Source organism: Blastococcus sp. DSM 46786, from assembly GCF_900109665.1.
Taxonomy (GTDB): Bacteria; Actinomycetota; Actinomycetes; order Mycobacteriales; family Geodermatophilaceae; genus Blastococcus; species Blastococcus carthaginiensis.
This window is the reverse complement of record NZ_FOAO01000011.1, coordinates 47269-158874: the sequence shown is the minus strand read 5'-3', so window position 1 is coordinate 158874 and position 111606 is coordinate 47269. Positions and strand designations below refer to the sequence as shown.

113 protein-coding genes, 1 tRNA gene and 2 pseudogenes (1 of these 116 only partly in view) are annotated in these 111606 nt (G+C 75.1%); 36 read left to right on the top strand and 80 right to left on the bottom strand.

Going from position 1 to position 111606, the window contains the following annotated elements; translation table 11 throughout:
• On the bottom strand, nt 1-2029 hold the 5' portion of the coding sequence (locus BMW62_RS12080; protein ID WP_244523998.1) for a putative bifunctional diguanylate cyclase/phosphodiesterase. It extends 449 nt beyond the left edge of the window; the window shows 2029 of its 2478 coding nt (coding positions 1-2029); its start codon is at nt 2027-2029; its stop codon lies beyond the left edge, outside the window.
• Nucleotides 2030-2788: 759 nt separating this feature from the next.
• Here BMW62_RS12080 and BMW62_RS12075 point away from each other — a divergent pair.
• Nucleotides 2789-3220: a pilus assembly protein TadG-related protein gene (locus tag BMW62_RS12075; protein WP_244523997.1), complete on the top strand. Its 432-nt coding sequence runs from the start codon at nt 2789-2791 to the stop codon at nt 3218-3220.
• Between the two features lie 55 nt (nt 3221-3275).
• On the opposite strand, the gene BMW62_RS12070 is transcribed toward BMW62_RS12075, so the two are convergent.
• Nucleotides 3276-3357 (bottom strand) — tRNA-Tyr (locus tag BMW62_RS12070).
• A gap of 102 nt (nt 3358-3459) precedes the next feature.
• On the opposite strand from BMW62_RS12070, the gene BMW62_RS12065 reads away from it, so the two are divergent.
• Complete coding sequence (locus BMW62_RS12065; RefSeq protein WP_091931099.1) at nt 3460-3951, top strand: YajQ family cyclic di-GMP-binding protein; 492 nt, start codon at nt 3460-3462, stop codon at nt 3949-3951.
• 115 nt (nt 3952-4066) lie between these two features.
• On the opposite strand, the gene htpX is transcribed toward BMW62_RS12065, so the two are convergent.
• Nucleotides 4067-4936 (bottom strand): zinc metalloprotease HtpX, encoded by an 870-nt coding sequence (gene htpX, locus BMW62_RS12060; protein WP_091931098.1) that lies wholly within the window; start codon nt 4934-4936, stop codon nt 4067-4069.
• 214 nt (nt 4937-5150) lie between these two features.
• Between htpX and BMW62_RS12055 the strand changes: the two genes are divergently transcribed.
• On the top strand, nt 5151-7112 hold the full coding sequence (locus BMW62_RS12055) for a 2-oxoacid:acceptor oxidoreductase subunit alpha (RefSeq protein WP_170852348.1): 1962 nt from the start codon (nt 5151-5153) through the stop codon (nt 7110-7112).
• Complete coding sequence (locus tag BMW62_RS12050) at nt 7109-8200, top strand: 2-oxoacid:ferredoxin oxidoreductase subunit beta (protein ID WP_091931097.1); 1092 nt, start codon at nt 7109-7111, stop codon at nt 8198-8200. The genes BMW62_RS12055 and BMW62_RS12050 overlap by 4 nt, the downstream gene beginning before the upstream one ends.
• A 146-nt stretch (nt 8201-8346) precedes the next feature.
• On the opposite strand, the gene BMW62_RS12045 is transcribed toward BMW62_RS12050, so the two are convergent.
• Nucleotides 8347-9723, bottom strand: a complete 1377-nt coding sequence (locus BMW62_RS12045) for a MocR-like pyridoxine biosynthesis transcription factor PdxR (protein ID WP_091931096.1) — start codon at nt 9721-9723, stop codon at nt 8347-8349.
• Between the two features lie 90 nt (nt 9724-9813).
• Between BMW62_RS12045 and BMW62_RS12040 the strand changes: the two genes are divergently transcribed.
• Nucleotides 9814-10500 carry a pyridoxamine 5'-phosphate oxidase family protein gene (locus BMW62_RS12040; protein WP_091931095.1) on the top strand — a complete coding sequence of 229 codons (687 nt, stop codon included), beginning with the start codon at nt 9814-9816 and terminating at the stop codon, nt 10498-10500.
• Here the strand turns inward: BMW62_RS12040 and BMW62_RS12035 are convergent.
• The 21 genes and pseudogenes from BMW62_RS12035 to BMW62_RS11940 form a co-directional block, all read right to left on the bottom strand.
• Nucleotides 10484-11644: a PQQ-dependent sugar dehydrogenase gene (locus BMW62_RS12035; protein WP_091931094.1), complete on the bottom strand. Its 1161-nt coding sequence runs from the start codon at nt 11642-11644 to the stop codon at nt 10484-10486. The genes BMW62_RS12040 and BMW62_RS12035 overlap by 17 nt on opposite strands.
• Before the next feature lie 52 nt (nt 11645-11696).
• Nucleotides 11697-12752 (bottom strand): polyprenyl synthetase family protein, encoded by a 1056-nt coding sequence (locus BMW62_RS12030; protein ID WP_091931093.1) that lies wholly within the window; start codon nt 12750-12752, stop codon nt 11697-11699.
• Nucleotides 12752-14290 (bottom strand): NADH-quinone oxidoreductase subunit NuoN, encoded by a 1539-nt coding sequence (nuoN, locus tag BMW62_RS12025; RefSeq protein WP_091931092.1) that lies wholly within the window; start codon nt 14288-14290, stop codon nt 12752-12754. Before nuoN ends, BMW62_RS12030 begins: the two co-directional genes overlap by 1 nt.
• The gene (locus BMW62_RS12020) at nt 14287-15876 is read right to left on the bottom strand and encodes an NADH-quinone oxidoreductase subunit M (protein WP_091931091.1); all 1590 of its coding nucleotides are present in this window, start codon (nt 15874-15876) and stop codon (nt 14287-14289) included. Before BMW62_RS12020 ends, nuoN begins: the two co-directional genes overlap by 4 nt.
• A gap of 52 nt (nt 15877-15928) precedes the next feature.
• Nucleotides 15929-17836, bottom strand: a complete 1908-nt coding sequence (gene nuoL, locus BMW62_RS12015; protein ID WP_244523996.1) for an NADH-quinone oxidoreductase subunit L — start codon at nt 17834-17836, stop codon at nt 15929-15931.
• 19 nt (nt 17837-17855) lie between these two features.
• Nucleotides 17856-18155 carry an NADH-quinone oxidoreductase subunit NuoK gene (gene nuoK, locus BMW62_RS12010; protein WP_091931090.1) on the bottom strand — a complete coding sequence of 100 codons (300 nt, stop codon included), beginning with the start codon at nt 18153-18155 and terminating at the stop codon, nt 17856-17858.
• Nucleotides 18156-18252: 97 nt separating this feature from the next.
• The gene (locus tag BMW62_RS12005; RefSeq protein WP_091931089.1) at nt 18253-19107 is read right to left on the bottom strand and encodes an NADH-quinone oxidoreductase subunit J; all 855 of its coding nucleotides are present in this window, start codon (nt 19105-19107) and stop codon (nt 18253-18255) included.
• Nucleotides 19104-19727 carry an NADH-quinone oxidoreductase subunit NuoI gene (gene nuoI, locus BMW62_RS12000; protein ID WP_280138649.1) on the bottom strand — a complete coding sequence of 208 codons (624 nt, stop codon included), beginning with the start codon at nt 19725-19727 and terminating at the stop codon, nt 19104-19106. Before nuoI ends, BMW62_RS12005 begins: the two co-directional genes overlap by 4 nt.
• Nucleotides 19720-21189: an NADH-quinone oxidoreductase subunit NuoH gene (nuoH, locus tag BMW62_RS11995; RefSeq protein WP_091931088.1), complete on the bottom strand. Its 1470-nt coding sequence runs from the start codon at nt 21187-21189 to the stop codon at nt 19720-19722. Before nuoH ends, nuoI begins: the two co-directional genes overlap by 8 nt.
• Entirely contained in the window at nt 21186-23696 is a 2511-nt protein-coding gene (locus tag BMW62_RS11990; protein ID WP_091931087.1) for an NADH-quinone oxidoreductase subunit G, read from the bottom strand. The genes nuoH and BMW62_RS11990 overlap by 4 nt, the downstream gene beginning before the upstream one ends.
• On the bottom strand, nt 23693-25021 hold the full coding sequence (nuoF, locus tag BMW62_RS11985) for an NADH-quinone oxidoreductase subunit NuoF (protein ID WP_091931086.1): 1329 nt from the start codon (nt 25019-25021) through the stop codon (nt 23693-23695). The genes BMW62_RS11990 and nuoF overlap by 4 nt, the downstream gene beginning before the upstream one ends.
• A 3-nt stretch (nt 25022-25024) precedes the next feature.
• Complete coding sequence (gene nuoE / locus BMW62_RS11980) at nt 25025-26107, bottom strand: NADH-quinone oxidoreductase subunit NuoE (RefSeq protein WP_091931085.1); 1083 nt, start codon at nt 26105-26107, stop codon at nt 25025-25027.
• Nucleotides 26104-27435, bottom strand: a complete 1332-nt coding sequence (locus BMW62_RS11975; RefSeq protein ID WP_091931084.1) for an NADH-quinone oxidoreductase subunit D — start codon at nt 27433-27435, stop codon at nt 26104-26106. The genes nuoE and BMW62_RS11975 overlap by 4 nt, the downstream gene beginning before the upstream one ends.
• A gap of 16 nt (nt 27436-27451) precedes the next feature.
• Nucleotides 27452-28201 carry an NADH-quinone oxidoreductase subunit C gene (locus BMW62_RS11970; protein WP_091931083.1) on the bottom strand — a complete coding sequence of 250 codons (750 nt, stop codon included), beginning with the start codon at nt 28199-28201 and terminating at the stop codon, nt 27452-27454.
• 218 nt (nt 28202-28419) lie between these two features.
• A pseudogene (locus BMW62_RS11965) lies at nt 28420-28872 on the bottom strand (NADH-quinone oxidoreductase subunit B family protein); the annotation flags it as partial.
• Between the two features lie 13 nt (nt 28873-28885).
• Nucleotides 28886-29248, bottom strand: coding sequence for an NADH-quinone oxidoreductase subunit A (locus tag BMW62_RS11960; protein ID WP_091931123.1), 363 nt, complete (start codon nt 29246-29248; stop codon nt 28886-28888).
• Between the two features lie 89 nt (nt 29249-29337).
• A complete protein-coding gene (locus BMW62_RS11955; RefSeq protein WP_091931081.1) occupies nt 29338-30606 on the bottom strand; it encodes a geranylgeranyl reductase family protein in 1269 nt (422 codons plus the stop codon).
• 88 nt (nt 30607-30694) lie between these two features.
• Nucleotides 30695-31354: a phosphoribosyltransferase gene (locus tag BMW62_RS11950; RefSeq protein ID WP_244523995.1), complete on the bottom strand. Its 660-nt coding sequence runs from the start codon at nt 31352-31354 to the stop codon at nt 30695-30697.
• Between the two features lie 7 nt (nt 31355-31361).
• Nucleotides 31362-31508, bottom strand: coding sequence for a hypothetical protein (locus BMW62_RS22645; RefSeq protein WP_170852347.1), 147 nt, complete (start codon nt 31506-31508; stop codon nt 31362-31364).
• A 122-nt stretch (nt 31509-31630) separates the two neighbouring features.
• Nucleotides 31631-33154 carry an HNH endonuclease signature motif containing protein gene (locus BMW62_RS11945; RefSeq protein ID WP_091931080.1) on the bottom strand — a complete coding sequence of 508 codons (1524 nt, stop codon included), beginning with the start codon at nt 33152-33154 and terminating at the stop codon, nt 31631-31633.
• Nucleotides 33155-33224: 70 nt separating this feature from the next.
• Complete coding sequence (locus BMW62_RS11940; RefSeq protein ID WP_244523994.1) at nt 33225-33908, bottom strand: demethylmenaquinone methyltransferase; 684 nt, start codon at nt 33906-33908, stop codon at nt 33225-33227.
• Nucleotides 33909-34056: 148 nt separating this feature from the next.
• Here BMW62_RS11940 and BMW62_RS11935 point away from each other — a divergent pair, with 148 nt between their 5' ends.
• Entirely contained in the window at nt 34057-35301 is a 1245-nt protein-coding gene (locus tag BMW62_RS11935) for an isochorismate synthase (protein ID WP_091931078.1), read from the top strand.
• A 135-nt stretch (nt 35302-35436) separates the two neighbouring features.
• The gene (locus BMW62_RS11930) at nt 35437-36012 is read left to right on the top strand and encodes a dihydrofolate reductase family protein (RefSeq protein WP_091931077.1); all 576 of its coding nucleotides are present in this window, start codon (nt 35437-35439) and stop codon (nt 36010-36012) included.
• On the opposite strand, the gene BMW62_RS11925 is transcribed toward BMW62_RS11930, so the two are convergent.
• Genes BMW62_RS11925 through BMW62_RS11915 form a run of 3 tightly spaced genes read right to left on the bottom strand, consistent with a single transcriptional unit; the run spans nt 35994 to nt 39395 of the window.
• Nucleotides 35994-36701, bottom strand: a complete 708-nt coding sequence (locus BMW62_RS11925) for a helix-turn-helix domain-containing protein (RefSeq protein ID WP_211435093.1) — start codon at nt 36699-36701, stop codon at nt 35994-35996. The genes BMW62_RS11930 and BMW62_RS11925 overlap by 19 nt on opposite strands.
• A 55-nt stretch (nt 36702-36756) precedes the next feature.
• Entirely contained in the window at nt 36757-38436 is a 1680-nt protein-coding gene (gene menD, locus BMW62_RS11920) for a 2-succinyl-5-enolpyruvyl-6-hydroxy-3-cyclohexene-1-carboxylic-acid synthase (RefSeq protein WP_091931076.1), read from the bottom strand.
• Nucleotides 38433-39395: an o-succinylbenzoate synthase gene (locus BMW62_RS11915; RefSeq protein WP_091931075.1), complete on the bottom strand. Its 963-nt coding sequence runs from the start codon at nt 39393-39395 to the stop codon at nt 38433-38435. The genes menD and BMW62_RS11915 overlap by 4 nt, the downstream gene beginning before the upstream one ends.
• A gap of 90 nt (nt 39396-39485) precedes the next feature.
• Between BMW62_RS11915 and menE the strand changes: the two genes are divergently transcribed.
• Both menE and BMW62_RS11905 read left to right on the top strand, forming a co-directional pair.
• Nucleotides 39486-40607, top strand: a complete 1122-nt coding sequence (menE, locus tag BMW62_RS11910; RefSeq protein ID WP_244523993.1) for an o-succinylbenzoate--CoA ligase — start codon at nt 39486-39488, stop codon at nt 40605-40607.
• On the top strand, nt 40607-41476 hold the full coding sequence (locus BMW62_RS11905; protein ID WP_091931073.1) for a 1,4-dihydroxy-2-naphthoate polyprenyltransferase: 870 nt from the start codon (nt 40607-40609) through the stop codon (nt 41474-41476). Before menE ends, BMW62_RS11905 begins: the two co-directional genes overlap by 1 nt.
• 6 nt (nt 41477-41482) lie before the next feature.
• On the opposite strand, the gene BMW62_RS11900 is transcribed toward BMW62_RS11905, so the two are convergent.
• Together BMW62_RS11900 and BMW62_RS11895 are read right to left on the bottom strand one after the other, a co-directional pair.
• The gene (locus BMW62_RS11900) at nt 41483-41809 is read right to left on the bottom strand and encodes a DUF4229 domain-containing protein (protein ID WP_091931072.1); all 327 of its coding nucleotides are present in this window, start codon (nt 41807-41809) and stop codon (nt 41483-41485) included.
• Nucleotides 41802-42239: an Lrp/AsnC family transcriptional regulator gene (locus BMW62_RS11895; protein ID WP_091931120.1), complete on the bottom strand. Its 438-nt coding sequence runs from the start codon at nt 42237-42239 to the stop codon at nt 41802-41804. Before BMW62_RS11895 ends, BMW62_RS11900 begins: the two co-directional genes overlap by 8 nt.
• Before the next feature lie 96 nt (nt 42240-42335).
• Here BMW62_RS11895 and BMW62_RS11890 point away from each other — a divergent pair, with 96 nt between their 5' ends.
• Nucleotides 42336-42548 (top strand): hypothetical protein, encoded by a 213-nt coding sequence (locus tag BMW62_RS11890; RefSeq protein WP_091931071.1) that lies wholly within the window; start codon nt 42336-42338, stop codon nt 42546-42548.
• Nucleotides 42549-42563: 15 nt separating this feature from the next.
• Here BMW62_RS11890 and BMW62_RS11885 read toward each other — a convergent pair whose 3' ends face one another.
• The 15 genes from BMW62_RS11885 to BMW62_RS11815 form a co-directional block, all read right to left on the bottom strand.
• Entirely contained in the window at nt 42564-42857 is a 294-nt protein-coding gene (locus BMW62_RS11885; RefSeq protein WP_091931070.1) for a hypothetical protein, read from the bottom strand.
• A 116-nt stretch (nt 42858-42973) separates the two neighbouring features.
• The gene (gene ccsB, locus BMW62_RS11880; protein ID WP_091931069.1) at nt 42974-43918 is read right to left on the bottom strand and encodes a c-type cytochrome biogenesis protein CcsB; all 945 of its coding nucleotides are present in this window, start codon (nt 43916-43918) and stop codon (nt 42974-42976) included.
• Nucleotides 43911-45557: a cytochrome c biogenesis protein ResB gene (locus BMW62_RS11875; protein ID WP_091931068.1), complete on the bottom strand. Its 1647-nt coding sequence runs from the start codon at nt 45555-45557 to the stop codon at nt 43911-43913. The genes ccsB and BMW62_RS11875 overlap by 8 nt, the downstream gene beginning before the upstream one ends.
• Nucleotides 45554-46378, bottom strand: a complete 825-nt coding sequence (locus tag BMW62_RS11870; RefSeq protein WP_091931067.1) for a cytochrome c biogenesis CcdA family protein — start codon at nt 46376-46378, stop codon at nt 45554-45556. The genes BMW62_RS11875 and BMW62_RS11870 overlap by 4 nt, the downstream gene beginning before the upstream one ends.
• Before the next feature lie 2 nt (nt 46379-46380).
• Entirely contained in the window at nt 46381-46944 is a 564-nt protein-coding gene (locus BMW62_RS11865; protein ID WP_244523991.1) for a TlpA family protein disulfide reductase, read from the bottom strand.
• 59 nt (nt 46945-47003) lie between these two features.
• Complete coding sequence (locus tag BMW62_RS11860; protein WP_091931065.1) at nt 47004-47636, bottom strand: histidine phosphatase family protein; 633 nt, start codon at nt 47634-47636, stop codon at nt 47004-47006.
• Nucleotides 47633-49000: a glutamate-1-semialdehyde 2,1-aminomutase gene (hemL, locus tag BMW62_RS11855; protein WP_091931064.1), complete on the bottom strand. Its 1368-nt coding sequence runs from the start codon at nt 48998-49000 to the stop codon at nt 47633-47635. Before hemL ends, BMW62_RS11860 begins: the two co-directional genes overlap by 4 nt.
• Nucleotides 48997-49476 (bottom strand): hypothetical protein, encoded by a 480-nt coding sequence (locus BMW62_RS11850; protein WP_091931119.1) that lies wholly within the window; start codon nt 49474-49476, stop codon nt 48997-48999. The genes hemL and BMW62_RS11850 overlap by 4 nt, the downstream gene beginning before the upstream one ends.
• Nucleotides 49477-49495: 19 nt before the next feature.
• Nucleotides 49496-50545 (bottom strand): porphobilinogen synthase, encoded by a 1050-nt coding sequence (gene hemB / locus BMW62_RS11845; RefSeq protein ID WP_091931063.1) that lies wholly within the window; start codon nt 50543-50545, stop codon nt 49496-49498.
• Nucleotides 50542-52086, bottom strand: a complete 1545-nt coding sequence (locus BMW62_RS11840; RefSeq protein ID WP_091931062.1) for a bifunctional uroporphyrinogen-III C-methyltransferase/uroporphyrinogen-III synthase — start codon at nt 52084-52086, stop codon at nt 50542-50544. The genes hemB and BMW62_RS11840 overlap by 4 nt, the downstream gene beginning before the upstream one ends.
• Nucleotides 52087-52177: 91 nt before the next feature.
• The gene (gene hemC, locus BMW62_RS11835; RefSeq protein ID WP_091931061.1) at nt 52178-53164 is read right to left on the bottom strand and encodes a hydroxymethylbilane synthase; all 987 of its coding nucleotides are present in this window, start codon (nt 53162-53164) and stop codon (nt 52178-52180) included.
• Nucleotides 53161-54567 carry a glutamyl-tRNA reductase gene (locus tag BMW62_RS11830; RefSeq protein ID WP_091931060.1) on the bottom strand — a complete coding sequence of 469 codons (1407 nt, stop codon included), beginning with the start codon at nt 54565-54567 and terminating at the stop codon, nt 53161-53163. Before BMW62_RS11830 ends, hemC begins: the two co-directional genes overlap by 4 nt.
• A complete protein-coding gene (locus BMW62_RS11825) occupies nt 54564-55223 on the bottom strand; it encodes a redox-sensing transcriptional repressor Rex (RefSeq protein WP_091931059.1) in 660 nt (219 codons plus the stop codon). The genes BMW62_RS11830 and BMW62_RS11825 overlap by 4 nt, the downstream gene beginning before the upstream one ends.
• 249 nt (nt 55224-55472) lie before the next feature.
• Nucleotides 55473-55730, bottom strand: a complete 258-nt coding sequence (locus BMW62_RS11820) for a glutaredoxin family protein (protein ID WP_091931058.1) — start codon at nt 55728-55730, stop codon at nt 55473-55475.
• Nucleotides 55723-57315, bottom strand: coding sequence for an AMP-binding protein (locus BMW62_RS11815; protein WP_091931057.1), 1593 nt, complete (start codon nt 57313-57315; stop codon nt 55723-55725). The genes BMW62_RS11820 and BMW62_RS11815 overlap by 8 nt, the downstream gene beginning before the upstream one ends.
• Before the next feature lie 199 nt (nt 57316-57514).
• On the opposite strand from BMW62_RS11815, the gene BMW62_RS11810 reads away from it, so the two are divergent.
• The 3 genes from BMW62_RS11810 to BMW62_RS11800 all read left to right on the top strand — a co-directional run bounded on the left by BMW62_RS11810 (nt 57515) and on the right by BMW62_RS11800 (nt 60590).
• Nucleotides 57515-58252: a sigma-70 family RNA polymerase sigma factor gene (locus tag BMW62_RS11810; RefSeq protein WP_091931056.1), complete on the top strand. Its 738-nt coding sequence runs from the start codon at nt 57515-57517 to the stop codon at nt 58250-58252.
• A 112-nt stretch (nt 58253-58364) separates the two neighbouring features.
• On the top strand, nt 58365-59486 hold the full coding sequence (locus BMW62_RS11805) for a DUF5667 domain-containing protein (protein WP_091931055.1): 1122 nt from the start codon (nt 58365-58367) through the stop codon (nt 59484-59486).
• 111 nt (nt 59487-59597) lie between these two features.
• The gene (locus tag BMW62_RS11800; RefSeq protein WP_244523990.1) at nt 59598-60590 is read left to right on the top strand and encodes an HAD family hydrolase; all 993 of its coding nucleotides are present in this window, start codon (nt 59598-59600) and stop codon (nt 60588-60590) included.
• On the opposite strand, the gene BMW62_RS11795 is transcribed toward BMW62_RS11800, so the two are convergent.
• From BMW62_RS11795 to BMW62_RS11770, 6 genes are all read right to left on the bottom strand, one after another.
• Complete coding sequence (locus tag BMW62_RS11795) at nt 60548-61462, bottom strand: lysophospholipid acyltransferase family protein (protein ID WP_170852346.1); 915 nt, start codon at nt 61460-61462, stop codon at nt 60548-60550. The two genes, BMW62_RS11800 and BMW62_RS11795, sit on opposite strands and share 43 nt — an antisense overlap.
• The gene (locus BMW62_RS11790) at nt 61455-62561 is read right to left on the bottom strand and encodes an NAD-dependent epimerase/dehydratase family protein (RefSeq protein WP_091931053.1); all 1107 of its coding nucleotides are present in this window, start codon (nt 62559-62561) and stop codon (nt 61455-61457) included. The genes BMW62_RS11795 and BMW62_RS11790 overlap by 8 nt, the downstream gene beginning before the upstream one ends.
• Nucleotides 62562-62571: 10 nt before the next feature.
• Complete coding sequence (locus BMW62_RS11785) at nt 62572-62670, bottom strand: 30S ribosomal protein bS22 (protein ID WP_012854759.1); 99 nt, start codon at nt 62668-62670, stop codon at nt 62572-62574.
• A 280-nt stretch (nt 62671-62950) separates the two neighbouring features.
• Nucleotides 62951-63295: a helix-turn-helix domain-containing protein gene (locus tag BMW62_RS23205; protein WP_244523989.1), complete on the bottom strand. Its 345-nt coding sequence runs from the start codon at nt 63293-63295 to the stop codon at nt 62951-62953.
• Nucleotides 63296-63639: 344 nt separating this feature from the next.
• Nucleotides 63640-64458: a pyrroline-5-carboxylate reductase gene (proC, locus tag BMW62_RS11775; RefSeq protein WP_091931052.1), complete on the bottom strand. Its 819-nt coding sequence runs from the start codon at nt 64456-64458 to the stop codon at nt 63640-63642.
• On the bottom strand, nt 64455-64772 hold the full coding sequence (locus BMW62_RS11770; RefSeq protein WP_139206253.1) for a hypothetical protein: 318 nt from the start codon (nt 64770-64772) through the stop codon (nt 64455-64457). The genes proC and BMW62_RS11770 overlap by 4 nt, the downstream gene beginning before the upstream one ends.
• Nucleotides 64773-64831: 59 nt before the next feature.
• On the opposite strand from BMW62_RS11770, the gene BMW62_RS11765 reads away from it, so the two are divergent.
• Nucleotides 64832-65398: a type 1 glutamine amidotransferase domain-containing protein gene (locus tag BMW62_RS11765; protein ID WP_091931117.1), complete on the top strand. Its 567-nt coding sequence runs from the start codon at nt 64832-64834 to the stop codon at nt 65396-65398.
• 7 nt (nt 65399-65405) lie between these two features.
• Here BMW62_RS11765 and BMW62_RS11760 read toward each other — a convergent pair whose 3' ends face one another.
• Nucleotides 65406-66191, bottom strand: coding sequence for a hypothetical protein (locus BMW62_RS11760; RefSeq protein ID WP_091931116.1), 786 nt, complete (start codon nt 66189-66191; stop codon nt 65406-65408).
• Entirely contained in the window at nt 66191-67135 is a 945-nt protein-coding gene (locus BMW62_RS11755) for a Ppx/GppA family phosphatase (protein WP_091931050.1), read from the bottom strand. The genes BMW62_RS11760 and BMW62_RS11755 overlap by 1 nt, the downstream gene beginning before the upstream one ends.
• A gap of 89 nt (nt 67136-67224) precedes the next feature.
• Between BMW62_RS11755 and BMW62_RS11750 the strand changes: the two genes are divergently transcribed.
• Entirely contained in the window at nt 67225-68127 is a 903-nt protein-coding gene (locus tag BMW62_RS11750) for a DUF3109 family protein (protein WP_139206252.1), read from the top strand.
• Here BMW62_RS11750 and BMW62_RS11745 read toward each other — a convergent pair.
• Nucleotides 68011-69096: a helix-turn-helix domain-containing protein gene (locus tag BMW62_RS11745; RefSeq protein WP_091931115.1), complete on the bottom strand. Its 1086-nt coding sequence runs from the start codon at nt 69094-69096 to the stop codon at nt 68011-68013. The genes BMW62_RS11750 and BMW62_RS11745 overlap by 117 nt on opposite strands.
• 81 nt (nt 69097-69177) lie before the next feature.
• Between BMW62_RS11745 and BMW62_RS11740 the strand changes: the two genes are divergently transcribed.
• A complete protein-coding gene (locus BMW62_RS11740) occupies nt 69178-69396 on the top strand; it encodes a hypothetical protein (RefSeq protein WP_091931049.1) in 219 nt (72 codons plus the stop codon).
• A 10-nt stretch (nt 69397-69406) separates the two neighbouring features.
• Entirely contained in the window at nt 69407-69598 is a 192-nt protein-coding gene (locus BMW62_RS11735; RefSeq protein ID WP_091931048.1) for a DUF3072 domain-containing protein, read from the top strand.
• Nucleotides 69599-69618: 20 nt separating this feature from the next.
• Here BMW62_RS11735 and BMW62_RS11730 read toward each other — a convergent pair whose 3' ends face one another.
• The gene (locus BMW62_RS11730; RefSeq protein ID WP_091931047.1) at nt 69619-70308 is read right to left on the bottom strand and encodes a response regulator transcription factor; all 690 of its coding nucleotides are present in this window, start codon (nt 70306-70308) and stop codon (nt 69619-69621) included.
• Nucleotides 70305-71507, bottom strand: coding sequence for a sensor histidine kinase (locus BMW62_RS11725; protein WP_091931046.1), 1203 nt, complete (start codon nt 71505-71507; stop codon nt 70305-70307). The genes BMW62_RS11730 and BMW62_RS11725 overlap by 4 nt, the downstream gene beginning before the upstream one ends.
• Before the next feature lie 167 nt (nt 71508-71674).
• On the opposite strand from BMW62_RS11725, the gene phoU reads away from it, so the two are divergent.
• Nucleotides 71675-72343 (top strand): phosphate signaling complex protein PhoU, encoded by a 669-nt coding sequence (gene phoU / locus BMW62_RS11720; RefSeq protein WP_091931045.1) that lies wholly within the window; start codon nt 71675-71677, stop codon nt 72341-72343.
• A gap of 390 nt (nt 72344-72733) precedes the next feature.
• Here phoU and BMW62_RS11715 read toward each other — a convergent pair whose 3' ends face one another.
• The 5 genes from BMW62_RS11715 to mshA form a co-directional block, all read right to left on the bottom strand.
• Entirely contained in the window at nt 72734-73501 is a 768-nt protein-coding gene (locus BMW62_RS11715) for a phosphoglyceromutase (RefSeq protein WP_091931044.1), read from the bottom strand.
• Between the two features lie 34 nt (nt 73502-73535).
• On the bottom strand, nt 73536-74786 hold the full coding sequence (locus BMW62_RS11710; protein WP_091931043.1) for an aminotransferase class I/II-fold pyridoxal phosphate-dependent enzyme: 1251 nt from the start codon (nt 74784-74786) through the stop codon (nt 73536-73538).
• A gap of 99 nt (nt 74787-74885) precedes the next feature.
• Nucleotides 74886-76478: an MFS transporter gene (locus tag BMW62_RS11705; RefSeq protein ID WP_091931042.1), complete on the bottom strand. Its 1593-nt coding sequence runs from the start codon at nt 76476-76478 to the stop codon at nt 74886-74888.
• On the bottom strand, nt 76475-77005 hold the full coding sequence (locus tag BMW62_RS11700) for a YbjN domain-containing protein (protein WP_091931041.1): 531 nt from the start codon (nt 77003-77005) through the stop codon (nt 76475-76477). Before BMW62_RS11700 ends, BMW62_RS11705 begins: the two co-directional genes overlap by 4 nt.
• Nucleotides 77002-78339, bottom strand: a complete 1338-nt coding sequence (mshA, locus tag BMW62_RS11695) for a D-inositol-3-phosphate glycosyltransferase (protein ID WP_091931040.1) — start codon at nt 78337-78339, stop codon at nt 77002-77004. The genes BMW62_RS11700 and mshA overlap by 4 nt, the downstream gene beginning before the upstream one ends.
• Nucleotides 78340-78423: 84 nt before the next feature.
• On the opposite strand from mshA, the gene BMW62_RS11690 reads away from it, so the two are divergent.
• Complete coding sequence (locus tag BMW62_RS11690) at nt 78424-79230, top strand: SDR family oxidoreductase (RefSeq protein WP_091931039.1); 807 nt, start codon at nt 78424-78426, stop codon at nt 79228-79230.
• Nucleotides 79231-79395: 165 nt separating this feature from the next.
• Here the strand turns inward: BMW62_RS11690 and BMW62_RS11685 are convergent, their stop codons facing one another.
• Nucleotides 79396-80403, bottom strand: a complete 1008-nt coding sequence (locus BMW62_RS11685; protein WP_091931038.1) for a UDP-N-acetylmuramate dehydrogenase — start codon at nt 80401-80403, stop codon at nt 79396-79398.
• A 34-nt stretch (nt 80404-80437) separates the two neighbouring features.
• Here BMW62_RS11685 and BMW62_RS11680 point away from each other — a divergent pair, with 34 nt between their 5' ends.
• Nucleotides 80438-81301 (top strand): class I SAM-dependent methyltransferase, encoded by an 864-nt coding sequence (locus tag BMW62_RS11680; protein ID WP_091931037.1) that lies wholly within the window; start codon nt 80438-80440, stop codon nt 81299-81301.
• 7 nt (nt 81302-81308) lie between these two features.
• Here BMW62_RS11680 and BMW62_RS11675 read toward each other — a convergent pair whose 3' ends face one another.
• Nucleotides 81309-81656 (bottom strand): cupin domain-containing protein, encoded by a 348-nt coding sequence (locus BMW62_RS11675; protein ID WP_091931036.1) that lies wholly within the window; start codon nt 81654-81656, stop codon nt 81309-81311.
• 101 nt (nt 81657-81757) lie between these two features.
• On the opposite strand from BMW62_RS11675, the gene BMW62_RS11670 reads away from it, so the two are divergent.
• Both BMW62_RS11670 and BMW62_RS11665 read left to right on the top strand, forming a co-directional pair.
• Nucleotides 81758-82597 carry a spermidine synthase gene (locus tag BMW62_RS11670; RefSeq protein ID WP_091931035.1) on the top strand — a complete coding sequence of 280 codons (840 nt, stop codon included), beginning with the start codon at nt 81758-81760 and terminating at the stop codon, nt 82595-82597.
• Between the two features lie 73 nt (nt 82598-82670).
• Complete coding sequence (locus BMW62_RS11665) at nt 82671-82874, top strand: PspC domain-containing protein (protein ID WP_091931034.1); 204 nt, start codon at nt 82671-82673, stop codon at nt 82872-82874.
• Nucleotides 82875-82887: 13 nt separating this feature from the next.
• Here BMW62_RS11665 and BMW62_RS11660 read toward each other — a convergent pair whose 3' ends face one another.
• The 7 genes from BMW62_RS11660 to BMW62_RS11630 all read right to left on the bottom strand — a co-directional run bounded on the left by BMW62_RS11660 (nt 82888) and on the right by BMW62_RS11630 (nt 87944).
• The gene (locus tag BMW62_RS11660) at nt 82888-83175 is read right to left on the bottom strand and encodes a DUF2516 family protein (protein WP_091931033.1); all 288 of its coding nucleotides are present in this window, start codon (nt 83173-83175) and stop codon (nt 82888-82890) included.
• A 134-nt stretch (nt 83176-83309) separates the two neighbouring features.
• On the bottom strand, nt 83310-84065 hold the full coding sequence (locus tag BMW62_RS11655) for a hypothetical protein (protein WP_091931032.1): 756 nt from the start codon (nt 84063-84065) through the stop codon (nt 83310-83312).
• A gap of 35 nt (nt 84066-84100) precedes the next feature.
• Nucleotides 84101-84565: a helix-turn-helix domain-containing protein gene (locus BMW62_RS11650; protein WP_091931031.1), complete on the bottom strand. Its 465-nt coding sequence runs from the start codon at nt 84563-84565 to the stop codon at nt 84101-84103.
• 87 nt (nt 84566-84652) lie between these two features.
• A complete protein-coding gene (locus BMW62_RS11645) occupies nt 84653-85627 on the bottom strand; it encodes an asparaginase (RefSeq protein WP_244523988.1) in 975 nt (324 codons plus the stop codon).
• Between the two features lie 70 nt (nt 85628-85697).
• Entirely contained in the window at nt 85698-86255 is a 558-nt protein-coding gene (locus tag BMW62_RS11640) for an RsiG family protein (RefSeq protein WP_091931029.1), read from the bottom strand.
• A gap of 124 nt (nt 86256-86379) precedes the next feature.
• Nucleotides 86380-87489, bottom strand: a complete 1110-nt coding sequence (locus BMW62_RS11635; protein WP_091931028.1) for a CAF17-like 4Fe-4S cluster assembly/insertion protein YgfZ — start codon at nt 87487-87489, stop codon at nt 86380-86382.
• The gene (locus BMW62_RS11630; RefSeq protein WP_091931027.1) at nt 87486-87944 is read right to left on the bottom strand and encodes a Fur family transcriptional regulator; all 459 of its coding nucleotides are present in this window, start codon (nt 87942-87944) and stop codon (nt 87486-87488) included. The genes BMW62_RS11635 and BMW62_RS11630 overlap by 4 nt, the downstream gene beginning before the upstream one ends.
• 38 nt (nt 87945-87982) lie before the next feature.
• Here BMW62_RS11630 and BMW62_RS11625 point away from each other — a divergent pair, with 38 nt between their 5' ends.
• From BMW62_RS11625 to BMW62_RS11615, 3 genes are all read left to right on the top strand, one after another.
• Nucleotides 87983-88831: an aminotransferase class IV gene (locus tag BMW62_RS11625; protein ID WP_091931026.1), complete on the top strand. Its 849-nt coding sequence runs from the start codon at nt 87983-87985 to the stop codon at nt 88829-88831.
• Between the two features lie 95 nt (nt 88832-88926).
• Nucleotides 88927-90423, top strand: a complete 1497-nt coding sequence (gene nhaA / locus BMW62_RS11620; RefSeq protein WP_091931025.1) for a Na+/H+ antiporter NhaA — start codon at nt 88927-88929, stop codon at nt 90421-90423.
• A 367-nt stretch (nt 90424-90790) separates the two neighbouring features.
• Nucleotides 90791-91525, top strand: a complete 735-nt coding sequence (locus BMW62_RS11615) for a hypothetical protein (protein ID WP_091931024.1) — start codon at nt 90791-90793, stop codon at nt 91523-91525.
• 4 nt (nt 91526-91529) lie between these two features.
• Here the strand turns inward: BMW62_RS11615 and BMW62_RS11610 are convergent, their stop codons facing one another.
• From BMW62_RS11610 to BMW62_RS11600, 3 genes are all read right to left on the bottom strand, one after another.
• Nucleotides 91530-93242 (bottom strand): DUF885 domain-containing protein, encoded by a 1713-nt coding sequence (locus BMW62_RS11610; protein ID WP_091931023.1) that lies wholly within the window; start codon nt 93240-93242, stop codon nt 91530-91532.
• On the bottom strand, nt 93239-93772 hold the full coding sequence (locus BMW62_RS11605; protein WP_091931022.1) for a heme-binding beta-barrel domain-containing protein: 534 nt from the start codon (nt 93770-93772) through the stop codon (nt 93239-93241). Before BMW62_RS11605 ends, BMW62_RS11610 begins: the two co-directional genes overlap by 4 nt.
• A gap of 136 nt (nt 93773-93908) precedes the next feature.
• Nucleotides 93909-94838 (bottom strand): NAD-dependent epimerase/dehydratase family protein, encoded by a 930-nt coding sequence (locus tag BMW62_RS11600; protein WP_091931021.1) that lies wholly within the window; start codon nt 94836-94838, stop codon nt 93909-93911.
• Nucleotides 94839-94965: 127 nt separating this feature from the next.
• Here BMW62_RS11600 and BMW62_RS11595 point away from each other — a divergent pair, with 127 nt between their 5' ends.
• Nucleotides 94966-95643, top strand: coding sequence for a TetR/AcrR family transcriptional regulator (locus BMW62_RS11595; protein WP_091931020.1), 678 nt, complete (start codon nt 94966-94968; stop codon nt 95641-95643).
• A 75-nt stretch (nt 95644-95718) separates the two neighbouring features.
• On the opposite strand, the gene BMW62_RS23200 is transcribed toward BMW62_RS11595, so the two are convergent.
• Nucleotides 95719-96558: a hypothetical protein gene (locus BMW62_RS23200; RefSeq protein WP_244523987.1), complete on the bottom strand. Its 840-nt coding sequence runs from the start codon at nt 96556-96558 to the stop codon at nt 95719-95721.
• Here BMW62_RS23200 and BMW62_RS23195 point away from each other — a divergent pair.
• Entirely contained in the window at nt 96545-96889 is a 345-nt protein-coding gene (locus BMW62_RS23195; RefSeq protein ID WP_244523986.1) for a hypothetical protein, read from the top strand. The genes BMW62_RS23200 and BMW62_RS23195 overlap by 14 nt on opposite strands.
• Nucleotides 96890-97061: 172 nt before the next feature.
• Complete coding sequence (locus BMW62_RS11585; RefSeq protein ID WP_091931018.1) at nt 97062-98819, top strand: SpoIIE family protein phosphatase; 1758 nt, start codon at nt 97062-97064, stop codon at nt 98817-98819.
• Between the two features lie 116 nt (nt 98820-98935).
• Here the strand turns inward: BMW62_RS11585 and BMW62_RS11580 are convergent, their stop codons facing one another.
• The 5 genes from BMW62_RS11580 to BMW62_RS11560 form a co-directional block, all read right to left on the bottom strand.
• A complete protein-coding gene (locus BMW62_RS11580; protein ID WP_091931017.1) occupies nt 98936-99229 on the bottom strand; it encodes a DUF1416 domain-containing protein in 294 nt (97 codons plus the stop codon).
• Between the two features lie 6 nt (nt 99230-99235).
• The gene (locus tag BMW62_RS11575; RefSeq protein ID WP_091931016.1) at nt 99236-100063 is read right to left on the bottom strand and encodes a sulfurtransferase; all 828 of its coding nucleotides are present in this window, start codon (nt 100061-100063) and stop codon (nt 99236-99238) included.
• 237 nt (nt 100064-100300) lie between these two features.
• A complete protein-coding gene (locus tag BMW62_RS11570; RefSeq protein ID WP_091931015.1) occupies nt 100301-100639 on the bottom strand; it encodes a thioredoxin family protein in 339 nt (112 codons plus the stop codon).
• A gap of 56 nt (nt 100640-100695) precedes the next feature.
• The gene (locus tag BMW62_RS11565; RefSeq protein ID WP_091931014.1) at nt 100696-101385 is read right to left on the bottom strand and encodes an LmeA family phospholipid-binding protein; all 690 of its coding nucleotides are present in this window, start codon (nt 101383-101385) and stop codon (nt 100696-100698) included.
• On the bottom strand, nt 101382-102206 hold the full coding sequence (locus tag BMW62_RS11560; RefSeq protein WP_091931013.1) for a hypothetical protein: 825 nt from the start codon (nt 102204-102206) through the stop codon (nt 101382-101384). The genes BMW62_RS11565 and BMW62_RS11560 overlap by 4 nt, the downstream gene beginning before the upstream one ends.
• A gap of 207 nt (nt 102207-102413) precedes the next feature.
• Between BMW62_RS11560 and BMW62_RS11555 the strand changes: the two genes are divergently transcribed.
• From BMW62_RS11555 to pstB, 7 genes are all read left to right on the top strand, one after another.
• On the top strand, nt 102414-103190 hold the full coding sequence (locus BMW62_RS11555; protein WP_091931012.1) for a winged helix-turn-helix transcriptional regulator: 777 nt from the start codon (nt 102414-102416) through the stop codon (nt 103188-103190).
• Nucleotides 103191-103197: 7 nt separating this feature from the next.
• Nucleotides 103198-104085: a mycothiol synthase gene (gene mshD, locus BMW62_RS11550; protein ID WP_091931114.1), complete on the top strand. Its 888-nt coding sequence runs from the start codon at nt 103198-103200 to the stop codon at nt 104083-104085.
• A gap of 110 nt (nt 104086-104195) precedes the next feature.
• Nucleotides 104196-104417 (top strand): hypothetical protein, encoded by a 222-nt coding sequence (locus BMW62_RS11545; RefSeq protein ID WP_091931011.1) that lies wholly within the window; start codon nt 104196-104198, stop codon nt 104415-104417.
• A gap of 380 nt (nt 104418-104797) precedes the next feature.
• Entirely contained in the window at nt 104798-105910 is a 1113-nt protein-coding gene (pstS, locus tag BMW62_RS11540) for a phosphate ABC transporter substrate-binding protein PstS (RefSeq protein ID WP_091931010.1), read from the top strand.
• A 130-nt stretch (nt 105911-106040) separates the two neighbouring features.
• Entirely contained in the window at nt 106041-106991 is a 951-nt protein-coding gene (pstC, locus tag BMW62_RS11535; RefSeq protein ID WP_091931009.1) for a phosphate ABC transporter permease subunit PstC, read from the top strand.
• A complete protein-coding gene (gene pstA, locus BMW62_RS11530; protein ID WP_091931008.1) occupies nt 106991-108067 on the top strand; it encodes a phosphate ABC transporter permease PstA in 1077 nt (358 codons plus the stop codon). The genes pstC and pstA overlap by 1 nt, the downstream gene beginning before the upstream one ends.
• Nucleotides 108068-108092: 25 nt before the next feature.
• Nucleotides 108093-108872 (top strand): phosphate ABC transporter ATP-binding protein PstB, encoded by a 780-nt coding sequence (pstB, locus tag BMW62_RS11525; RefSeq protein ID WP_091931007.1) that lies wholly within the window; start codon nt 108093-108095, stop codon nt 108870-108872.
• A gap of 106 nt (nt 108873-108978) precedes the next feature.
• On the opposite strand, the gene BMW62_RS11520 is transcribed toward pstB, so the two are convergent.
• A complete protein-coding gene (locus BMW62_RS11520; RefSeq protein ID WP_244523985.1) occupies nt 108979-110388 on the bottom strand; it encodes an LCP family protein in 1410 nt (469 codons plus the stop codon).
• A gap of 810 nt (nt 110389-111198) precedes the next feature.
• Here BMW62_RS11520 and BMW62_RS22635 point away from each other — a divergent pair.
• Nucleotides 111199-111606 (top strand): annotated as a pseudogene (locus BMW62_RS22635) (hypothetical protein); the annotation flags it as partial.

Sequence of the window (111606 nt, the reverse complement as noted above, 5' to 3'; positions counted from 1 at the left end):
TCAGCAGCTCCCCGGGGACGCCGTGCCGCTCGAGGGCGCCGCGGATGCGGTCCACCAGGTCGGGCTCGCTGAGGGAGAACGCGGAGACGTTGACCGCGACAGACAGGGAGATCCCCTGATCCAGCCAGCGCCGGCAGCGGGCCAGCGCGAGGTCCAGGACGTGGTCGGTCACCGCACCGATCCGGCCGATCTGCTCGGCCAGCCCGATCACGTCCTCGGGCGGGATGCTGCCGAAGCGCGGGTGGGTCCAGCGGACCAGGGTCTCCACCGACACGATGTCGGAGGTCTGCGCGTCGATGACCGGCTGGAAGACCACGCCGATCTGCCCGTCGGCCATCGCCTGCGCGAGCTCGGTGCCCAGCTGCAGGCGGCGCAGGCTCTGCTGGTCGAGCACCGGGTGGTAGCTGGCCACGCCACCGGACTCCCCCGCCGCCAGCAGGGCGACGTCCGCGCGCTGCATGAGCGTGCCGGCATCGGTGCCGTGCCCGGGCGCGGCGGCTACGCCGATGGTCAGCGAGACCTCCAGGTCCAGGCCGGCCACGCGGACCCGCGTCGCCGCCGCCTCGCGCAGCCGCCGGGCGGCCTGCTCGGTGGCCGCGAGCGAGAGCCCGGGAAGGAGGACGGCGAACTGCTCGCGCTCCATCCGGGCCAGCAGCGCGCGCGGCGGGGCGTGCTCGCGGAGCAGGCCTGCGGTAACCAGGAGCAGTTCGTCGCTGGCGGCGTGCCCGAGGGTGTCGGTGACGTCGGCGTAGGTGCCCAGGGAGGCCAGGATGAGCCCGGCGCCGGCGGCGGCCGGCCCCGCGGCCACGAGGGCGTCGATCTCCGCGGCGAGCCGTTGCCGGTTCGGCAGGCCGGTCAGCCGGTCGTGGTCGGCGTCGAAGCGGATGCGGGTGAGCAGCTGCTGCTGCCGGATCGCCGCGTTGACGTGGGTGAGCATCGACTCCAGGGCGCCCCGCTCGCTGCTGCCGAAGGAGACGGCGTCGCTGCGCCGGTCGCACACCTCCAGGTAGCCCGGCTCCCCAGCGGCCGTGGTCACCGGCGCACCCAGCAGCTCGGCGACCCCGCGCCGGGCGAGCGCGGCCGTCTCCGCCTCGTCGGCACGGCCGGCGGAGACGTGCAGGGCCCCGGACAAGGCGACCGCGCGGCGGCGCAGCACGTCGTCAGGGTCCCCCGGCCCGTCGTACCAGTCGGCCCCGCCCTCGGTGGCGACGACCAGCCGCGGCCCCTCGTCGAGGTAGGGGGGCAGCCACAGGGCGACGCGCTCGGCGTTGAGGAGCTCCTGCACCGCCTGCACGATGTGCCGGGTGCCGACCTCGTCGGGCTGCACCTGCTCGACCCGGCGGGCGAACTCGTAGACCCGCTCCAGCGACTGGCTCTCCCGGGTCACCTCGGCGAACCGGCGGTAGAGCAGGACGAGGGCAGCGGTGAGCGGCGCGAGGATCAGCAGGGACCACAGGGTCGCGTGCAGCAGGAGGAGGATGGCCAGGCCGACGAGGACGACCACCGGCGAGACGACGACGACGGGCACCAGCAGGCTGGTCCAGACCGAGCGCCCGGGGTAGCCCTGGGTCAGGGTGATCGCCCCGGCCACCATGACGGCGGCGACGGCGTTGGCCGCGAAGACCGCCACGAGGCAGGAGAGCCAGGTGGAGGGCTGGGTGACGTCACCCGCCGACAGCAGGTCGAGCACGAACACCGCGACGGCGCTGTCGATCACCGCCACGGCGACGTTGAAGAGGATCTTGGCCGGCGAGAACCGCTGGACCGCCAGCACGAGCCCGACGGCGGTCGCGCGGATCACCGCCGTCCACGCCCCGCCGAGCTCCAGCAGGGCGATCACGAAGGCCAGCTCGCTGGCGGAGTTGACGAAGCTCTGGTGGCGGAACTCGATGTGCACGTAGACCCACTCCGCCACCACCGCGGTGAGGAGGACGGCGACCAGGAGCACGCCGTGCACGGGGTCCAGCCCGCGCGACAGGACGGCCGCGCCCAGGGGGACCGCAACCGTGAGCGCCAGCCCTGAGACCACCCAAGGGCTGCGGACGGTACGCGGGCGACTACGCTCGCGAACGTCCTGCTCAGCCACGTGCACGGCACTCTCCCGGGTCGTTGGGCGGGCGAAGGCTAGCAGCGGTGTCGATCACCGCCACCCTCTCCGCACGCGGGAGAGAAACCCGTCCGCGGAGGTCATCGGCACGAGCCTCCCCGAACATGAGACGAGGCAGCCGTTCCGGAGGAACGACTGCCCCGTCGGGACCAGGTGGCCGATCAGGCCTGGCGACCCCAGCGGACGCCACGACCCCAACGCACACCCCGACCCCAACGGACTCCGCGGGCCGAGCTGTCCTCACGCTGCATGCTGCTGTTCATGGCGCCTCCCTCGTGGCACGACTCATTGGCTGGTGCGGCAGCCATCCACGCGCGGGGGCAGAGCGTCGTCGAATACGGACCGCGCGGGAGACACTCCTTCCCGTCACGAGTCGCCACAAGCATGTCGATCACGACACGCCGCGAGAGACGTCATGTCGTGACCATCCGCCACGTTGTTCACACGTGGAGTGATCCAATTCACCGCTGGATCGGGATCCCGAGGGGGCTGCGACCGCGTCCGCGGAGGCCGGCACGGGCCGGGCGGACGGATGCGCGGCGGTCGCGCGGCACCTCGGCACCTCGTCGTCCACAGGCCCGCCTTGGAGGACACGAGGACGGGTGAACCGTCGTCCACAGTGTCCACAGATCGTGTCCACAGGGTGGGGACGACGGTGGCCGGATGCTTACGCTGCCGCGCGTGCGCCCCGACCAGGACGATCGCGAACGCGGCTCGACGCTCCCCTTCGTCCTGGTGTGCTGGCTGGTCGCGGCACTCATGGCCTTCGGGGCGATCGCCGCGTCCGACGCCTTCCTCGAGCAGCAGGAGGTGCAATCGATCTGCGACGGCGCCGCCCTGGCCGCGGCCAACCAGGCCGACGAGGCGGCTGTCTACGCCCAGGGGGTGGGCACCGAGCTGCCGCTGAGCCGCGCCGCCGCGCAGGCCGCGGTCGGCGACCAGTTGGCCGACGGCGGTACCGCGCTGGACAGCTGGGCGGCCGAGACCGACGGTGCCGAGGTGACGGTGCGCTGCACCCGCCACGTGGACATCGCGTTCGGCTGGCTCTTCCTCGGCGGGCAGCAGCTCGAGCGCACCGCCGTCGCCAGCGCACGCGCACCGACGGCGCCCTGACCCCCGGTACGCGGACGGCCCCCGACCTGGTGGTCGGGGGCCGTCGTACCGGGCGTGGCGGGTGAAGGATTCGAACCTTCGTAGGCTAAGCCGACGGATTTACAGTCCGCTCCCATTGGCCACTCGGGCAACCCGCCGTGTGGGTACCGGGAGAGAGTACAAGACGACTGACCCAGGGGTGACGGGTCCCCGGCGACGCGACCGGTGCGCCGGGCCGGCCCCGTACGGAGAGGAACGACATGGCCGACGCATCCTTCGACGTCGTGAGCAAGGTCGACCGGCAGGAGGTCGACAACGCCCTGAACCAGGCGGGCAAGGAGCTCTCCCAGCGGTTCGACTTCCGCGGCACCAACGCGACCATCGCGTGGGCCGGCGAGGACGGCGTCACGCTGCAGGCGGACACCGAGGAGCGTGTCTCGGCGGCCCTCGAGGTGTTCAAGGAGAAGCTGATCAAGCGGAACATCTCGCTCAAGGTGCTCGACGCCGGCGACCCCCAGTCCTCGGGGAAGAGCTACAAGATCGGGGCGAAGATCAAGCAGGGCATCGAGTCCGACACCGCCAAGAAGATCGCGAAGCTGATCCGCGACGAGGGCCCCAAGGGCGTCCAGGCCCAGATCCAGGGCGACCAGCTGCGCGTGAGCGGCAAGAAGCGGGACGACCTGCAGGCGGTGCAGCAGCTGCTGCGCGGCGCCGACCTCGACGTCGCCCTGCAGTTCGACAACTACAGGTGAACCCCGCCGCCGGTGGCTGACACCGGGCGTGTGCGCTGGCGCGGAGTTCTCTGCCGCCGAACTCCTCGCCAGCGCACACGCCCGGGTGTCACGGCCCCCGGACGGGGGTCCGCCGTCAGCGCTGGCCGAGCTCGCGGGCCATCTGCTCCAGGCGGGCGATCCGCTGCGGCATGGGCGGGTGGCTGGCGAACAGCGAGGCCAGGCCCTGCCCGCGGAACGGGTTGGCGATCATGAGATGGCTCTGGGTGACCAGCCGCTCCTCCTGGGGCAGCGGGCGGGCCGCCGTCCCCCGCTCGATCACCCGCAGGGCGTCGGCCAGCGCCAGCGGGTCCTGCGACAGCTGGGCGCCGGAGGCGTCGGCCTGGTACTCGCGGCTGCGGCTGACCGCCATCTGCACCAGCCCGGCGGCGAGCGGGCCGAGCAGCATGAGCAGCAGGCCGCCGAGGGCGTTGCCGCCGCCCCGGTCCTCGTCGGAGCGACCGCCGAACAGCGAGGCGAACATCGCCATGTGCGCCAGGTAGGTGATCACCGTGGCCATCGCGCCGGCGACCGAGCTGATGAGGATGTCCCGGTTGTAGACGTGCGAGAGCTCGTGGGCGAGCACGCCGCGCAGCTGCCGCCGGTCGAGCAGCTCGAGGATGCCCTGGGTGACGCAGACGGCCGCGTTGCGCGGGTTGCGGCCGGTCGCGAACGCGTTGGGCTGGTTCGTCGGGCTGACGTAGAGCCGGGGCATGGGCTGGCGCGCCTCGGTCGCGAGCTGGCGCACGATCGCGTAGAGCTGCGGCGCCTGGGTCTCGGTGACCGGGAAGGCCCGCATGGCGCGCAGCGCCAGCTTGTCGGAGTTGAAGTAGGCGTAGCCGTTGACCGCCAGGGCGATGAGCAGCGCGATGAACAGCCCTCCGCGCCCGCCGATCAGCGCGCCGGCCATGAGGATCAGCCCGCCCATCAGACCCAGCAGGAGGGCGGTCTTCAGTCCGTTGGTCATGCGTTGCACGACCCGTCCAACGCCGTCGTCGCACCCCCCGTTCCCGGCCGGCCGGCGACCGCTCCCCCGACCGGGTGCCCCCGTGGAATGACCGTGCCGCCACCGCCGTTGCCCCACTGGACGCGGTGGGATCCTCGCCGCTGCGGCGTGTCCGGTTGCACAACCCGGGCGCGTACACACGCACGTAACCTCGCCCGGTGGAGGTAGACCGCTGATGACTGGCACCAACCCGACCGTCGCGCCGTCGGGATCGAACGGCGCCCCGGTGCCCGGCTCGGCCCCCGGCGGCCTCGTGAAGAGCGTCGTGGAGCTCGACCGCGTCGTCATCCGGCTGGCCGGTGACTCCGGCGACGGCATGCAGCTGACCGGCAACCGGTTCACCAGCGAGACGGCGTCCTTCGGCAACGACCTCAAGACGCTGCCGAACTTCCCGGCCGAGATCCGGGCGCCGACGGGGACCCTGCCGGGGGTCAGCTCCTTCCAGCTGCAGTTCGCCGACCACGACGTCATGACGCCGGGCGACGCCCCGGACGTGCTCGTGGCCATGAACCCGGCCGCGCTCAAGGCCAACCTCGCCGAGCTGCCCGGCGGCGGCCTGCTCATCGTCGACTCCGACGAGTTCACCCCGCGCAACCTGGCCAAGGTCGGTTACGCGACCAGCCCGCTCGAGGACGGCTCGCTCGAGGGCTGGCAGACCGTCAGCGTCCCGCTGACCTCGATGACGACCGATGCGCTCAAGGATTCCGGCCTCGGCAAGAAGGAGGCCGAGCGCAGCAAGAACATGTTCACGCTCGGCCTGCTGAGCTGGATGTACCACCGGCCGACCGAGGGCACCGTCCGCTTCCTGGAGCGCCAGTTCCGCCGCAAGCCCGAGATCGCCGCGGCCAACATCGCCGCCTTCCGCGCCGGCTACAACTACGGCGAGACCACCGAGGCCTTCGCCGTCTCCTACGAGATCAAGCCGGCCCCGATGAAGCCGGGCCGCTACCGGAACATCTCCGGCAACCAGGCCCTGGCCCTCGGGCTCGTCGCCGCCGGCCAGCGCTCCGGGTTGCCGCTGTTCCTGGGGGCCTACCCGATCACCCCGGCGTCGGACATCCTGCACGAGCTGTCGCGGCACAAGGCGTTCGGCGTGCGCACCTTCCAGGCGGAGGACGAGATCGCCGGCATCGGCGCGGCGCTCGGCGCCTCCTTCGGCGGTGCCCTCGGGGTGACGACGACGTCGGGCCCCGGTGTCGCCCTCAAGGCCGAGACCATCGGCCTGGCCGTGATGACGGAGCTGCCGCTGGTGATCGTCGACGTGCAGCGCGGCGGCCCCTCGACCGGGCTGCCCACGAAGACCGAGCAGAGTGACCTGCTGCAGGCGATGTTCGGCCGCAACGGCGAGGCCCCCGTCCCGGTCATCGCACCGCGCTCCCCCGGCGACTGCTTCGACGCCGCCGTCGAGGCGGCGCGGATCGCGCTCGCCTACCGGACGCCGGTGATGCTGCTGTCGGACGGCTACCTGGCCAACGGGGCCGAGCCGTGGGCGATCCCGGACGCGGCCTCGCTGCCCGACCTGGCCCCGGCGGTCGGGTTCGCCACCGAGCCCAACGGCGAGGACGGCGAGTTCCTCCCCTACCTGCGCGACCCCGAGACCCTGGCCCGCGCCTGGGCGATCCCGGGCACCGCGGGGATGCAGCACCGCATCGGCGGGCTGGAGAAGGCCGACCGGACGGGCAACATCTCCTACGACCCGGCCAACCACGACTTCATGACCCGCACCCGCCAGGCGAAGATCGACGGCATCGCCGCGTCGATCCCGCCGACCGACGTCGACGACCCGGACGGCGACGCCCGCGTCGCCGTCATCGGGTGGGGCTCGACCTACGGCCCGATCGGTGCCGCCTGCCGGCGGATCCGCGGGTCCGGCCGGAAGGTCGCCCAGATCCACCTGCGGCACATCAACCCGTTCCCCGCCGACCTCGGCGAGGTCCTGGCCCGGTACGACCGGGTGATCTGCCCGGAGATGAACCTCGGCCAGCTGGCCCTGCTGCTGCGCGCCAAGTACCTGGTCGACGTGCAGAGCCACACCCAGGTGCGCGGCCTGCCCTTCCGCGCGGCCGAGCTGGCCGCCGTGATCCAGGACGCCATCGACACCGTGAACCCCGCAGCCGTGAACGGAGCAGTCCAGTGACCACCGTCGAACTCGGCATGCCCGACGCGCCGACCCCGATCGACGCCGCCATCGCCCGCTCGCTGGAGCAGCACGGTCCCAAGCAGACCGAGCTCAAGGGCAAGGACTTCAAGACCGACCAGGAGGTGCGCTGGTGCCCCGGGTGCGGTGACTACGTCATCCTCAACGCCGTCCAGAGCTTCCTGCCGAGCCTGGGCATCGCGCGCGAGGACATGGTCATCGTCTCGGGCATCGGGTGCTCGTCGCGCTTCCCGTACTACATGAACACCTACGGGATGCACTCGATCCACGGGCGTGCCCCGGCGATCGCGACCGGCCTGGCCGCCTCGCGCCCCGACCTGTCGGTGTGGGTCGTCACCGGCGACGGCGACGCGCTCTCCATCGGCGGCAACCACCTGATCCACGCGCTGCGCCGCAACGTGGACATGACGATCCTGCTGTTCAACAACCGGATCTACGGCCTCACCAAGGGCCAGTACTCGCCCACCTCCGAGGTCGGCAAGGTCACCAAGTCCACGCCGATGGGCTCGCTGGACCACCCGTTCAACCCGGTGTCCCTCGCGATCGGCGCGGACGCCACCTTCGTCGGCCGGGCGATGGACTCCGACCGGAAGGGCCTCACCGAGGTGCTGCGCCAGGCCGCGGAGCACAAGGGCACGTCGCTGGTGGAGATCTACCAGAACTGCAACATCTTCAACGACGGCGCCTTCGAGCTGCTCAAGGACCCGGCGACCGGCCCGATGTGGACGATCCCGCTCCAGCACGGCGAGCCGCTGGTGTTCGGGCCGGACGGCGCCTCGTGCGTGGTCCGCGACGACTTCGGCGGCCTCCGGGTGGCCGAGACCAACCAGGTCGACGCGAGCGAGATCGTCGTCCACGACGCCACCCGCGAGGACCCGTCGTACGCGTTCGCGCTGTCCCGGCTCTCCACGCAGGACCTCCGGTACACCCCCATGGGCGTGTTCCGGAAGGTCGAGAAGCCCACCTACGAGGCGATGATGGCCGAGCAGCTGCACGAGGCCCGGCTGCAGGGCCCCGGCGACCTCGACACGCTGCTCGCCGGCGGCGACACCTGGGAAGTGCGATGACTCGGTCGTCCTCCGGACGGCACCGCGAGGACACTGCCGTCCTCCGGACGGCACCGCGACCGACGGCCGTCCCCCGGTGAGCTGAGCCGCTGCGTCGCGACTGCGCGAAGGCCCTCCGGGCCCTCACTCGGCACGACAGATCGCGGTCACCTCTCGTGCGACGCCGCCAGGACTTCGGTCAGCACCGGCAGGGCCCGGCGCAGCTCCTCGCGCGAGGGCGCGGCGAAGCCGACGACCAGGCCGGAGCGTCGGACGCCTTCGGAGACGGTGTGCCGGGCCAGGCCGTCCAGGGCGACACCTCGCGCGGCGGCCGCCGTCCGGACCTCCTCCTCCGCCCCGGGACCGGGCAGCGGCACGAGCACGTGCGCCCCCGCGGCGTCGCCCTCCGCCCGGCAACCGGCGGCCGCGACCGCGGCGCGCACCTCCTCGGCGCGGCCGACCAGCTCCCGCCGCAGCCGGCGCAGGTGCCGGGCGAGGTCGCCCGAGGCCGCGAACGCCGCGAACACCCGCTGCCCGGCCCGCGCCGGCCGCGTGCCGGTCGCGGTGCGCCGGGCCAGCAGCGCGCCCCGCAGCGGCCCGGGCGCCACCAGCCAGCCGACGCCGAGCGTGGGGCTGACGATCTTGCCGGTCGTGCCCAGGTGCACCACGACGTCGGGCCCCAGGGCTCCCAGCAGCGGCAGCGGCGCGACGTCGTAGCGCAACTCGCCGTCGTAGTCGTCCTCCAGCACCCACCACCCTTCCGCGCGGGCCCGGGCGACCAGCTCCAGCCGGCGGGCGGCGGACATCCTGCGGCCGAGCGGGTACTGGTGGGCCGGCGTGCAGTAGACGGCGGCCACGTCCGACGGGAGCGCCTCGACGACGAGGCCGTCGTCGTCGACCGCGGCGGGGACGACCTCGACCCCGGCGTCCCGCAGGGCGCCGACGACCCGTTGGTAGCCGGGGTCCTCCACCGCCACGCGGCTACCCGGCGGCAGGGTGCGCGCCACCTCGCCCACCGCCGCCGAGGTGCCGGCCGTGGCCAGCACGTCGTCCGCGCCGGCAGCCAGCCCGCGGTGCCGCAGCAGGTGGTCCGCGACCGCCGCCCGGAAGACCGGGTCCCCGGCCGGCTCCGGGTGGGCGTCGGGTGCGCCGTCGCCGGCGGCCCGCCAGGCCCTCCGCCAGGCCGCGCGGTCCAGCACCTCCAGGCACGGCGACCCGGCGCGCAGGTCCACCAGCGCCGGGGCCTCCGGCGGCCGGCCGGCCGGGACCGGGACGGCCGCGGGGGCCGCCGTCACCGCGCCGAGGACGAAGGTGCCGGCTCCGCGGCGCCCGCCCAGCCAGCCCTCGGCCAGCAGCTGGTCGTAGGCCGCGACGGTCACGGTGCGGCTCACCCCCAGCGCCGCGGCGAACGCGCGCGTCGAGGGCAGCCGGTCGCCGGGGCGCAGCGTGCCGTCGGCGGCCGCCCCGCGCAACGCCTCGGCCAGCTGCACCGACAGCGGCGTTCCCGAGCCCCGGTCGAGCACCACCGGCGGGACGTCGATCACGGCGCTCCTGCCGACGGGGACGAGTGGACTGGCCGGAATCTAGCGGATTGGCCGTTCCGGCAGTCCACCCGCCGACGCAGGATCGACGCCGTGGACACCGCCGCCCCGCTCTCCCCCACCGCCCGCAGCACCGTGCGCCGGGGCGCGAAGCGCGCCCGCACCGACCGGGCCGACCTGCACGCCGTGCTGGACGCCGGGCTGATCGGCCACCTCGGCGTGCAGGTCGGGGACGCACCGGTGGTGCTGCCGACCGGCTACGGGCGGCACGGCGACACCCTCTACCTGCACGGCTCGACGGGCGCGGCCACCCTGCGGGCAGCGGCGACGGGGGCGCCGGTCTGCTTCACCGTCACCCACCTGGACGGCATCGTCTACGCGCGCTCGGCGTTCCACCACTCGGTGAACTACCGCTGCGCGGTCGTGCACGGTGCGGCCCGGCTGGTGACCGATCCCGACGAGCGGCTGCTCGGGCTGGAGGTGCTCACCGAGCACCTGGCGCCCGGATCGTGGGCGGCCACCCGCCGGCCCGACCGCAAGGAGCTGGCCGCCACCGCGGTGCTGGCCCTGGACCTCGCCGAGGCGAGCGTGAAGATCCGCACCGGCCCGCCGGGCGACGACGAGCGGGACGTCGAGGGTGCCGACGCCGCCGACCCGGTGTGGGCCGGCGTGCTGCCGGTGCGCGCGGTGCTGGGCGAGCCGGAGCCGTGCCCGCTGCTGCCACCGGGCGCCGCCGTGCCGCCGCGCGTGGCCGCCCGGGCGCTCAGCCCTGCGGGGTGACACGCAGCAGCTGGTCCCGGTCGTCGCCGTTGTCGGTGGTCACGTAGAGCGCGCCGTCGGTGCCCTGCTCGACGGTGCGGATCCGCCCGTAGGTGCCGTCGAGCTCGGGCAGCCGGAACTGCTCGACCAGCTGCCCCTGCTCGTCCAGGCGCAGCGCCAGGACGTGCTGCCCGCGCAGCGCCCCCAGCAGGAGCAGCCCGTCGTAGTCGCCCCACTGGTCGCCGTCGAGGAAGGTGCCGTCGCTGGGCGCGATCGGCGGGGCGCCCGAGTCCCAGACCGCCGGCACCGCGCCCTCGATCTCCGGGTCGGTCATCGGCACGCTCTCGTCGTAGCCGCCGGCCCCCGGATCCCAGCCGTAGTTGCCGCCCGGCTGCAGCAGGTTCACCTCGTCGTTGCGGTCGGGGCCGTGCTCGACCGAGTAGGTCTGGTCGGTGCCCGGCCGCACGGCCAGGCCCTGCACGTTGCGGTGCCCGTAGGTCCAGATCAGGTCCTCGGCGCCGTCGCCCGGGGCGACGAAGGGGTTGTCCGGCAGCGGCTCCCCGGTGGCCGGATCGGCGCGGAGGACCTTGCCGCCGAGGACGCCGAGGTCCTGGGGGTAGGTGCCGACGGCGTTGTCGCCGGTGCCCACCAGCAGCGCCCCGCCCGGCCCGAACTCCACCCGGCAGCCGCCGTGCCGCCCGGAGCGCTCGTTGACCGGGATGCCGCCGATCAGCGGGTCGTCGACCCGGGTGGCGGTGCTCCAGTCGTCGGCGACGGTCCAGGCGATCACCTCGATCGAGGCGCCGTCGCCGTCGGTCACGCCCTGGCACGTGTAGAACCGACGGTTCTCCGCGAACGCCGGGTCCAGCGCCAGGCCCATCAGCCCGGTCTCCCCGGTGGCGAACAGGTCACCGAGGTCGGCCTCCACCTCCTGGACCGTGCCGTCGGGGAGCACGGCGGTGAAGCCGCCCGCGCGCTCGTCGAGGAGCAGCGTGCCGTCCTCGGCCTGCGCGACGTCCCAGGGGTGGTCGAAGCCCTCGGCGACGACCTCGACCTGCAGCGACGGGGCACCGGTGGGCGCCTCGGTCGTCGGTGGCGTGGCGACCGAGCCGGCGTCCTCGTCCGACCCGCCGCCGCAGGCGGTGAGCAGGAGGGCGGCCCCCATGCAGGGTCCCGCCACGAGCCTGCGAGCGGTGGGGGGCATGGGGGTCCATTCTCTAGCTGGTACGCGTGACCACGTAGTCGCACAGGGCCGAGAGGGCGTCGCGGACGTCACCCTCGGGTACCCCGGCCAGCCGTGCGCGCGCCCGGTCGGCGTACTCGCGCAGCACGTCGGTGGCGCGCGCCAGCGAGCGGGAGGACCGCAGCAGCGCGAGGGCCTCGGCGTGCTGCGCGTCGTCGGTGACCGGGCCGGCCACCAGCTCGCGCAGCCGCGCCTCCTCGGGGTCGTCGCCGGCCAGGGCGAAGAGCACCGGCAGGGTGGCGATCCCCTCGCGGAGGTCGGTGCCGGGCGACTTCCCCGAGACGCCGTCGGTGCTGACGATGTCGATGAGGTCGTCGGAGATCTGGAAGGCGACGCCGACCTCCTCGCCGAAGTCGGTGAGCGCCGCCACCAGCGCGGCGTCGACGCCGGCGAAGGAGGCGCCGAAGCGGGCGGAGGTAGCGACGAGCGACCCCGTCTTGTCGGCGAGCACCTGCAGGTAGTGCGCGATCGCGTCGTCGCCCGGCTGGGCGCCGACGGTCTCCTTGATCTGCCCGGTGACCAGCCGCTCGAAGGTCCGCGCCTGGATGCGCACGGCCTCGGGGCCGAGGTCGGCCAGGATGTCGGAGGCGCGGGCGAAGAGCAGGTCGCCGGTGAGGATGGCGATGCTGTTGCTCCACCGGCTGTTGGCGCTGGGCGCCCCCCGGCGCACGGCGGCCTCGTCCATCACGTCGTCGTGGTACAGGGTGGCCAGGTGGGTGAGCTCGCAGACCACGGCGCCCTGCGTCACCTGCGGCGCGGCGGGATCGCCCAGCTGGGCGGCCAGGAGCGCCAGCATCGGCCGGAACCGCTTGCCCCCGGCGGCCATGAGGTGACCGGCGGCCTCCCGCACGAACGGGTGCTCGCTGCCCACCGCGACCGCCAGCTCGGCCTCCACGCGGGCCAGCCCGTCCGCCAGCGCCTCCCCGAGGTCGCCCTCGGGGAGCCAGGGGCCGATGGTCGACGCCGGGGTGGAGATCCGGTGCCAGACCTCGGGGGGAGTGCCGTCGACTGCGGCACGGGCTCCGGTCATCAACCGACGAAGATAGCCGCCCGCTCGGCGAGGTCGAGCACCGCCCCGGGGAGGACGCCGAGGGCGACGGTCGCCGTCGCTGTCACCGCGAGCACCAGGGTGGTGGGTACGCCGGGCACGCCCACCGTCGGGCCGTCGGCGACCGGCTCGGAGAAGTACATGAGCACGACCACCCGCAGGTAGAAGAAGGCGGCGACCGCGCTCGCCAGCAGTGCGACGACGGTCAGCGGCCAGGCGCCCTGCTCGATCGCTGCGCGGAAGACGGCGAACTTGCCGGTGAAGCCCGCGGTGAGCGGGATCCCGGCCAGCGCCAGCAGGAACAGCGTCATGACCGCCGCGGTGACCGGCGAGCGCGCGCCGAGCCCCGCCCACTGCGACAGGTGGCTGGCCTCCCCGTCGCCGTCGCGCACCAGCGTGAGGACGGCGAAGGCGCCGAGCGTGGTGATCCCGTAGGCGAGCAGGTAGAACATCGTCGCCGGGAGCCCCGAGCCCGTCCCGGCCGCCCCGAGTCCGATGACCCCGGTGAGCAGGAAACCGGCGTGGGCCACCGACGAGTAGGCGAGCATGCGCTTGAGGTCGGTCTGGGTGAGGCCGAGGACCGCGCCCACGACCATGGAGACGATCGCCGCGGCGTAGACCAGCGGCCGCCAGGTCCACTCCGCGGTGCCGAAGGCGACGTAGAGCAGCCGGAGGATCGCGCCGAAGGCCGCGACCTTGGTGCAGGCGGCCATGAACGCGGTGACCGCGGTCGGGGCGCCCTGGTAGACGTCCGGCGTCCAGGTGTGGAACGGCGCGACGCTCGCCTTGAAGAGCAGCCCGACGACGAGCAGCGCGAGCCCGAGGACCAGCAGCGCTCCCCCGCCGTCGGTGCCCACCGCCTCGCGGACCTCGCTCAGGCGGACGCTCCCGGCGGCCCCGTAGACCAGGGCCAGGCCGTAGAGGAAGAACGCCGAGGCGAAGGCGCCCAGCAGGAAGTACTTGACCGCCGCCTCCTGGGACAGCAGCCGGCGCCGGCGCGCCAGGCCGCTGATCAGGTACAGCGGGAGGCTCAGCACCTCCAGCGCCACGAACATGACCAGCAGGTCGTTGGACGCGACGAACAGCATCATGCCGCCGATCGCGAACGTGGCCAGCGGGTAGACCTCGGTCTGGACCTGCGGCACGGTGGCCAGTTCCCGGTCGCGCGGGCTGCCGGCGGGGACGGCGGCGCTCACCACGAACGCCGAGCGCGCCGGGTCCAGCGCGCGCTCCGCGAACAGCAGCACCGACAGCGCGCCCAGACCGGCGATCGTGGCCTGCAGGAAGAGCGCCGGGCCGTCGACGGCGAGGGCCCCGACGGCGGTCACCTCCCGGGTGCCCGCGAGCAGCACCGTCGCGGCCAGCGCCCCGAGGGTGCCCACCAGCGCGAGGCCCACCTGGACGGGGTGCCGGAGCGCCCGCGGCACGAAGGCCTCGACCAGGATCCCGGCGCAGGCCGCGCCGAACACCAGCAGCAGGGGGGCCAGCGCCCCCCAGGAGATGTCGGGTGCCTCGATCATCGGTCGGTCCCTCCGGAGGCGCCCATGTCGTCGAGGGTGGCGACGACGGCCGGTTCGATCAGGTCGATCAGCGGCTGCGGGTAGACGCCGAGCACGAGGATCAGCGCCACCAGCGGCGCGACGACGGTCAGCTCGCGCCGGCCGAGGTCGGCCACGCGCAGCGTGCGGCGCGGGGTGGTGAGCGTGGCGGTCGCCGTCGCGCCGCCGCCTTCCGGCAGCGGTTCGGCCGGGTCCTCCTGCAGCAGCACCCCGCGGGCCGGCCCGTGCATGGTGCGCTGGTACATGAGCAGCACGTAGAGGGCGGCGAGGATGATGCCGAGCGTCGCCAGCACCGTGAACACCGGCCGCTCGGGGAACGAGCCGATGAGCACGAGGAACTCGCTGACGAAGCTGCCGGTGCCCGGCAGCGCCAGCGAGGCGAGGCCCGCCACCAGGAAGGCACCGGCCAGCAGCGGCGCCTTCGCCGCCACCCCGCCGTAGTCGGCGATCCGGCGGGAGCCGCCGCGGGCGATCAGCATGCCGACCACCAGGAACAGCAGGCCGGTCGCCAGCCCGTGGTTGACCATGTAGAGCACCGCGCCGGTGCCGGCCTCGATGGTGAAGGCGAAGATGCCCAGCGCGATGAAGCCGAAGTGCGAGATCGAGGTGTAGGAGACCAGCCGCTTCATGTCGCTCTGCCCCATCGCCAGCAGCGCGGCGTAGAGGATGCCGACCACCGCCAGCACCAGCACGAACGGGGCGTAGAACCGGGAGGCGTCGGGGAACAGCGGCAGGCAGTAGCGGATGAAGCCGAAGGTGCCCACCTTGTCCAGGACGCCGACGAGCAGCACCGCACCGCCGACCGGGGCCTCGGCACCGGAGTCGGGCAGCCAGGTGTGGAAGGGCACCAGCGGCGCCTTGATCGCGAAGGCGATGAAGAAGCCGAGGAACAGCAGCCGCTGGACGTCGGGGTCGATGTCGATCCGCGTCAGCGTGTCGAACGCGAAGGTGCCCTCGCCGAGCACGGCGGCGCTCACCACGTAGAGACCGATGACCGAGGCCAGCATCACCAGCCCGCCGACCAGGCTGTAGACGAAGAACTTGACCGCCGCGTACTGCCGGCGCGGCCCGCCGAAGCTGCCGATCAGGAAGTACATCGGGACGAGCATCGCCTCGAAGAAGACGTAGAACAGCAGCACGTCGGTGGCGACGAAGACGCCCACCATCATCGCCTCGAGCAGCAGCAGCCAGGCGAAGAAGACCCGCACCGGGCGGGGTCCGGCGTCGGCCTCGTGCCAGGAGGCCGCCACCACCAGCGGCACCAGGACGCCGACGAGCAGCACCATCACCAGCGCGATGCCGTCGACGCCGAGCGCGAAGTCGGAGCCGAAGTCGGGGATCCAGGGCACCGAGGTGGTGAGCTGGAACCGCGGCCCGCCCGCGTCGAAGGCGAGCGTCGTCAGCACGGCCAGCAGCAGCACCACCAGGCCGACCCCGAGGGCCACCTGCTTGGCCAGCAGGGCCCGCTCCCGGGGCAGGGCCGCGACCACCGCGGCACCGACGGCCGGCACGGCGATCATCGCCAGCAGCCAGGGGAAGTCGCTCACCGCAGCACGTCCTCTCCGAAATACCCGTCGGCGCTCCCGACCACCTGCGCGCTCATCCCGCCGTCACCGCCAGCAGGGCCCCTGCGACGACGACCGCGCCGCCGAGCATGCCCAGGGCGTAGGTGCGCACGAAGCCGGTCTGGGCCCGGCCCAGCCGCGACGACGACCCGCCCAGCCCCGCGGCCAGGCCGTTGACCGCGCCGTCGACGCCGCGGTTGTCCACCCACACCAGCGCGCGGGTGAGCCACTGCCCCGGCCGCATGAACAGCGACTCGTTCACCGCGTCCGCGTAGAGCGCATGGCGAGCGGCCCGGGTGACCGGCGAGACCCGGACCGGCGCGGTGACCGGCACCTCGCGGCGGCCGACGAACAGCCAGGCGGCCAGCACCCCGATCGCGGCCACCCCGGTGACGATCGCGGCGACCACCACCGGCGGGATGGCGTGCGCAGCCTCCTCCGGCGGTCCGAACACCGGCTCCAGCCAGTCTGCCAGCGGCGTGGCGACGACCAGCACGAACCCGGCACCGATCGAGCCCAGCGCCAGCAGGATCATCGGCACGGTCATGACCGCCGGCGCCTCGTGCGGGTGCTGACCCTCCGTCCAGCGCCGTCGCCCGAAGAAGGTCATGAGCATCAGCCGGGTCATGTAGAACGCGGTCAGCCCGGCACCGAGGATCGCCACGCCACCGAGGAGCCAGCCCCAGACGTCGGCGCGGTCGAAGGCCGCCTCGATGATCGCGTCCTTGGTGTAGTAGCCGGACAGGAACGGGAAGCCGATCAGCGCCAGGTAGCCCAGGCCGAAGGTGGCGAAGGTGACCGGCAGCTTGTTCCACAGCCCGCCGAAGCGCCGCATGTCGACCTGGTCGTCCATCGCGTGCATGACCGATCCGGCGCCGAGGAAGAGCCCGGCCTTGAAGAAGCCATGGGTGAGCAGGTGGGCCAGCCCGGCGACGTAGCCGGCCGGGCCCAGCCCGACGGCCAGGAACATGTAGCCGATCTGGCTGACCGTCGAGTACGCCAGCACCTTCTTGATGTCGTCGTAGGCGCAACCGGCGATCGCCCCGATCAGCAGGGTCAGCGCACCGACCGCCAGCACCACCGCCCGTGCGGTCGGGGTCAGGTCGTAGATCGGCGCCGAGCGGGCGATGAGGTAGACACCCGCGGTGACCATGGTCGCCGCGTGGATGAGCGCCGAGACCGGCGTGGGGCCCTCCATGGCGTCGGGCAGCCACGCCTGCAGCGGGAACTGGCCCGACTTGCCGCACGCGCCCAGCAGCAGGAGCAGCCCGATCGCGGTGATCGTCCCGCCGGCCAGGGTGCCCACCGAGCCGAAGACGCCGGCGTAGGAGGTGGTGCCGAGCTGGGCGAACATGATGAAGATCGCCAGCGCCAGCCCGACGTCGCCGACCCGGTTCATGATGAACGCCTTCTTGGCCGCGGTCGCCGCGCCCGGGCGGGTGTACCAGAACGCGATCAGCAGGTAGGACGCCAGGCCGACGCCCTCCCACCCGACGTAGAGCGCCACGAAGCTGTTGCCGAGGACCAGCAGCAGCATCGCCGCGACGAAGAGGTTCAGGTAGGCGAAGAACCGGCGGCGTCCGGGGTCGTGCGCCATGTAGCCGATCGAGTAGACGTGGATCAGCGAGCCGACCCCGGTGATCAGCAGGACGAAGACCGCCGACAGCGGGTCGAAGAGCAGCCCGGCGGTGACGTCCAGCTCGCCGGTGGCGATGAAGGTGAACAGCTCGACGTCGGCCGGCGTCCCGTCCTGGCCGGCCAGCTGCACCGTGCACAGGAGCGCCAGCAGGAAGGCGGCGCCGACCGTCGCCGTCCCCAGCAGGTGGCCCCACCGGTCGGTGCGGCGGCCGCCCAGCAGCAGCACCGCGGCGCCGGCCAGCGGCAGCGCGATCAGCAACCACGACCAGCCGAGCAGCCCGTCCGCGGGCAGCGTCTCAGACACAGGTGTCCCCGTCTCGCCGTCAGTACTTCAGCAGGTTGGCGTCGTCGATCGAGGCGGACCTGCGGGTCCGGTAGATCGACATGATGATCGCGAGACCGACGACCACCTCGGCGGCGGCGACGACCATGACGAAGAGCGCGATGATCTGCCCGTCGACGGTGCCGGTCGAGCGGGCGAAGGTGATCAGCGTCAGGTTGACGGCGTTGAGCATCAGCTCCACGCACATGAACACCACGATCGCGTTGCGCCGCACCAGGACGCCGACGGCGCCGATGGTGAAGAGGATCGCCGCGAGCACCAGGTAGTGGGAGAGGCTCATGGCAACTCCTCGCTGTCCCCCGCAAGCGGGAGGTGCCCCCAGCTCGTCGCAGCCATGACCCGGGCTGCTCTGCTCATGGGTGAGCTCGCACGCTCGCTCACCGGTGCTCCTCCCCCGCGCGGCCGCCGGGAGTGTCGCTCAGCGTCGGGTCCAGCGACCCGAGCGCGGCGTCCGGGGAGCCGAGCTGGTGCCGGCCGGTGCCCCGGGGCGCCTGGTCCACCCGCTGCGGCTCGATGCCGGTGGCGGTGCTGTCCTGCGCGATGCTCCCGTCGGGCAGCATCCCCGGCGCGGCCACCGAGGTCGCGCGGGCGTAGACGCCGGGGCCGGGCAGCGTCTGCGGCCGGTCGGTGAGGAACCGCGCCCGCGACAGCTCCTTCTGGCCCTTGCGGCTGCCGGGTGCGCGCTCGGCCTGGGTGAAGACCAGCGCGCCGACGGCGGCGACGATGAGCAGCGCCCCGGTGACCTCGAAGGCCAGCAGGTAGCGGGTGTAGAGCAGCGCGGCGATCGCCTCGACGTTGCCGGCCGCCGGCCCGCCGGGCCCGGCCTGCACCCCCTCGAGCCCCACCACGGGCAGGTCCTGGGTCGCCCGGGCGATGCCGGCGCCGACGAGCGCGGCGAACCCGATGCCCAGCAGCGTCGCCGCCACCCGCTGCCCGCGGAGGGTCTCGACCACCGAGTCCGAGGAGTCGCGGCCGACCAGCATGAGCACGAAGAGGAACAGGATCATGATCGCGCCGGTGTAGACGATGATCTGCACGGCGCCGAGGAAGGGCGCGGACTGGACGACGTAGAAGACGCCCAGCGACAGCATCGTCAGCACCAGCCACAGCGCCGAGTGGACGGCGTTGCGGCTGAGCACCATGCCCAGGGCACCGGCCAGGGCGAGCGGGCCGAGGATCCAGAAGACGACCGCCTCGCCGGTGCCGATGACGACCGCGGCGTCCGGCGTCACGACCGCACCTCCGGTTCGCGCAGGTAGTAGTCCTTCTCGTCGTCGCCGAGGCGCATGGCGTGCGGGGGCGCCTCCATGCCCGGCAGGAGCGGGGCCATGAGCTGCTCCTTGGTGTAGATCAGGTCACGCCGGTTGTCGTCGGCCAGCTCGAAGTCGTTGCTCATCGTCAGCGAGCGGGTGGGGCAGGCCTCGATGCACAGCCCGCAGAAGATGCAGCGCAGGTAGTTGATCTGGTAGACCGCGCCGTACCGCTCACCCGGCGAGAAGCGGGCGTCCTCGGTGTTGTCGCCGCCCTCGACGTAGATGGCGTCCGCGGGGCAGGCCCACGCGCACAGCTCGCAGCCGACGCACTTCTCCAGCCCGTCGGGGTGCCGGTTGAGCACGTGCCGCCCGTGGTAGCGCGGCTTGGTCACCTTGGGCTCGAACGGGTACTGCTCGGTGGTCACCGTGCGGAACATCTGCGCGAAGGTGACGCCGAAGCCCTGGGCGGGCGCCGGCACCAGCCGGTCGCGCAGGGCGGGGCGCGCGGCGGGGCCTGCGACCGTCGCCCCCTGGGGGCGCTCGACCTCGGCGCTCCCGCGCACGGCCGGGTCCCGGTCGCCGCTGCCGCTCTCACTCATCGCCGTCCTCCTGGGAAGTGGTCGGGGTCGTTCGCCGTCCGGTGCCGACGACCGTGCCGTCGGTGGCGACCGGCTCGCGGCGCAGCCGCGGGGAGGGCGGCACCACGAGGTCCATCGGCGGGACGGGGAAGCCGCCCCCGGACCGGCTGGGTGCGCCGGCCGGGCGCCGTCCCCCGTCGGCCGGCGGCAGCACCTCGGGCTCGGGGTCGGCGGCGTGCACGCCCCCGGCCGCGGCCTCCTCGGCCATGACCCGGGTGTCCCGGTTGGCCGTCCGGCTCGCCACCGCCAGGCCGAGCAGCACCAGCACCGCGACGGGGACGCCGACGAACAGCGCCACCTGGCCGGCGGAGAGGTCGGCCTCGCGGGACACGGTCCGCATCGTGGCGACGACGAGGATCCACACCAGCGCGACCGGGACCAGCACCTTCCAGCCGAAGCGCATGAACTGGTCGTAGCGCAGCCGGGGCAGGGTGCCGCGCAGCCAGATGAAGACGAACAGCGCGGCGACGACCTTGAGGAAGAACCACAGCAACGGCCACCAGCCGCTGTTCGCGCCGTCCCAGATCGAGAGCGGCCAGGGCGCCCGCCAGCCCCCGAGGAAGAGGGTGGCGGCCAGCGCCGAGACGGTGACCATGTTGATGTACTCGGCGAGGAAGAACAGCGCGAACTTCAGCGACGAGTACTCGGTGTGGAAGCCGCCGACGAGCTCGCTCTCGGCCTCGGGCAGATCGAAGGGCGCGCGGTTGGTCTCGCCGACGACGGCGATGACGTAGATGACGAAGGAGACCGGCAGCAGCACGACGTACCAGCTGGGGCCGGTGAACTCCAGCCCGAAGAAGGACACCTCGTTGCCGTCGGCCTGCGCCGCGACGATCTCCGACGTCGACATCGACCCGGCGTACAGGAAGACCGCGACGATGGAGAGCCCCATCGCGATCTCGTAGCTGATCATCTGGGCCGCGCTGCGCATGCTGCCCAGCAGCGGGTAGGTCGAGCCCGAGGCCCAGCCGCCGAGCACGATGCCGTAGATGCCCATGGCCGACATGGCCAGGATGATCAGCACCCCGATCGGGGCGTCGGTCAGCTGCAGCGGCGTCTGCTCGCCGAAGATGCTGACCACCGGCCCCATCGGGATGACCGAGAAGGCGACGAACGCCGGGATGGTCGCGATCACCGGGGCCAGGAAGTAGACCGGCTTGTCCGCCAGCGCCGGCATGATGTCTTCCTTGAACGCCAGCTTCAGCCCGTCGGCGAGGCTCTGCAGCGAGCCGCGCGGCCCCACGCGGTTGGGGCCGGTCCGCTGCTGCATGCGGGCGACGACCTTGCGCTCGAGGACGATGGCGAACAGCGTCATCAGCACCAGGACGGCGAAGACGCCGACCACCTTGATCAGCACGATCCACCAGACGTCCTGGCCGAAGTCGGCCAGCGTCGGCTGCTCGGGCGAGGCCCACGGAGTCATCGCACGTCCCCCAGCGGGTGCGTCGTGGCGCCGGTCGGCACCGGGGCGGCCGACAGCCGGACGACGCCGCCGGGCCCGGTACCCAGCGCCGTCCGCACCTCGCTGCCGGGTGAGCGCATCGGCAGCCACACCACCTGCTCGGGCATCGCGGTGACCGCCACCGGGAGGCTCACCGAGCCGGTCGCCCCGCTGACGGTCAGCCGGTCGCCGTCGGTGAGGCCCAGGCGGGCGGCAGTGGCGGCGCCGATGCGGGCCACCGGGGGCCGGGCGGTGCCGGCCAGCTCGGGCTCGTCGCGCTGCAGCGTGCCGACGTCGAGCAGCTGGCGCCAGGAGGCGAGCACCGCCTCCTCCTCGCGCAGCGCCGGGGCGTCCGGCGGTGCGACGTCGGGCAGCGGTCCGCCGGCGGCCGGGCGGCGGGCACCCAGCGCGGCGAGCGCGGCCCGCGCGACCTCCGGCGCGGGGAGGCGCAGGTCCACGTCCATCGCCTCGGCGAGGCCGTGCAGCACCCGGCCGTCGCCCAGCCGCCCGGTGCCGTGCAGCGTGGCGTCGAAGGAGCGCAGCCGGCCCTCCCAGTCCAGGTAGCTCCCGGCCTTCTCCGACGCCGACGCCACCGGCAGGACGACGTCGGCGCGCTCGGTCGCCTCCGTCGGGAACATCTCCAGGCTCACGACGAACGCCGCCGCGTCCAGCGCCGCCAGCGCGAGCGCCGGGTCGGGCAGGTCCGCGGGGTCGACGCCGCCGACGAGCAGGCCGGGCAGCCGGCCGGCGCAGGCGGCGGTGAGGATGCCGGTGACGTCGCGGCCGGGCGCGTCGGGCACGGCGGCGGGATCCACCCCCCACACCGCGGCCACCTCCGCGCGGGCGGCGGGGTCGTCGACGGCGCGGCCGCCGGGCAGCAGCGTGGGCAGGGCGCCGGCCTCCACCGCACCCCGCTCCCCGGCCCGGCGGGGCACCCAGGCCACGCGGGCGCCGGTCGCGCGGGCCAGCGCCAGCAGCGCGGTGAGCGCGCCCGGCGCCTCGGCCAGCCGCTCACCGGCGAGCAGCACCGCCCCCGGCTGCCGCAGCGCCTCGCCCGCGGGACCGCCCCAGCTGCCCTCGGCGAGCGCGTGCAGCGACCGGGCCTCCGCGCCCGGCACCGTCGTGAGCACCGTGGCCTGCAGCTTCGCGGCCGCCCGGGTGGCGAAGGGCGCCAGGTCGAAGACGGCGAGCCCGCCGGTGCGCACCGCCCGGCGGAGGCGGAGGAAGAGGATCGGCGACTCCTCCTCGGGCTCCAGCCCGGCCAGCAGCACCGCCGGGGCCGAGCCCACGTCGTCGTAGGTCACCGCACCGGTCGCGGGGCCGGTGCCGGCCACCGTCGCGCCGAGGAAGGCCAGCTCCTCGGCCGAGTGGGCGCGGGCCCGGGCGTCGACGTCGTTGGTGCCCAGCGCGACCCGGGCGAAGGTGGCCCAGGCGTAGGCGTCCTCGAACGTGAGCCGGCCGCCGGGGAGCACGCCGACGCCGCCCTCGGCACGGGCGCGGCGCAGGCCGTCGGCCGCCGCCGCCCAGGCCTCGGGCCAGGAGGCCGGCTCCAGCCGGCCGTCCCGCCGCACCAGCGGGGTGGTCAGCCGCTCGTTGGCGGTGGCGTAGCGGAAGGCGTAGCGCCCCTTGTCGCAGGTCCACTCCTCGTTGACCGCGGGGTCGTCCCCGGCCAGCCGGCGGGTGACCTTGCCGCGCCGGTAATCCGTGCGCATGGCGCAGCCCGAGGCGCAGTGCTCGCAGACGCTGGGCTCGCTGCGCAGGTCGAACGGGCGGGCGCGGAAGCGGTACTGCGCGCTGGTGAGCGCGCCGACCGGGCAGATCTGGGTGGTGTTGCCGGAGAAATAGGACTCGAACGGCTCGTCCTCGTAGATCGCGACCTGCTCCAGGGCGCCCCGCTCGAACAGCTCGATGAACGGGTCACCGGCCACCTGCTGGGAGAACCGGGTGCACCGGGCGCAGAGCACGCAGCGCTCGCGGTCGAGCAGGATCTCGCTGCTGATGGGCAGGGGCTTGGGGTAGGTGCGCTTCTCCCCCTCGAACCGGCTCTCGGCCCGGCCGTTGCTCATCGCCTGGTTCTGCAGCGGGCACTCGCCGCCCTTGTCGCAGACCGGGCAGTCCAGCGGGTGGTTGATCAGCAGCAGCTCCATGGTCCCCTGCTGCGCCTTGTCGGCGACCGGGCTGGAGAGCTGGGTCTTCACGACCATGCCCTCGGTGACCGGCATGGTGCAGGAGGCGGCGGGCTTGCGCTGCCCCTCCACCTCGACGAGGCACTGCCGGCAGGCGCCGATCGGCTCGAGCAGCGGGTGGTCGCAGAACCGCGGGATCTGCACGCCGATCATCTCGGCGGCCCGGATGATCAGCGTCCCCTTCGGCACGGCGACGTCGAAGCCGTCGATGGTGCAGCGGACGGCGTCCTCGGGCGTGTGCGGGCCGGGCGCCCCGGGCGGGACGGCCGGCGCGGGGTCGGGGCTGGTGGGGGTGAGTGTCACGAGGCGGCTCCCACCGGCTCGAGGCGGAGCGACCGGCCCAGGCGGGCCTGCTCCTCGGCGGGCAGCAGGTCGACGTAGTCGTCCCGGAAGTACTGCAGCGAGCTGGAGATGCAGCTGGTGGCGCCGTCCCCCAGGGCGCAGAACGAGCGGCCGAGGATGTTGTCGCAGGTGTCGGTCAGCAGGTCCAGGTCGGCGGCGGTGCCCTGCCCGTCGACCAGCCGCTGGAGGACCTGGACCAGCCAGTAGGTGCCCTCGCGGCACGGGGTGCACTTGCCGCAGCTCTCGTGCGCGTAGAACTGGGTGAACCGCAGGGTGGCCTCGACGATCGAGTCGGTCTCGTCGAACACCATGAGCGCGGTGGTGCCGAGCATCGAGCCCGCCGCGGCGACCGAGTCGAAGTCCAGGGGCACGTCGAGGTGCTCGGCGGTGAAGTACGGCGTCGACGAGCCGCCCGGCGTCCAGAACTTGAGCTCGTGGCCGGGGCGGACGCCGCCGGCCATCTCCAGCAGCTCGCGCATCGTCGTGCCCATGGGGGCCTCGTACTGGCCCGGCCGCACGACCCGGCCCGACAGCGAGTAGATCTTCGGCCCGGGCGACTTCTCCGGCCCGAACGCCTTGAACCACTCGGCGCCGCCGCGGACGACGAACGGCACGCTGGCCAGCGTCTCGACGTTGTTGATCACCGTCGGGGCGCCGTAGAGGCCGGCGACGGCGGGGAACGGCGGCTTGAGCCGGGGCTGCCCGCGGTAGCCCTCGAGCGAGTCCAGCAGCGCCGTCTCCTCGCCGCAGATGTAGGCGCCGGCGCCCGCGTGCACGACCAGCTCGAGGTCGTAGCCCGAGCCGAGGATGTCGGTGCCGAGGTAGCCGGCGGCGTAGGCCTCCCCCACCGCGTTGAGCAGCCGCCGGTGGGCGTGCACGGCCTCGCCGCGGACGTAGATGACGGCGAACTCCGACCGGATGGCGTAGGCGGAGATGATGACGCCCTCGATGAGGGAGTGCGGGTCGGCCATCATCAGCGGGAGGTCCTTGCAGGTGCCGGGCTCCCCCTCGTCGGCGTTCACCACCAGGTACTTCGGCATGGCCGCCGGGCCGGTGGGCTCCTCCCCCGGCTTGGGCTGCGGGATGAAGCTCCACTTCATGCCGGTCGGGAAGCCGGCGCCGCCGCGGCCGCGCAGACCGGAGTCCTTGACCATGGTGACCAGCTCGTCGGGCGCCATCGACAGCGCCGTGCGCAGCGCCGAGTAGCCGTCGAGCCGCTCGTAGGTCGACAGCCGCCACGAGTTCTCGGCGCCCCAGCGGGCGGTGAGGACAGGGGTGAGGGGCATGGCTCAGCGCCTCCGCTTCGGTGCTCGGCCCTGGATGGTGCGGGAGGGCCCGCCGGACCCCTCGCCCGCCGGGGGCGGGGTGGCGGGGCTCTGGTCGCCGGTCCCCGGCTCGGCGCCCGCGGGCGTCTCGGTGCCGTCGTCCTGGTCGGCCAGCGCCCGGCCCGACGGCTCGGGTGCGTCGGGGTGCGAGCCGGCGGCGCCGGCCTCCTCCGCCGGGTTGTCCGCGGCGGCGACGCGGGCGTCCGCGGCCTCCTGCGCGGGGGTCTCGCCGGTGGTCCCTGACGGGCGCACGGTCTCCGGGGGTTCCCCCGTGTCCGCCGGCTCGGGCTCCGGCCCCTGCATCGGCGGCGCGGACTGGCCCCGCTCCTCGGCCAGGCGCAGCCCGCGCAGGGTCGGCCCGTAGTCGCCGGGCGCGTCGACGGCGGCGGCCGCGGCGGCCGCGTCGGGGTGCTGGGAGAACCCGGCCAGCTGGCGGGAGACGCCGCGGAAGTCGGTGAGCGGGGCGCCGCGGGTGGGCAGCGGCTTCTCGCCCCGGCGCAGGGCCGCGACCAGTTCGCGGGCGCTCTCGACGTCCTGCTGGTCGTAGAACTCGTAGTCGACGGTGACCACCGGCGCGTAGTCGCAGGCGGCGAGGCACTCGGCGTGCTCGAGGGTGATCGAGCCGTCGACGGCCGTCTCGTCGTGGTGCACGCCGAGGTCGGCCGACAGCGCGTCCATGATCCGCTGCCCGCCCAGGACGGCGCACAGCGTGTTCGTGCAGACGCTGACCAGGTGGCGGCCGGTCGGGCGGCGCTTGTACATCGTGTAGAAGGTCGCGACCGCGCCGATCTCGGCCTTGGTCAGCCCGAGCTCCTCGGCGCACAGCGCGACGCCCTCGGGGGTCACGTAGCCCTGGTAGCTCTGCACCAGGTGCAGCATCGGCAGCAGCGCCGACCGGGCCACCGGGTAGCGGGCGATGATGTCCCGCGCCTCGAGGCGGGCCCGCTCGGGCAGCGGCGGCACCTCGGCCAGGGAGTCGACGTCGACCGGGCTGGAGTCCAGCCCGGTCACCGCCGTCCCCTCGGGGCTGCCTGGCAGTGCACTCATCGGTCCACTCCCCCCATCACGGGGTCGATCGAGGCGATCGCGGCGATGACGTCGGCGATCATGCCGCCCTCGCTCATCGCCGCCGTGGCCTGCAGGTTCACGAAGCTGGGGTCGCGCACGTGGACGCGCCACGGGCGGGTGCTCCCGTCGCTGACGACGTGGTAGCCGAGTTCGCCGCGCGGGGACTCGATCGGCACGTACACCTGGCCGGCCGGCACCCGGAAGCCCTCGGTGACCAGCTTGAAGTGGTGGATCAGGGCCTCCATCGACTGGCCCATGATGTGCGCGACGTGCTCGTGGGAGTTGCCCATGCCGTCGGGGCCGAGCGAGAGCTGGGCGGGCCAGGCGATCTTCTTGTCCTCGACCATCACCGGCCCCGGCTCGAGCCGGTCGAGCGCCTGCGCGATGATCTTCAGCGACTCGTTCACCTCGGACATGCGCACGAGGTAGCGGCCCCAGGCGTCGGAGGTGTCGGCGGTGGGGACCTCGAAGTCGTAGGTCTGGTAGCCCAGGTAGGGCTCCACCTTGCGCAGGTCCCAGGGCAGCCCGGCGGCGCGCAGGATCGGCCCGGTCACGCCGAGGGCGACGCAGCCGGTGACGTCGAGGTAGCCGACGTCCTTGAGCCGGCGCTGCCAGATGGGCTGCCCGGTGAGCAGCCGGTGGAAGTCGGCCACCCGCTTCGGGAAGAACTCGAGGAACTCGCGGATGTGCTCGACCGAGCCCTCGGGCAGGTCCTGCGCCAGGCCGCCGGGGCGGATGTAGGCGTGGTTCATCCGCAGGCCGGTGATCTCCTCGAGCAGGTCGAGGACCAGTTCCCGCTCGCGGAAGCCGTTGGTCATGCCGGTGAGGGCGCCCATCTCCATGCCGAAGGTGGCCAGGGCGACCAGGTGCGAGGCGATCCGGTTGAGCTCCATGACCAGCACGCGGATCGTCTGCGCGCGCGGCGGGGCCTCGACGCCGAGCAGCTTCTCGACGGCCAGGCAGTAGCCGGCCTCGTTGAACAGCGGCGCGAGGTAGTCCATGCGGGTCACGAAGGTCGTGCCCTGCACCCAGTTGCGGTACTCGGTGTTCTTCTCGATGCCGGTGTGCAGGTAGCCGATGACGACCCGCGCCTTGGTGACGGTCTCGCCCTCGAGGTCGAGGACCAGCCGCAGGACGCCGTGCGTGGACGGGTGCTGCGGGCCCATGTTGACGACGAGGCGCTCCTCGCCGTGCGGATCGGCCCCGAGGGTGACGTCCCAGTCCCCGCCGGTGACGGTGTAGACCCGGCCCTCGGTGGTCTCCCGCGAACCCGCGTAGGGGTCGGCGGGGTCGTAGGTCGTGCTCATCGACGCCCCTCCTCGGTCACCGGTAGGCCCGTCGCGTGTCCGGCGGCGGGATCGTCGCGTCGTGGTACTCCACGGGGATCCCGCCCAGCGGGTAGTCCTTGCGCTGGGGGAAGCCGTCCCAGTCGTCGGGCATGAGGATCCGGGTCAGCGCCGGGTGGCCGTCGAAGACGATGCCGAACATGTCGTAGGCCTCCCGCTCGTGCCAGTCCGCCGTCGGGTAGACGCCGGTGACCGACGGGACGTGCGGGTCCTCCGCGCTCACCGCCACCTCCAGCCGGATGCGGCGCCGGTAGGTCATCGAGGTGAGGTGGTGGACGACGTGCAGCCGCGGCCGGCCCGGCGCGACCGCGGGGCCGCCGCTGTCGAGGTAGTCGACGCCGGACACGCTGCTGCACAGCTCGAAGCGCAGGGCCTCGTCGTCGCGCAGCGCCCGCACCAGGGTGAGCAGGTGCTCGCGGGCCACGAAGTAGGTGATCTCGCCGCGGTCGACCAGCACCCGCTGCACCGCGGCGGCGTAGGTGCCCTCGCCGACGGCCTCGATCAGCGCGTCGGTGACCTCGTCGAACCAGCCGCCGTAGGGCCGGTCGGTGGAGTGCAGCGCCACCGCGCCGCCCGGCTCGACGCGGACCAGCCCGCCGAAGCCCGAGGTGTCGCCGCTGCCGCTGACGCCGAACGAGCCCTTCCGGAAGCCCCCCGCGGGCGCCGTGCTGGCGTCGTACCCGGCCTCTTCGCGGCCCGGGACGACCGCCCCGCCGTCGTTGCTCACCGGGACCCCCTCTCGCCGGGCAGCAGCACCGCGTTGCCGCCGCGCTGCTCGATGGCGAACTGGCCGGCGCGGCCCTGGGCGGCCGCCTCCTCGTAGGCGCGCCGCTGCTGCTTGTCCACGCGCACGGTCGAGGGCATCTCGACGTGCAGGTCGCGCGCGGTGCCCTCCTCGCGGGCCCGCTCCAGCTCCCGCGCCCGCTTCGGGCCCAGCGGCTCGTGCTGGATCTTGTGGTGCAGCTTGAGGATCGCGTCCATGAGCATCTCCGGCCGCGGCGGGCAGCCGGGCAGGTACATGTCCACGGGGACGACGTGGTCGACGCCCTGGACGATCGCGTAGTTGTTGAACATGCCGCCCGAGCTCGCGCAGACGCCCATGGCGAGCACCCAGCGGGGCTCGGGCATCTGGTCGTAGATCTGGCGCAGGACGGGGGCCATCTTCTGGCTCACCCGGCCGGCGACGATCATGAGGTCGGCCTGCCGCGGCGAGGCGCGGAAGACCTCCATCCCGAACCGGGCGAGGTCGTAGCGGCCGGCACCCGACGCCATCATCTCGATGGCGCAGCAGGCCAGCCCGAACGTCGCCGGCCACAGCGACGACTTGCGCGTCCAGTTGACCAGCTTCTCCACGCTGGTCAGCAGAACACCGCTGGGGATCTTCTCCTCGAGACCCATGGTCAGACTCCCCTCAGTCCCACTCGAGCCCGCCGCGCCGCCACTCGTAGGCGAAGGCGAGGAAGACGGTGCCGATGAACAGGACCATCGCGACCAGGCCCCACACGCCGAGGGCGTCGTTGGCGACGGCCCAGGGGTAGAGGAAGACGATCTCGATGTCGAAGACGATGAACAACATCGCCGTCAGGTAGTACTTCACCGGGAACCGGCCCCCGGTGAGCGGCTGGTCGACCGGCTCGATGCCGCACTCGTAGGCCGCGAGCTTGGCGCGGTTGTGCCGTCGCGGCCCCACGAACGGGGCGACGGCGACCGAGAACAGCGCGAACGCCGCGGCGAGCGCGAAGAGCCCGACGATCGGGACGTATGTCGAGAGCATCAGCGGCACCCTAGGGTGATGGAGGTCACGTACGGGTCACGGTCCGGGCACGGAGCGTCGATGTCGGGGCGGATCGTCACGGCAGCCACTCAGGTCGCCGGGGTCAGTCGCAGGAGCACGGCGAGCGCGCGGTCGACGACGTCGCCGTCGCGGCCGTCGGACAGGTTGCCCATCACCCGCAGCGCGGCGTCGGTGATCGCGGGTCGGCGCAGGCCGCGCGCCATGGCCAGGCGGACCACCGCCGGGCGGGCCAGCAGCGCGAGGAAGCCCAGACCCAGGCGGTGGTGGCGGCCGAGCTCCGCGCGCAGCCGGTCGGGGTAGCGCTGCAGGACCGCCTCGCGCGCCGCACCGGCCGGCTGCCGGAGCGCGGCCACCGCGGTCTCGGCGGCCATCCGGCCGCTCTCCAGCGCGGCGCTGATCCCCTCGCCGTTGCAGGGGTTGACCGTGCCGGCGGCGTCCCCGGCGAGCAGCAGCCCGCGGGTGTAGGCCGGGCCGCGGCTGAGCGCCATGGGCAGCCCCGCGCCGCGGAGGGGGCCGACGGCGTCCTCCTCGCCCAGCCCCTCCTCGGCGGGGAAGAGGTCCAGCCACCGGCGGAGGACCGACCGCCGGTCCGCCCCGGTGCCGCGCCGGGTGTCGAGCAGCCCGTAGCCGACGTTCGCCGTCCCGTCGCCCATGCCGAAGATCCAGCCGTAGCCGGGCATGGTTTCGCGCGAGGGGCCGTCGGCGGTCAGGTCGAAGGCGATGTCGAGGTAGTCGTCGTCGCTGCGCCGGCTGCGCACGTACCCCCGCAGGGCGACCCCGAGCGGGCGGTCGGTGCGGCGCAGCAGCCCGAGCCCCTTGGCCAGCCGGCCGGAGAGCCCTTCCGCGGAGACGACCAGCGGCGCCCGCCAGGTGACCGGCTCCCGGTCCCCCACCTCGCCGCGGACGCCGACCACCTGCCCGCCCTCGTCCAGCAGCGGCTCGGTGACGGTGGTCCCGGTGACCAGGTGGGCGCCGGCGGACCGGGCGTGCCCGGCCAGGAGCGCGTCGAGCTCGCGGCGGGTGCGCACCAGGCCGTGGTCGGGCCAGGAGGCCAGCCGCGGCCAGTCGACCTCGGCGATGCGCCCGCCGCCGTGCACGCGGAGCCCGCGGCGGCGCACCCAGCCCGCCCCTGCGGTGTCGACGCCCATGTCGTGCAGCGCCTTCACCCCGCGCGGCGTCAGGCCGTCGCCGCAGACCTTCTCCCGCGGGAACTCGGCCTTCTCCAGCAGCGCGACGTCCAGCCCGGCCCCGGCCAGGTGCCACGCGGCGCTGGAGCCGGCCGGCCCGGCACCGACGACCACGACGTCGGCCGCGTGCACCGCTGTGGTCCGCGCCATCTCGCCCCTCCGGTCCGTCGTCGAGCCCGGTCGGCCTTGTGAAAGAGTTCACAAAGTCGTCGGTCCCGAGTCTAGGCCGCGGTGTGATCTAGCCGACAGACCCCCCTCGGCGCAGCGCTTCCAGCACCTCCTCGTCGGAGGTCTCGGAGAAGTCGTCGTAGGCCTGCCCGACCGATCGGAAGCCCGTCGGCGTGAGGGGGCACTCGAGGTCGTCGACGGCGCCGGCCAGCTCGGCGAGGGCTGATCGTGGGCCCACGGGGACGGCGACGGTGAGGCGTGCGGGCCCGTTCGCGCGCACCGCGGTGACGGCGACGCGCATGCTCGCGCCCGTGGCGAGGCCGTCGTCGACGAGCACGACGTGGCGACCGGCCACGACGGGGGCCGGCCGAGCGCCGCGGTAGGCCTCGGTCCGGCGGCGCAGCTCGGCGAGCTCCCGGTCGCGGACGGCGGCCACCGCGGCCGGGTCCGGGTCGAGGCGCTCGCGGACCGCGGCCACCCAGACGGTCTCCACGCGGTCGCCGACCGCGGCGAGCGCACCCATCGCCAGTTCCGGCTGCGCCGGTGCGCCGAGCTTGCGGACGACGAGGACGTCGAGCTCGGCGCCGAGGGCGCGGGCCACCTCGACCGCGACGACGACACCGCCGCGGGGCAGCCCGAGCACCAGCGCACCGGCGTCCGCACGCCCGGTGAGCGCGCCCGCCAGCACCCGCCCGGCGTCGCGGCGGTCGGCGTAACGGGCGCGCTGCACGGCGGTGCTAGACGATGGGGACCGGGTCCGACTCCGGTCGCGGCGTGCCCGGGTCGTCGGGGTCGGGCTTCGAGATCGGGTCGGGGAGCGGCTCCACCGGGTCCGTCGGCGCGGAGTCGGGATCCTGGGGCTGCGGCGTCGGAGAACTGGTCATGGCTCGACGCTAGGCCACTTCCGCCGACCTCCCCACCCCGCGCCCAGACCGCACGCGTCCACACCACGCGCCCGCACCGCACGCGTCCGCACCACGCCCGCCCATCCCGCGGGTGCAGTACCTCAGAACGGCGGCGGCTCCTCCGCCGAGACCTCCGCCCGGCGTGGTCCCGGGAGCGCCGGCTGCGCCGTGAGGTCGCGGAGACCGGGAGGCCGGGTGGTGCGGGTGACCCCGCTGGGCGTCGTCACCTGCAGGGTGCCGTCGGGCAGCAGCACGAAGCGCCAGCCGCGGGCGAAGGTCTTCAGCCGGTGGTGACTGCGGCACAGGCAGCAGAGGTTCTCGCAGGCGGTGCGACCGCCGCAGTCGTACGGCACCACGTGGTCGGCGTCGGTGCGCCCGGCCGGCCGGCCGCAACCCGGGTGCCGGCAGGTGCGGTCGCGCAGCCGGAGGAACCGCTCCTGGGCGGCGGAGGGATCGTGCCCGGCCACCGGCGCAGGGCGCCCCAGCAGCGAGCAGCCGCAGTCGGCGGCCACGCCGTGCGCCGGGCAGCCGCGGGTGGCCAGTCGGCGCAGCTCGGCGGCGGTCACGGCGGCGAGGAGCGCACCGTCGTCGTCGGTGACCGCCACCGCCAGGTTGCCGCCCGGCGGGGCCTGGACCTCCAGCGCGCCGAGCCGGGCCAGGAGTTCCCGGAGGTGGCCCGCGGTGATCGGGGTGCCGTTCACGCTGGGCCCCGCCTCGCTGCCGAGGTCGCCCGATGCGACGGGTGCACCGGTGCCTGCCGGCCGGCCCAGGGCCCCCAACGGCGCCACCACCGTGACCTGCCCGGTCATCGCCGGGCGGGAGGTGTCCCACGGCCGCAGCACCAGGGCGGCGTGCGCCTCCGCGCGGAGCACCCCGATCGGCCGGTCGTCGCCACCGGTGCGGGCGAGCTGGGCGGCCTGGTCGATGGCCGACCACATCGCCGCCGCCACCGGCGAGGGCAGCTCGGTGGTCAGCGCCGAGAGCCCGTCGCCGGTCGCGTGCACCCGCACACCGGCCCGCGCCTCGGCCTCGACGCGCCGCCGCTCCGCGAACTCCTCGTCCGCCGCGATCGCGGCAGCCACCAGCCGTGCGCGCAACCGGCCGGACGACAGCCCCGCCGCTCCGGGGAGCAGGGCGGGGACCACGGCCGCGATCACCGCGTCCGAGGCGTGGCCGAGCACACCGGCGAACACCCGGGCGCGGAACCAGGTCAGCTCACCGGCCGCGCACGCGGCCCACACCGCGGGCATCCGCTCCACCAGCACGTAGGCGTCGGACAGCACGCCGGTGGCGAACGGCCGGGAGCAGTTGAGCACCGCCGCCAGCTCGTCGGGCAGGAACTCGCTCGTCCCCGGCACCGGCGACCCCGGCCCGCGGCGGCGCGCCCCGGGATGCCCCGGCGGTGGGTCGTCGGTGTCGGGCCGGTCGGCGGCCAGCCCCATCACGAGCTCGGCCTCGTAGGCGGCGTCCATGGCCCGGCGCGCCTGCAGCCGCTGCAGCTCGGCGGCCTTCTCCGCCGCGGACAGCACCCCCACCGGCAGTCGCGCGACCGTCGGCCGCCGTTCGAGCAGCCACCCCACGAGCGCACCCTCGACCGCGCTGCGGGACAGCTCGGCGGTGGTCATGGCTCGAACATACGTGCGAGGTACGACAAGTCTGCGCCGGCTCGGCTCGGCTCGGCTCAGCCGGCCTGGGTCACCCCTTGCGGCCCCGGTGCAGCGCGACGATGCCGCCGGTCAGGTTCTGCCAGGCGACGTCCGCCCAGCCGGCCTCCTGCAGCCGGGCGGCCAGCGCCGGCTGGTCGGGCCAGGCCCGGATCGACTCGGCCAGGTAGACGTAGGCCTCGGGGTTGCTGCTCACCGCGCGGGCGATCCGGGGCAGCGCCCTCATCAGGTACTCGGTGTAGAGGGTGCGGAACGGCCCCCACGTCGGGCTGGAGAACTCGCAGACCACCAGCGTGCCGCCCGGGCGGGTCACCCGGGAGAACTCGCGCAGCGCGGCGTCGGGGTCGGCCACGTTGCGCAGGCCGAAGGAGATGACGACGCCGTCGACGCTCTCGTCGGCCAGCGGGAGCGCCATCGCGTCGCCGGCCACCTTCGGCACCGGACGGGCGGCGCCGGCACGGAGCATGCCCTGGGAGAAGTCGCAGGCGATGGCGCGCACACCACCGGCCGCCAGCTCCACCGTCGAGACCGCCGTCCCGGCCGCGACGTCCAGCACCGTCTGCCCGGGGCGGGCACCGAGCGCCTCGCGGGTGGCCCGCCGCCAGGAGGCGTCCAGGCCGCCGGAGAGCACCGTGTTGGTGACGTCGTAGCGTTCGGCGACCCGGTCGAACATCGCCGCGACCTCGGCCGGCCGCTTGTCCAGACCGGCCCTCACGCCGGCAGTGTGCGGGTTGTCTCGCCGGTCTGCCACGGCATCGACGCTACAAGGCCTCCTACTCTGATCATGCGGCCGAGCTTGCGAGGACGCCGAAGGCACAGCACCGGGGCGGGCACGGGCCCGCCGAGCGCAGCGAGGAGGACACGTGACCGCGGCCGCCCTGACCTCCCCGGCAGCGGCCGCGCGCACCGTCAGCACGGTCCGCGCCGACGCCGCGGGCGAGCTGCTCGACCTGCTGCCGGCCGGTGGCGGGCTGTCCTGGGTGCGCCGCGGCGAGGGCCTCGTCGGCTGGGGCGAAGCGGCCCGGCTCGAGGTGTCCGGCCCCCGCGCGCTCGCCGAGGCCGCCGACTGGTGGGGGGAGTACTCGGCCGGGCTGGACGTCGGCGACGACCTCGGCGTCCCCGGCTCGGGTCCGGTGCTCTTCGGCAGCATCGCCTTCGACCCGGTGGCCGGGACGTCGGTCTTCGTCGTCCCCGAGGTGGTCGTGGGGCGGCGCGGCGGCGTCGGCTGGGTCACCGCGATCGGCACCGCGGCGGAGCTGCCGGCGCCCGTCCGGGACGGCACCGGCCCCGCCCCCCGCCTGCGCTACGCCGACGGTGCGCTGGACCCCGCGAGCTGGTGCGCCGCCGTCGCGGCCGCCGTGGAGCGGATCGCCGCCGGCGACCTGGCCAAGGTGGTGCTCGCCCGAGACCTCCTGGTCTCCGCCGAACCCGCCCTCGACCCGCGGCGGCTGCTGCACCGCCTGGCCGCGCGCTTCCCCGGCTGCTGGACCTTCGCCGTCGACGGGCTGCTCGGGGCCACCCCCGAGCTGCTGCTGCGGCGCAGCGGGCGGCAGCTCTCCTCGCGCGTGCTGGCCGGCACCGCGCCGCGCGGGGCGGGCGCGGAGGATGAACGGCTCGCCGCGGCGCTGCTCGGGTCGGCGAAGGACCGGGCGGAGCACGCGCTCGCCGTCGACTCCCTGGTGCGCGCGCTGGAGCCCTACTGCGCCGAGCTGACCGCACCGGCCGAACCGGAGCTGCTCACCCTCGCCAACGTGCGGCACCTGGCCACCGACGTCGTCGGCCGCCAGCGCGCGTCGGCCGGGCTGCTGGAGCTCGTGGGGGCGGTGCACCCCACGGCCGCCGTCTGCGGCACCCCCACCACCGACGCCGCCGCGCTGATCGGTGAGCTCGAGGCCATGGACCGCGGCCGCTACGCCGGCCCGGTCGGGTGGATGGACGCCCGGGGCGACGGCGAGTTCGGGCTCGCGCTGCGCTGCGCGGAGCTCACCGGCGACGGCGGGGCGCGACTGTTCGCCGGCTGCGGCATCGTCGCCGGCTCCGACCCGGCCGCCGAGCTGGCGGAGACCCAGTCGAAGTTCGCCGCCTTCCAGGCCGCGCTGGAGTCCTGACCCGACCTCGGGAGCCGGTGTCGTTTCCGTCCAAGACCACGGACGCCGGGCTCCCTACGGTCATGGCAGAGGGACGGCACGAGGGCGCCGCCCGAGCCGAGGGGAACGAGTCCCCCTGATCAGTGGAGGCACACCATGCCGCGCCAACTCGTCTGGACAGGCTTCATGACCCTGGACGGTGTCGTCGACTCCCCCGGCGGAGCCGTCGAGGGCCACCCCAGCGGTGGCTGGGTGCTGCGGACGCCGTTCGTCCCGGAGTCGTTCGCGCTCAAGGCCGAGGAGCTCGAGGAGACGAGCGCCCTCATGTTCGGGCGGCGCAGCTACGAGGCGTTCTCCAGCAGCTGGCCCGCCTCCGAGGACCACATCGCCTACCGCGACCTGCCCAAGTACGTCGTGTCCGGCTCGTTCGGCGAGGACGCGCTCGTCGACGGCTGGGGTCCCCAGGAGATCGTGCGGACGACCGAGGACGTCGCCGCGCTCAAGCGGACCGAGGGTGGCGCGATCTTCATCCACGGAAGCGCGGAGCTGGCGCGGAACCTCGCCCACGCCGACCTCATCGACCGCTACAACGTGCTGGTGTTCCCGGTCCTGCTCGGCTCGGGCAAGAGCGTGTTCAGCCGGACCGACGAGGACCGGCGGGAGCTGTCGCTGCGGGAGTCCGAGTCGTACTCGAACGGCGTCATCAAGGCCCTCTACGACGTCGTGCGCTGAGCCGTGAGGGCGAGCGCACCGCCGGTCCCGCCGCGCAGCTGACCGGCGGTGCGCCCGATGTACCGGCGCAGCGCGCGGGCGAGGTGCGGCTCGTCGTAGTAGCCGAGGTCCGCGACGACGGCGGCGGCGGTCGCCCCGCCCAGCAACAGGGTGGTCGCGGCGCGGGCGCGTCCGATCTGCTCGATCGCACCCCGGCTCAGGCCCGTCGCGGCCCGGAAGCGGCGCTCGAGCGTGCGATCGGAACCGGGCACGCCGCCTCCGCGCAGGGCCGAGACGACCAGGGGGTCGCGCACGACGGACCCGCTGCGCACGAGCCGCTCCACCAGGGCCTCGGCATCATCCGGGCGGGGCGTCTCCCAGCGGTCGCCGTGGAGTCGGAAGTGCCGTCCGGTCGCGTCGGGCAGCTCGATCCCCGAGTCCACGAGGGCCGAGGTGGGCACCTTCCGCAGGGAGGTGCCCACCGCGAACTGGATGCCGACGAAGGCGGCACCCTCGGGCACCGGGGCGGTGCCCGTGCGGGTCTCCGGACCCGTGACGGCCGCATGCGCCACGCCGTCCTGCTCCCAGAACACGAGGCCCCAGGTCTCCGACGCCACCGACGTCATCTGCGACACCCCGGCACTGCGGCTCGTCCACACCGAGGAGATCCACGGGGAGTCGGACGCACGCGTCTCGATCTCCAGGCCCACGGCGGGAACGTATCGCGGGGTGCGCGCCCTGCCGACGGGCCGGCGCACCCGGCCGTCAGCCCAGCGCGGCGGCGGCCGCCTGCCGCAGCCGTCCGGCGAGCTCGGCCTCGGCGCGCTGGTCGGTGCCGACGACGACGACCTGCGGGCCGCCGAGCCCCAGCACCGCCTGCAGCTCCGCCGGCGTCGACACCCGCGTCGCCGGCCAGCCCAGGGACTCCGCGACCGTGACCAGGTCGCGCCCGTGCGGTGTGCCGAACACCCGCCGGTAGTCCGCGGCGTGCCGGTCCTGCCCCGGTTCGAGCTGGGCGAAGATCCCACCGCCGTCGTTGTCGGGCACGACCACGGTGAGGGCCGGCCGCGGTTCCCCCTCGCCGAGCAGCAGCCCGGTCAGGTCGTGCAGGAACGTCAGGTCGCCCATCAGCGCGAACGCCGGCCCGCCGTGCACCAGCGCGGCCCCCACGGCCGTCGAGACGGTGCCGTCGATGCCCGCGACGCCGCGGTTGGCGAGCACGGTGACGTCGGCGCGCGGCACCGCCAGCCGGTCGACGTCGCGCACCGGCGTCGAGGAGCCGAGCACCAGCAGCGCCCCCGCGGGCAGCGCGGCGACGACGTCGCGGGCCAGCCGGGCGGCGGTCAGCGCCGGAGCGCCGTCGAGCGCCGCGTCCACCGCGGCCCCCACCCGGTCGGCCGACGAACGCCAGGCGCGCACCCAGCCCGCGTCGGCCCCGGCGTCGTCGAACCCGGCGAACACCCGTGAGACGCGGGTGCTCGACCGGCCCGCGTCGGCCCACCGCGGGAAGGCGCTGACCGTCTCCACCGTGACCGCCGGGTCCGCGAGCAGCGCGCTGACCGGCCGGGAGAGCGTCGGCCGGCCGATCACCAGCACGTGCTCCGGGCGGTGCGCGGCCAGCCAGTCCACCACCCCGAGCAGCAGCACCCCGCCGCGGAGCGCACCAGGCCCGCCCCAGCACCCGCTGCTGGGCTCGGCCACGACCGGCCAGGGGAACGTCTCGTCGAGCCCGGGCGCGGCGTGCAGCGGGCCGTCCCCGGCGATCACCAGCGTCCGGGGCGGCAGCCGGTGCGCGGTCGCGGCGAACCCGGGCGAGGGCTGCGCCGCGGTCCACGGGGCGTTCCCGGGACGGCCCGCCCAGGGCCCGGTGAGCTCCGCGGGCTCGTCGTCGGGCATCAACGGCTCGCGGAGCGCCAGGTTCAGGTGCACCGGCCCGGGGTCGGCCGAGAGCGTGCCCGAGGCGATGGTCAGCGCCTTGGCGGCCAGCGAGCGCCAGTAGCGGTTCTGCTCCTCCTCGCGGCCGGCCTCGGGCACGCCGACGTCCGCGGCCCAGCGGACTGCGGCGCCGTACAGCCCGGCCTGCTCGATCGTCTGGTTGGCGCCGGTGGCGCGCAGCTCCGGGGGCCGGTCGGCGGTGAGCGCCAGCAGCGGCACCCCGCTGGCGTCGGCCTCCAGCACGGCGGCGTGCAGGTGCGCGGTCGCCGTCCCCGAGGTGGTCACCACCGGCACCGGGCGGCCGGAGCCCTTGGCCAGGCCGAGCGCGAGGAACGCCGCCGTCCGCTCGTCGATGCGCACGTGCAGCCGCAGCCGGCCGTCCCGCTCGGCCGCCGCGAGCACCAGCGCGAGCGGCGCCGACCGCGAGCCGGGGGCGAGCACGGCGTCGGTGACGCCACCGCGGACCAGCTCGTCGACCAGCACGCGGGCGAAGGCGGTGGAGGGGTTCACGCGGCGAGCACCTCGTCGATCCGGGTCAGCCACCGGGCCACGGTCCCCTCGCCGGCGGGAGGGACGCGGTCGGGCTCCGGCCGCACCACCGGCAGCGCGCCGTCCACCGGCAGCAGCGGGGACGACGACACGTCGGCGGTGAACAGCGCGACGGTCGCCAGGCCGCAGGCGAACGGCAGCTCCGGCAGGGCGGCGGCCAGCGCGACACCGGCCGCGATGCCGACCGAGGACTCCAGCGCCGAGGAGACGACGCAGGGCAGCCCGTGGGCCTCCGCCACGCGCAGCGCCGCCCGCACGCCGCCCAGCGGCTGCACCTTGAGGACGACGACGTCGCCGGCCTCCCGCAGGTCGACGGCGAGCGGGTCGGCCGAGCGGCGCACCCCCTCGTCCACGGCGACGCGGACGTCGATCCGCCGGCGCAGCGCGGCCAGCTCCGGCAGGGTGGCGCAGGGCTGCTCGACGTACTCCAGCCCCACGGCGGCGTCGAGTTCGCGGATCCGCCGCACCGCGGTGTCGACGTCCCAGGCGGCGTTGGCGTCCACCCGCATCGCGCCGCCGGGGCCGAGCGCGTCGCGCACCGCCTCGACCCGGGCGCGGTCGTGTTCGTGCGTCTGCCCCGGCTCGGCGACCTTGACCTTGGCGGTGCGGCAGCCCGAGGCGGCGACGATCGCATGCGCCCGCTCCGCGTCGACCGCCGGCACGGTGACGTTCACCGGCACGCTGGCGCGCACGGGCTCGGGGAACCCCTCGGTGGCGGCCTCGACCGCGGCGGCCCACCAGCGGCGGCTCTCGACGGCGTCGTAGTCCCAGAACGGGGAGAACTCGCCCCAGCCGGCCGGGCCGCGCAGCAGCACGCCGTCGCGCACGTCGATGCCCCGGAACCGGGTGCGCAGCGGCACCTCGTAGACCGCCAGCGCGGTGATCCCCGCCGGCAGCGCGGCGGCGGGGAGGGCGGTCACGGTGATCAGCCTATGAGAAGGACCCCCTGCCCCCCACCACTCGCAGGCTCGTGCCGGGTCCCTGCAGGGGGCCGCATAGGCTCGTCCCTCGTGGCTCGGCAGCTGACCCTCGTGGCCGCGGGCGAGCTCTCCGACGACGACGTCCGCGCGGCGCTGGACGGCGAGCGCCCGCTGGCCGTGCTGCCCGCCGGCCCGCCGTCCGTGGTCGACGCTGCCCGCGCCGTGCTCCGCCCCGAGGAGCCGCTGGAGCCGGGCACCGACCTCGTCGTCGTCACCTCGGGCTCGACCGGCGGCGGCCGCGGGGTGCTGCTGCCCGCCGCCGCGCTGCGGGCATCCGCGACCGCGACCCTCGACCGGCTCGGCGGCCCCGGCAGCTGGCTGCTGGCGCTGCCGGTGTCGGCGATCGCCGGGCTGCAGGTGCTCTGCCGCTCGCTGCTGGCCGGGCGCACCGCCACCCGCCTCGGCGCCGGGGAGCCGCTCGCCGCGGCCGTCGCCCGCATGCCGGCCGGCGACCGGCGCTACACCGCGCTGGTCCCCACCCAGCTGCGCCGGGCCCTCGACGCCGAACCGGACGCGCTGCGCGCCTTCGACGCGGTCCTGGTGGGCGGCGCGGCCACCGACCCCGCACTGCTCGCCCGCGCCCGGGCGGAGGGCGTCGCTGTCGTCACGACGTACGGCATGACCGAGACCGCCGGGGGGTGCGTCTACGACGGCGTGCCGCTGGACGGGGTCCGCGTACGCATCGCGGACGGCGGGATCGAGCTGGCGGGCGCGGTGCTGGCGCTGGGCTACCGCGGCGACCCGGAGGCCACCGCGGCCGCCTTCGCCGACGGCTGGTTCCGCACCCGCGACGCCGGCGCGCTCGACCCCGGCGGGCGGCTCACCGTGCACGGCCGGCTGGACGACGTCGTCATCAGCGGCGGGGTCAACGTGGCGCCCGCCGCCGTGGAGGCCGCGTTGCGCGAGCACCCCACCGTCGCCGACGCCGTCGTCTTCGGCCGGCCCGACGCGGAGTGGGGGCAGCGCGTCGTCGCCGCCGTCGTCCCGGCGCCCGGGGCCGTCCCCGCGCTGGCCGACCTGCGCCCGTGGGTGGCGCAGCGGCTCGGCGCTCCGGCGGCGCCGCGGCAGCTGCACCTGGTCGAAGCGATCCCCACCCTGCACACGGGCAAGCCCGACCGCCGCGCCGTCGCGGCCCGCACCCCGGAGGTCTGATGGCCACCCCTGCCCAGTGGCTGGCCGGCGCCCGCCCCCGCACCCTGCCCGCGGCGGTGGCGCCGGTGCTCGTCGGCACCGGGGCCGCGGTGGCCCTCGACGGGTTCCGGCTCGTACCCGCGCTGCTCGCGCTGGTCGTGGCGCTGGCGCTGCAGGTCGGGGTGAACTACGCCAACGACCACTCCGACGGGAAGCGCGGCACCGACGCCGACCGGGTCGGCCCGATGCGGCTGGTCGGCTCCGGCGCCGCCACGGCCCGGCAGGTGCTCGTGGCCGCGCTGGCGGCCTTCGCCGTCGCCGGGGTCGCCGGGCTCGCGCTCGCGGCGCTGTCGAGCTGGTGGCTGGTCGCGGTGGGCGCGGTCTGCATCGCCGCGGCCTGGACCTACACCGGCGGCCCGCTCCCCTACGGCTACCGGGCCCTGGGCGAGGTCTTCGTCTTCGTCTTCTTCGGCCCGGTCGCCGTCGTCGGCACCACCTACGTGCAGACCCGCACGCTGCCGGGGCTGGCGTTCGCGGTGTCGGTGCCGATCGGCCTGCTGATCGTGGCGATCCTGGTGGTGAACAACCTGCGCGACATCGAGGGCGACGCCCGGGTCGGGAAGCGCACGCTGGCGGTGCTCCTCGGCGACCGGGGCACGCGGCTGCTCTACGCCGCGCTGCTCGTCGTCCCGTTCGTCGTCGTCGCCGCGGTCGGCATCACGCGGCCGTGGGCGCTGCTGGCGCTGGCCGCCGCGCCGCTGGCGCTCGCCCCCGCGCGGACGGTGCTGGCGGGCGGCCGCGGACCGGCACTCATCGCGGTGCTGGCGTCCACCGGCGTGCTGACGCTGGGGACCGGCGTCCTCCTGGCCGCCGGGCTCGCGATCAGCTGAGCGCGGCTACTCGGCCGCGCCGCCGCTGAGCCGGTCGCGCAGGTCCTCGCGGGCCGCCCGCCGGGCGACGCTGCGCGCCGCCAGCGCCTCGGTGAGCCGTTCGCGCGAGGGCCGCAGCAGCACGTAGGAGACCGGCATCGACAGCAGCAGGCCGAACAGCAGGCCCGCGAAGCTGCCGAGACCCGCCCACCAGAGGACCAGGACGAGCGCCGCGGCGATCGCGAACCGCCCCACGGTGTACAGCAGCAGCCAGGGCAGGACCTTCGGGGGTGAGGCCGCGCCCCCCGCGGGGCCCACCGGCGCACCGGCCGGGTTCTGGTCCTGATCAGCCATGACGGCCCTCCCACTTGGTCGAGAGGACGACCGTCGTCCTCGTGCGTGCGACCCCTCTGATGCGGTTCAACGCGTCGATCGCCTCCTCGAGTGCCGCGATGTCGGTCACGCGCACCTTCAGCACGTAGTCCTCACCGCCGGCCACGCGCCAGCAGTCCTCGACGGCCGGTAGCGCGCGCAGCTCGTCCTGCACCCGCGGGTCGTCGACGGCGTCGCTCTCGATCAGGCTGACGAGCGCGGTCACCGGCAGCCCCACGGCCGCCGGGTCGACGACGGCCCGGTAGCCGAGGATCACCCCGGCCGCCTCCAGCTTGCCGACCCGCTCGTGCACGGCGGGCGAGGAGAGCCCCACCTGCCGGGCGAGCTCGGCGTAGCTGGCGCGCCCGTTGGCGCTCAGCAGCTCGACCAGCTGCCGATCCACGGCGTCGATGGTGGTTCTCCGTCCTGCCCCGGGGTACCGCTGTCGGTTGTGCGGCACCGAGTATCGCCGCCGACGTACGCTGGAGTCCGACGAGGGGGTGGGCCCGTGGTGTTCCTGGTGGTTCTCGTGGTTGCGGTCGTGGTCGTCGCCCTGGTGGTGCGCGCCGCGGCGAACGCCGGGCCCGAGGGGAGCGTGCGTCCCGCGCGCCGTCCTCAGCGGCCCAAGGGCCCGGTGAAGTTCGTGGCGCCGGACGACGACCCGGAGTTCCTCCGCGAGCTGGAGCGGCGGGCCCGCCGGGACGACGGCTCCCCGACCTGAGCTGGGCCGACTGAGCTAGGCCGCCGGCTCCGCGCCGAACAACCGGCGCCAGCCGCGCCGCGGGGGCACCTCCGCGGGAACGGGCGGCAGGGTGGCCTCCGCCTGCTGCTCGGCGGCGGCGTCGCCCGGCCACCCGAGCCCCCCGCCGCCGGGGGCGGGCTCGTCCCCCGGCCAGCCCAGGTCCCCCTCCTCCGCCGCGGCCCGGGGCTCGTGGCGGTGCCCACCGGCGGCCTCGGCCGGCCGGCCGGCGAGCGCCGCGGCGACGAGCGGGTGCGGCGACGCGCCCTCGGGCGCCTCGTGCCTACCCACGGGCCGTCTTCCCGCCTGCCGGTGCGCTGCTGGTCAGCTCCATGGGGGCATGGAAGCACGAGGGCCCGACAACGGGCAGCATTGCCGGCGCGGTCCCGCCCCGACGGGGGAGGGCGTCACTCCACCCCGGCGTAGCTGTGCAGCCCGCTGGAGACGAGGTTGACGAACGTCAGGTTGAAGATCATGACGGCGAGGCCGACCACGTTGACCCACGCCGCCGTGCGCCCCCGCCACCCGGGCGTCGTCCGGGCGTGCAGGTAGGCCGCGTAGACGACCCAGGCGACGAACGACCAGGTCTCCTTCGGGTCCCAGCCCCAGAACCGGCCCCAGGCCGCCTCGGCCCAGATGGCGCCGGCGATGACGGCGAACGTCCAGATCGGGAAGCCGAGCACCGCGGTGCGGTGCGCCACCCGGTCGAGCGTGGCGGCCGCGGGCAGCCGCGAGACGACGCCGCCGCCCTCGTCCGCACCCGGGCGGGCCTTCACCAGGTACAGGACGCTGGCGATGCCGCTGACCATGAAGATGCCGAAGCCGAGGATGGCCGCGGTGACGTGGATGGCCAGCCAGGCCGACCGCAGCGCGGCGACCACCGGCGCGGCCTCGGTGTAGAGGCCCAGCCCGATGGCCACCAGCGACAGCACGACCGGCCCCAGCACGAAGACGCCGATGTGCCGCAGGTTGGGCGTGCGCACCGCGAGCACCACGTACGCCACCACCGCGACCAGGACGACCGCCGTGGCGAACTCGTACATGTTTCCCCACGGCAGCCGGTCGGTCGCCATGCCGCGGGTGACCAGGATGCCGGTGTGGGTGAGCGCGCCCAGGACGGTGAGCCCGATCGCGACCAGCCCCCACCGGTTGCCCCGCGGGGTCTCGGCGGCCGGGGCCTGCTCGGGGGCGGCGCCGGTCGCGCCGGCGCCCACGGCGGCCAGCTCCCGGCTGCGTACCACCCGCCGGCCGAAGGCCAGCTGCGCGCAGAAGGCGAGCAGCGCGACGGAGTAGAGCGCGACGCTCACGGAGAACAGGCTGTCCGACAGCTCGGCCAGCGAGGAGTCAGTCACGCGGGGGGACCTCCGGATCGGGTGCGGTGCGGGCGGGCGGGGCCGCGGCCAGCGCGTCCCGCAGGTCGTCGGACAGGGCGTCGAACCGGGGCCCGCTCTCGCCACCGCCGCGCGTCAGCGACGCCAGCGTGAGCACGGTACCGCCGCCCCCGGCGGAGGGCTCGACCCGGGCGAACACCCGCTCGCGGCGGAGCAGCAGCATGCCGAGCAGCCCGCCGAGGAGCGCGATCGCGGCGCCCAGGACCCAGAGCTGGCCCGGGTCGTGCGAGTACTGCAGGGCGGCGAACTCCTTGACCCCGCTGAAGGTGATGCGGGTGCCGTCGGGCAGGTCGAACGACTCCCCCACCGAGAGGTTCGCCGAGCCGACCTCGGTGAGCCGGCCGCGTTCGATCTGGCTCTGGTCGAGCGAGTACACCGACTGCGGCAGCCCCGAGTCCAGGCCGAGGTAGCCGGAGTACGCGATCACCGCCACCTGCGGGGCCAGCGGCCGCGGGTCGACCGACGTCAGGACGCCGCCCTGCACCAGGCCCGTCGGGGCGAAGAAGCCCTCCAGCGCCAGCTGCTCCTCGCGCCCCGGGATGTCGGGCAGCTTGAGCGCGCCCTCGCTGGCCAACGTCTGCTGGTCGCTGGGCAGGAACGGCACGGTCAGGTCGGTGAACGTCGTCCCGTCCGGGACGGTCACGGTGAACGTCGGGCTGAAGCCGTGGCCGGTGACGTAGACGCGGTCGCCGTCGAGGCGCAGCGGGTCGTTCACGCCGATGGTGCGGGAGCGTTCCTCGCCGGCCGGGGCGCCGTAGCGGATGTCGGCGGTGAACGAGGCGGCGGTGAGGTTCTCCTCGTACTCGGCGGTGAACTGGTCGAGGTCGACGCAGAGCGGGTTGAGGTCGCCGCTGTCGACCAGCGGACCGGCGGAGTAGGTGTCGTACTGCTGGAACGAGTTGCAGAAACCCTGCCCCTCGGTGACCAGGATGCTGCCCTCGTAGCCCCACAGCTTCCCGCCGGCCAGACCGAGCAGGAGGGCGAGCAAGGAGAGGTGGAAGACCAGGTTGCCGGTCTCCTTGAGGTAGCCCTTCTCGGCCGAGAGCTCCGGGCCCCTGCCGCTGGACCCGGCGGAACGGGTATCGCCGCCGTCGCGGCGCACGACGCGGAACCGGCGCACCCGCAACTCCTCCTCGACGACGTCGAGCGCGGCGCCGGGGGCGGCCGGCGCGGCGAGGCGGCCGGAGTCGGGGAGCCGGAGCAGGTTCCGCGGGGCCGGCGGCGGCGGGGTGCGCAGCGCGCGGGCGTGCTCGGCGGCGCGCGGCACGACGCAGCCGATCAGCGAGACGAACAGCAGCAGGTAGACCGCGGCGAACCACGGCGAGCTGAAGACGTCGAACAGGTAGAGCCGGTCGAGCACCGGGGCGAGCTCGGGGTGGTCGGCGAAGTACTGGTTGACGTTGTTCTGCGACAGCGCGCGCTGCGGCAGCAGCGAGCCCGGCACGGCCGCCAGCGCCAGGAGGAACAGCAGCACGATCGCGGTGCGCATCGCGGTGAGCCGCCGCCACCAGCGCAGCAGCAGACCGCCCAGCCGCCGGCCCGCCGAGGGCCCGGGGGGCGGGGCGGGTGCGGCCGGGCGCGGGGGTGCCTCGACGCTCACAGGGCCGAGTCCCCGAAGCCGGTGGCCGCCAGCCACGAGCGCAGCCAGCCCATCATCTCGGTCCACGCGCCGGTGAGCAGCAGCAGGCCGATGAGCACCAGGACGGCGCCGCCGAAGCGGGTGACCGCACGGGCGTGCCGGCGCAGGAACGACGTGGCGCCGACGGCCCAGCGGGCGCCGAGCGCGACCAGCAGGAAGGGCACGCCCAGACCCAGGCAGTAGGCGACGCCCAGCAGCGCGCCGCGCCCTGCGGTGGCCTCGGAGACGGCCAGCGAGTAGACCGCGCCGAGCGTCGGTCCCAGGCACGGCGTCCAGCCCAGCCCGAAGACGATCCCGAGCAGCGGGGCACCGGCGAGCCCGGCGACCGGCCGGGCGGTGAGGCGCTTGGTGCGCTGCAGCAGCGGCAGCCAGCCGAGGAAGCCCAGCCCGACGACCACCGTGATCGCCCCGAAGACCCGGTTGAGGGTGTCGGCGTGCTCCACCAGGAGGCGGCCCAGCCCGCCGAACGCGGCGCCGAAGGCCACGAAGACGAGGGTGAAGCCGAGCACGAACAGCAGCGCGCCGAGCACCATCCGGCCCCGCGGCGCGCGCTCGTCCACCGTCGCCCGCACCGCCGTCGCCGTCCCACCGCCGGCGGGCGCGGGTGCGGCGGCCGCCGTCCGCGTGCCGCTGCCGACCAGCCCGGTGACGTAGGAGAGGTAGCCGGGCACCAGCGGCAGCACGCAGGGCGAGGCGAAGCTGATCAGCCCCACGAGCGCGGCGATGCCCGCGGCCACGAGCAGCGGCCCGTCGGTGACCAGGCCGGCGAAGGTCTCCCCCACGGTCAGGCTCCTTCCGCCAGCACCTGGTCCAGCACCGTCCGCAGGTCCTCCTGCTGCACGGCCGCGGTGTGCACCGCGGCCACCCGCCCCTGCCGGTCCAGCACGATGGTGGACGGGATGGCGTTGGCCGGGTAGTCCCGGAACGCCAGGGCCACCTCGCCGCGCGGGTCGAACAGCGACGGGAAGGTGATCTCCTTGCCGTCGAGGAAGGCCTGGGCGAGCTGGCGGTCGTCCTTGACGTTGATGCCGAGGAACTCGACCCCCTCGGGCCCGACCTCGCCGTAGACCTCCTGGAACTCGGGCGTCTCCACCCGGCAGGGCGGGCACCACGAACCCCAGAAGTTGATCACCGCGATCTCGCCGTCCAGCGCCTCCGAGTCGAAGGCGCTCCCGTCGAGCAGCTCACCGGTGAACCGCGGCGCGGCCTGCCGCTCGCCGGGGGGGATCACCTCACCGGCCGGGGTGCCGGCCACGAAGCGGAACTCGCCGCCGTTGTTGACGTCGACGGCGTCGGAGCCGGTGCTGCACCCGGTGAGCAGCGCCGCCGCCAGGACGGCCGTGAGCACCCGCCTCCCGGGGCCCCCGCGGAAACGTGGAGCGCCAGCGGAGCGTTTCTGTGGGGTGGTCATGCGCCCGGCACCGCGTCGGGATCGGTGGCGCCGGCCGGCTCGGCGTAGGAGACGCCCACGAAGCGGTCGTCCTCGTAGGTGAGCGAGGTGACGCTGGCCAGCGAGCACTCGCGGCGGCGCGGATCGTGGGCGAACCGGCGCCCCTCGACGTGCAGCCGGGTGGTCCAGATGGGCAGCTGGTGGCTGACCAGCACGGCCTCGTGGCCGCGGGCGGCGTCGCGGGCGGCCTCGACGGCGGCGATCATGCGCGCGGCGATCTCGACGTACGGCTCGCCCCAGGAGGGCTGCACGGGGTTGCGCAGCTTCCACCAGTTGCGGGGTGCCCGGAAGACGCCGCCCCCGCGGCCGACGACCGTGCCCTCGAAGGCGTTGCCCGCCTCGATGATCCGCTCGTCGACGGCGACCTCCAGCCCGGTGGCCTCGGCCAGGGGGCGGATGGTCTGCCGGGCCCGCTCCATCGGGCTGGACACCAGGTGGGCGACGTCCCGCCCGCGGAACCACTCCGCGGCCGCGACCGCCATGGCCTCGCCGGCGGCGGACAGCCGGTAGCCGGGCAGCCGGCCGTAGAGCACGCCGGCGGGGTTGTGCACCTCCCCGTGCCGGAGCAGGTGGACGACGGTGGTGGTCACGAGGAGCGCTCGCTGTCGACCGCGCCGGTGCGGTGGGCGTCGGCCTCGGCGGCGGCCCGGGCCGCCGCGGGCAGCGCCTCGAGCACCCGGTCGAGGGCCTCGCCGTCGAGCTGCGCGTTCACGAACCACGACTCGAACGCCGACGGCGGGAGGTAGACCCCGCGGGCGAGCAGCGCGTGGAAGAACGCGGTGTAGCGGGAGACGTCCTGGGTGCGGGCGTCGTCGTAGTCGCGCACCTGCCGCTCGTCGGGCACGAAGAAGATCGAGAACATGCTGCCGGCCTGCTGCACCCGGTGCGGCACCCCGGCGGCGAAGAGCGCCGCGCTGGCGGCGCCCCGCAGGACCGCGGACACCTCGTCGCAGCGCGCGTAGACCTCGTCGGTGCAGTTCCGCAGCGTGGCCAGCCCCGCCGCGACCGCCACCGGGTTTCCCGAGAGCGTCCCGGCCTGGTAGACGGGCCCGCTGGGCGCGAGGTGGTCCATGAGGTCGGCCCGCCCGCCGAAGGCCGCTGCCGGCAGCCCGCCGCCCATGACCTTGCCGAAGGTGAACAGGTCGGCGTCGACCGGGTCCAGGCCGTACCAGCCCGACCGCGAGACGCGGAACCCCGTCATGACCTCGTCGAGGACCAGCAGCGCGCCGTGCGCGGCGGTGATCCGCCGCAGCTCGGCGTTGAAGCCGTCCAGCGGCGGCACGACGCCCATGTTGCCGGGGGCGGCCTCGCTGACGACCGCGGCGATCTGCGCCCCCCGCTCGGCGAAGACCGCCTCGACGGCGGCGACGTCGTTGTAGGGCAGTACGACCGTGTCGGCGGCGGCTCCCGTCGTCACACCGGGGGTGTCCGGCAGCCCCAGCGTCGCCACGCCCGAGCCGGCCGAGGCCAGGAGCGCGTCGACGTGCCCGTGGTAGTTGCCGGCGAACTTGACCAGCAGGGGGCGGCCGGTCGCGCCGCGGGCCAGGCGCACGGCCGAGAGCACCGCCTCGGTGCCCGAGTTGACCAGCCGGACCCGCTCCACCGGGGCCATCCGGCTGCCGATCTCCTCGGCGAGCTCCAGCTCCCCCTCGGTGGGGGCGCCGAAGGACAGGCCGCGGCGGGCGGCCGCGGTCACCGCCTCGACGACGGCGGGGTGCGCGTGGCCGAGGATCATCGGCCCCCACGAGCTGACCAGGTCGACGTAGCGCCGCCCGTCGGCGTCGGTGAGCCAGGGACCGGAGCCCTCGGCCATGAAGCGCGGCGTGCCACCGACGGCGCGGAAGGCGCGCACCGGGCTGTTCACCCCGCCCGGGGTGATCTCCTGACCGCGGGCGAAGAGGCCGTCCGAGACGGGGGCCTCGTAGGTGTAGGGCGGGTTGTCCAGCGAGGTCACGTCCCCAGTGTCCCCTCTGCGCCCGGCGACCGGTCGGAGGCATCGCGCACACTCCCGAGCAGGGCGGCCCGCAGCGCCGCGGGGTCCCGCGTCGGGACCAGCACCGTCCGGCCGTCGGCGAGCCGCAGCGGCAGCCCCGTGCGACCGCGCGGCAGCGACCAGCCACCACCGAGCACCGGTGCACCGGCGTCCACCCCGACGTCGGCCTCCCGCAGCGCGGTGGCGTCGACGTCGCGCAGCGGCACCTGCTCCCGGCCCACCGTCAGGCCGCCGGCGTCCACCCGCACCGTCCACACCCGGCGGGCGGACAGGCAGCCGATCGCGACCACGCCGGGCACCCCGACCAGGGTGAGCACCCAGACCAGCGGCGGGACGTCGGGCCCGGGCAGCAGCAGGTCCCAGGCGACGAAGAGCCCGAGGACCCCGGCGACCAGCCAGAACGGCCGCCAGGAGCCCCCGGGCTCGACGTACGTCACGTCCCCGACCACCCCCGGGTCAGCGGGTCAGCAGCCGCGCCGCCTCGACGGCCCAGTAGGTGAGCACCTGACCGGCGCCCGCGCGGCGGATGGCGACCAGCGTCTCGAGGATGGCCCGCTCGCGGTCCACCCAGCCGTTGGCGGCGGCCGCCTCGACCATCGCGTACTCGCCGCTGACCTGGTAGGCGCTCACCGGCACCTGCACGGCCTCGGCGACCCGCGCCACGATGTCCAGGTAGGGCAGCGCCGGCTTCACCATGACCGCGTCGGCGCCCTCGGCGAGGTCCTGCGCGACCTCGCGCAGCGCCTCGTCGGCGTTCGGCGGGTCCATCTGGTAGGTCGACCGGTCGCCGAACTGCGGAGCGCCCTCGGCGGCCTCGCGGAACGGGCCGTAGAAGCCGGAGGCGTACTTGGCCGCGTAGGCCAGGATCGGCACCTCCGTCAACGCGGCGCCGTCCAGCCCGGCGCGGATCGCCGCCACCTGGCCGTCCATCATCCCGCTGGGCGCCACCAGGTGGGCGCCGGCCTGCGCCTGCGCGATCGCCACCGCGGCGTACCGGTCCAGGGTCGGGTCGTTGTCGACGACGAGTTCCCCGCCCTGCCCCCGGAACCCACCCCTCGCGGGGGTGACGACGCCGCAGTGCCCGTGGTCGGTGTACTCGCACAGGCAGAGGTCGGCCATGAGCACCAGCTCGTCGCCGAGGTCGGCCCGCAGGTGCTGCAGCGCCACGTTGACCACGCCATCGGCGGCGTCGGCCTGGGAGCCGACCGGGTCCTTGCCCGACGGGATGCCGAAGAGCATCAGCCCGCCGACGCCGGCCTCGGCCGCCTCGTGCGCGGCCTTCCGCAGCGAGTCCTGGGTGTGCTGGACGACGCCGGGCATGGAGCCGATCGGCACCGGTGCGTCGATGCCCTCCTTGACGAAGACCGGCAGCACCAGGTCGGCCGGGGCCACCCGGGTCTGCGCGGTCAGCCGCCGCAGCGCGGGCGTCGACCGCAGCCGGCGCCCGCGCGCGAAGCCGGGGTTGGCGCCCTGCGCCTGTCCCGCCCCGCCACCCCCGCCGGTCACTTGCCCTCGCCGTCCTCCGCCTCGCGCAGCGACAGGGCGTACTCGGCGAGCGCGTCGACCAGCGGCGCGACGGCGGCGGTCTCGGGCTGCACGTCGACGCGGAGGCCGAACTCCTGGGCGCTCGCCGCCGTCGCCGGCCCGATCACCGCGACCACGGTCTTGGCGTGCGGCTTGCCGGCGATGCCGACCAGGTTGCGGACGGTGCTCGACGAGGTGAAGCAGACGGCGTCGAAGCCACCGCCCTTGATCGCCTCGCGCACCGCGGCCGGCGGCGGGGCCGCCCGCACGGTCCGGTAGGCGGTGACGTCGTCGATCTCCCAGCCGCGCTCGACCAGCCCGGCCGCGAGGGTCTCGGTGGCGATGTCGGCGCGCGGCAGCAGCACCCGCTCGATCGGGTCGAGCACGTCGTCGTACTCCGGGAAGTCGGCCAGCAGGCCCTGGCTGGACTGCTCGCCGGTGGGCACCAGCTCCGGCTGGATGCCGAAGTCCCGCACCGCGTCGGCCGTCTGCTCGCCGACGCAGGCGACCTTCACGCCGGCGAAGGCGCGGGCGTCCAGGCCCAGCTCGACGAACTTCTCCCGGACGGCCTTCACCGCGTTCACCGAGGTGAAGACGATCCAGCCGTAGCGGCCGGTGACCAGGCCCTTGACGGCGCGGTCCATCTGCGCGGGGCTGCGCGGCGGCTCGACGGCGATCGTCGGCACCTCCACCGGCACCGCGCCGTACGCACGCAGCCGGTCGCTCATCTCCCCGGCCTGGTCCTTGGTCCGCGGCACGAGCACCCGCCAGCCGAACAGCGGGCGGCTCTCCCACCAGGACAGCCGGCCGCGCTTGTCGACGGCGGTGCCGACGGTGGCCACCACCTGCCCGCTGAGCGGGTCCAGCCCGGCGGTCTTCTCCGCCACGGCCGACAGCTTGGTGACCAGGCTCTTCTGGCCGGTGCCGGAGCCGCCGGTGGTGACGACCACCGGGGTGCTGCCGGCGAGGCCGCCCTCCACCAGGCGCACGGCGGCGTCCGGGAGCTGGTCGGCGGTGCCCTGGAGCACCAGCGTGCCCCCGGCCGACGCGGCGGCACCAGCCAGCGCGGGGAGGTCCACGCCGCTGCGCAGGTCCGCGGTCACCGCGGTGCTGCCCAGCGCCACGCCCGCGAAGGCGGGGACGGCGGTGGCGGTGGCGACGCCCGGCACCACGTCGAAGGGCACGGAGGTGCGGCCGACGGCGAGCACCTCCTTGACGACGTCGTCGGAGGTGTAGGGGTCGCCGGTCACCAGCCGGACGACGACGGCGCCGTTCCTGGCCGCCGCGACGGCGCCCTTGGCCACCTCCGCGGGCTCCCCGGACACCGGCGTGAGCTCGGTACCCGGGTTGGCCTCGCGGACGGCGTCCTGGACGGCCGGGGCGACGTCGGGGTCGACGAGCACCACCGCCGCCTCGGCCAGCGCGGCGCTCGCGCGGGCGGTCAGCATGCCCGGGTCACCCGGGCCGGCGCCGACGAACACGACCCGGCCGGACTGGCCTGCGGTCTTGCGGAAGCGCGTCATGGCGTGCTCCTGATCCTGGCCCGACGAGGTCGGGCGTCTGGTATGGCCCGAGGCGTTCGGGCGTCTTCTGGGGTCTGGGTGGGGCGGGAGGTCACTCGCGGGCCGCCATCAGCGCGGCCGCGCCCCGGTCGAGCAGCTCCGCGGCGAGGCCCCGTCCGAGCGCCGCGGCGTCGGCCGGCGGTCCGGTGGCCGACCCGCGGACGGAGTCGCTGCCGTCGAGGGCGGTCACCGACGCGCGGAGGAACAGCTCGGGGCCGCTCTCCCCCTCGGCGACCTCGGCGTAGGCGGCGACCGGGGCGCTGCACCCGGCCTCGAGCGCGGCCAGGGTGGCGCGCTCGGCCACCACGCAGGCGCGCGTGGCGGGGTCCTCGAGCCGGCCCAGCAGCTCGCGCGTGCGGGCGTCGCTGGTGCGGCACTCCACCGCCAGCGCCCCCTGGGCCGGGGCCGGGAGAACCTGCAGCGGGTCGAGGGTCTCGGTGATCCGGTCGCTGCGGCCGATCCGGCTCAGGCCGGCCCGGGCGAGCACGACGGCGTCCAGGTCACCGGGGCCGCCGGGCGACCCGGCCACCCGCGCGAGCCGGCTGTCGACGTTGCCGCGGATCGGCACGATCTCCAGGCCGAGGCCGAGGGCGCGCAGCTGGGCGACGCGGCGCGGGGCGCCGGTGCCGATCCGCGAGCCGGGCGGCAGCCCGCCGAGGGTCAGCCCGTCGCGGGCCACCAGGGCGTCCCGCGGGTCCTCCCGCACCGGCACGGCGGCCAGGTTCAGCCCCGGCTCGGGCGCGGTGGGCAGGTCCTTGTAGCTGTGCACCGCCAGGTCGACCTCGCCGTCCAGCAGGGCGCGGCGGATCGCGGTCACGAACACGCCGGTGCCGCCCAGCTGGGCGATCGCCGCCGAGGACCGGTCGCCCTCGGTGCTGATCAGCACCAGCTCCACCGGCACGCCGGTGGCGGCGGTCAGGGCGTCGGCGACGGCGCGGGACTGGGTCCGGGCCAGCACGCTGGCCCGGGTGCCCAGCCGCAGCGGGGTCGCGGTGCCGGAGGCCGGGGTCGCGGTGACCTGCACGTCCGTGGCGGTCATGCCGGGCCTCCCGGGCGGTCGGGGTCGACGGTGACGGCGTCGGCCAGCCGGCCGGCGCCGGGCGTGACATCGGCGTCGATGCCCAGCCCGAACAGTGCCCGCAGCGCGCCGGCGTAGTCGGTGCCGCCCGGCGTGGCGGCCAGTTCCTTGACCCGCACGGTGGGCTCGTGCAGCAGCTTGTCGACGACGCGGCGCACGGTGCGGGCGATCTCCGCGCGGGCCCGGGCATCGAGGTCGGGCAGCCGGCCGGCCAGGCGGAGCAGCTCGGCGTCGACGACCTCGGCGGCCTGGCTGCGCAGCGCGGAGACCGTGGGGCCCACCTCGGCGGCCTGCCGCTCGGCGCGGAGCAGCGCCGTCTCGGCTTCGATCATGGCGCGGGCGGTGCTGATGTCGTCGGCCGCCACCGGTCCGGCGGTGGTCTCCCCGTCGCGCCGCTCGCCCTGCAGGAGAGCTCCACGGTTCTCGCTCTGCAGGAGACCCCCACGATTTTCGCTCTGCAGGAGAGCCAGGTCGACGACGTGCACGCCGGGCAGCGCGGCCACGCCGGGGTCCACGTCGCGGGGCAGCGCGAGGTCGATGACCACCAGCGGCCGGTCGCCCCGGCCGGTCATCGCCCCGGCGACGACGTCGGTGCCCACGACCAGCCCGGTCGCGCCGGTGCAGGTGACCAGCACGTCGGCGGCGGCGATCTCCTCGCCCATCCGGGCCAGCGGCGCGGCGCGGCCGTCCACGGCCTCGGCCAGCCGCTCGGCGGACGCCGGGGTGCGGCTGCTGACCACCACGTCGGCGCCGCGGCGGGCCAGCGTGGTGGCGGCGAGCGCACCCATGGAGCCGGCGCCGACGACGAGGACGGGACGACCGGCGAGGACGCCGATGCGGGCCTCGGCCCGGTCGAGGGCCACCGAGACCAGCGAGGCGCCGGCCCGGTCGATGCCGGTCTCGGAGTGCACCCGCTTGCCCACGCGCAACGCGCGCTGGGCGACCGGGTGCAGCGCGCGACCGACCGTGCCCTCCTCGCGGGCGAGGGCGTAGGCGGCGCGCAGCTGGCCGAGCACCTGGGTCTCCCCGACCACCATGGAGTCCAGCCCGGCGGCCACGGTGAACAGGTGGGCCACCGCCTGGTCCTCGTAGTGCACGGTCACGTACGGGGAGAGCTCCTCCACCGTGGCGCCGGCCTGGCGGGCCAGCACCCGGCTGACGTCGGTGACGCCGCCGTGGAAGCGCTCGACCTCGGCGAACACCTCGACCCGGTTGCAGGTGGCCAGCACCAGGGCCTCGCTGACGTGGTCGCTGCCGACCAGCTCGTGCAGCGCCTTGACCCGCTCGTCGGGACCCATCGCGAACTGCTCCAGCAGCGCGACCGGTGCGGTCTGGTGGCTCACGCCCACGGCCAGGAGACTCATGCCGACGCCTCCCCCACGGGCACCCGCTGCTGGCCGAGGAAGGCCAGCACCTGCAGCTCCACGGAGAGATCGACGTGGCGGACGTCGACGCCCGCGGGGGCCGACAGCGTCACCGGCGCGAAGTTCAAGATGCTCCTCACCCCGGCCGCGGCGAGCCGGTCGCAGACCTGCTGGGCGACGTCGGCCGGCGTCGCGATGACCCCGATGGATGCCTGCGTGGCGGCGACCACCGCCTCCAGGTCGGCCACGTCCTGCACCGTCAGCCCGCCGATGCGCTGGCCGACGCGCTCGGGCGCGGCGTCGAGCAGGCCGACGAACTCGAAGCCCCGGCTGCCGAACCCCGCGTAGTCGGCGAGCGCCGAGCCGAGGTTGCCGAGCCCCACGAGCACGCAGGCGCGCGAGCGCTCGGCGCCCAGCACGCGGGCGATCCGCTCGCGCAGGGCGCGCACGTCGTAGCCGACCCCGCGCACCCCGCAGGAGCCGAGGTGGGACAGGTCCTTGCGCAGCCCGGCGGGGTTCACCCCGGCGGCCGAGGCGAGGTCGCCGGAGGAGACGGTGGTCCGGCCGCCGTCGGCGAAGCTGGTCAGCACCCTCAGGTACACGGCCAGACGGGCGACGGTGGCCTCCGGGATCGACCGGGGCCGCGGCTGGATCACGGGCTCTCCACAGCGGTCGCGCCCGGGGGCCCGGCGGGCGCCGGGGGCGGGGCTACGACATCGGGGACGCGGGCGCTCGAAGCGCTCGCGTCCGCCACGGTAACCGCTTGTGAACGCAGGAACAAAGTCGCCGGGGCGGCGACGGGCCGCTGACCTGGACCGATCGGGTCACAGATGTGGTGGAGACCACGATAACCACCGGGCGGCCGCCACCCGGACGGGGGGTGCACCCCCGTGGCCCGCCGGCGCTCAGCCGGCGGTGCCCTCCGGCAGCCCGAGGTCCCGTCGCAGCCGGGGGACGTCGAGCGTGAAGTAGGAGTGCTCCCGGCCGTCGAGGAGCAGCACCGGCACCCGGTCGCCGTACTCGGCCTGCAGCTCAGGGTCGGCGTCGACGTCGACCTGGGCCGGCTCCAGGCCGGCGCGCGCGGCGATCGGGGCCAGCTGCTCGGCCGCGGTCAGGCAGAGGTGGCAGCCCGCGCGCACCAGCAGCTGCAGCCGCTCAGCCACCGGTGCCCCCCGCGTCGGCGGGCGCCGTCGCCGCGTCGTCGGTGCCGGGCAGGCCGAGCTCGCGGAGGCGGGCCCGGCTGACCTTGCCGGTGAGCGAGTGCGGCAGCGACGGGAGGAAGTGGACCGACGTGGGCACCTTGTACCGGGCCAGCGACCCCGCGGCGTGCGCCTGCAGCTCCTCCACCGCCAGCCGTTCCCCCGGCGCCGGGACGACGACGGCCCGCACCGCGGACCCGGTGCGCGCGTCGGGGACGCCGATGACCGCGCTCTCCACCACCGCGGGGTGCTGGTCGAGCACGCGTTCCACCTCGGCCGGGTAGACGTTAAAACCGCTGACGAGGACGAGGTCGCTGCGCCGGTCCACCAGGTGCAGGTCCCCGTCGGCGTCGCGGTAGGCGAGGTCCCCGGTGCCGAGCCAGCCCTCGGCATCGGGCCCGTCGGCCCCGTCGGGCCAGTAGCCGGAGAACAGGTTGGGGCCGCGCACCCAGATCTCGCCGGGGCCCTCGTCGGCGCCGTCCTCGGCGTCCGCGGTGCCGGCGTCGTCGTCGCCCGGGAGCGGCGCCGCGGCCGCGGTGTCCCGGAGCGCCAGCTCCAGCCCCGGCACCGGGCCGCCGATGCAGGCGGGCTTGGCGCGGCCGGTGGCCAGGGTGCTGGCCACGACGGGCGCGGCCTCGGTGAGGCCGTAGCCCTCCCAGACGGTGACGGCGGCGCGCTCGCGCATCGCCGTCCACACCTCCTCGGGCAGCGGGGCGGCACCGGCGGAGGCGCTGCGGACGGCGGCGAACCCCCGGCGGAGCTCGGCGTCCGGGTGGGCGGGGTCCTCGAGGTTGCCGGCGTCGGCCGCGGCCAGCCAGGCCTGGTACATCGGCGGGGCACCCGGCACGGCGGTGACCTGCTCTTCCGCCATGACCGCCAGCGACGCGCGGGGGTCGAAGCTCTCCTGGAGGACCGCGCAGGCCCCGGTGGCCGCGACCAGCCCGAAGCCGGCGTTGAGGCCGTACACGTGGAACAGCGGCAGCACGAGGAGCACGCGGTCGTCGGGACGCACCGGCGGCGGCGTCATGGCCAGGCACTGCTCCTGGTTGGCGCGCAGCGCACCCGAGGTGAGCATCGCGCCCCGCGGACGGCCGGTGGTCCCGCTGGTGTAGCAGAGGAAGGCAAGCGCCGCGGGGTCGTCGGGCACCGCGGGCGCCGGCCCGTCCGCCTCGGGCGGCCCGGGGCAGACCGGCACGCCGTCGAGCGGGTCGCGCACGCCGGTGGCGACCAGCAGCGCGGCCCCGGAGTCGGTGAGCACGTGCTCGAGCTCCGGGTCGGTGTAGGCGGTGTTCACCGGGACGACGACGAGACCGGCACGCAGCCCGCCCAGCACCGCCCGCAGCCAGTCCACCCCGTTGGGCAGCTGGACGGCGACCCGGTCCCCCGCGCTCAACCCGCGGCCGGCGTACCCCGCCGCGACCCGGTCCGCGGCCGCGTCCAGCTCACCCCAGCTGAGCCGTCGGTCCCCGGCCACCACGGCGGGGGCGTCGGGGTCGCGCTGGGCGGCGGCGCGGACCAGCGCGGCCAGCGAGGTGCCTGCCTCGGGCACTGACATCTCCTGTCGTCGGAGCGGCGCGCAACCCGGCCCGCCGCGCGTCCGGGGGCGCGCGGGGGCAGGCTGCCGTGGACGGGCACGGGCGATGTTGTCACCATGGGGCACGCGCCGCAGCCCGCGCGCGCCCTCCGGCGCGCCCGGTGAACGAGGACGGTCCAGGCAGAGCGGGCCGATGAGGAGGTCGAACGCCCGCATGCACCCCCTGGACGCCGAGCGGTCGGCCGACGCCGGCTCCCACCCGCGTCCGACACCGTTCCCCCGCGCGAGCGCCGAGGCCCTGCCCGCGCCCGCGGTGCCACCCGCGCCCGCTCCCGGACCCGCCGAGCTGCCCACCGAGGTCGTCGCGGAGCTCGCCGCCGCGGACCCCGGCCCCGTGGCGGCCGGCGACGTCGACGTCTGGGAGCTGGTGCGCCGCACCCAGGCGGGGGACGCCGAGGCGTTCGGCCGGCTCTACGACCACTACGTCGCGCTGGTGCACCGGTACGCCTACCACCGGGTCGGGGACCGGGCGACGGCCGAGGACGTCACCAGCGAGACCTTCGTCCGCGCGCTGCGGCGGATCGACTCGCTGTCGTTCCAGGGCCGCGACGTCGGCGCCTGGCTGGTGACGATCGCGCGCAACATCATCCGCGACCAGGTGAAGAGCAGCCGCTTCCGGCTGGAGGTCAGCACCGCCGACATGCGCGACGCGGACCGGGCCACCGACGGCCCCGAGGACGCGGTGCTGCAGCACCTGACGAACGAGCAGCTGCTCGCCTGCGTGCGACAGCTGGGGAGCGAGCAGCAGGAGTGCATCGTGCTGCGCTTCCTGCACGGTCTGTCCGTCTCCGAGACTGCCGAGATCATGGGCAAGAAGGACGGCGCGATCAAGGCGCTGCAGCACCGGGCGGTCCGGCGGTTGGCGAGCCTGCTCCCCGAGGGGCTGCGGTGACCCCCGCTCCGCGACCGGCCGTAACCGGCGGGGCCGCCCCGTCGTTGGGCAGGGCGCGGCGGACGGCCGCCGGGAGCAGGACGTGCGCCCAGGTGAGGACGGGAGGTGACGGGTGATCCGGCCCGAGGACGGTTCGACCCTGACCGGCCCCGACACCGGGACCGCGGTCGTCGCGCGCCTCGAGGCCCTCGGCGACCGGCTCGACACCGGCCCCGACCCCCAGTACCGGTCCCGCGCCCGCGCGCGGCTGGTGGCGATGGCCGCCGTCCGCACCCCGGAGCCGACCCCACGCCCCCTGCACCGCCGGCTGCTCGCCGGGCGGGCCGTGGACCGGCCCCCGTCCCGGTGGCGGGGACGGATCACCGCCGGGCTCGCCGGGGCGGCAGTCGGCGTGACCGGTTTGGCCGCCCTGGTCGCCGTGGCGGCCGGCGCGCAGCCGGGGGATCCTCTCTACGACCTCAAGCGCGGCACCGAGCAGACGCAGCTGGCGCTGGCGGGCGACAGCCGCGGCCAGACCCTCCTGGAGCTGGCCGGCACCCGGCTGGAGGAGCTGACCCTCCTCGTCGGCACCGGGGAGCCGGCACTGGTGGAGCACACCCTGCTGATCATGGACGAGCACACCGCCCAGGGGGCCGGCTGGCTCACCGGGCAGGCCGTGCAGTCCCGCGACGCCGCGCCGCTGGGCTTCCTGTCCCGCTGGACCGCCGAGCAGTCGGGCGGGCTCGCGGTCCTGGCCGACGACGTGCCGGCGAGCGCCGCGCCGGCCTACGGGCGCTCCACCGACCTACTGCGCGCCCTCGCCACCCGGGTCGAGGCGCTCCGCGGGGTGCTGCAGTGCCCGGCGGGCCCGGCCGTGGTGGGGGACGACGTCCTGGGCCCCGTCCCCGGTCCCTGCCTCACCGACACCCCGGCGGCCGTCGTCGAGGAGCCCCCTGGCGCGGTCCCGCCCGGGGCCGGCCCGGCCACCGGCGTCCCGCCGTCGGCCGCCCCGTCCGCACCCGCGGTCCCGTCCGCACCCCCCGCTCCCGTCGGCACCCCGGCGGACGAGCCCACGAGCAGCGCGACACCCACGCCGAGCGGCCTCCCCCGGCCGACGCTGCCCACCCTGCCGCGGCCCCCGGTGCCCAGCACCGGCAGCACGCCGCGGACGCCACCCGCGCCGGTGGTCGCCGTCCCGCTGCCCGGCCCCCTGGACGTCTGCCTGCCCCCGCTGATCACCGTCGGCGAGTGCTGACCAGGGCCTGACCCCGGCCACGGCCCCGGCTAGGGTCGCAGCAGCGGTGCCGGGGACGACGTCAGGCCCGGCCCCGGGGTCCTGGGACCGGATCGAGTGAGGGAGGTCGCCGTGCCGCGACTGTCGGTGCGCGGTCGCCGTGCCGCGCAGACCGCCGGGGAGACCCGCGCCCACGTCGCCGGGGCCGCGTCGGCGGCGGCCGCGGAGGTCGCGAGCCCCCCGGCCGTCGAACCCGACCTCACGGCTGCGGCGTTCTTCGACGTCGACAACACCATGATGATGGGCGCGTCGCTGTTCTGGTTCGCCCGTGGGCTGGCGACCCGCAAGTACTTCTCCAGCCGCGACCTCGCCCGCTTCGTCTGGCAGCAGGCCAAGTTCCGCATCGCCGGCAACGAGAGCGCCGACGACATGCTCACCATCCGCGAGAACGCGCTGGCCTTCGTCGCCGGCCGCGAGGTCTCCGAGATCCAGCAGGCCGGCGAGGAGATCTACGACGAGCTGATGGCCGACCGCATCTGGTCGGGCACGCGCGTGCTCGCGCAGCAGCACCTCGACGCCGGCCAGCGGGTGTGGCTGGTGACGGCCACGCCGATCGAGCTGGCATCGATCATCGCTCAGCGGCTGGGCCTGACCGGGGCGCTGGGCACCGTCTCCGAGATCGTCGACCGGCGGTACACCGGCCGTCTCGTCGGCGAGCTGATGCACGGGCCGGCGAAGGCGGAGGCCGTCCTCGCGCTCGCCGAGCGGGAAGGCCTGGACCTGGCCCGGTGCACCGCCTACAGCGACTCGGCCAACGACCTTCCGATGCTCTCGCTGACCGGCACCGCCGTCGCGGTCAACCCGGACACCGAGCTGCGCGCGGAGGCGCGCGCCCGGGGCTGGACGATCCGCGACTTCCGCACCGGCCGGAAGGCGGCGAAGATCGGCGTCCCCACGGTGGCCGCGGCCGCGCTCTCGGGCGGGCTCGTGGGCGGCGCACTGGCGCTGCGCCGGCGCAACAAGCTGCCAGGGTGGGCCGCACAGCCACCGGCCCCGGTCGCCGGGCCGCGGCCGACGCTGCTTCAGGCGCCGAAGACGCTCTTCCGGCGCAGCAGCAGCTGGTAGAGCGAGTGCTGGATGGTCTCGCGCACCTGATCGGTGAGGTTGAAGACCAGCATGGGGTCCTCGGCGGCGGCCGGGCCGTAGGACGCCGTCTCGATCGGCGCGCCGAAGGCGATCAGCCACTTCGACGGCAGCGGAACCAGGCCGAGCGGGCCCAGCAGCGGGAACGTCGGCGTGACCGGGAAGTACGGCAGCCCGAGCAGCCGCGCGGCGGTGCGCGCGTTGCCGATCATCGGGTAGATCTCCTCGGCGCCCACGATCGCGCAGGGGATGATCGGCGCCCCGGTGCGCAGGGCCGCGGAGACGAAGCCGCCCCGGCCGAAGCGCTGCAGCGTGTACCGCTCGCGGAACGGCTTGCCGATGCCCTTGAAGCCCTCGGGGAAGACGCCCACCAGCTCGCCGCCGGTCAGCAGCCGCTCGGCGTCCTCGTTGCACGCGAGGGTGGCGCCGAACTTGCGGGCCAGCGCGCCGACCCCCGGCAGCTCGAAGACCAGGTCGGCGCCGAGCAGCCGGAACCGGCGGCCCGCCGGGTGCTCGTCGTGCAGGGCCACCGTGGTCATCAGCGCGTCGATGGGAAGCGTCCCGGAGTGGTTGGCCACCACCAGCGCCCCGCTGTCGGCGGGCACGTTGTCCAAGCCGAAGGTCTCCACCCGGAACCACCGGCGGAACAGCGGGCGGAGCGCCGGGAGCAGCAGGTGGTCGGCGAGGTCGGGGTCGAAGCCGAACTCGTCGGTCTCGTACTCGCCGGTCAGCCGGCGCTGCAGGAAGTCGACGCCGCCGGCCAGCTGCTCCTCCCAGCCCGGCGGCGGAGGCGGCGCGGCCACGCGGGGTTCGTCGTCCTCGGGGCGCAGCCGGATGACCCTGGCCTCAGGCATCGCGCACCGCCCGCAGCGCCGGGGACGGCGGGGCCGGCCGGAACCGGTGCTCCACGGCCGAGGCGGTGTCGCCGATCCGGCCCAGCACCGACCGCAGCCCACCGCCCACCGTCCGGACGGCGGCCGGGTCGAGGACCGGCGGCACGGTGGTCGCGTAGTCGGCCAGCGCGGCCGCGGTGGTGTAGCGCGGGGTGTAGCCGAAGTCGCGGCGCAGCACCGTCGTGTCGACCACGCGGCCGAAGTTCAGGAAGCGCATCTGCTCCGGGGAGTAGTCGACGAAGCCGAACCGGCGCGACAGCCGGCCGACCGAGCCCAGGGCCGGCGTGGGCAGTGGCAGCTCGATGCGACCGAGCCGGCGGATGGCCTGCGACAGCAGGAGGGTGCCCTCGCCGCCCACGTTCACGGTGCCGGCGAAGTCGCCGGTGGTCGCCCGCGTCAGCACCGCGAGCGCGTCGTCCTCGTGCAGCAGCTGCACCCGGGCGTCGTAGCCCAGGGCCGTCGGCACCAGCGGCATGCGCAGGAAGCCGGTCAGCAGCGAGTCGATGCGCGGACCGATGAAGTTGGTGAACCGGAGCACGGCCACGTCGACGTCGGGCCGGCGGCGGCCGAAGGAGCGCACGTAGCCCTCGATGTCGACGCTGTCCCGGGCGAAACCGCCGGAGGGCACCTGCCGCGCCTGCATGGCCTCGGTGAAGACGGCGGGGTCGCGCGACGAGGCGCCGTAGACGGCGCTGGTCGACTTCAGCACGAAACGGCGCACCGACGACGCCCGCTGGCAGGCCGCCAGCAGCTGCATGGTGCCGATGACGTTGAGCTCCTTCATCGGCACCCGCCCGCCGGAGCCGGCCGGCGTGGAGCTGATGTTCATGTGCACGACGGTGTCGACCGACGCCGCCGCGATGACCTTGCCGATCAACGGGTTGCGGATGTCGGCCCGGACGAACTCGGTGCGACCCAACCGGCGCAGCATGGCCGGCGACGGGGGGACCGTGTCCACCCCGATGACCCGCTGGATGCGCGGGTCGGAGGCGAGCTCGGCCGCCAGCGCGCCACCCAGCCACCGGCTCACGCCGGTGACGAGGACGACCGCAGGCGGCACGAGCCTCAGCTCACTTCTTGTTGCGGCGCTGGACGCGCGTCTTCTTCAGCAGCTTGCGGTGCTTCTTCTTCGCCATCCGCTTGCGCCGCTTCTTGATGACCGAACCCACGTGTGCTCTCCCGACTTCGCGAAATGATCAGCTCGAACGCGGCCGCAGGAGCCTGCCCTGCCGTCGCCCGGCGACCGAGCGTACCCGAGCCACCCCGCGGCGATGCTGGAACACCGTCACCCTCCGGGCGACACCGCGGGCGATGACACCATCACCCTCCGGGCGACCCCGCGGCCACCGGCCGTGCCCCTGTCGCGCTGAGCCGTTTCGTCACGCCTGCGCGGACCCCTCCGGGCCCACTCGGCGCGACAGGGCACTCGGGCGATGTCGGGTGAAGCGATCAGGCGATGTCGGTGTAGGCGTCGCGCAGGTAGTCCTGCACGGCGCGCTCCGGCACGCGGAACGAGCGGCCGACGCGGACGGCGGAGAGCTCACCGGCGTGGACGAGGCGGTACACGGTCATCTTGGAGACGCGCATCATCGAGGCGACCTCGGCGACGGTCAGGAAGGTGACGGCGGCGCGGGGGGCCGGGACGGCCGGGCGGCCGATCGGCATGGCGGCGGGGTGCTGGGCCGGCACGGGGCGGGCGACCGCCGCGGCGCTCATCGGGCGACCCATCTGACGGGGCATGGGCATCCCCGGACGGACGACGGTGGCGGCAGCGTGGCGCTGGGGCATGGTCATGTCTTCGTCTCCGGAACCTAGCTCGTGTCGTGGCGCCGGCTTCCCCACCGGCAACTGAACACGCACGCGCTGGTACTGAGAGTAAGGGGGCGGGCGTGACTGAAGCGATGGGTGAAACGAACAGGCGGACCGGTCCGTCCTAGGCAGAACTACACCTATGCAACACGGTGCACACGCGTTCCGGCGCGTTTCGCGACACGGTGAGAACTCAGTGACGCAGGGTGGTGCAGATCCGCCCCGATGTGCACTATCGTGTTCGCCCACTCACGCCCGGTGCGCGTCGACCTGTCGACACGGGAAGGCGCCGGCACCGCGTCCTGCCGTGTCGACGTCAGGACTTGTCGTCAGGTCGCGTCCCGGCCCAGCTCCACCGAGCGCGCGTGCGCCGCCTCGATCGCGGCCATGAGCGCCGCCCGGACGCCGTGCTTCTCCAGCTCCCGGATCGCGGCGATCGTCGTGCCACCGGGGCTGGAGACCGCCTCGCGCAACTGGACCGGGTGCTCGCCGGAGTCGCGCATCATCACCGCCGCACCCAGCGCCGTCTGGACTATGAGGTCCGCGGCCAGCGCGCGCGGCAGCCCCAGCAGGATGCCCGCGTCGACCATCGCCTCGACCAGGTAGAAGAAGTAGGCGGGCCCGCTCCCCGACAGCGCGGTGACGGCGTCCTGCTGAGACTCCGGCACCCGGCGCACGCGCCCGACCGCCGCCAGCAGCGCCTCCGCCTCGTCCAGGTGCTCCTCCCCCGCGTGCGCACCGGCCGAGAGCACGCTCATGCCCTCGTCCACGAGCGCCGGGGTGTTCGGCATGACGCGCACGACCGGGACCCCGGGCGGGAGCGCCGCCTCGATGCGCGCCGTGGGCACGCCCGCGGCCACGGAGACCACCAGGTGCCCGTCGTCGACGTGCGCCGCGACCAGCCCGAGGAGCGTGTCGATGTCCTGCGGCTTCACCGCCAGCAGCAGCACCCGCGCCCGGGCCGCGGCGTCGGCGAGCCCCACCGCGGGGACCCCGTAGCGCTCGGTGAGCTCGGCGGCGCGCTGCGGGCTCCGCTCGACGACGAGGAGCCCGTCGGCCCCGCCGCGCCGGACGAGGCCGGACAGCAGCGCCTCGCCGATCTTGCCGCCGCCGACGACGGCCAGGCCGCGGCGACCGGTCGCGGTCACGGCCGCACCACCGCGACGGACAGCTGCCCGCGGACGGCGTGCCCGGCGGCGGGCAGGCGGCGCTGCTCCTCGGTCGGTTCTCCCCAGGGCATGACGGGCTCCCAGCTGTCGGGCGCGCGGTCGTCCCGGGCCGCGCGCTCACCGGTGACGGCGATCGGTCGTGGGTCGACGGCCGGCTCCCCGTCGCCCGCCGTCCGGACGTCGAGGCACCGGACGGACGCCGGCCCGGCGGCCGGGCCGACCACGCCCCCGACACCCCGCGCGGCGCCCACGGGAGGCATCGGGGCGCGGCGGGCACGCGGACGGACGGGCACGCCCGAAACCGTAGTGCTCCGGCGTGTGCCGGCTCCGGGCGCCGGGTAGCGCCGCCGTCATGGCAGGAGAACTGGACGGGATGAGGGTGGCCGTGCTGGCTACCGACGGTGTGGAGCAGGTCGAGTTGGACCGCCCCTGGCAGGCGCTCGAGGAGGCCGGCGCCGAGCCGGAGCTGGTGTCGTTCTCGACGGGGACGATCACCGCCTACGACCACATCGACAAGGGCGAGCGGCGCACGGTCGACACCGACCTCGGCTCGGCCGACCCCGACGACTACGCGGCCCTGGTCCTGCCCGGCGGCGTCATCAACGGGGACTTCGTGCGCGCGGACGCCGACGCGGTGACCTTCGTGAAGGCGTTCTTCGACGCGGGGAAGCCGGTGGCCGCGATCTGCCACGCCCCGTGGGTGCTGATCGAGGCCGGTGTGGTCCGCGGCCGCCGGATGACCTCCTGGCCCTCGCTGCAGACCGACCTGCGCAACGCGGGCGCCGACTGGGTGGACGAGGAGGTCGTGGTCGACGGCAACCTGGTGACCAGCCGCAAGCCCGACGACCTCGACGCCTTCGGGGCGGCGATCGTGGAGGAGTTCGCCCCGTCGCGCGACGCCGAGCCGGCCGACGCCTGACCGGCGGTCAGGAGGTCGCGAGGAGCGTCGCCGCCGGGGCGATCGTGAGCAGGGTGCCCGCGAACACCAGGACGGCGAGCAGGCGGGCACCCACCGGTTCGGTGCCCTGGCGCTCGCGCCACAGGTTCACCCCGGCCACGAGCCCGGTGACGGCCAGCGGGGCCAGGAACACCGCCAGGTGCGGGATCAACTCCCAGAGCACGGTGGCGGCGAAGTAGATGCCGACCCCGGCCGCGAGGGCGATGACCAGCTCGCCGGCGAAGCGGAGCCAGGCCAGTGCGCTCTCGCGGGGGGTGGCGTCGAGGTCGGCGTCGTCCGCCCGCACCACGGGGATCGGCCCGGTGGACGCCACGCCGTCACGAGGGGCTGCGCCGGCCGCTGTCGCCCCGCGGGCGGGCCGGCGGGTGGTCGTGCGCTGCGCACCGGCCGCCTCCGCCGCCTCGGCGGGGCGCCGGAGCGGCGGCACCGGACCGGAGGGGTGCGGGACCCCGGGCTTGCGTTCGGGCCGCAGCCCCGGGATCGCGGCGGTCACGGGGTCGGCGGCCCGGCCGGCCGGCCGGCTGCCCCGCGCGGCCGCGGGCGCCGGCTCGGGGACCTGCAGGTCGCTGCGGCGCCGGCCGTAGCCGGCCCGGTCGGCGCCGGCGTCGGCGCGCCGCTGGCGGATGCCCGTGTCGTCGTCGTCGTCGGAACGCCGGCGTCGGGCGGTGCGGGCGGCGGACTCGATGCCGGCCTCGCGCAGGATCTCGGCGAGCGAGCGTCCTCCCGTGTCCGGGTTCCAGTCCGGTTCGGCCATCACGCCCCTCCCAACGAGTCCAGCCGGCGGAGGATGACTCCCTCGCGCAGCGCCCACGGACAGATCTTCACGCACCGTACGTCCAGCGCACGCAGAGTTGCGGCAGCGACAACCGCTCCAGCGGGAACCTGGTGCGCGCGGTCGGGTGAGACCCCTCGGAGCTCGGCCAGCGCCGAGCTCTCGATCCGCGAGATGAAGCCGACCAGCTGCCCCAGCCCGTCGGCGGTGAGTTCGCGCGGCACCTGCAGCCCCGCCGAGTAGGGGGCGGCGCCGGTCAGGCGGGCGAGGGTGCGGAAGGTCTTGCTGGTGGCTGCCACCAGGTCCGGCGTCCCGACGTCGCGGAGCTTCCCCGCAGCCGGCTCGATCAGCGCGTCGGCGTACTCCGCGAGTTCGTCGAGCGCCGCCAGATCCGGTCGTCCGCCCCGCTGCGCCCCGGGCAGGAAGCGCCGGGTCATGCGACCGGCGCCGAGCGGCAGGGACAGGGCGACGTCCGGGTCCTCGTCGACGCCGCTGGCGAGCTCGAGCGAGCCGCCGCCGATGTCGAAGACCAGCAGCCGCCCCGCGCTCCAGCCGAACCACCGGCGGACGGCGAGGAAGGTCAGCCGGGCCTCGTCCTCACCGCTGAGGACCTGCATTTCGACGCCGGTCCGCTCCCGGACGCGGTCGAGCACCTCGAGGCCGTTGGCCGCATCGCGGATGGCGGAGGTGACCATCGCGAGCAGTTCCTCGCAGCCCTGCTTCTCGGCCTGGTCGCAGGCGTTCTGCACCGCCCGCAGGAGCGCCTTCTCCCCCGCCTTGGACAGCATCCCGTCGTCCCCGATCTGCTCGGCGAGCCGCAGCAGCCAGCGGTCGTCGTGCATCGGCGTGGGGTGCGCACCGCGGTGGGCGTCCACCACCAGCAGGTGCACCGTGTTCGAGCCGACGTCCAGCACACCCAGCCGCATGCGGCCGATTCTGCCGGACGTCACCCTGCCGGGCCCCACCGCGAGGCGGTGAGCGGAGCGGGAGCAGGGGGCCCTTCTACGCTGGCCCGGTGGAGAACGAGCCCCCCGACGAGGTCGCCCCCGACTTCGCCCGGGAGTGGGTGGAGTTCCCCGACCCGGCCGATCCCGGGCACGTCGTCCGCGCCGACCTGACCTGGCTCACGTCGGCGTGGACCTGCGTGTTCGGCCGGGGCTGCGCGGGGGTGGTCGAGGGGCGTGCGGACGACGGCTGCTGCAGCCACGGCGCGTTCTTCACCGACGAGGACGACCTGCACCGGGTCACCGCCGCGGTGGCCGACCTGACCGACGAGGACTGGCAGCTCGCCCGCGTCGGACGCGGCGCGTGGACCGAGGAGGACGACGCCGAGGAACCGGAGGACGGGCGCACCCCCGAGGAACCGGAGGACGGGCGCACCCCCGAGGAACCGGAGGACGGGCGCACCGCCGACGACGCCGGCGGACCCGTGCGGTCGCTGCGGACCCGCGTGGTGGACGGCGCCTGCGTCTTCCTCAACCGCCCCGGGTTCGCCGGCGGCACGGGGTGCGCGCTGCACCGGATGGCGCTGCGCACCGGGCTGCACCCCCTCACGACCAAGCCGGACGTCTGCTGGCAGCTGCCGGTGCGCCGCGAGCAGGAGCACGCGGACCGGCCCGACGGCACGCGCGTGCTGGTGTCGACGATCGGCGAGTTCGACCGGCGCGGGTGGGGGCCCGGCGGCCACGACCTGCACTGGTGGTGCACCGGCTCCCCGACCGCGCACGTCTCCCCCGAGCCCCTGGTCGAGACCTACGCCGCGGAGCTGGTCGCGCTGCTCGGTGGCCCGGCGTACGCCGAGCTACGCCGGCTGGCCGAGTTGCGGCTGGACCAGGGCCTGGTCGCCCCCCACCCGGCCAGCCCCGCCCTTGCCGGGCCGGTGCCCGTCCAGCTGCACCGGCGCCGTCCCGAGGCGTGACACCGCACGGGCCCGGAAGGTCTGCCGGTAGGCCCGGGGAGAGACCCCGCGCCGGCGGGTGAACTGCTCGCGGAGCCCCGCCGCCGTCCCGAACCCGACCAGCCGGGCGATCTCCTCGACCGGGGCGTCGCTGTTCTCCAGGAGCTCCTCGGCCGCCGCCAGCCGCTGCGCGAGCAGCCAGGCGTGCGGCGTCGTGCCGGTGGTGGCCTTGAACCGCCGGGCGAAGCTGCGCGGGCTCATGAGCGCCCGCCGGGCGAGGACGTCGACGGAGAGGTCCTCGGCGAGGTGGTGGCCGGCCCACTCCAGCACCAGGCCGAGCAGGTCGTCGGAGCAGGCGGGGACCGGGGCGTCGATGAACTGCGCCTGCCCGCCGTCGCGGTGCGGCGGGACGACCATCTCCCGGGCCAGCGCGTTCGCCGCGGCGGCGCCCCACTCCCGGCGGACCAGGTGCAGCAGCGCGTCGACGCCGGCCGCCGTGCCCGCTCCGGTGAGGATGCGCCCGTTGTCGACGTAGAGCACCGCCGGGTCGACGTCGAGCTGCGGATAGCGGGCGGCGAGCTCGCCGGCGTAGCGCCAGTGCGTGGTCACGCGCATCCCGTCGAGCAGACCGGTGGCGGCCAGGGCGAAGACGCCCGTGCAGTGGCTCACCAGGATCGCGCCCCGGGCGTGGGCGCGCCGGAGCGCGTCCAGCAGCGCCGGTGACGGCAATCGGTCGACCACCTCCCAGGCGGTCACCAGCACGATGTCGGACCGGTCCAGCCGGTCGAGGCCGTGCTCGACGAGGATGCCGATGCCGGTGTCCGTGCGCAGGACGCCCGGGTGCTCGGCGACCAGCGCGAAGTCGAAGCGGGGCAGGCCGATCTCCGGGCGCTCGTAGCCGAACACCTCGTTGCTCACCCCCAGCCCGAAGCTGGCGACGAGGCCCTCGCCGACGACGAGGCTGACCACGAGCGGGCGTCCCTCTGCCATGGGCACACTATGGCAGAAAAGCTGCGGTAGCGGTCACTCCTGCCACTCGTGCGGACGGGCGGCCGGCGCGACGCTTCTCCCATGTTGCTGATCACCTGCCCCGTCACCAGGACCGACGAGTTCGTCGCCGACCGGCGCATCCGGTCGGTCACCAACCACCCGACGCACATCGCGCTGCACGTGGAGTGCCCCGCCTGCGGTGCGGTCCACGTCTACCCGACCGGCCGCCGGTGGGAGGCGACGCGGGCCGCCCGCGCCGCCGCTCCCGTCCGGCAGGCGCCCGAGCTGCACCCGGCCTAGCATCGAACACATGAGCGAACCGAACTCTGCCGACCAGACGACCGAGAAGGACCCGGACGACTGGGTGACCGGCGACGAGCCCGCCACCGGCGCCCAGAAGAGCTACCTCGAGACGCTGGCCCGGGGTACCGACGAGGAGATCCCCGACGACATCTCGAAGGCCGACGCGTCCAAGAGGATCGACGACCTCAAGGACGACTGACCGGGGCGGGTCCCGCCTAGCTAGGCCTCCAGCTTGTAGCCCAGGCCCCGCACCGTGAGCAGGTACTTCGGGTTCGCGGGGTCGGGCTCCAGCTTTGCCCGCAGCCGCTTGACGTGGACGTCGAGGGTCTTGGTGTCGCCCACGTAGTCCGACCCCCACACGCGGTCGATCAGCTGGGCCCGGGTGAGCACGCGGCCGGCGTTGCGGAGCAGGAACTCCAGCAGATCGAACTCCTTGAGCGGCAGGGCGACCTGATCGCCGTCGACCGCGACCACGTGCCGCTCGACGTCCATGCGGACCGGCCCGGCGACCAGCACGCCGCCCTCGGCGGGGGCGGCGTCGGCCGCCTCGCCCCGGCGGCGCAGGACCGCCCGGATGCGGGCGACGAGCTCCCTCGCCGAGTACGGCTTGGTCACGTAGTCGTCGGCGCCCAGCTCGAGGCCGACGACCTTGTCGATCTCGGCGTCCTTGGCCGTCAGCATGATGATCGGCACGTTGCTGCGGGCGCGGAGCATGCGGCAGACCTCCGTCCCGGGCAGGCCGGGGAGCATGAGGTCGAGCAGCACGATGTCGGCCCCGCCGCGGTCGAACTCCGCCAGCGCGTCGGGCCCGGTGGCGGCCACGACGGTCTCGAACCCCTCCCGCCGCAGCATGTAGGACAGTGCGTCGGAGAAGGACTCCTCGTCCTCGACGACCAGGACTCGGCTCATGTGTGCTCGTTCTCCCGATTCTGCGTTGCGGAGGCGGACGACTCCGCCGCCGGGTTCTCGGCGGGACCGGCGAGCGGGATGCGCAGGGTGAAGGTCGACCCCAGCCCCTCCTCGCTCCAGACCGTCACGGAACCACCGTGGTTGCTGGCGACGTGCTTGACGATGGCGAGCCCCAGCCCGGTCCCCCCGGTGCTGCTGGCGCGGGACTGGTCCACCCGGTAGAAGCGCTCGAACACCCGGTGCCGGTCGGCCCGCGGGATGCCGATGCCGCTGTCGGTCACGGCGATCTCCGCGAACCCCGACCGCGCGCGGGCCGCGACCGCGACCCGGCTCTTCCCCGTGCTGTAGGCGACCGCGTTGGCCAGCAGGTTGGTCACCGCGGTGACCAGCTGGCCCTCCACCCCGCGCACCACGAGGCCCGGTTGCCCGCCGACCACGATCTCCAGCTCCTTGGCGCGGGCAGCGGTGCGCGTGCGGTCGACCGCCTCGCCGAGCACCCGGTCCACGTCCACGGGCACCAGCTCGGGCAGCGGCTCGCCGCCCTGCAGCCGGGAGAGGTCGATCAGCTCGCGCACGAGCCGGCCCAGCCGGTCGGCCTCGTGGGCGATCCGCGCCGCGAAGCGCTGCACCGCCTCCGGGTCGTCGGCGGCGCCCTCGATCGCCTCGGCGAGCAGGGCGAGCGCCCCCACCGGCGTCTTCAGCTCGTGACCGACGTTCGCCACGAAGTCGCGGCGCACGGCCTCGACCCGCCGCGCCTCCGTGACGTCCTGCAGCACCAGCGCGACCGGCCCCGCGGGCGTGCCCGCGCCGGTGTCGAGCCGCACGCCGTGCACGCCGACCAGCCGCGGCCCCGCGCCGACCAGGTCGCCGGGCAGCCGGACGTCGGCCCGCCGGGTGCCACCGCTGCGCACCGCCCGGGCCAGCGTGAGCAGCTCGGGCACCAGCAGCCGGGTGCCCCGGACGATGCCCAGCGCGCGGGCCGCGGGGTTGGCCAGCAGCACGGCGTCGTCGATGCCCACCACGACCAGGGCGGGGTCCATCAGGTCCACGAGCCGACGCGCCAGCGCTGCCTCGGGCAGCGGGACGGACCCGCCGTCGAGGGGATGGCGCCCCAGGTCGGGGCGGGAGCGGATGATGACGGTGGCGGCCACCACCCCACCCAGGAGGAGGCCGACCACCAGGGCGACCAGTGGACTCACGGCCCAGATGCTAGGTGCGCGGCGGCGAGGCACCATGATCCGGCGAGAGGTTCACCGCTCGGACGGGTCACTGTTCACCGGCGGGTGGGCCGGAGTTCACCCCGCAGCGGCCGGATCGGTCCCGGCCGCGCCTACTGTCGCCGGGTAATCACGACGAGAGGACGACCGTGCGGGACAGCTACCACGAGGAACTCGACGACATCAACGCCTGCCTGGTGGAGATGGCCAACTCCGTGGGCTCGCAGATGAGCACGGCCACGACGGCGCTCCTGGACGCCGATGTCGCCCTGGCCGACCTGGTGATCGCCGGCGACGACCAGATCGACGCCACCCGCGAGAACATCGAGCAGCGCACCTTCACGCTGCTCGCCCGGCAGCAGCCGGTGGCCGGCGACCTGCGCACCATCACGACCGCCATGCGGATCGTCGCCGACCTCGAGCGGATGGGCGACCTGGCCGCGCACATCGCCAAGGTGGCGCGCATGCGGTTCCCCGACCACGCGGTGCCGCAGGAGGTGCGGCCGGCCTTCCTCGAGGCGGGCAACGTGGCGGAGCTGCTCATCACGAAGACCGCGACGGTCATCGCCAAGCGCGACGTCGAGGCCGCCCAGGAGCTCGAGACCGACGACGACGCGATGGACCAGATCCACCGCGGGCTGTTCCGCCAGCTGCTGAGCGAGGACTGGCCGCACGGCATCGAGTCGGCCATCGACATCACGCTGCTGGGCCGCTACTACGAGCGCTTCGCCGACCACGCGGTCAGCGTCGCCCGCCGGGTCTGCTACCTGGTCACCGGCGAGCGCTACGACACGACGACCTCGTCATCCGTCGGATGACACCGCGGCCAGGAGCCGTCCCCCGGGTGGGCTGAGCCCTTCCCGCCGATCCTCGGGAACCCTGCGGGCCCCGCTCGTCGCGGCGCCTCGCAGGGCGGCTCCGTGCGCCCTCTCGGGGGACGCTCCGCGCCCCCGCTCGCCGATGCGCCTCGCGGGGAGGGCGAGGACGCCTCAGCCGGCGGAGCGGGCGGCAGCGGTGCTGCGCGACCCCGGTGGTGCGCGGAGAGGACACGTCTGACCGCACCACCGGACGTCCAGCCGCGTCACGGCGCGGCTGGACGTCCGGTGGCCCGGCTCGACCCGGCTCGCCTCAGCCGGCGGAGAGGTCCAGCCGTCCGCCGTCGGCTCGCATCCGCCCGGCGGGTCCAGCGCTTCCTCGGGGACCCCTCGTCAGCGCTTGCCCTGGTTCTTGACCGCCTCGATGGCGGCCGCCGCGGCGTCGGGGTCGAGGTACTCGCCCCCGGCCTTCACCGGCCGCAGGTCGTCGTCGAGGTCGTAGCGCAGCGGCACACCGGTCGGGATGTTGAGCCCGACCACCTCGTCGTCACCCATGCCGTCGAGGTGCTTCACCAGCGCCCGCAGGCTGTTGCCGTGGGCGGCGACCAGCACGGTCTGCCCGAGCCGCAGGTCGGGGACGATCGCGTCGTACCAGTACGGCAGCATCCGCACGACGACGTCGGCGAGGCACTCGGTCGCCGGGCGCGCCTCCGGCGGCAGGAACGAGTAGCGGGCGTCGCCGTCCTGGGCGAACTCGCTGCCCGGCTCGATGGGCGGCGGCGGGGTGTCGTAGGACCGCCGCCAGGTCATGAACTGCTCCTCGCCGTACTCGGCGAGCGTGGCGGCCTTGTCCTTGCCCTGCAGCGCGCCGTAGTGCCGCTCGTTGAGCCGCCACGACCGCTTCACCGGGATCCACTGCCGGTCGGCCTCGTGCAGCGCCAGCTCGGCGGTCATGATCGCCCGGCGCAGCAGCGAGGTGTGCGAGACGTCGGGCAGCAGCCCGTGCTCGGCCATCAGGCGTCCGCCGCGGGCGGCCTCCTCGCGCCCCTCCCCGGTGAGCGGGACGTCCACCCAGCCGGTGAAGAGGTTGGCCTTGTTCCACTCGCTCTCGCCGTGGCGGAGCAGCACCAGGGTTCCCGTGGAGGTCGTCACGGCGATCATCCTGCCCGACGGCGTCCCGGCGGGCAGCGGAGCGTCAGGCGAGCACCATCTCCCGCTCGCCGTCCCGCGCCCAGCGCACCGCCCCGGCGACCACCTCGGCGGCCTCGCGCAGCTGCGCGTCGGTGTGCGTCGCCATGACGGTCAGCCGCAGCACGCCCTTGCCGCGGGGCACGGCCGGGTAGGCCACCGCGTTGGTGTAGACGCCGGCGTCGAAGCTCGCCCCCCACGCCGCGGCGGTGACCGCCTCGCTGCCGGTCGGCACCGCCAGGACGGCGCCGCGGCCGGGCACCGGCGCCGCTCCCGCCTCGGCCAGGGCCCGCCGCAGCAGCTCCCCGTTGTGCTGCAGCCGGGCCAGCCGCTCGGGCTCGGTGCGGAGGATGCGCAGCGCGGCGAGGGCGGCGGCCACCGACGCCGGGTCGTTCGCGGCGCTGAAGACGTAGGGCACGGCGCCGGCGCGGATGCCGTCGGCGGCGGCCCGCGAGGTCATCACCGCGCCGCCGACGCTGGCCAGCGACTTGCTGAGGGCGACCGTCACCGCGTCGACGCGGTCGAGCACGCCCACCTGCTCGGCGGCGCCGCGCCCACGGGCGCCCAGGACGCCGAGCCCGTGCGCCTCGTCGACCACGAGGCGGGCGCCGTACCGCCGGCACAGCTCGGTGATCCCGGCGAGCGGCGCGAGCTCACCGGTCATCGAGTAGACACCGTCGACGACGACGACGGCCCCCGCCCGCGGGTCGAGGCGCTCCAGCCGGCCCGCGAGGGAGTCCAGGTCGTTGTGCCGCCAGCGCACGACCGTGCCCCGGCTGGCCGCCGCCGCGGCGTGCAGGCTGGCGTGCACGTGGGCGTCGACGAGCAGCACGTCGTCGGGGCCGCAGACCGTCGACAGCAGCGCCAGGTTGGCGTTGACGCCCGAGGAGGTGAGCACCGCCGCCTCGGTGCCGTAGAGGTCGGCGAGCTCGGCCTCGAGCTCCAGGTGGAGAGCGGTGGTCCCGTTGAGCACCCGGCTGCCCGACGCGCTCGTGCCGTAGCGGCGCAGGGCGGCGCCGGCCGCCTCCACGACGCGCGGGTCGCCCGCGAGCCCGAGGTAGTTGCCGGTGCCCAGGTTGATGCGCGCCCGGCCGTCGGCGTAGGTGGTCACCGGCAGGGGGGCGCCGCCGGTGGGGACGGCGTGGGTGGCCACGCCCGTGCGGGTGTGCTCGCGGAAGAGGGCGGCCAGCGGGTTCTGCAGCAGCGGGGCGAAGGGGTCGCGTCGCCCCGTGCCCGGGTGGTGGGCGTGGTCGGGCACGGGGGACTCCCTCCGGTTCGGCGCGGGGAGTCCCGCTCGCGTCGCGCGCCAGCCTGGGCGGCGGACCCGCCGTCGTCAACTCTGCGTTGCCCCATCGGGTCAGTGCGTGACCGACGACACCCGCTTCGGCCGGCCGGGCAGCCAGATCAGCACCACCACCGCCGCGACGAGGGTGGCCGTGGCGGTGCCGATCGCCGTCAGGTGCATCGCGGTGACGAAGGCGTCGCGGGCCGGGTCGACCACCGCGGCGGCGGCGCGGGCCACCTCCGGCGTCCCTTCGGTCTGCGCGCGCCGCACGGCGTCCAGCGTCGCGACGACCGACTGCCGGGCGTCGTCACGCGCTCCGGCCGGCAACCCGTCCGCCGCGGAGCCCAGCTGCGCGGAGTAGGTGGCGGCCAGCAACGAGCCCAGGATCGCGACGCCGAGGGCGCCACCCACCTGCCGCACGGAGTTGTTGACCGCGGCCCCGGCGCCGGCCTTCTCCCGGGGCACGACGGACATGATCGACTCGGTCGCGGGAGCCATCACCGCGCCCATGCCGAGCCCCTGCACCGAGAGGACCAGCAGCAGCAGCCAGACCGGCGAGGTGAGGTCGAGCAGCTGCACGCCGAGGAACGACAGGGTGATGAGCAGGAAGCCGGTCGCGCAGACGACCTTGGCCCCGAACCGCTCGGCCAGCCCGGAGCTCCGGGGCGCCATGAGCGCCATGCCGAGCGCCACGGGGATCAGCGCCGCGCCGCTCTGCAGCGGCGAGTAGCCGCGTACGCCCTGCAGGTAGAACACCAGGTAGAACGTGGCGCCGAGGAGCGCGAAGAAGTTCAGGCCCAGGGCCGCTGCGGCGGCGGAGAAGGCCGGGTTGCGGAACAGCGAGACGTCGAGCGCCGGGTGGGCCGACCGGCGCTGCAGCCAGACGAAGAGCGCCAGCAGGACCAGGCCGCCCAGCAGCGGCACGAGGACGCCCGGCGTGGTCCACCCCGCGCCGCCACCGCCGTGGATGATGCCGTAGACGAGGCCGGCGAGCGCGGCGATCGACAGCAGCACGCCGGGCAGGTCCAGCCGTCCCGGGGAGGGGTCCTTCGACTCCGGGACGAAGGCGAGCACGGCGACGATGCCGAGCACCGCCACGGGGACGCCGACGAGGAAGACCGCGCCCCACCAGAACTGCTCCAGGACCGCACCGCCGGCCAGCGGGCCACCCGCGACCGCGATCCCCGCCGTCCCCGCCCAGACGCCGATGGCGCGCCCGCGCTCGCGGGGCGGGAAGACGTTGGTGATGACGGCGAGCGTCGTGGGCTGGACCGCTGCCCCGCCGATGCCCATCACCGCCCGCCAGGCGATCAGCTCCAGGGGGCTGTCGCTCAGTGCGGCGAGCACCGACCCCACGGCGAAGATGCCCAACCCGATGAGCAGCACCCGCCGGCGGCCGATCCGGTCGCCGATGACGCCCCAGGTGAACAGCAGGCCGGCGAACACGAGGATGTAGGCGTCGACGACCCACTGCAGCTCGCCCTGGCTGGCGTCCAGCTCCCGCTGCAGCGTCGGGAGGGCGACGTTGAGGATCGTGTTGCCCATGATCACCACGAGCAGGCAGACCGTCATGGTGGCCAGCACCCACCAGCGGCGGGCGTACCCGGGGGGCAGCTCGTCGCCGGGCGCCTCCGCGCCCGGCCGGGACCTGTCGGTCGCCGTCACGCCCTGCTGTCGGGGTCGGCACCGGGGCGGCGGCCGGGATCGGCGAAGGCGGCGAAGGCCTCCAGGTTGCGCAGGGACTCCCCGCGCTTGACCCGCCAGTCCCACTCCCGGCGGATCGACGTGCCGAACCCGATCTCCAGCATCGTGTTGAAGTGGTCGTCGGCGTAGCTGAGGACCGACCCGAGCAGCCGGTCGAGCTCCTCGGGCGTGACGGCGGTGTGCGGCAGCCGGCCGGTCAGGTAGACGTCGCCCACGGAGTCGATCGAGTACGCGACCCCGTACATGCGCGCGTTGTGCTGGAGCAGGTAGGTCCACAGCTGCTCGCGGTTCTCGTCGGGCTGGCGGCAGACGAACGCCTCCACCCGCAGCGCGTGGTCGCCCACGATCAGGCCGCACACCGTCTTCAGCTTCTTGGTCCCCGGTAGGTCGACCAGCCAGGTGCCCGGCCGCGGGTGCTCGTGCACCAGCTCGGTGTCGCGCAGCGTCCGGTCGATGACGGCGTCGAGCTCCTCGACGGTCCGGCTCACCGGGCCACCCCCATCCCGGGCAGGGCCCGGAGCCGCCCGGGCCGGCGGTCCCGCAGCGGGCGGGCCTGCGGTGCGGCCATCTCGGCCGCCGCGGAGGTGTAGGCCGCGACGAGCGCATCGGCGGTGCGGTCCCAGGAGAACGCGGCCGCGTGCCGGCCGGCGCCGGCGGCGAGGAGCTCGCGGCGGGCGAGGACCGCGCGCACCGCACCGGCGTAGTCGTCGGCGCGGTGGCCGTCGACGAGCACCCCGGAGACGCCGTCGCGCACCGCCGTCGGCAGGCCGCCCACGGCCGCCGCGACGACCGGGGTCCCGCAGGCCTGCGACTCGAGGGCGACCAGCCCGAACGACTCGTTGTGGCTGGGCACGACCGTCGCGTCCGCGGCGCGGTAGAACTCGGCCAGCCGGGCGGGCGGCTGGGGCGGGTGGAACCGCACCACGTCCCCGATGCCGAGGGACCGGGCGAGCTCCTCCAGCTGGCGGGGGGCGTCCAGGCCGGTGCCGCTCGGCGCACCCACCACGTGCACCTGCAGGCGGGCCCGCAGCGCCGGATCGTCGGCCAGCATGCGGGCAGCGGTGTGCAGCAGCACGTCGGGGGCCTTCAGCGGCTGGATGCGCCCGACGAAGAGCAGGACGACGGCGTCGTCGTGGACGCCGATGGCGCGGCGGGCGGCGGCCCGGCCGCCGGGGGCGAACCGGTCGAGGTCGACCCCGGGCGGGACGACGAGGGTGCGCGCGGGGTCGGCGCCGTAGAGGCGCACGAGCTGGCGGGCCTCCTCGTCGGTGTTGGCGATCAGCCGGTCGGCCTCGGCCACGACCTGCTCCTCGCCGATGACCCGGGCGCGCGGCTCGGGCCGGTCGCCGTCGGCCAGCGCCTCGTTCTTGACCTTGGCCAGGGTGTGCGCGGTGTGCACCAGCGGCACGCCCCACCGGTCGCGCGCCAGCCAGCCGACCTGCCCGGAGAGCCAGTAGTGCGAGTGGACGACGTCGTAGTAGCCCGGTTCGTGCTGCGCCTCCGCGCGCAGGACCGCCGCGGTGAAGGCGCAGAGCTGGGCGGGGAGCTCCTCCTTGCCCAGGCCCTCGAACGGCCCGGCGCTGACGTGCCGCACCGTGACGCCCGGGCTCATCTCCACCACCGGGGGCAGCTCGCTGGAGGTGGCCCGGGTGAAGACGTCGACCTCGATGCCGCGGGCGGCCAGCCGGCGGGACACCTCGACGATGTAGACGTTCATGCCCCCGGCGTCGCCCGCCCCGGGCTGGTCCAGCGGGCTGGTGTGCACCGACAGCGTCGCGACGCGCGCCGGGCGGCCGGGTGCGGGAAAGCGGCGAGCGGGCACCACGGACCTCCGCTCTGCTCTGCGAGGGCCCCCGACCAGCACCCCTGTCGGTCCTCCATCTTGCAACAGCGCCAGGATGGGGGCATGTCAGGTACCTCACCCTCGGTGGCCGCGGGGGCCGGCCCCCTGCCCGGTACCGGCCGCACCGCCGTCGTCACCGGTGCCTCGAGCGGGATCGGGGCGGCGACGGCCCGGCGGCTGGCGGCCGAGGGCTTCGACGTCGTCGTCGGCGCCCGCCGGCTGGACCGGCTCGAGGCGCTCGCCGCGTCCATCGGGAGCCGTGCCCTCCCCCTGGACGTCACCGACCCCGCCTCCGTGGCGGCGTTCACCGCCGCGCTCGACCGGGTCGACGTGCTGGTCAACAACGCCGGCGGGGCGTTCGACGCCGCGCCCGTGGCCGAGGCCGACCTCGACTCCTGGGCGCGCACCTACGAGGTGAACGTGCTCGGCACCGTGCGCCTGACCAAGGCCCTGCTGCCGAAGCTGCGCGCGTCCGGCGCGGGGGACGTCCTGTTCGTGGGGTCCACCGCCGGCCTGGTCTCCTACGAGGGCGGTGCCTCCTACACCGCCGCCAAGCACGGCGTGCACACGCTGGCCGAGACACTGCGGCTGGAGCTCTGCGGGGAACCGGTGCGGGTGATCGAGATCGCCCCCGGGATGGTGCGGACCGAGGAGTTCTCGCTGAACCGCACCGGCTCGCAGGAGCGGGCCGACGCCGTCTACCGCGGGGTGCGCGAGCCGCTGGTGGCCGAGGACGTCGCCGACTGCATCGCGTGGGCGCTCACCCGCCCGCACCACGTGAACGTCGACCTGCTCGTGGTGCGGCCGCGCGCCCAGGCCGCCCAGCACAAAGTCGATCGTCGTCCTCCGGACGACACCGCGGCCAGGTAGCGTCCCCGTCCGCCACTGAGCCGCTTCGTCGCGCCTACGCGGACCCCTCCGGGGCACCTCCGGGGCCCACTCGGCGCGACCAGGCTGCGCCGACGGTGAGCGCACCTGCTCAGCTCTGGCGTGGATCCCTGCGCATCTGCGCACACCGTCGGGCGACTGGGCCGGTCAGGGGCGGACGGCGGTGGGCTCGCGCTCCAGGGTGACCCCGAACCGCTCCCGCACGGCACCCACCACGCGGTCGGCGAAGGCGAGGAGCTCCCCCGCCGTCGCGCCGTCCTCGGTCGTCAGCGCCAGGCTGTGCCGCGACGACGTGCCCACCCGCCCGTCGCGGGTGCCGCGGCCGAAGCCGGCGTGCTGCACCAGCCAGGCGGCGCTGAGCTTGACCGACCCGTTCCCGGCCGGCCAGCTCGGGCACCCCTCGACCGCGTGATCGGCGGACACGATCGGGTTCGTGAAGAACGAGCCGGCGCTGCGGGAGTCGGGGTCGGCCGGGTCCCAGACCATCCCCTTGCCGCGGCGCAGCGCCAGGACGGCGTCACGGACGGCGGCCAGCGGCGCGGACTCCCCCACCTCGATGCCGAGGCTTCGGGCCAGCTCCGCATACCCGACCGGCCCGGACAGCTCGCCCGCGTGCAGGGCGAACCCCACCTCGAGGACGACGAAGCGGCCGAGCTCGCGCTTGAGCCGGCTGTCGCGGTAGGCGAAGCCGCACTCGGCCGGCGCGAGGGTGCGCTCAGCCTTCTCGGCGCGGTCGTACACGCGGACGGCGGTGATGGTCTGCGCGACCTCCTGGCCGTACGCACCGACGTTCTGCACCGGGGTCGCCCCCGTGGAGCCGGGGATGCCCGACAGCGCTTCCACGCCCGCCAGCCGCTGCTCGACCGTGTACGCGACGAGCGCGTCCCAGTCCTCGCCCGCCTGCACGGTGAGGGCGTCGCCGGTGCGCTCGATGCCCCGGGACCGGACGGCGACGACGTCGCCCGGCCACCCCTCGTCGGGGGCGATGAGGTTGGAGCCGCCGCCGAGGAGCAGCAGCGGGCGGCCGGCCTCGTCGGCGTCGCGGACGGCGGCCACCAGCTCGGCGGCCGTCTCCACCTCGATCAACCGGTGGGCGGGGCCGCCCACGGCGAGGGTGGTCAGCTCCGCGAGGGGGACGTCGGATCGCACCTGCACGGCCCGACGGTAGCCGGGGCTAGGCTCCTGCCCGGTGACCGAGCCGGGGAACGAGCACAAGCGCCGGGCCTCGCTGTCCCCCCAGCCGCAGCGCCGGGCATCCCGGCTGGCCGCCGGGCGGGCACGCGCGCTGGGTCTGCCCACGCGCGGGACCACCAACGCCAACCGGCTGCGCCGGGTCGACCGCTGGCTGCTGGCCACGCAGGTCCCCCGGCTGCGGGACGCCGCCCGCCCGCTCGTGGTCGACCTCGGCTACGGCTCCTCCGCCGTCACCACGCTGGAGCTGGTCGAGCGCCTCGGCCCGGAGGTCGACGGCCTGGAGGTCGTGGGGCTGGAGATCGACCCCGACCGGGTGGCCGCCGTGGCCGCCGAGCGCGACCCCCCGCGGGTGGACTTCCGGGTGGGCGGGTTCGAGCTCGCGGGGCTGCGCCCGGTCCTCGTGCGCGCCTTCAACGTGCTGCGCCAGTACGACGAGGAGTCCGCCGCCCGCGCCTGGGACACGATGTGCGGGGCGCTGGCGCCAGGCGGCCTGGTCGTCGAGGGCACCTGCGACGAGTGGGGACGCCGCTCGGCGTGGGTGGCGCTGGACGCCGACGTGCCGCTCACCCTCACCCTCGCGGCCCGCGTCTCCGACATCGCGACGCCGTCCGACCTCGCCGAGCGGCTGCCCAAGGCGCTCATCCACCACAACGTGCCGGGCCAGCCCGTCCACGAGTTCCTGCGCGCCTTCGACGCCGCCTGGGCCGGCGCCGCCGGCATGGGCACCTTCGGCCCGCGCCAGCGCTGGACGGCGGCGGTCGGGGGCCTGAGCGAGCAGGGCTGGCCGCTGGTGGGCTCCAGCCGGCGCTGGCGGCAGGGCGAGGTCACCGTGCGGTGGTCGGCGGTCGCGCCCGTCTGACCGGGCCTCAGCCCTCGTCGGGCACCGGCGAGACCGGGGACTCGACCACCAGGGCGACCATCCCGGTGCCCGATCCGCTCTCGTGCAGCTCACCGGGCTGCCACAGGACGGCGTCCCCGGCGGCCAGCGGCACCCGGACGTCGTCGGCGCCGGCCGCCCACCCCTCGCCGGAGATCACCGCGAACAGCTGCCAGAGGCGGGTCTCGTGCCGGCCCACGACCGCACCGGCCGCGAAGGTCGCCAGGTGCACGGCGAAGCCGGGCACCGGTTCGGGCACCCGGGCCAGCGAGACCATGGACACGCCACGGCTGCCGAAGGCGGTGATCTCCCGCGGGGAGAGGCGGACTCGGCGCACGCCCGGGACGGTAGCCACCCAGGTCTGCCCACGGCAGCGGGTGCGACCATGATCCGGATGACAGCGGGGACGGCCGAGCGCCGGGTGGGGACGGCGGGCCGGTGAGGACACCGCCGGGGCCGGTCCCCGTCGACGGCGGCGCCGCCGAGCTGCTCGCCGACGCCGACCGCGACGGCTCCTGGGTGCTGATGCTCAACGGCACGCCGCAGTCGCACGTCGACCTCACCGACCCGGCGCACCTGGAGTTCGAGTACGTGCGGCGGATCGGCCACGTGCTGGACACCGCGGCCGAGCCCGGCGCCCCGCTCGACGTGGTGCACCTCGGCGGCGGGGCGCTGACGCTCCCCCGCTACGTGGCGGCCTCGCGCCCCGGGTCCCGCCAGCGGGTGGCCGAGATCGACCAGCCGCTCACCGATCTGGTGCGCGCGCACCTGCCGCTGCCGCGGTCGGCCCGGGTGCGGGTGCGGGCCGCCGACGCACGGGAAGCGCTCGCCGCGCTGCAACCGGCCAGCGCCGACGTCGTCGTCACCGACGTGTTCGCCGGCGCCCGCACGCCGGCCCACCTCACGACCGCCGAGTTCGCGGCGGAGGTCGCGCGGGCGCTGCGGCCCGGCGGCGTCTACGCCGCGAACGTCGCCGACGGGCCGCCGCTGCGCTTCGCGCGGGGCCAGGTCGCCACGCTGCGCACCGCATTCCGGCACGTCTGCCTGCTGGCCGAACCGGGCGTCCTCCGGGGCCGGCGGTTCGGCAACCTGGTCGCCGTCGCGTCCGATGCGGAGCTGCCGCTGGCGGAGCTCAGCCGCGCGTGCGCCCGCGACCCGATGCCGTCGCGCGTGGTCGACGGCGACGAGCTGGACCGTTTCACCGGCAACGCCCCGCCGGTCCTGGACGCCGACGCCGAACCCTCGCCCGAGCCGCCCGCCGGCGTGTTCGGCCGCTGACCACCCGGCCGGCTGCGGCGCCCGACCGCCGCACCGACCGGTCGGACCCGGCCCACCCCCCTAGGCTGCCCTCATGACGACGCCTTCGACGCACCGGCTGCGCCGGGACACCCGCCACAAGATGGTCGCCGGCGTCTGCGCCGGGATCGCCCGGCGCTACGGGCTCTCGCGCAGCGGCCTGCGCGTGGCCTTCCTGATCTCCTGCGTGCTCCCCGGCCCGCAGTTCGTGGCCTACCTGCTGCTCTGGGTGGTCATGCCGGCCGACGACCGGCGCTGAGCCGGGGCGGGCGCTACCAGGTGTTGTCGCGGCGCATCCCGCCGACGGCGGGACGCACGTCGACCAGGTAGACGATCGCTGCGATGACGGCGGGCAGGCCGAGCAGTGACAGCGGGGTCTTCTGCCAGAAGATGATGAGCAGGGCCAGGCCGGTGATCGCCGCCCAACCGGGCTTGGTGAGCTTGCCGGCGGCCACGTACCCCGCGGCGGGCCGGATGAGGGCGTCGACGAACGCCCACGCGGTCAGCCCCAGGGAGGCCCAGTAGAGGCCGAGCAGCAGCCACCCGTCGAACAGACCCATGCCCGCGAGCCTACTCGGGACCCGCATCCTCCCGGGCCGGGCGAGCGGCCGACTCGCCCGGAAGGGCGGCGGACGCGACAGGGCCCCGGAGCGCTGGTCGCAGCTCCGGGGCCCTGGTCGGTGGTGCCGTGGCGTCAGTTCTTCTTGGCGGGCACGGCGGTCGGGTCGGCCGGCTTGGCCGTGCGGGCGCGGGTCACACGGGCCGAGGTGGACCGGGCCGGCGACTTGCGGGCGGCGGGGGTGCTCTTCTTGGCCGTCGTCCGGCGCTTGGGGGCCGCGACGGCCTCTTCCGCGGTGGCCTTGGCCGCCCCGGCGGCGTCCTCGACCTCGGCCTCGGCCTTCGCGGCGGCCTTGGTCGCCTTCGCGGCGGTCTTCTGCGCGACCGAGGTCACCTCGTTCGAGGCCTCGACGACGGCCTCGGCACCCTCCTCGAGAACGTCCTCGAGGCGCTCCTCGACGGTGTCGACGGCCTCCTCGGCGCGGCGCACGATGCGGCGGGCGCCGGGCTGGCGGCGCAGGTCCTCGACGACGACGGCGCCGCGCTCGGCCAGCGTCTCCACCGTGGCGATCGCCTGGGTGCGGGCGGTCTCGACCAGGCCGGCGACGGTGCTGCGCAGCACCTCGGGACGGGCCGCGACGGCCAGCTGGTGCGCCGTGGTGCGGGCGGTGCCGGCAGCCTCGGCAGCCCGGGTGCGGGCCTCCTTGACGGCGAGGTCGGCCTGCACCTGCGCCTCGCCCGGCAGCGCCTCGGCGGTGCTGCGGAACTGCGCGACGACGGTGCGGGCGCGCTCGACGGCCAGGTCACCGGCGCCGATGGCGGCCAGGAGGTTGGTCTTCGTCAGGGTGGCGGCGAACTCGCCGTACTGCTTCACGGTCTGGGTGGGGGTCATGCCGGACTCCTCGGGAGTGGGAGATGGGGGGATGGTCAGCTGGCGGCCGGGGACGAGGCCCGGTGCTCGCGGACGTAGGTCTCGTAGAGCTCGAGCAGGACGGCCTTGTGCCGCTCGGAGAGCGCGTCGTCGGAGCGGATCGCCGCCACGGTGTCCGGGTTGCCGGAACGCCGGTCGAGGATCCCCGCCTGCTCGTAGAGCGTCTCGGCCGAGATCTTCAGGCCCCGGGCGATCGACGCGAGGATCTCCGCCGACGGCTTGCGGAGGCCCCGCTCCACCTGGGACAGGTAGGGGTTGCTGACACCCGCGGTGCGGGCCAGCTCGCGCAGCGAGACGCGCGCGGCGTTGCGCTGCTCGCGGATGAAATCGCCCACCGACGAGCCGACCGCCGAGACGCCGGGGGCGTCCGCGACGGAGTCCGCGACGCTGCCGGCGACCCGGTCCACCGTGGAACGGACCGTGGTCACCTGCTCGCGGACGAACTCACCGGGGGTCTGCACGCCTTCGACGGTAACCCCGGGTGCTAGCTCCTGCAAGCGGAGCGGCTAGCACCCGGGCGTGATCGCGCCCACACCGGGGAGCGCAGGTCAGGCGTCCAGCGCCGCTGACTCCCGGACCTCGCCGACGACGCCGTCGCCACCGGGGACGGGCGTGCGTGCCCACGGAGCAAGCGCCTCCGCGGGGAGGCCGAGCCGGCGCAGCCCGGCCGCGAGCGCCGGCGTGCGCCCGCGGTCGCCGCCGTCGTCGAGCTTGAGCGCCACGGCGCCCGCCCCGGGCAGCGCCGCGACGTGCACGCCGTCGGCACCGCCCTTCACCAGCAGGCCGGGGACCGCGCGCATCAGGTCGGTGTCCTCCCGGCCCGTGCCGGCGACGAACCACGGGTGGGCCCGCATCGCGTCGGCCACCGCCCGGTCGCGCGAACCCTCGGGCGCCTGGACGAGCGAGAGCACGCCGCGGGCCAGCCCGGTGAGCGAGAGGGCGTGCTGCGGCGCACCGCAGCCGTCGACGACGACCGCCGCCACCGGCTCGCCGGCCGCCTCGCCCAGCCGCGCCTCGATCGCCTGCTGCAGGGGGTGGCCCCGCTCCAGGTAGCCCGCCGTCGGCCAGCCGGCCGCCACGCACGCCGAGAGCATCGCGGCGTGCTTGCCCGAGCAGTTCATGGCCAGGTGTTCCGGGGCGCGCCCGGCGACCAGCCAGGCCGCCTTCGTCGCCTCGTGCGAGGGCAGCGCCGGGGGGCAGCCCAGGTCGTCGGGGCCGAGACCGACGGCGGCGAGCATCCCCGCGGCCAGCTCCCGGTGCCCGTCCTCGCCGAGGTGGGAGCCGGCGCCGATCGCCAGCTCCTCACCCGAGCGCGGCGCCCAGCCGGCCGCGAGCAGCGCCGTCGCCTGCACCGGCTTGTTCGCCGAGCGGGGCAGCACCGGCCGCGCGACGTTCCCGGCGCCGGCGAGCACCTCCCCGTCCGCACCGAGGACCACCACCGACCCGCGGTGCACCGACTCGAGGAACCCCGACCGCCACACCTCGACCAGCACGGGATTGTCAGGCCACGGCGACTCCGTCACCGTGCGACCGGCCCCGTCCAGAGGCTCACCGCGAGCTCGCGAGCGGTGAGGAGGACGGGGTCCTTCTGCTTCACCGGCCCTCGTCGGCGAGGAGGGCGGCGACATCGGCCTCGCCGTCGCGGTACCGGCGGCCGAGCTCCGCAGCCAGCCCGTCCATGACCTGCTGCACGCCGCGGCGGCGCTCCGACAGCCCCTTCTCGGCGTCGGCGAGCGACCGGGCCGCCGCCTCGAGCGCGGCGTCGGAGAGCTCGGTGATCGCGGAGAGGTCGGCCCCCGGGGTCAGCGAGTGCACCCAGGACTCGTACTCCTGCGGATTCGCCGGCTGCACCGTCTGGTGCCGGCCCAGGCCGTGCGCGGGGCCGCGACCCTTCTCGGCGAGGATCTCCGGCAGCAGGTCGACCAGCGAGCGCCCGTCGTGCTCGGCGCGCCGCTGCAGCTCGCGCCGCACGATGTCCAGGCGCCCCTGCAGCAGCCGGCGGGTGTAGGAGAGGTTGACCTCCTGCTGCTCGGCCTCGCGGCGCAGCCGCCGCACGTCACCCATCGGCCGGCGCACGGCGCTCTCGAGGAACGCGGGGTCCAGCAGCGCGTCGACGGCGGCACCCCCGGCGGGGGACGGCTTCGGGCTCACGGGTGGCCTCCAGGTGCGGGACGCCCGGCACGCGGGCATCGGCGGTGGTCAGCGGCGGGCGCTGGGCGAAGCGTAGGTCAGCGACCCCGGCCTGCCCACCCGGGAGCGGGCGGCAGCGGCGCGCTCAGCCGATCGTCCCAGACCGGACGGCCCGGACCCGGTTGCGCGCCGCCACCTGGGTGTCGTCGAGCGCCGGCGCGGCGTCGTCGGGGTCGATCGCGGCGGTCGAACCGGCCACGGTCAGCGCGGTGCCCTGGGCGACCGACTGCTTCACCAGCGCCAGGGCGACGACGCCCAGTTCGTGGTGCCGCACGACGCTGCCCACCCGGCCGACCGTCCGCGTACCCGCCAGCACCGGCTCGCCGGGAGCGGGCAGGTCCTCGCTGACGCCGTCGAGGTGCAGCAGCACCAGCCGGCGCGGCGGGCGGCCCAGGTTGTGCACCCGGGCGACCGTCTCCTGCCCGCGGTAGCACCCCTTGTCCAGGTGGACGGCGGTGCGCAGCCACTCCAGCTCGTTCGGGATGGTGCGGTGGTCGTTGTCGACGCCGAACCGGGGCCGCCGGGCCTCCACGCGCAGCGCCTCGTGCGCCGCGGCGCCCGCGAGGGGGACGCCCAGCCGGTCGGCGAGGGCGTCGACCTCCGCCCGCGGCACCAGCAGGTCGTGGACGACGGCCGTCCCGTTCCCGATCGCCGGCATGCGGCGCACCCAGCCCTCGCCGAGGGACTCCACCGCGTACGGCTCGGCGGGTACCGGCAACCCGGCCGCTGCCAGGGCCGCGTCGGCCCCGGGACCGACGAGCGACAGCAGCGCCCGGTCGTCGGTGACCAGGCGCGGCTCCACCCGGAGCATGAACCGCATCCGCTCGAGGAAGGCCAGCAGGGCGGGGCCGGCGCCCGGCTCGACGTCGGCCCAGGTCGTGCCGGCGAGCTCGGCGACGACCAGGTGGTGCTCGACGTGCCCGTGGGGGCTGAGCACCAGGGCCTCGCTGCCGACGCCGTCCGCCAGCTGCGCGACGTGCTGGCTGGTGATGCTGTGCAACCACGAGAGGCGGTCGGCGCCGGGGACCGAGAGGACGTCCCGGTCGCTGCGGTCGACCAGGCCGGCGCCCTCGGCGAGCAGCCGCTGCTCGCGCAACGGGTCGCCGTAGTGCGCCGCGACGGTGCGGGGAACCTCCGGCCCCGGCTCGACGGCGACCGCCCCGGGGCGGGCGAGGAGGGGCGAGGGCGTGGTCATGGGGACTCCGTTCCGGCGCGGTCTCGGCAAGCGCGGCACGTGCCCGACAGGGCGACGTGGCCGACGTCCACGGTGAAACCCAGCTCGACCGCCAGACGTTCCGCCGCTTCGTCGAGCAGGTCCGGCGCGGCGGAGGAGATCTCGCCGCAGGAGGAGCAGACGACGTGCAGGTGGGGGCGCTCGGCGGCGTGGTAGACCGGCGCGCCGCGCCCCAGGTGGGTGTGCCAGACGAGCCCGAGCCGCTCGAGCAGCTCCAGGGTGCGGTAGACCGTCGAGGTGTCGGCCGCGCTGCCGCCGGGGCCGGCCTCCTCGCGCAAGCGGGCACCGATCGCCTCCGGGGTGGCGTGCGCCAGGGCCGCGACCGCGGCCAGCACCCGGGCGCGCTGCGCGGTCAGGCGCAGCCCCCGCGCGCGCAGCTGCTCCGCGAGCGGAGCGGCGACGTCGTCGGTCCCCATGGCGAGAGCCTATGCCCCGCGTACGGCAGGCTGGCCGCGTGATCGAGCAGCGCAGGGTGGCGGTCTGGCGGGACGGCGCGGCGGTGCCGGTGCCCGCGGACCAGCCGGTCGTGACCGCCTTCGACCTCGGGCTCGCCCGCGGGGACGGCGTCTTCGAGTCCGTGGCCGTCCTCGGCGGGCGCACGCCGCACCTGGACGCGCACCTGGCCCGGCTGGTCCGCTCCGCGGAGCTGCTCGGGCTGGCCGATCCCGGCGCCACCGCCTGGCGGGCGCTGGTGGCGACGGCGGTGGCCGGCTGGCCGGCCGACGTCGAGGGCGTGTGCCGCCTCGTGCTCACCCGCGGGCTCGGCGAGGGCACACCGCCCACGGCGCTGGCCCTGCTGGCACCCGTGCCGGCGGAGACGGTCCGGCAGCGCACGGAGGGCATCGCAGTGGTGACGCTCGGGCTCGGGGTGCCCGCCGACTTCCGCGCGGGCGCCCCCTGGCTGCTCGGCGGCGCCAAGACGCTCTCCTACGCGGTCAACATGGCCGCCCAACGGCACGCGCACGCCCTGGGCGCCGACGACGTCGTCCTCACCAGCCTGGAGGGCCGGGTGCTGGAGGGGCCGACCTCGACCGTGGTCTGGGCCGCCGCGGGCACGCTGCACACGCCGCCGGTGGAGACCGGGATCCTCGCCGGCACCACCCAGGCACGGCTGTTCGCCGCCGCGCGGGCGGCCGGCTGGCCCACCGCCTCGACCCCGGGGACGGTCGAGGACCTGCACGCGGCCGACGCCGTGTGGCTGGTCTCCGGTGTGCGCGGCGCCGTCGCCGTGCACACCCTCGACGGCGTCCGGCGGGGCGACGCCGGGCTCTCCCCGCGGGTCGGGGAGCTGCTCGCCGGGTAGCGTGAAACCCAGGTGCGCCGGGAAGTCTGGTCGGCAGCGTGTCCGTCGAGGGCGCGTCCCGACCCGACCCGACCCCGCACCCCCGGAGCCGCCCCGTGACGACGCCCGCCCCCGCCCGCCTCTTCGGACGCGGGTCCTGGACCGAGGCGCAGCGCGTCGCCTCGGTGCTCCGCAAGGAGACCGTCGGCGGCGCCCTGCTGCTGATCGGCGCGGCGATCGCCCTGATCTGGGCCAACTCCCCCTGGGCGGAGAGCTACGAGGCGCTGCGCGACACCCGGGTGGGGCCCGCGTCGCTGCACCTGGACCTCAGCCTCGGCACCTGGGCCGCCGACGGCCTGCTGGCGATCTTCTTCTTCGTCGCCGGACTGGAGCTCAAGCGGGAGTTCGTCGCCGGCGACCTGCGCGAACCCCGCCGCGCGGCGCTGCCCATCGCCGCCGCCGCCGGCGGCATGGTCGTCCCGGCGCTGTTCTTCGTGCTGTTCAACCTGGGCGGGCCCGAGGGGGCGCTGCAGGGCTGGGCCATCCCCTCGGCCACCGACATCGCCTTCGCGCTCGCCGTCCTGGCCGTCATCAGCACCCACCTGCCCAGCTCGCTGCGGACCTTCCTGCTGACGCTCGCCGTCGTCGACGACCTGCTGGCCATCACGATCATCGCGATCTTCTACACGGCGTCGCTGGCCGTCACGCCGCTGCTGCTGGCCCTGGTCCCGCTGGCGCTGTTCGGCTTCCTGGTGCAGAAGGGGATCCGGTCCTGGTGGCTGCTGCTGCCGCTGGCCGCCGTCACCTGGGTGCTGGTCCACGAGTCCGGCGTGCACGCCACCGTCGCGGGCGTCCTGCTGGCCTTCACCGTCCCGGTCGTCCGCAGCCACGCCGCCGGGGGGCCGGACGGCGGACCCGGCATGGCCGAGCACTTCGAGCACCGGATCCGCCCGCTCTCGGCGGGTGTCGCCGTCCCGGTCTTCGCCTTCTTCTCCGCCGGTGTGGCGGTCGGGGGGCTGTCGGGTCTGGGCGAGTCGCTCGGCGACAGCATCGCGATCGGCATCGTGGTCGGGCTGGTCGCCGGCAAGGCGATCGGCATCACCGGCGCCACGTGGCTGGTCTCCCGCTTCACCCGGGCGCAGCTGGACGAGAACCTCGGCTGGCCGGACGTGGTGGGGCTGGCCCTCCTCGGCGGGATGGGGTTCACCGTCTCGCTGCTGATCACCGAGCTCGCCTACGGTGCGGAGAGCGAGAGCTACGACCACGCCAAGGTCGGCATCCTGGCCGGCACGGTGGCCGCGGCGCTGCTGGCCAGCGTGATCCTGCGGCTGCGCAACCGCCGCTACAAGCAGATCTACCTGCACGAGATCAGCGACGTCGACCGCGACGGCATCCCCGATGCCTGGGACACCGTCGACGACCGGGCCGACCACGCCACCGACCGGGCGGTGGCGCCGCCGCCCGGCCCCGGCGCCACCGCCGCCACCGCCGAGCTCGGCGAGGAGGCCGTGCACCCGGGCTACGAGACGGTCGACGACGAGGCCGAGCACGACCCGCACTGGGAGGGCACCCGCCCGCCCGGGCGCACGCTCGGTCCCGGCGACGGGGTCTGACGGCCCGCCGGGACACGCCGGTCCGGGCACACCCACCAGCGTGTTCGCCCAGAGCGGAGGAAATCTGTTGCCGCTCCCGCGCGCGCGGTCGTACCGTCGTGGCACACGAGAGAGGAGGTGGTCCGTAACTTTGCTGAGCTACAGGACTCGTGAGGTGGCTGTCCGCTAGCCGCCGTCCAGATGGGCCGCCCGTTCAGACGACAGTCTGAGCGACGGCACGATCGCCCGTCCGTCGCACGGCGGCGAGCGAGAACCGGACAGTCACCCGACCCCCGGGCCGCCGACGTTTGTCCAGTCGGCCCGCGTGCTGCTCCCCAGCGGAGCGCCGCGGAGCAGCCCGGGGGTTGTCCGTTCCCAGGAGGCGCGCGTGCAGCTCGGCGGTCTGCCCGTCGAGACCGACGTCTCCGCCGGCACCTGGGTCGCCGAGGCCGTCGCCCGCGCCCACTGGGGAACGGTCGCCTCGCTGGTGCCGCCGCTGTTCCCCGCCTACGCCCGCGTGCTGCACCCGGCCTACCGCTACGAGGGCGACGACGACGTGGAGGTCCCCTGGGCCGCCGTCGCCGCGGTCAACGGCACCGCGGCCCACCCGCTCATGCAGTGGCCCGCGATCACCGGCGGCTGGGAGTACCTGAACGAGGACAGCCAGCCCCCCGACTGGGACGGCGGGCCCGCGGAGGGGCACCTGCCCACCACCGTCGCCGCGCGCATGGCAGCGGTGCTGGCCCGCCACACGGGCACCCCCGGCGCCTGCCTGCTGGCTCGGTGGACGGGTTTCGGCTTCGACGCCGCGGCGCTGCGCGGGCTGGCCCCCCTGCCGCTGCCCCGCGGCCGCGACGCCGTGCTGGTGCGGGGCGCCGTCGCCGACGCGGCGCGGAACCTGGCGCCCGAGCCGTCCGAGCAGAGCGCCAACCTGTGGTGGCCCGAGGACCGCGCGTGGGTGGTGGCCACCGACATCGACCTGATGAGCACCTACGTCGGGGGCAGCACTGCCTGCGTCGCCGCGCTCCTGACCGCCCCCGGGCTGGAGGTCCTGCCCAGCGCGGCGGAGGACCGGGTCGGCCACGCCGACGACCCGGTCAACCCCCTGCCGCCACGCGGCTGAGCCGCTACAGCAGCGCCAGCTCCCCGGCGAGGTCGTCCAGCCCCAGCGAGCCCTGCGAGAGCGCCGCCATGTGCCACGCCTTGAGGTCGAAGCCCGCGCCTCGGGCCCGCTGGGCGGCGGCCCGGCCGTCCCGCCACGCCCGCTCGCCGAGCTTGTAGCTGATCGCCTGCCCCGGCAGGCCGAGGTAGCGCACCAGCTCGCTGTCGAGGAAGGCGACCTCCGCACCCGAGTGCTCGCCCAGGAAGGTGCGCGCCAGCTCGGGCGTCCACGGCCGGCCGCGGTGCTCGGCCAGCACGCCCTCGGCGTCGTCGGGCACGGGGAGCCCCAGGTGCATGCCGATGTCGATCACCACGCGCACCGATCGCAGCTGCTGGGCGTCCAGGAAGCCCAGCCGCTCCCCGGGGTCGGCGAAGTAGCCGAGCTCGTCCATCAGCCGCTCGGCGTAGAGGGCCCAGCCCTCCACGTTCGCGCCCACCGAGCCCAGCGACGTCTGGTAGGTCGACAGCTGCCCGGACACGTGCACCCACTGCGCGAGCTGCAGGTGGTGGCCCGGGACGCCCTCGTGGTACCAGATCGACACCAGGTCCCACAGCGGGAAGCGGGTGCGCCCGAGCGTGGGCAGCCAGGTGCGGCCCGGCCGGGAGAAGTCCTGGGCCGGGCGGGTGTAGTACGGCGCGGCGGCGCTCCCGGGCGGGGCGATCATCGCCTCCACCCGCTTGACCGGTCCGGCGAGGTCGAAGTGGGTGCCGTCCAGCGCCTCGATCGCCGCGTCCATCATCTGCTGCAGCCGTTCGCGGACCGCCTCGACGCCCTCGACCGCGGGACCCTCGAGGGAAAGCCGGCGCATGGCCTCCAGCGGCGTCGCGCCCGGGTGCACCCGCTCGGCCTCGACGCGCTGCTCGGCCAGTATCCGCCGGTGCTCGGCCCAGCCCCAGGCGTAGGCCTCCTCGAGCCCCCGACCGGCGCCGAGGTCGGAGCCGGTCCAGCGGCGCGCGGCGACGGCGTAGCGGTCGCGGCCGACGGCGTCCGGCGTCCCCTCGGTGCGGGGGGCGTACTCGACCCGGAGGAAGTCGCGCACCTCGGCGACCGCTTCGTCGGCGGCGCGGGCGGCCGCGGCGAGCTCGCTCCGCAGCGGCTCCGGCCCGGTGGCGACGAACGAGCCGAAGAACGGACCGCTCGACCACTCGTCGAGCTGGGCCAGGACGGTCCGCACCTGCCGCGGCGCCACGAGCAGGCCGCGGCGCGCCCCCTCCGCCAGCGTCGCCCGGTAGCCCCGGTAGGCCTCCGGCACGCGGGCGAGCCGGCGGGCGAGGACGGACCAGTCCTCCTCCGTCGCCGCCGGCATGAGCATGAAGACCTGGCGGACCGAGTGCAGCGGGCTGAACAGGTTGTTGAGGGAGCGGAAGCCCTCACCCGCCTCGTGCACGGCGAGCTCGGCACCCAGCCGTTCCCGCAGGAGGCGGGCGCAGCGGCGCTCGACCGGGTCGTCGTCGAGCGCGGGGTCGGCCGCCTGCACCCGGTCCAGCTCGGCCAGGGTGGCGCGGGCCAGGTCGGCCTCGGCCGCCAGCCCCGCCGGGCTCACGTCGGGGAGCCTGTCGTCGCCCGGGCGGGCGCCCAGTGAGGTCGCGACGATCGGGTCCAGGTCGCAGACGGCGTCGACGTAGCGGTCGGCGACCTGCCGGGGGGTGGCGGGGCGGGCGGACGACGGTGCGGTCACCGCAGCCGCTCCAGCCGGGCCGACATCACCGGGCGCGGCGGCTGCTCCCCCACCGCCCGGTCGATCGCGTACATCAAGGCACCCTCGACGATGCCGTAGAGCCGCACCGAGCGGGTGACCTCCGGGGCGTCCGGCGTGCGGGCCAGCACGTCGCTGCTGAGCTCCCAGCTGGTGGTCGTGCGGGCGGTGCCGACGTAGATCTCCACCAGCCCGTCGGGGGTCGCCACGAGCAGCTCGACGTCGTCCTCACCGCGGGGCCGCCAGAAGCCGGACTCCCGGACGTCGGGCCCCACGATCTGCCCGTCGTCGGTGAGCCGCCAGGTGCGCGACTCGTACGCCAGGAACCCCCGGCCGTCGTGGGCGAACCGGACCCACTGGCCGAACCGGTGGTCGCCACCGGTGCCGGCCGCCTGCCCCTCGCCGTGCCACTCCCCCAGCAGGGGCAGCACGGAGAGGAGCTCCGGGGAGACCTCCGGGCCGCTGCGGACGTCGGCGGTGTCGGGCACCGGGAGCTCGGTGGGTGCGCTCACCGCCGGCCCGCCTTCGGGGCGCGGGAGAGCCGGACGGCGCCGTAGCCCAGCGCCACGGCGCACGACGCCGTCAGGGTGACCAGGAGCCAGGCAGAGACCATGCCGACCACCGTAGTGACGGCGCCGCCGCCCGGCCTCAGGCGGCCGCCGGTGCGCGGCCGGTGGTTGCGGCGACGACCTCGGCCCACGGGGTCGCCGGGATGCCGAACGTCGCCGTCGTCTCCGCCGCGTCGATGACGTACTCCTGGTCGAACTGGTGCCGCACGTCCAGCACCTCCCGCATGACCGGCGACAGCAGCCCCGCCGCCCGCAGGACCCCCCAGGGGATCCCGCGCACGGTGGGCGCCGGGGCGGACATGGCCGCGGCGAGGTCGGTGAGGGCGGCCCGCTGCGAGCGCGGGGGCCCGCTCGGCACGTGCCACGCCCGGCCGAGCGCGCGCTCGTCGGTGCCCAGGGTCGCCACGGTGGCCGCCACGTCGGGGAGGTAGGCCCAGCTGCGCGGCGCGTCGGGGTCGCCGACCACCCAGGCGGTGCGGCCCCGCCGGAGGGCCGGCAGCTGGCGCACCAGGTGGGACTGGGCGGCAGGCACCTGCGGCCCGACGAAGTCCGCGGCACGCGCCTCGGTGGTGCGCACCCGCCCGGCCTCGTGGGCGGCCAGCGCCTGCTCCCACATGCGCCTCCGCACCACGCCCTTGGTGTCGGTGGCGGAGAGGGGCGACCGCGGCGTCATGGGGCCGCGCGGGCGGCCGTACGGGTAGAGGTTGGACATGGTGACCAGGACGGCGCCGGTGCGCTCGGCGGCCGCGAGCAGCGCATCGGCGACCGGCGGCCAGTCGGTGGCCCACCGGTGGTACGCCGGGTTGACCGCGTTGTAGAGGGCGGCGGCCCCCAGCGCGGCACCGGCGAGCGCGGCGGTGTCGGCGGCATCCACCCGCCGGTGCTCGATCCCGTCCGCGGAGACCCCGCCGGAGCGGGAGAGCACGCGCACCTCGTGCCCGCGGTCCCGCAGCTCGCGGGCGGTGGTCAGGCCGACCGGCCCCTTGCCGACGACGACGTGCAGTGCCATGGCTGCTCCAGTGGTTGAAGTGAGAGCGGTGCTCTCGTCGTAGACCAATGCTCGCGCTCGCGATCGACCGTTGTCAAGAGCGGTGCTCACACTTGCGTGCGCCGCTCTCGTGCGGCACGCTGATCGGATGCCCACCGCCCGCGAGCGCGTCCGCGCCGAGATCACCGCCGAGATCGCCGATGCCGCGCGCCGGCAGCTGGCCGAGGTGGGGGCCGCCGCCCTGTCCCTGCGGGCCGTCGCGCGCGAGGTGGGCATGGCCTCCTCGGCCGTCTACCGCTACGTCCCGAGCCGCGACGACCTGCTGACGCGGCTGATCATCGACGCCTACGACGACCTGGGCACCGCCGCCGAGGCGGCCGACGCGCCGGGGGATCCCCCGCGGCAGCGCTGGCTGGCCGTCTGCCGGGCGGTGCGCGGCTGGGCGCGGGAGCACCCGCACGAGTACGCGCTGCTGTACGGCTTCCCCGTGCCGGGCTACCGGGCACCCGCCGAAACCGTGCCCGCCGCAGCCCGCGCCGGCGTCGTCCTCGGGCGCATCCTCGGCGACGCAGCCCGCTCCGGCGCCCTTCCCGAGGCGGCCGGCGAGCGCGACCCGGCCCTGATCAGCGAGGAGGCGGTCGCGATCCTGGGCGGCGAGCACCCGGCTCTCGACGAGGCGGTGCGCGTGCGGGCGCTGCTCGCCTGGAGCGCGATGTTCGGCACGATCAGCTTCGAGCTGTTCGGCCACCTGGTGGGGTCGGTGCTGGACACCGACCGCTGGTTCGACCGCGCCATGGGGGAGCTCGCCGCCGGCCTCGGCCTCTGACCGGCCACGGGCGGCGCCGACCCCCCGAAATCGGGGGATTCCGTTCCACCGTGGCCCGGGAGCAGGCTGCCCTTCTCAGGGGCGACGCGGCGGCGGACACCGACGTCCGCCGACCGGGGGGCCGGGCGCCCACATCCGGGGAGCACCCATGCACATGCGCAGAGCACGTCTCCTGGCGGTGGCATCCACCGCCGCCCTCGTCGCCGTCGGGGTGGCCGGACCGGCCGCCGCGGACGACGGCAAGAAGCGCGGCCCGCACGACGGCTTCAGCATCCAGGCCGCGGTGGACGCCGCGAAACCGGGTGACACGATCCGCATCCCACCCGGCACGTCCACGAGTCGGTCACCATCCAGGAGGACGGCATCACGCTGCTCGGCCACCGCGCGGTCATCGCGCCCGCCGGGGCCGCACCGACCGGCTGCGACACCCTGGAGGGCCCCGAGACCGACCGCGTGTCCGGCATCTGCATCCTCGGCGAGATCGACCTCGAGACCTTCGAGGCCGGCGACCGGGTGAGCGGGGTCAGCGTCCGCGGCGTCACCGTCACCGGCGCGGCCGGCGACGGGCTGATCGCCGTCGCCACCGAGGACCTGAAGGTGAACGACAGCAAGTTCACCGACAACGGCGGGTACGGCGCCGCCAGCTTCGCCACCGAGGGCACCACCTTCCACGGCGACAAGGCCACCGGGAACGCCGAGGCGGGCTTCTACATCGGCGACGGCCCGCACGCCGACGCCCACGTCCACGGCAACTACTCGGCGAAGAACGAGATCGGCTTCTTCTACCGGAACGCCAGCGTCGGCAAGATGCAGGCCGACGTCGGCGTCGGCAACTGCGTCGGCACCCTGCTGCTCGCCGGCCCCCGGGCCGGTCACCGACTGGGAGCTGCGGAAGAACGAGATGCCCGCGAACAACAAGCTGTGCCCGGGCGAGGGCGGCGAAGAAGGTGCGCCCACCATCAGCGGCGCCGGGATCGCGCTCGTCGGCGCCCAGGACTTCCGGGTCAGGCAGAACAAGGTCTACGACAACGTCCCGGCGGCGGCGGACAGCGCGCTCCAGGGCGGCATCGTCGTCCTCTCCAGCGGCTCCGTGCCGGGGCTCGCGCCGTTCGACCCGAGTGGTGAGGTCGAGCGGAACAAGGCCAAGGGCAACGAGCCGGCCGACCTCGTCTGGGACACGACCGGGGACGTCGACTTCGACAGGAACCGGTGCCTGACCTCGATCCCCGAGGGGCTCTGCGACTGAGCCCACGCACACCCCAGGCGCCCGCTCCGGCATCCCGCCGGGTCGGGCGCCGCCGTGCGTGCCCGCAGTGAGGCCGACGCGACAGGCGGCGTCGCTGGTGCCGCCGGGGGGTCGTACGGCAGGCTGGACGCACCCCGGACGGCGGGGCACGGTGGGAGGAGCAGTCATCGAGATGGCCGAGGCCGGCCGCGGCATCGCCCCGCCCCCGGACGTCGAGGCACTGCCGGGCACGCCGTCCTGGTACTCGGTCCTCCACGAGTCCACGTTCATGTTCGCCGCCGTCTGCGACCTCGACGGGACGCTGCTCACCGCCAACCGCCTGGCCGTGGAAGGCCGCGGTTTCGACCGCCGCGAGCAGCTGGGCCGTCCGTTCTGGGAAGCCGGCTGGTGGGCCGGCGACCCGCACGTCGGCGCGACGGTGCGCGGCTGGTGCCTGGAGGTCGCGGCCGGCGGGGCACCGGTCCGCGCGGTCACCAGCTTCTTCCTCGCCGACGGGAGGCGACGCACCGCCGACCTCACCATGCAGCTCGTCCGCGGCGGCGACCAGGAGCAGTTCCTGCTGGCGACCGGGATGGACATCACCGACCGGCTGCACGCCGAGCGGCTCACCGCCGAGGCCCGGGCCGCCGGAGCCGAGGCGACCACGCTGCGCCAGGTGGCCACCGCGCGCGCCCGGGACCTGGAGGTGCTGCGCGAGACCGAGGCCAAGCTCACCCGGGCCCTCGCCATCACCGAGCGGGTGCTGGCCAACGTCGCCGACGGCATCTACGGCCTCGACGACGAGGGCCGGGTGGAGTTCCTCAACCCGGCCGCGGCCCGGCTGACCGGGTACCGGCCCGGCGAGCAGCTCGGCCAGGACCAGCACGCGCTCCTCCACGACCGGCGCCCGGACGGATCCCCCTACCCCCGCGAGGAGTGCCCGGTCTGGCAGGCGCTGCGCACGGGCCGCACCGTCGTCGCCGACCAGGAGACGTTCTGGCGCAAGGACGGCACCGCGATCCCGGTCGAGATGGTCGTCGTCCCCACCGTGGAGGAGGGCGCGCAGACCGGCGTGGTCGTCTCCTTCCGCGACCTCACCGACCGGCTGGCGGCCCAGCGCCAGGCCGCCGAGCTGGAGGCGCTGGCCGCCCGGACGGCCGCCGACCGCGCCTTGTCCGACCGGCTGCAGCAGTCCCTGCTCACGCCCCCGCCCGAGCCCGACCACCTGCAGATCGCCGTCCGGTACAGCCCCGCGGCACACGAGGCCCAGGTCGGCGGCGACTGGTACGACGCCTTCCTCCAGCCGGACGGCGCCACGATGCTCGTGATCGGCGACGTCGTCGGCCACGACAGCAGCGCCGCCGCGGCGATGGGGCAGGTCCGCGGCCTGCTGCGGGCGCTCGCCTACGCCGACGAGGACGGTCCGGCGGCGACCCTCACCCGGGTCGAGCACGCCGCCCGCGGGCTGGCGGTCTCCACCCTGGCCACGGCGGTCCTCGCACGCATCGAGCGGCACCCCGACGTGCCGGTGGCGGGGCGCCGGCTGCTGCGGTGGAGCAACGCCGGGCACCTGCCGCCGGTCCTGCTGGCCCCCGACGGCTCCGTCACGATGCTCACCAGCACGCCGGAGCTCATGCTCGGCATCGACCCGGACGCGCCCCGCAGCGACCAGTCCGTCGACCTGCCCGACGGGCACACCCTGCTGCTGGTCACCGACGGGCTGGTCGAGCGCCGCGACATCGACCTCGACGAGGGGATCGAGCGGCTCCGCGAGGCCCTGCGCGACCTCGGTGCCACGCCGCTGGAGGAGCTGCTGGACACCGTGCTGGCCCGGCTGGTGCCCGAGCCCGGCGCCGACGACGTCGCCCTCGTGGCGGTGCGCACCTTCCCCGAGGACCGCCCCCGGCCGGCCGAGGCCGGCCCCAACCGGCTGCCGCCGGACCTGGCCTGAGCTGAGACGCCGCCCGGACGCCTGTGGCGCCAGGCGGACGTCCTGGCTCAGCTGATGGGGTCCTGGCTCACGGTCCACCGTGAGCCAGGACCCCTGATGATCAGGTCACCTGATCATCAGTCGATCGCGACCGTGGTCTCGTTCAGCCCGACCTCGGCCGAGAGGGTGCGCTCGCCCTTGCCGACCGCGGCGAGGGCGCGCACCTTCCACGGCCCGGGCGCGGCGAAGAACCGAAACTCGCCCTCGGGGCTGGTCACGACCTCGGCGGTGAACTCGTCGGTGGAGTCCAGCAGCCGGACGTAGGCCCCGGCCACCGGCGCACCGTCGTGCCACACCGAGCCCTGGATGACCGTCTGCGTGCTCAGGTCGATGCCGTCGAGGACACCGCCCTGCTTCGGCGCTCCGCACATGTCAGCTCACTTCTCGATCGGGACGCCGACGAGCGAGCCGTACTCGACCCAGCTGCCGTCGTAGTTCTTGACGTCGGTCCGGCCGAGGAGCTCGCGCAGGACGAACCAGGTGTGGCTCGAGCGCTCGCCGATCCGGCAGTAGGCGATGGTCGGCCTGCTCTCGTCGTAGCCCTGCTCGGCGTAGAGCTTGGCCAGCTCCTCGTCGGACTTGAACGTGCCGTCCTCGTTGGCCGCCTTGCTCCACGGGATGTTGATCGCGGTGGGAACGTGGCCGGCCCGCTGCGACTGCTCCTGGGGCAGGTGGGCGGGGGCGAGGATCTTGCCGGAGAACTCGTCGGGCGAGCGCACGTCGACCAGGTTCTTGCTGCCGATCGCGGCCACGACCTCGTCGCGGAACGCGCGGATGGACAGGTCGGGCTCGCTCGCCACGTACTGCGTCGCGGGCCGCTCGACGGCGTCCTTGGACAGCGGGCGGCCGTCCAGCTCCCACTTCTTGCGGCCGCCGTCCATCAGCTTGACGTCCGAGTGGCCGTAGATCTTGAAGTACCAGTAGGCGTAGGCGGCGAACCAGTTGTTGTTGCCGCCGTAGAGGACGACGGAGTCGTCGTTGCCGATGCCGCGGCTCGACAGCAGCTCCTCGAAGGCGCTCTTGTCGAGGTAGTCGCGGCGCAGCGGGTCCTGCAGGTCCTTCTTCCAGTCCAGCTTGACGGCGCCCTCGATGTGGCCGCCGTCGTAGGCGGTGGTGTCCTCGTCGACCTCGACGAGGACGATGCCGGGCCGGCCCAGGTGCTCCTGGACCCAGTCGACGGTGACGAGCACGTCGTTGCGGCTCATGGTGGTGGTCCTCCGGGTTATCGGTGTGTGCGGTCGGTCGTTCGGGTGGTGCGGGACGACGCGGATCGCTCGCAGTGCGGAACTCACGGGAGAGAGGGGCATCCCGACGGCGCGGAGAGCGCGTCTGGACGGCGCGGTGCCGCCCTCAGAGGGCGGGACAGAGGCAGCTGCCGACGCGGCACAGGTCGACTGTGCGGCGCGAGGTCAGCAGGATGCCCACGGCGCGAGGGTAGCCGATCACGCCGCGCCGCCCGCCCGGCCACCCACGTGGGCATCCACCAGGGCGGTCAGCTCCGCCGGCCGCGGCGCCCCGCTGCTGCGGCCGACCACCCGCCCGGCCCGGTCCAGGTAGAAGAGCGTCGGCGTCCGCCGGATCCCGAGCTCGCGGACCTCGTCCAGGTGGCTCTCCGCGTCGACGTGGACGGCGACGAGCCCCGGCCGGCTCACCCGCAGCTGCTCGAGCCTGGCCCGGGTGGCGCGGCACGGACCGCAGAAGGCGGTCGAGAACTGGACGACGGTCAGGTCGGCCTCGGCCGGGCGCACGCCCAGCCGGTCGAACACCGCCGCAGCGTCCACCACGTCCTCCTCCGCTCCCCCGGCCCCGGTGCGCACAACGGGGCCCGGCCGCGGCGCTATTCCGCGGCGAGAACGGCGTCCTCGGCCACCGCGCGCACCGCGACGCCGTCCTCCCGGGGGGTCACGTCGGTGAGTCGCAGCCCGTAGGGCAGCTCGACCGGGTACCGCAGGTCGAGCAGGTCGGTGGCGCGCTCGACCAGGACGCGGGGCACGTCGACGCCCACCCCGGACGCCCGGTCGACGTCGATGACGAGCTCGTCCCCGTCCAGCGAGACGGTGCCGGCGGCGGTGAGCGGCAGCGTGCGCCCGAGCGCCTCGACCGTGCGGGTGATCCGCAGCCCCTCGCCCTCCAGCTCCAGGGTGGTGTCCCCGCCGAGCTCCCCGGCCAGCAGCTCGTAGGAGAGCGTCGCCGTCGCGTCGATGCGCTCCACCGGCACCTCCTCGACGGTGCCCGCCCGGAGCGCCGACAGGGGCAGGTGCACGCCCCGGAGCGTCACGTCGGCGCGGGTGCCCTCGGGCTGCCCCAGCTCGTCGGCGGTGAGGGAGATGCGGATCTCCTCGTAGCGCCCGGCGACCGCCTGCGTGAGGAACGGGAACCCGCGGACGTCGACGTCGGGTGTGCCGGTCAGCGCCTCCTGGCTCGCCAGCTGCTCGGCCACTTCCCGCTCGGCGAAGCCCACCGCCACCCGGTCGAGGACGACGCCGGTGACGACGAGGAGCAGGAGCAGGACCGCGACGACCTTCACAGGGCGGTCACCAGCGCGAGGGCCACCGGGGCGCAGGCGGCGAAGGGCAGCACGACCTGCACGACGGTGGGCGCCCACGGGGACAGCGCCTCCGCCTCGCCGTCGGCCGTCGTCCCGACGGCGAGGAAGCTGCCGGCCACGGCCACCAGCGCCACCACCCCGGCGACGACGGCACCGACCGCGGCCGCGCGCAGCGCACCCAGCTCGGCCAGGTCCCGGACCGCCCACGCCGTCGCGGCGCCCGCCAGCACGGCGAGCACGACGCCGAGCAGCCCGCGCGGGACACCGGGGGCCAGCTGGGGCCGCGGCAGCACCTGGTCGACCAGGTGACCGACGACCAGGGCGACGCCGGCGACCAGGGCGGTGGCGGCCAGGCCGCCGTCGTCGGCCCGGCCCAGCAGGAGCAGCGCCGCGAGCGCGCCGACGGCGGTGAGCAGGACGGCGGACCCGGCCAGCGAGTCGACCAGGGCGTCCCGGGGGGTGCGCAGCATCTGCTGGAGCACGGCGGCGAGGAAGCCGACGCCGAGCACGGCCAGCAGGCCGCCCAGCGCCGGGTCCTCGGGCAGCACGAGCGCGAGATCGGCCGCCACGGCGGCGGCCGTGCCCACGGCCAGCGAGGCCGCGAAGCCCTGCATCCCGGTGGCGAGGACCCAGGAGAGCACCAGCGCCAGCTGGAGCACCAGCACGGCGGCGAGCGCCCCGACCTCGCCGACCAGCGGCGGCAGGCCGGCGACCAGGCCCGCGGCGACGACGGCGAGGCCCGCGGCCGGGACGTGGTGCGGGCGGGCCGGCGTCGTCGACGGGACCGCGGTGGAGCTCACCGCCCGATCGTCTCAGAAGCCCGGCGTCCGATCCGCTCGACGAGCGGATCGTCCGCTCCGGGCACGGCGTGTCCGGCGCCGGGGCGCGCGCGATGCAGGACGCGCCCGGCCCGGAGCCGGCCGCTCCGCTATCCTGCCCTCTCACCTCGACAGCGGCGTCGCAGGTCCGGTCGGCACCCGCCGGCCCCGGACCCCTGAGGAGACGACATGCGACTCGTGCTCATGACCGCCGCCCGCCAGGCGACGACCGAGGTGCTGCCCGCCCTGGGGTTGCTCGGCCACCAGGTCCGCGTCGTGGCCCCCGAGCTCTCGAGCCTCCTGGACGGCGACTCCGGGGAGGTCGTCCTCGTCGACGCCCGTCACGACCTCATCCAGGCGCGCACCCTGTGCGGGCTGCTCTCCTCGACCGGGGTGGCCGCCGCGCTGGTCGCCGTCCTCTCCGAGGGCGGCCTGGTCGCCCTGTCCGCGGACTGGGGCGTCGACGACGTGCTGCTGGACACCGCGGGCCCCGCGGAGGTGGACGCCCGCCTGAAGTGGGCGACCTCCCGCCGGTTGGCCGCCGCGCCCCGGGCCGACGGCGGCGACGGCGGGCTCACCCGGGCCGGCGAGCTGGTGATCGACGAGCACAGCTACTCGGCCAAGCTGCGCGGCCGGCCGCTCGACCTCACCTACAAGGAGTTCGAGCTGCTGAAGTACCTCGCGCAGCACCCGGGCCGGGTCTTCTCCCGCGCCCAGCTCCTGCAGGAGATCTGGGGCTACGACTACTTCGGCGGCACCCGCACCGTCGACGTCCACGTGCGCCGGCTGCGGGCCAAGCTCGGCACGGAGCACGAGGCGCTCATCGGCACCGTGCGCAACGTCGGCTACAAGCTCGACCAGCAGGTGGCCGACGCGACCGCGCAGGCCGCCGCCGAGGACCGTGCGGCCACCGCCGACGCCGGGGCGGGCGCCGCCGACGCCGGGGCGGGCGCCGAGCTGGTCTGATGGCCCGGTGATCGACGAACGCGACATCGCCGGCGTCCTCGCCCTGCTCCACGCCGCCGCCACCGCCGACGGCGTGCGCCCGGTCTCCGAGGAGGGCGAGCTGCGCCTCCGGCACGGCTCGCCCGACGGGCAGGACCTCACGGTCCGGGACGCGGAGGGCGCGCTGGCCGGCTACGCCCGGCTCGACGGTGAGACCGCCGAGCTGGTGGTGCACCCCGGACGGCGCCGCCGTGGTCACGGGACCGCGCTGCTGCTCCGCCTGCTGGCTGCCGCCGGTGAGCGGCCCCTGAGCATCTGGGCGCACGGGGACCTGCCCGGGTCGGCCGAGCTGCTGGCCCCCCACGGGTTCCGGCGGGCGCGGGTCCTCCTGCAGATGCGGTGCGACCTGGCCGGTCTCGACGCCGACCCGCGGCCCGAGCTGCCGGGCGACGTCCGGGTGGTGCCCTTCGTGCCGGGCCGGGACGAGGAGGCGTGGCTGCGGGTCAACGCGCGCGCCTTCGACTGGCACCCCGAGCAGGGCCGGATGACCCGCGCCGACCTCGAGCGCCGCGAGGCCGAGCCGTGGTTCGACCCCGAGGGGTTCCTCCTGGCCTGGCGGGGCGAACCCGGCTCGGGCGACCTGCTCGGCTTCCACTGGACCAAGGTCCACCCCGCCGGGGACGCCGGACCCGCCCCGGTCGGGGAGGTGTACGTGCTGGGGATCGACCCGGCCGCCCAGGGGCTGCGGCTGGGGCGCGCGCTGACCGACCTCGGGTTGGCGCACCTGCGCGCGCAGGGCCTCGACGAGGTGCTGCTCTACGTCGAGGCGGACAACGCGGCGGCCGTGCGGCTGTACGAGGGCCGGGGGTTCCGCCGCTACGCCGTCGACGTCTCCTGGCGGCGCACCACGGCCTGATGCCGGGACGTCGGATCGCCCGTCCTCGGAGTCGGTGCCTGGCCCTGCGTCGGCGTCCGGTATCGGCATACGGTGACGGGAACCGAGACGGCTACCGGGCGGAGAGATCGATGACCGATCGTCAGCAGTTCCCCGAGAGCGACCCACGGCATCACACGATCAAGATCAAGCGCATGCTGCGCGACACCGCCGACCACGCTCGCGAGGACGTCGCCAAGGTCGACGACGCGCAGGCCCGGGCCCTGATGGAGACGACCGCCGAGGTGCTGCTCGGCCTGCACAAGGCATACGAGGACTACGAGCAGCAGTCCGAACGGGCGTGGAAGCGCTGATCGGGTTCCCTCCGGGGCCGGGACGTCCCCGTCGCTGAGGCCTACCAGCCCCGGAGCATCCGTAGCGCCGCTGCCCGACCCGGTGCCGCCTCCTCGACGGAGCATGCCGGCACCCGAGGAAGGCGCCCGTCGACCCACCAGGACCTGGTCGTAGGGGCAGTCGCGGATGCCCGCCCCACGCTGCGGACCCAGCCCAGGCCGGGCACCCGGATGCCGTCATCCGGGGTGACCCGCACCACCCATGATCATCGAAGACCTCAGAGGTCGTTCACCATCCGTTCACCCGCACACGGGTCGGCCGCCACCTGGGCTCCCTACCGTCGTCCTCGTCGGTCCCACGCTGCCCGGAAACGGTCCGGGCGAACCTGAGAGGCCCTGAGTTGAAGCTCAGCACCAAGACGCGCGCCACCACGCTGTCCGTTGCGCTCGCCAGCACCCTCGCACTCACCGCCTGCGCTGCCTCCAACGAGACCGCGAACACGGGCAGCGGCAGCGACACCGCCTCCGGCACCCAGCTGAGCGGCACGCTCGTCGGGGCGGGCGCCAGCAGCCAGCAGGCCGCGATGCAGGGCTGGACCGCCGCCTACTCGAGCGTCCAGCCCGAGGTGACCGTCAACTACGACCCGGTCGGTTCGGGCGGTGGCCGCGAGCAGTTCATCGAGGGCGCCACCGACTTCGCCGGTACGGACGCCTACCTGGACGAGGAGGAGCTCGCCGGGGCCCAGGAGCGCTGCGCCGGGGGCGAGATCTTCCAGCTGCCCAACTACATCGCCCCGATCGCCGTCGTCTACAACCTCGAGGGCGTCGAGGAGCTCAACCTCCCGCCGGAGGTCGTCGCCGGGATCTTCGCCCAGCAGATCACCAACTGGAACGACCCGGCCATCGCCGAGGCCAACCCCGACGTCACGCTGCCGGACCTGCCGATCACCCCCGTGAACCGGTCCGACGAGTCGGGCACCACCGAGAACTTCGCGGAGTACCTGTCCGCGGTCGCCCCCGACGTCTGGACCTACGAGGTCAGCGGCGACTGGCCCGTCTCCGGCGGCGAGGCGGCCCAGGGCACCTCGGGCGTGGTGAGCGCGGTCGGCGCCGGCAACGGTGCGATCGGCTACGCCGACCCCAGCCAGGCCGGTGACCTCGGCGTCGCCAACATCGGTGTCGGCGGCGACTTCGTCGCCCCGTCTCCCGACGCCGCCTCCGCTGTGGTGGAGAACTCGGAGCGCGTGGAGGGCGGGGGCGAGTACAACTACGCCATCGACATCCGCCGCGACACCACCGAGTCGGGCAACTACCCGATCGTCCAGGTCAGCTACCACGTGGGCTGCGTCCAGTACGACGACCAGGAGACCGCCGACCTGGTGGCGGACTTCATGTCCTTCGTCGTCAGCGAGGAGGGCCAGCAGGCGGCCGCCGAGGCCGCCGGCTCGGCGCCGATCTCCGACGGGCTGCGCGAGCAGGCCCAGTCGGCGATCGACGCCATCTCCGCGGGGTGACCTGACCCACGGTGACACCGCACGACACGGCAGCGGCCCGGAGCGTCATCCGACGTCCCGGGCCGCTGCGCCGCCCGGCGACGGGTAGGAAGTTCCCAGCAGTTCCCCCCACCGACCTCCCGGAGCAGCGGTGACAGCCACCCGGACCCCGTCCGACCAGAGCACCAGCAAGCCGCCCCGACGGCCCGGCGACCGCATCTTCGCGAGCACCGCCCGGGGCGCGGGCATCCTGATCCTCGTCATCCTGGCCGGCGTCACCGCCTTCCTGCTGTACGAGGCGCTGCCGGCGCTCACCGCTCCCGCCGAGGAGATCCCCGGCGACGAGGGCCTGGTCTCCTACATCGCCCCGCTGCTGTTCGGCACGCTGCTCTCCGCCACCATCGCGCTGGTCGTCGCCACCCCGCTGGCCGTGGCGATCGCGCTGTTCATCACGCACTACGCGCCGCGGCGGATGGCCCTGTGGCTGGGCTACGTCGTCGACCTGCTGGCCGCGATCCCGAGCATCGTGTACGGCTTCTGGGGCATCACCTGGCTCGCCCCCAAGCTGGTCCCGTTCTACCGCTGGCTCGAGGAGAACCTCGGGTTCATCCCGCTCTTCGCCGGCCCGACCTCCGCGACCGGCCGGACGATGTTCACCGTCGGCCTGGTGCTGGCGATCATGATCCTGCCGATCATCAGCGCGATCTCCCGCGAGGTGTTCCTCCAGGTGCCGACGCTGCACAAGGAGGCCGCGCTCGCCCTGGGCGCCACCCGCTGGGAGATGATCAAGATGGCGGTGATCCCCTACGGCAAGAGCGGCATCATCGGCGGCTCGATGCTGGGCCTGGGGCGCGCCCTCGGTGAGACGATGGCCGTGGCGATCATCCTCTCGGTCTCCGGCGGCATCACCTTCAACCTGATCAGCAGCGGTAACCCGTCGACCATCGCGGCCAACGTCGCGCTCGAGTTCCCGGAGTCGACGGGCATCGACGTCAACACGCTGATCGCCAGCGGCCTCGCCCTGTTCCTCATCACCCTCGGCGTGAACATGCTGGCGCGCTGGATCGTCAACCGCCGGGCCGACTTCTCCGGAGCCAACTGATGAGCGTCCAGACGCCGCCCACCCCCCTGTCCGGCGCCGGCGCCGCCACGCCCATGCAGCAGCGGGTGGAGGGCACGCTGCCGCGCTGGGCGCCGACGGCCGTGTTCGCCGGCGCAGCCGTGGCCGCAGCCCTGCTGAGCGGCTTCAACATCGCCCTGTTCGTCATCTACACCGTGGTGCTGGGCACGCTCGCCGTCTACGTCGTCTCCCGGGTGCGCGAAGGCCGGCGCCGGGCCGCCGACCGGACGGTCACCTCGATCGTCACCTCGGCCTTCGGCATCGCGATGGTGCCCCTCGTGGCGCTGATCTGGGAGGTCGTCAGCCGCGGCGCCGAGCGGCTGGACGCCGAGTTCTTCACCGCGTCGCTGTACGGCATCATCGGCGAGGGCGGGGGCGCCTACCACGCCCTGATGGGCACCTTGATCATCACCGGCCTCACCACGCTCATCTCGGTGCCGATCGGCCTGATGACCGCCATCTACCTGGTCGAGTACGCGCAGGGGCGGCTCAAGCGGGCCATCACCTTCTTCGTCGACGTGATGACGGGCATCCCCTCGATCGTCGCCGGCCTGTTCGCCTACGCGCTCTTCGTGCTGATCTTCGGCCCGGGCATCCGCCTGGGGATCATGGGTGCGGTCGCCCTCTCGGTGCTGATGATCCCGGTGGTCGTCCGGTCGGCCGAGGAGGTGCTCAAGCTCGTCCCGCTCGAGCTGCGCGAGGCCTCCTACGCCCTCGGGGTGCCCAAGTGGCGGACGATCACGAAGGTCGTCATCCCGACCGCGATCGCCGGCATCGGCACCGGCGTCACGCTCGCCATCGCCCGTGTCATCGGCGAGACCGCGCCGCTGCTGATCACCGTCGGCATCACCAACGCGACCAACTTCGATCCCTTCGACGGCCGCATGGCGACGCTGCCCGTCTACGCCTACTACCAGCTCACCCAGCCAGGTGTGCCGCCCGAGTTCGCGATCGACCGGGCCTGGACGGCGGCGCTCCTGCTCATCATGCTGGTCATGGGGCTGAACGTCGTCGCCCGCCTGATCAGCCGCTTCTTCGCCCCCAAGACCGGTCGCTGACCGGACCGACCCGGAGGAAACCCCCGTGGCCAAGCGCATCGACGTCTCCGACCTCAACATCTACTACGGCAGCTTCCGAGCGGTCGAGGGCGTCAACGTCTCGATCGAGCCCCGGAGCATCACCGCACTGATCGGCCCGTCCGGCTGCGGCAAGTCCACCTTCCTGCGCACGCTCAACCGGATGCACGAGGTGATCCCCGGCGCCCGCGTGGAGGGCAAGGTCGTCATGGACGGCCAGGACCTCTACGGCGCCGACACCGACCCGGTCACCGTGCGCCGTCAGATCGGCATGGTCTTCCAGCGGCCGAACCCGTTCCCGACGATGTCGATCTACGAGAACGTCGCCGCGGGGCTCCGGCTCAACAGCGTCAAGATGAAGAAGTCCGACATGGACGACCTCGTGGAGCGCTCGCTGAAGGGCGCCAACCTGTGGGAAGAGGTCAAGGACCGCCTCGACCGGCCGGGGTCGGGGCTCTCCGGCGGTCAGCAGCAGCGGCTCTGCATCGCCCGCGCCATCGCCGTGGAGCCCGACGTGCTGCTCATGGACGAGCCCTGCTCGGCGCTCGACCCGATCTCCACGCTCGCCATCGAGGACCTGATGACCGAGCTCAAGGAGCGGTTCACCATCGTCATCGTCACGCACAACATGCAGCAGGCGGCCCGCGTCAGCGAGCAGACCGGCTTCTTCAACCTCAACGGAGTCGGGCAGCCGGGCCGGCTGATCGAGTTCAACCCGACCGAGAAGATCTTCAGCAACCCCGACCAGAAGGCGACCGAGGACTACATCTCCGGCCGCTTCGGCTGACGATCAGGTGACCTGGTCATCAGGGGTCCTGGCTCACCGTCGACCGTGAGCCAGGACCCCATCAACTGAGCCAGGACCGCTGAGGGCGGACGTCGGCGGACGGGGCCTAGCAGCGGACTGCGGTCGCCTCCGGTTCGGGGGCGGCCGCTGCCGTGTCCGGCGCCACCTGGACGGGTTCCGGAGCACCGATCTCGACCGGGACGACCGTGGAGTAGCCCGGGCCGATGACCAGCTGCACCGCGTCGCTGAGCGCGTCGCTGGGCTGCAGCACCGCACCGGGGACGGCGGCGGCCACGGTGCGCGCCCGGTCCAGCGCGGCCGGCCCGTACCGGACGACGCTCTCGTCCACGGCGCCGGGCTCGTTCCCCACCGTGCCGATGCCGAAGCCCTGCCCGCGGAGGGCGTCGGCCACCGTCGCGGCCAGGCCGGTGGTGGCGGTGCCGTTCAGCACGTCGACGGTGATCTCCCCGGGGGCCGCGGTGAGCGGCTCGGGCACGGACGGCGCCACCGGCTCGGGCGCCGGCTCCGGCTCGGCCACGCCCGGCGCCGCGTCCGGGACGGCCAGGAGCTCGGCGGGTACCCCGGCGCCGTCGATGACCTCGTCGAACAGCGACCGGGTGGCCGGCGCATCGAGGACGACGTACGCCCGCTCGGTTCCGGCCGGTACGTACCCCACCTGCGCGACCGGCAGCCCGGCGCGCTGCACCGCGTCGCCGGAGAGGTCGCCGAGTGTCCCGGCGAGCGCGCGCAAGTCACCCAGCGTCGTCTGGTCGTCGACGGTCAGCGCGTCCGACGCGCGGGACAGGAAGCGCGCCAGCGTGACGGGGTCGAGCAGCGTGTCCGCGGACATCGCCGCCCGCAGGGTCGAGGTGAGCAGGCGCTGCGCCCGCTCGGCGACGGCCGCCCCGGTGACGTCGACGCCGCTGTCGTCCGGCTGCAGGAAGCCCGACGCCGCGTCGCCGGAGAGCTCCGAGGGCCCGGCCACGGGCGGCGTCGCCGCGGCCGCGGTCGCTGCGGTGGGGACGATGCAGACGGGGACGCCGCCCAGGGCGTCGACCATCCCCGGGAGTCGGGTGAGGTCCACGCCCAGGTAGTGGTCGACCCGGAGCCCGGACAGCTGCTGGACCACTCGCACCATGCAGGCCGGCCCGCCCTCGAGCAGCGAGCTCGCGAACGCCTCGGTGACCGGGTTGCGCAGGGTGCCCTCGGGGGTGCGGCACATCGGGGTGTCCACGAGGGCCGTGGGGGGCACGCTGACCAGCGCCGCACGGTCGCCCTCGGCCGAGACGGAGACGAGGAGGGTGGCCACGGAGTCCGCCCCGGTCTGCCCGGGGACCCCGGTGCCGACGACCAGGTAGGTCTCTGCGGCGTCCTGGAGGTCGGGGGCGAGGATCTCCGGACCGTCGAGGGCCAGCGCGTCGACCCGGTCGATGCGCTGGTCGACGTAGAAGTACAGGGCCAGGTGGTACAGGACGACGACGCCCACGACGGCGGCCAGCGCCGTGACGGCACGCACCAGCCGCCTGCGTCCCGGGCTGCGCGGCGGGCGGTCGGCCGGCACCCGACGGCGGGTGGCGCCCGACGGGGGCGGCGCAGCCAGGCCGGGGAGCGGGGGGATGGGGCCGCTGCGCCGGGAGGGCCGTTCGTCTGGCGCCCACGCTGCCGGTGTCCCGGCCGGACCGGTCCCTGCAGGCGGTCGCGGCTGGGCAGCGGGGACGGGCGGGAACCCGGGCTGGGCAGCGGGGACGGGAGGCAGACCCGGCTGGGCACCGGGGCCGGTGGGGCGCCCGGACCCGGAACCGGGCACGGGCGGGAGGCCGGGCTGGGCACGCGGGACGTGGCCGGCTCGCGCGGCGCCGGGAACCGGTGGGAGCCCCGACCGGACGGCGGGATCGTCCGCGGCACCGCCCCGGCGGCCGTCCGCCCCCGTCCGGCGGGCGTCGGGCGCCGCGCCGCCGCGGCGGGAGGCCGGCTGTGCGGCGCTGCGCCGGGCGGCCCGTCGGCCACCGACGTCGTTGCCCTGCCGGGCGAGCAGCTGCTCCACCGTCACCGGCTCGGCGGCGCCGCCCTCCGGGGTGCGCCCGCGGCGCTTGCGACCGGGGAGGTCGCGGTCACCCGCGTCGTCCCACGTCGGCTGATCCCCCACAGGTGTCGACACCTTCTCGTCGTCTGCATGTCCGTGCCCGTCGTCCCACGATACGGGCGGATCTGCGATGACCACGCCGACGCGCGGGGCGCTCCCGAGCCGGCACCACCTCCGTCGGGTGGACCGGGCACGATCGGATGGTGGGCCACGGGCGCACTGCGTAGCGTTCGCACGGTGCGCATGCCCTCCGTGCCCGGCCCCGCCGACGTCGTCGCGCTGGTAGGAGGCGTGCGGGACGGCCTCGGTGACGCGCTCGCGCTCGTGCCCCGCGCCGCGGCCGTGCTCGGCGAGCTGGAAGGGCTGCTCGGCCGGGTGTCCGGCGCCGTCGACCGCGTGGAGGCGTTGCTGGACCGCGCGGACGGGGCGATCACCCGGCTGGACGCCACGCGTGCCACCGCCGACGAGGCGATCGCTGGGATCGGTGAGACCCGGCGGAACGCCGACGAGGCGATCGCTGGGATCGGCGCCACCCGCCAGCGCGCCGAGCAGGCGATCACCGACATGGGCGCCACCCGCCAGCGCGCCGACGACGCCATCACAGACATGGGCACCACCCGCCAGCGGGCCGAGCAGGCCGTCACCGACATG

What these genes read in the sequence shown, in the direction of transcription:
- BMW62_RS11830 (WP_091931060.1), bottom strand. Translation starts at nt 54,567, where the DNA reads ATGAGTCTCCTGGCCGTGGGCGTGAGCCACCAGACCGCACCGGTCGCG.
- nuoH (WP_091931088.1), bottom strand. Translation starts at nt 21,189, where the DNA reads ATGACTCCGTGGGCCTCGCCCGAGCAGCCGACGCTGGCCGACTTCGGC.
- BMW62_RS11760 (WP_091931116.1), bottom strand. Translation starts at nt 66,191, where the DNA reads ATGGCCGAACCGGACTGGAACCCGGACACGGGAGGACGCTCGCTCGCC.
- BMW62_RS11660 (WP_091931033.1), bottom strand. Translation starts at nt 83,175, where the DNA reads ATGGGTCTGTTCGACGGGTGGCTGCTGCTCGGCCTCTACTGGGCCTCC.
- htpX (WP_091931098.1), bottom strand. Translation starts at nt 4,936, where the DNA reads ATGACCAACGGACTGAAGACCGCCCTCCTGCTGGGTCTGATGGGCGGG.
- BMW62_RS12035 (WP_091931094.1), bottom strand. Translation starts at nt 11,644, where the DNA reads ATGGGGGCCGCCCTCCTGCTCACCGCCTGCGGCGGCGGGTCGGACGAG.
- BMW62_RS11900 (WP_091931072.1), bottom strand. Translation starts at nt 41,809, where the DNA reads ATGGCTGATCAGGACCAGAACCCGGCCGGTGCGCCGGTGGGCCCCGCG.
- BMW62_RS11975 (WP_091931084.1), bottom strand. Translation starts at nt 27,435, where the DNA reads ATGAGCACGACCTACGACCCCGCCGACCCCTACGCGGGTTCGCGGGAG.
- BMW62_RS11600 (WP_091931021.1), bottom strand. Translation starts at nt 94,838, where the DNA reads ATGGCACTGCACGTCGTCGTCGGCAAGGGGCCGGTCGGCCTGACCACC.
- BMW62_RS11945 (WP_091931080.1), bottom strand. Translation starts at nt 33,154, where the DNA reads ATGACCACCGCCGAGCTGTCCCGCAGCGCGGTCGAGGGTGCGCTCGTG.
- BMW62_RS11690 (WP_091931039.1), top strand. Translation starts at nt 78,424, where the DNA reads ATGTCAGGTACCTCACCCTCGGTGGCCGCGGGGGCCGGCCCCCTGCCC.
- nuoE (WP_091931085.1), bottom strand. Translation starts at nt 26,107, where the DNA reads ATGAGTGCACTGCCAGGCAGCCCCGAGGGGACGGCGGTGACCGGGCTG.
- BMW62_RS11665 (WP_091931034.1), top strand. Translation starts at nt 82,671, where the DNA reads ATGACGACGCCTTCGACGCACCGGCTGCGCCGGGACACCCGCCACAAG.
- BMW62_RS11930 (WP_091931077.1), top strand. Translation starts at nt 35,437, where the DNA reads ATGCCGCGCCAACTCGTCTGGACAGGCTTCATGACCCTGGACGGTGTC.
- BMW62_RS11730 (WP_091931047.1), bottom strand. Translation starts at nt 70,308, where the DNA reads ATGAGCCGAGTCCTGGTCGTCGAGGACGAGGAGTCCTTCTCCGACGCA.
- BMW62_RS11745 (WP_091931115.1), bottom strand. Translation starts at nt 69,096, where the DNA reads ATGGCAGAGGGACGCCCGCTCGTGGTCAGCCTCGTCGTCGGCGAGGGC.
- BMW62_RS11630 (WP_091931027.1), bottom strand. Translation starts at nt 87,944, where the DNA reads ATGGGGACCGACGACGTCGCCGCTCCGCTCGCGGAGCAGCTGCGCGCG.
- BMW62_RS11585 (WP_091931018.1), top strand. Translation starts at nt 97,062, where the DNA reads ATGGCCGAGGCCGGCCGCGGCATCGCCCCGCCCCCGGACGTCGAGGCA.
- nuoK (WP_091931090.1), bottom strand. Translation starts at nt 18,155, where the DNA reads ATGAGCCTCTCCCACTACCTGGTGCTCGCGGCGATCCTCTTCACCATC.
- BMW62_RS11960 (WP_091931123.1), bottom strand. Translation starts at nt 29,248, where the DNA reads ATGCTCTCGACATACGTCCCGATCGTCGGGCTCTTCGCGCTCGCCGCG.
- BMW62_RS11755 (WP_091931050.1), bottom strand. Translation starts at nt 67,135, where the DNA reads ATGCGGCTGGGTGTGCTGGACGTCGGCTCGAACACGGTGCACCTGCTG.
- BMW62_RS23195 (WP_244523986.1), top strand. Translation starts at nt 96,545, where the DNA reads ATGCCCGCGAACAACAAGCTGTGCCCGGGCGAGGGCGGCGAAGAAGGT.
- BMW62_RS12030 (WP_091931093.1), bottom strand. Translation starts at nt 12,752, where the DNA reads ATGACCGGAGCCCGTGCCGCAGTCGACGGCACTCCCCCCGAGGTCTGG.
- hemC (WP_091931061.1), bottom strand. Translation starts at nt 53,164, where the DNA reads ATGACCGCCACGGACGTGCAGGTCACCGCGACCCCGGCCTCCGGCACC.
- BMW62_RS11795 (WP_170852346.1), bottom strand. Translation starts at nt 61,462, where the DNA reads ATGCCTGAGGCCAGGGTCATCCGGCTGCGCCCCGAGGACGACGAACCC.
- nuoN (WP_091931092.1), bottom strand. Translation starts at nt 14,290, where the DNA reads ATGATCGAGGCACCCGACATCTCCTGGGGGGCGCTGGCCCCCCTGCTG.
- BMW62_RS11810 (WP_091931056.1), top strand. Translation starts at nt 57,515, where the DNA reads ATGCACCCCCTGGACGCCGAGCGGTCGGCCGACGCCGGCTCCCACCCG.
- BMW62_RS11735 (WP_091931048.1), top strand. Translation starts at nt 69,407, where the DNA reads ATGAGCGAACCGAACTCTGCCGACCAGACGACCGAGAAGGACCCGGAC.
- BMW62_RS23205 (WP_244523989.1), bottom strand. Translation starts at nt 63,295, where the DNA reads ATGACCATGCCCCAGCGCCACGCTGCCGCCACCGTCGTCCGTCCGGGG.
- BMW62_RS11955 (WP_091931081.1), bottom strand. Translation starts at nt 30,606, where the DNA reads ATGGCGCGGACCACAGCGGTGCACGCGGCCGACGTCGTGGTCGTCGGT.
- BMW62_RS11635 (WP_091931028.1), bottom strand. Translation starts at nt 87,489, where the DNA reads ATGACCACGCCCTCGCCCCTCCTCGCCCGCCCCGGGGCGGTCGCCGTC.
- pstA (WP_091931008.1), top strand. Translation starts at nt 106,991, where the DNA reads ATGAGCGTCCAGACGCCGCCCACCCCCCTGTCCGGCGCCGGCGCCGCC.
- BMW62_RS11840 (WP_091931062.1), bottom strand. Translation starts at nt 52,086, where the DNA reads ATGACGCGCTTCCGCAAGACCGCAGGCCAGTCCGGCCGGGTCGTGTTC.
- nuoF (WP_091931086.1), bottom strand. Translation starts at nt 25,021, where the DNA reads ATGCCCCTCACCCCTGTCCTCACCGCCCGCTGGGGCGCCGAGAACTCG.
- BMW62_RS11715 (WP_091931044.1), bottom strand. Translation starts at nt 73,501, where the DNA reads ATGATCGCCGTGACGACCTCCACGGGAACCCTGGTGCTGCTCCGCCAC.
- BMW62_RS11740 (WP_091931049.1), top strand. Translation starts at nt 69,178, where the DNA reads ATGTTGCTGATCACCTGCCCCGTCACCAGGACCGACGAGTTCGTCGCC.
- BMW62_RS11575 (WP_091931016.1), bottom strand. Translation starts at nt 100,063, where the DNA reads ATGAGCCGCAACGACGTGCTCGTCACCGTCGACTGGGTCCAGGAGCAC.
- BMW62_RS11765 (WP_091931117.1), top strand. Translation starts at nt 64,832, where the DNA reads ATGGCAGGAGAACTGGACGGGATGAGGGTGGCCGTGCTGGCTACCGAC.
- BMW62_RS11545 (WP_091931011.1), top strand. Translation starts at nt 104,196, where the DNA reads ATGACCGATCGTCAGCAGTTCCCCGAGAGCGACCCACGGCATCACACG.
- BMW62_RS12065 (WP_091931099.1), top strand. Translation starts at nt 3,460, where the DNA reads ATGGCCGACGCATCCTTCGACGTCGTGAGCAAGGTCGACCGGCAGGAG.
- BMW62_RS11580 (WP_091931017.1), bottom strand. Translation starts at nt 99,229, where the DNA reads ATGTGCGGAGCGCCGAAGCAGGGCGGTGTCCTCGACGGCATCGACCTG.
- BMW62_RS22645 (WP_170852347.1), bottom strand. Translation starts at nt 31,508, where the DNA reads ATGACCAGTTCTCCGACGCCGCAGCCCCAGGATCCCGACTCCGCGCCG.
- BMW62_RS11905 (WP_091931073.1), top strand. Translation starts at nt 40,607, where the DNA reads ATGGCCACCCCTGCCCAGTGGCTGGCCGGCGCCCGCCCCCGCACCCTG.
- BMW62_RS12055 (WP_170852348.1), top strand. Translation starts at nt 5,151, where the DNA reads ATGACTGGCACCAACCCGACCGTCGCGCCGTCGGGATCGAACGGCGCC.
- BMW62_RS11655 (WP_091931032.1), bottom strand. Translation starts at nt 84,065, where the DNA reads ATGACCCCCACCCAGACCGTGAAGCAGTACGGCGAGTTCGCCGCCACC.
- nuoI (WP_280138649.1), bottom strand. Translation starts at nt 19,727, where the DNA reads ATGAGTGAGAGCGGCAGCGGCGACCGGGACCCGGCCGTGCGCGGGAGC.
- BMW62_RS11595 (WP_091931020.1), top strand. Translation starts at nt 94,966, where the DNA reads ATGCCCACCGCCCGCGAGCGCGTCCGCGCCGAGATCACCGCCGAGATC.
- BMW62_RS11555 (WP_091931012.1), top strand. Translation starts at nt 102,414, where the DNA reads ATGCGACTCGTGCTCATGACCGCCGCCCGCCAGGCGACGACCGAGGTG.